The following is a 115,343-nucleotide window of genomic DNA, read 5'->3' as shown; positions in this document are numbered from 1 at the left end:
AGCGGCCTTCGTTGACTTTGGTGCAGAGCGCCATGGTTTTCTACCGCTCAAGGAGATCTCCCGCGAATACTTTCTTAAAGACGTATCTGGCCGCCCCAGTATTAAAGAGGTACTGAAAGAGGGCCAGGAAGTTATCGTGCAGGTGGACAAGGAAGAGCGCGGCAACAAAGGCGCAGCCTTAACGACCTTTATTAGCCTGGCAGGTCGCTTTTTGGTGCTTATGCCCAACAACCCTCGTGCAGGCGGTATTTCTCGCCGCATTGAGGGCGAAGAGCGCAGCCAGCTAAAAGACGCCATGGGTCAGCTCACCGTACCTGACAAGATGGGTCTCATCGTGCGCACGGCGGGCATTGGCCGTAATCCCGAAGAGCTTCAGTGGGACCTGGATTATCTGGCCCAGGTGTGGGAATCAATCACCACAGAGGCCGCCAAGCGCCCTGCTCCGTTCCTGATTTACCGCGAATCCAACGTTATTATCCGGGCCATGCGGGATTACCTGCGCCAGGATATCGGCGAAGTGCTCATTGACAGCCCTGAGATTCATGCTGAAGCACTAGGCTTTATCCGTCAGGTAATGCCGTCATATCAGCAAAAAATCAAACTCTATGCGGATGAAGTGCCGCTCTTCTCGCGCTTTCAAATTGAGTCACAGATCGAAACAGCCTATCAGCGCGAGGTAAAACTCCCGTCTGGCGGCTCGATCGTTATCGACCATACCGAAGCACTGGTTTCAATCGACATCAACTCCGCCCGAGCGACCCGCGGCAGCGATATTGAAGAAACCGCCCTTCAGACCAATTCTGAAGCGGCCGATGAAATCGCCCGCCAGCTGCGCCTTCGGGACATTGGCGGCCTGGTGGTGATTGACTTTATCGACATGGGCCCGGCACGCAATCAGCGCGAAGTCGAAAACCGCATGCGCGACGCTTTGAAGCTTGACCGCGCACGGGTACAGATTGGGCGCATTTCACGCTTTGGCTTGATGGAGATGTCTCGCCAGCGCCTGCGCCCTTCACTGGGCGAAACCAGCGGTGTGGTCTGCCCGCGCTGTAATGGTCAGGGCACCATCCGCGATGTCCGTTCGCTCTCACTCTCGATCATGCGCCTTATCGAAGAAGAGGCCATGAAAGAGCGTAGCGCACAAATTCGTGCGATTCTGCCCGTACCTGTTGCTACCTACCTGCTCAATGAAAAACGTAGCGTACTGGCCGATATTGAGTCACGCCAAGAGGTACGCGTTGTACTGCTACCCAATCCGGAAATGCATACGCCTCATTATGACGTGCAGCGTTTACGCGATGACCATTTAGATGAAGATGACACTCAAACACTGTCAAGCTTCGAGCTATCTACCGATACCGAAGTAGGCAAAGAGCCCAACCCCAACTTCGCGCCGCCCACACAGCGCGCTGAAGCGGCAGTTAAGAGCATTGCTCATAATGCCCCCGCCCCCGCCTCACTACAGACGGACGAGCCAGCAGCAGCCAAGGCCACCGTACCTGCTACCAACGATGAGCAACCCAGCGTTATTGGGCGCTTTATCCGCGGGTTTGCAAAGCTACTGGGCAGCGATGACAACAGCCCAGCCGAAGCCCCTGTTAGCAAGCCAGAAGCGCCTACGCCACGTAAACAAGCCGAGCGCAGCCAACAGAAACCGGCCCCATTAGGCAGTGAGACGAAACAGCGTCCTGCCCGTAGCGAGCGCACCGAAAACAGCAAGGCAGATCAGCGGCAGACCCCGTCGCGAAATGCCAATGTCGATGCCAGCGAAGAAGCCAACGATAAGCGCAGCGGCCCTTCTCGCACTCGCAATCGTCGCCGGAACCAGCAGCAGGACGATACTAAAACGCAGGAGAGTGGCAGCAAAAACAGCCGCCAGAATCAGAAAGAGACCTCTCCCGCAAAAGACGAAAGTCTGGATACATCGAAGAAAGCGCCTCAAAAAGAGTCGCGTCGAGAGGCTCAACGCGACAATAAACCGGCAAAAGAAGCTGCGCAAAACAACGCAGAACAGCCGACTCCCCAGGATGATGGCAAACCGAAGCGTACACGCAACAACCCGCGCAACCGTTCACGCAAGCAGGCAGTCAGCCCTCAGGCGGAAGCCGAGCAGTTAAAGCTGCAGGCCCAGGCAGCCGAAGAGGCAACGCACGCAGACGCTACAGCCCCAGCGACGGAAACGCCCGAAGCTGCAGCGCCGAAACAGGAAGTCGCTCACGAAAGCCTTTCTGAAGCCTCTGCGCAGTTGCCTGAAACACAAGCCGAAGCTTCGCCTGCCAGCAGCATTGCAGATAGCAATCACGCTGACAGCCAATCGCATCAAGCGACCGCTGAGGAAAACACTCAGGAAACCGTTCAGGAACTTTCTCAAGCACCATCTCAAGCAGCAGCTCAGGAAAGTGCCAAGCCTCAAGACGCGGAAAATACCGGCGTTAGCGCTGCTGACGAAACGACTCCGGTAGCGGCAGTTGAACCCGCCGAAACACTTAAAGCGGAACAACCCTCTCCGAAAGTCGCCGAGCATAACGATGCGTCAGCTGAAGCAACAGCACCGGCCCAGCAAGAGACGCCCGCAGCTGCCGAGCCTGAAAGCGCACCGGTCTCGGAAGATGAGCCGAAAACGGCAGATGAAGCGAAGAGTGACGATGTCATATCTCTTCCGCAGCAGACCGATGAAAAGCTCGAAAGCGACGCAAGTAGCGACGTCGATACTACGCTCGCGCCATCGCCCACTGAATTGGCCGAAAGCGGCGTAGCCGATGACCCCCAACAGTTGGCACCGGTCAATGCGTTGGCAGACGCTACACCTGTTCAGGAACCTGTAGAAAGCAGCACACCTGCGGATAACGTACCTGCCGACAAATCGCTTGCCCAGGAAGATGTGCAGCCTGACGCCACTAACGTTGACGTTGCGCCACACGCCGCTAAACCGGTAGACGCACCTGTCGCCGAAGAAGTGGCTGAAGAAGCACCCAAGCCGCGTCGTCGCCGCACCCGTGCGCATAACGACCCTCGTGAGCTGCGCAAGCAGGCACAAGAAGCCAGCAAAGAGTAATTTGCTGACTGCGTAAAAAAAACCCCGCCTGGCGGGGTTTTTTTATGCGTTAGTGCTCATGTATTTATCAACCTTGAACCAAGCGTGGCTCTGGCTCCAGCCGTACGTTAAAACGAGCATGCACACGGTCGATAATCTTGCCTGCAAAGCGCAGCAATCCCTTACGGTCACCGCCGCCAAAATGAACCAACACTAACGCCTGGCGGTCATGCACGCCAAATTCGCCCTCACATACACCTTTAAGACAGCACTGATCAATCAACCAACCGGCCGCCAATTTGGTCTTTCCTTCGCCTAAAGGGAAATGTGGCATGTCAGGATAGCGGGCCAATAGCGTCTGCCCTTGCTGATCTGAAACAATGGGATTCTTGAAAAAACTGCCTGCATTGGCAAGCTGCCCCGGGTCTGGCAATTTTTCCTGACGAATAGCTGCCACTGCCTCTGCAACATCCAACGGGGTGGGCGCATTCGGCAAGCGCGAGGCAAGATCGCCATAGTGAACCTTCGGTGCGGGCTGCCTGGAAAGCCGCAATACCAGCCGAGTAATCACGACACGATCACACAGCGCACCCTTGAAAAGGCTATCGCGGTAGCCAAACGCACACTCGGCATTCTCAAGCCAACGCGTGCTTCCTGTCGCAATCTCCATGACCTGCACGGCCTGAAGGCTATCGGTAAGCTCAACGCCATAGGCGCCGATGTTTTGCACGGGGGCTGCGCCACAATCACCCGGAATCAGCGCCAGGTTTTCAATTCCCCAGAGCCCTCGGGCCGCCATATTAAGCACCAGCGTATGCCAGTTAACACCAGCCCCCGCATGCGCCAGCACATTATTACCCGCCGAGGTCAGCCACCACTGCCGTAGTGCCGGGCGTATCGCAATCCCTGTTAAGTGCGGCGGCAAAAGCACGTTGCTCCCTCCGCCCAAAAGCGTTACCGGCCAGCGCTGATGATGGGCGATAGCAAGCGTCGCGCGTAAGGCACCTAGCGTGGTGGGTTCAGCGTAATAATCAGCCACGCAGGGCAAACGTAACGTATTGGACGATGACAGATCCACGCGTTCGTTAATGAGACAAGCCGAGTTTTTAAGGGCTGAAGCTGTCACACGCGGTCACTTTTCAGGTGCTGGATTAACCCCTGTGACGCCGTTTCGATCATATCAAGCACGTCTTCAAATCCCTGCTCACCGCCATAGTAAGGGTCTGGAACCTCTGCTCCCGGCGTTCCAGAGAACTCCAGAAAAAGCCCGACATAAGCGTTGCTTTCGGCAGGTTTCAAGGCATGCATTGCCCGCAGATTGCCGTTATCCATGCCCAGTACATAATCGAATGCCAGAAAATCTTCTGCGGTCAACTGCCGGGCACATAGCTGGCTCAGGTCAATACCTCGCCGCTTGGCTGCTGATTGAGCGCGCGAATCGGGTGCTTTCCCGATGTGCCAAGCACCTACTCCGCAAGAGTCAATACTGACACATTCACTCATACCTGCGTTTTCCAGCGCACGTCGAAAAATGCCCTCGGCAGTGGGCGAGCGACAAATATTTCCTAAACAGACAAAAAGTACCCGCGTCACAACGCGCTCCCTGTACGTTGAAAAGTATTAACCAGATGGCGCTAACAGCGCGCGAACACGAGCTAAATCTTCCGCCGTGTCGACACCTGCCGGGTTAACCTCGCACGCCAATGCCACCTGAATTAAATGGCCATGCTGCAAAGCACGCAGCTGTTCAAGCTGCTCTAACTGCTCCAGCATCGAGGCTGGCCAGTCCCGATAGGCGGCTAGAAAGCTCGCGCGGTAGGCATAAATCCCGATATGGCGCAGCCATGCATCCGTTTCAAGCAGTGCAGGCTGCTGCTTGAACTGCTCACGATCCCAGGGGATGGGCGCACGTGAGAAATACAGCGCCCGCCCCTGCAATGAGCGCACTACTTTGACCACGTTGGGATTAAAGAGTGATGCTACATCGTTAATCGGCTCAGCCAACGTCGCAATGGAGGCTTCTGCGTCATCGGCCAAGCGCAGTGCCACCTGGTCGATTAACGCGGGCGGAATGAGCGGCTCGTCACCCTGCACATTCACCACTAGCTCGTCTTCACCCAAAGAAAGGATCTGGGCGACTTCGGCAAGCCGATCCGTCCCCGAGGCGTGATCATCGCGCGTCATGACGACCTCAGCCCCATACGGCAGCATCGCATCACGGATACGTTCATCATCGGTCGCAACAACCACACGAGCGGCCTGGCTTTGACAGGCACGCCGCCATACATGGGCGACCATAGGCTCACCAGCAATATCCAGCAGAGGCTTGCCTGGCAACCGGGTTGAACCATAGCGGGCAGGCACAACGGCTATAAATGCAGGAAACGTCATTACAGGTCTCCCGTGCGACCTGGTGAGGTTGGGAGCTTTTCGTCAGCGTCCATTACCCGGGCTTCCTCAGGCAGCATAACCGGGATACCTTCTTGTATCGGATACGCTAGACCGTCATAAAGACAAACCAGTTCCTGCGCTTCGCGGTCGTATTTAAGCTTGCCGTTACATAACGGGCAAACCAGCATTGCCAGCAGTTCCTTATCCATTTATGCATCCCCTTCAGGACAGGGCTGACAGCCTGGCTGCCAGCCAATGTTCAAATTCTAATGGAAGCGTTGCCTCCACTTCTAATATCCAGCTATTGGGTGGCGCAATTCCCATGCATTTCACCGCATCTTTGGCGGTCATGACCACGGGCCGCTGTTTCGCCGGAGCAAATATATCCGCACTAAAACGCTGATGGTCTGCCAACGCCAGCATCTCACCGTTTACGCCTAAATCACGCAATGTAGTAAAAAAGCGCGCGGGGTGTCCGATACCGGCCACGCCAAACACCGGCTCGCTAAAAGGTAGCGGTGTCAGCGGAAAGCGCTTGCCATCATTTAGGCGCCGCCAACTTATCGGCATTAGCTGCATGGAAGTGGCGCTCACCGAAAGTGATTGGCGCATGTCTCCCTTCGCTATTTCACCATTCACTATTTCACCATTAACAACCACCGCATCTACACGCGCTAAACGTTCGGGCGACTCACGCAGTGGCCCTGCAGGCAGGCAGCGACGATTACCCAACCCTCGCGCCCCATCAATCACCACGATCTCAATGTCTCGCTCAAGCGCCAGATGCTGCAGCCCGTCGTCACTCAAAATAATATCGCAACCGAGATCGACCAACGCTTGAGCGCCACGCGCACGCTTGGGGTCTGCTACCACGGGTAACAAGGTTTGCTGAGCCAACATAACCGGCTCGTCACCGCTTTGCGCGGGATCCGTCGATGGCGTTACCTGGAGCGGGTAGTGCTCGGCTTTACCGCCATAACCACGCGTGACAATACCCGGCGTCCAACCTTGTGCGACCAACCAGCGGCTTAACCAGGCCACTAATGGCGATTTCCCGGTTCCACCCAGGGTGATATTACCCACCACGATGACCGGCACTGGCGCACGCCATGTGGCCTTTTGGCCACTCACGTACGCGGCTTCACGACGCGCCATGGCATAGTTATAAAGCGCGCCCAATGGCCTTAGCGGCAATAGCCATGGGCTATTGTGATAGCCCGCTTCAAGCCAGCGCTGCGCCAGCGTCATTATGCTTCCTGAAACTGAAGTTGATACAGCGCAGAGTAGGCACCACCTTTGTCCAGAAGCTCCTGGTGCGCTCCTTGCTCAATAATACGCCCCTGGTCCATCACCAGGATTCGATCTGCACGCTCAATCGTGGACAGACGATGGGCAATGACGAGTGTCGTGCGTCCCTGGCAGACGTGCTCCAGCGCTTTTTGGATGTAACGTTCAGACTCGGTATCCAGAGCGGAGGTTGCCTCGTCCAAAATCAATATCGGGCTATCTTTGAAAATCGCCCGGGCGATCGCCAGACGCTGGCGTTGCCCACCCGATAGCATGACCCCGTTTTCACCCACCACCGTTTCATAACCTTGTGGCAGCTTATCGATAAATTCGCTGGCATACGCCGCCTTGGCAGCAGCTTCAACTGCCTGACGATCAGGGTTCGCCGTGCCATAAGCAATATTATCGGCCACCGTGGCGTTAAAGAGCGTCACTTGCTGTGTGACCAAGCCAATCTGCTGACGCAATGGACCTAACGCATACTCATTGATATCCACACCATCGATTAAGATGCGCCCTTCATTAAGACGATAAAAGCGTGGCAATAGGCTAACGAGGGTTGATTTTCCGCTGCCTGAACGACCCACAATCGCCACCATCTCACCAGGCGAGACGTGCAAATTGATGTCATGCAGCACGCTTGGCTGGTCGTCGGCATAGCGAAAACCAACATTTTCGAGCATCATCTCGCCCGTTAGACGCTTGGGCACACGCTGGCCGGTGTCTTGTTCCGGTGCTGTATCCATCAACCCAAAGAGCTCTGAAGCGGCGGCAAGTCCTTTTTGAATTTCACTATTAATTTCGGTGAGCTGGCGTACCGGCTTGATCATCAAGGCCGCTGCGGTAATAAACGCAACAAACTCACCTGGCGTCATATTGGCCATTATCGCCGGCGCCATGGCCAGCCACACCAGCAGCGCCATGGATATCGCTACCAGCATAAGAATAACCGGGGAGCTTATCGCCCGCGTCATTGCCTCTTTCATACTCTGTTTACGGTTCTCTTCGCTTACCCGTGCAAACCGTTGCTTTTCATAATCCTCAGCGCCGTAGGTGCGCACAACGCGGTAGCCTGACAAGCCTTCGGAAGCGACATGAGTGACATCACCCATCGAGCTTTGTATGCGTTTTGAAATACGCCGAAAGCGCTTACTGACATAGCTCACCACCACGCCAATAATGGGGGTAACCCCTAAAAACAGTAGGGTTAGCATCCAGTTCGTCCAGAACAAATAACCCACCAATCCCACAACAAACAGGCCTTCACGCAAAATAACGGTGACAGCGTTCGTTGCAGCGCCCGCCACTTGCTCTACATGGTAGGTCACGCGCGAAACAAGGTGACCGCTTGAGTGCTGGTCAAAAAACCGTCCAGGCAGATGCAGCATGTGGGCAAAAACGTCGCAGCGCAGCGTGTGGATCACATAGCGTCCTACATACGCCATATAGTAGGTACTTAGAAAAGTGCCTACACCACGCGAAGCAAACATCAAAATAACAAACAGCGGAAGAAACAGCCGAAAAGCAGCATCGGGATTTTGGATACCGTCGATTAACCGCTTCATCATCTCAGCAAGTGCCGTACTTGATGCGGCATATACCACAAACCCAACAGCGGCCAAGCCAAATGCTTGCCAGTGTGGTTTTACGTAGCTAAGTAGCCGTTTATAAATAACCCAACTTGAATCGGTCACACGCGCTCCTGGCAATAGTGTGCAATGCGCTGGATTCTACCTTATGGCGAGGCGCATCAACACCGCTTAACGCCACCATGTTGAACACTACCGGATGGCCAACGCATTGGTGTAATAGACACAGGATGATCTTTTTGAAGCCAAAACCGCAGTGCCCCATCGTGCCCGGTACTCCACAGGCAGCTCTTATACGCTCGGAAGCGGCGTACCACATCATCGACCGGATGCTGGAAAGCATTATTGCGACCTGCACTAAAGATCACATGCAAAGGCGTCGTATGCTGGACAAACTGAACACCTGAGCTCGTGCGGCTACCGTGATGTCCGGCGACCAATACGCTGAGCGGCACATCAATATCTTTTAGAAAACGCCGCTCTATATCACGGCTGACATCTCCGGTAATTAATAACTGATGCTCTCCCGCGCTGACTTCCAGCACACAGGAGCGGTCATTGGCCGAGTAATCATTGGGCCCGGCAGGCGGCCATAAAAACCGATACGTGATTCCATCGCGCTGCCACTGCTGGCCACGTTCGCATGGGGTGGCTGTTACCGGTAGAGCTTCACCTAGAGGTGCACGCCAGTGCGTGACTGCATGGCTCTCCAGTAGCGCGCCTATACCGCCTGCATGGTCACTGTCGGCATGGCTAACAATCACCTCATCAAAACGCTGGCCTGGCGACCACAATGTTTGCAGAGGCATAAAGCCTGCCTGAAAACGTGGCCCAGTATCGTATAAAAGCCGGTACTGCTGGCTGCGGAGCTCGATAAGCTGACCTTGGCCCACATCATGCACCGTTACACGCAACGTGCCTTTAGGTATTTGCTCCAGCGGAAGCCACCAGGCAAGCGATACCACCAGGCACGTAGCCCCCACTTTCAACCAGGACACCACGCCTGGCAGCCCCCAGCATAAGGCCAACAAAAGAAGAGCGCCGCTTAATGGGTACACTAGCGCATGATCAGGTTCCCACAGCGGCCATCGTTCTGACGTAACGGTCAGAAAAACGTAAAAAACCGACAGCGCTTGCTCAAACAACCACCACATGCCCGTGCCCAGCCACGGCAGAGGCGAAAATATCCAGCCCAGCAGCGCCAACGGCACCATGATTGAACTTACCCAGGGCACGGCGATTATATTAATAATGGGCGCGCCCGGCGCCATACGTCCAAATGCGATCAGCACGGCGGCGGCCATTAGCGGGGCCAGTAACAGCTGGGAACGCAGCAACGCCCAGCACCAGCCTTTAACCCCTTTTGGACGCGTGCGCCCTTGCCAAATAATGATCAACCAGGCAACAGCCACAAACGATAGCCAGAGCCCGGGGCGCCATAAAGAGAGCGGATCAAGCAGCAGAATAATGGCAAGTGCCAGCCACCAGGCCTGCCAAGTGGCTGGGGAGTGTCGACCACTGAGCACCCACAGCCCTACCAGCGTCATGACCATGGCGCGCATGGCGGGCGGTTCCATACCGGCCAGATAGGCATATCCGATGGTGACCAGCGCGGCCACCCACCAGGGCCACACGCGCATTCGCCAGTTCAAAGGCGTTGTTAGCCGTGCGATGAGCTTTGCCAGCAATAGCGCAAACCCGGCCACCAGTCCCACATGCAAGCCTGAAATAACCACCAGATGCGTCGTTCCCGTGGCATTGAGTAGCGACCAGTCCTCTTGGGTTAGCTGGCTGCCCTCCCCCAGCGTTAAGGCTGCGAGCCAGCGGCGCGTTCGTTCACCAAGTGGCTGTCTCTCCAACACATCAAGCGCCAGCTTTCGTACAGAAAACCCAGCCGTGGCCAATTGCGTCGGCGCTGGCTCCTGGCGTACATACCCCGTTGCATGAATGCCTTCTCGCCAGAGCCACTGTTCAAAATCAAACGTGCCAGGGTTGGCAAATCCGCGAGGCGGGCGCAGACGTAGCGTCATTCGCCACTGCTCTCCCGCATAGTAAGTCGGCGCGTTATACGCCGTTACACGGACCTTGTGAAGCGTATCGCAAGCGGGGTGATGGGTAGGTCCTTCACAGGTTTTTACCGCTAACAGTAACCGCTGTGCATCACCCAACGGGGTTACGCTCAGCACCCTTGCTTCCACAACGACATCTTCGCCGTTGAGACCCTCGGGCAAGCGACTGCCCCACTCCTGATGAATGCCAACCACTACCCAGCCACCCAGCAATAGCCAGAAAGCCGCCTTGGCGCACCAGGCCATCAGTAGCAGCACGCCCAATAAGCTAACGCCAACAAAGGGGTTCATTGCCCCCGTTATACCGCTTAATCCCGCGATTACTGCCCCTAACAGTGCCGCTAGCGCTGCCGGTATCGCCATGCCAAACGGCATACGACTCTCCTTGGCTTAAGAACTTCATCTACTTGGCATAGCCGAAGCGCTACGCGACATGGATAATAGGGTGCACTAATAGGCAAGAGTACCTGACATGCCGCGCCGGTTCCTGCAGCGCTACATGCCCAGACCCGACACGCTACGGCGACAGCGGTCGCTACGCTTTATAGCACCGCTAATTGCCGACCCCGGGCTGTGGCTTTTAACTCGGCGAAGCGTTGCCAACGCCTTTAGCGTTGGCTTGTTTTGCGCCATGCTACCGATTCCATTTCAAATGGTAGTCGCTGCCGTGGGTGCTCGCCTAAGCCGTTGTAATTTAGCACTTTCGGTAGGCCTTGTCTGGATTACCAACCCACTCACCATGCCGCTGATTTTTTATTTTAACTATCGAATTGGCACATATATGCTTGGAGCCCCGGCACGTGAAGCACCTACGCGTATTTCAACGCGCTGGATTGCCGAACAAATGCACGATATTGTACCGCCACTGATTGTTGGCTCATTTATTACGGCTATTGTGCTAGCAGTGGCCGCCAATATCGGCATTCGCCTTATTTGGCGCTGGCATGTCTCCCATAATTGGAAACGCCGCCGCCTAAACAGGCAGCGGCGTCGGGCATGTATCGAATCCGAGTTCGATGATTAAGGCACGCGAGGCTGCTCAACCAACTTGCCCGCGTCCAGTTTAAGCACCCTGTCCTGATGTGCAGCCAGCCCCACGTCATGCGTCACGATAACAAACGCACACGCGCTCTCTTTGGCCAACTCATCCATCAGGGCTAGAATCGTGGCTGCCGTCGTTTGATCCAGGTTACCGGTAGGCTCATCCATTAGCACCAGGCTTGGGTCTGTTACCAAGGCACGCGCAATGGCGACCCGCTGGCGCTCACCACCGGAAAGCTCGCCAGGCTTATGATCAGCCCGCGCCTTCATCCCTACACGCTCAAGAATCTGCATAGCGCGCTTTTCAGCGGTTTTTTTCGACTGACCGCGGATAATTAACGGTAACGCTGCATTCTCAACGGCGGTAAATTCTGCCAGCAAATGGTGAAACTGGTAAACAAACCCAATGTAGCGATTACGAAACGTCCCCAAGGCCGCTTCGTTTAAGTTGGAAAGTGGCTCACCAGCGATCACCACCCGACCATCGCTTGGGCGATCCAGACCGCCCAGCAAGTTTAAAAGCGTGGTTTTACCCGACCCAGAGCTACCCACTATCGCCACCCGCTCGCCCGCACGAACGGAAAGTTCAAGCTTATCAAGCACGGTCAGGTCTTGTGGTCCTTCGCTATATACCCGCGTTAACTCCTGGCAATCCAACATAACAGGCGGCTCGTTCGCTCCCCCTGCTGCGGCTGGCGTAGCGTTGGACGGCGTGGAAGTTGACTGCATAGACGTTAACGGCCCAGTAGTAGACATGGAAGCATCCTTATTCATAGCGCAGAACATCCGCCGGTTGAACGCGAGCAGCGCGCCAGGCTGGGTACAGCGTGGACAAAAACGTTAGACCGAAGGCCGCCAACACAATATTGCGCACGTCATTCCACCTAAGCTGGGACGGCAAATCGCTGATAAAGTAAACGCCTGCATCCAGAAATTTAATCCCAAAGGCCGCTTCAAACCAACCGATCAGATCAGATACTGTCAGCGCCAGCAGTATGCCCACAGCAACGCCAATCGCAATACCAATCAAGCCAATGGCCATGCCTTGTACGATAAAGATGCCCATGATCGAGCGTGGCGTAGCACCAATGGTACGCAAAATAGCGATATCGGCACGCTTGTCGGTGACCACCATGACCAGAGTAGAAACAATATTGAACGCCGCAACGGCAATGATCACCGTTAGCAGCAGTGCAATCATGCGCTTTTCCATTTGAATGGCCTGGAAAAGGTTGCCATGCGAGTACGTCCAATCGTTGCCGCGGTAGCCTGGTCCCAGGTCGTTCACAATGGCCTGGGTCTCGCTGCCCGCAATAAACAGATCATCAAGCTCAAGGCGCAAACCACCTACCGCGTCGCCAAGGCGCGCAAGGGTTTTCATATCTTCGATATTGGCGTAAGCGAGATTGGCGTCCAAATCGGCGCCCACGCTGAAAATACCGCTAACGGTAAAGCGCTTTAACCGTGGGAATACACCCGCTGGGGTAATAGAAGCTTCCGGCACCAGTAGCGTCACTCGATCGCCTACACCCACCCCCAGCTGGCGAGCAAGCATAGAGCCAAGCACCACATTCCACTCATCTGGCACTAATTCAGCCAGCGTGCCTTGGCGCATATGCTGACCAATAATCGAGACCTGGTCTTCCCAATCGGGATCAATACCGTTGACCATGGCTCCCTGGTTGCGGCCACCCGCGGAAAACATGCCCTGCTGCTCAACATACGGTGCAGCCCCCATCACGTGCTCACGCTGCGTCAATCGGTCTGCCAGCGCCTCCCACTCCACCAGGCCATCGGTTGCTTCAATTTTAGTGTGCGGCACCATTCCTAAAATACGAGTACGCAGCTCATGGTCAAAACCATTCATAACCGATAACACCAGGATGAGTACCGCCACACCCAGCATTAGGCCCAGCATCGATGTTAGTGAAATAAAAGAAATAAAGTGGTTCCGGCGTTTGGCGCGCACGTAGCGCAGCCCCACCAGAAAAGGCAAACGATCAAGCATGGCGTCATTCCTTATTAATAAGCGCTCATGGTACGGTTTTTTTAGCCATACTGCATGTGCAAACGGGCATTAGAGTAACAGACTCCAGGCCCGTTCCCTGAAACCACGTAACGCTTGCAAGTTCTTCGACGACGCCCTACATTGCGCCCATTTGCGCTGGCTAAATCGGTGAGCGCTTTACTTCAAATAACGTTACCAAGAGACTTCCTAACCTTGGCCAATATGACATATCGCTTGCTGCCGGAATGGCACCCCCAGGATGGTCTACAGCTGACCTGGCCACGCCCTGATGGCGATTGGGCATCGCTTCTATCGCGTATAGAAGCAACGCTTGAACGCATTGTGCTGGCAACCGTTCGTTACCAGCAGTTAGTGATCAGCATGCCAGATCAAGCCACCTGTGACCGCGTACGCAAAACGTTCGATGCCTATGGTGTGCCTGCTCATAAGCTATTGCTGATCGTAGCGCCTACCGATGATACTTGGGCGCGTGACCACGGCCCGATTAGCGTTATTGATGATGAAGGCCAGCCGCTACTGCTGGATTACACCTTCACCGGCTGGGGCGGAAAATTCCCTGCCAGCAACGATAATCGGCTGACGCAGGCGTTAGCCGATGCAGGCGTCTGGGCGTGCCCAGTGGCTTCACGCGATATGGTATTGGAAGGCGGGGCTATCGAAACCGATGGCGCGGGTACGCTGCTGACGACCGAAGCCTGCTTGCTCAATCCTAATCGCAACCCGCATTTAACACGCCAGGACGTTGAAGCCTTGCTAGGCGATGATTTCGGCGTCGACCGGGTGCTTTGGTTAACCCACGGGCATCTAGAAGGTGATGATACCGACAGCCACGTTGATACTTTGGCGCGATTCTGTAATTCATCGACCATTGCTTATGTGCGCTGTGATGACCCACAAGACCCGCACTACGCAGCCCTACACACCATGGAGCAAGAGTTAAAGGCATTTCGACAACGCAACGGCGAGCCCTACCAGCTTGTCCCCCTGCCTTGGCCACAGGCATGCTTTGACCCTGAAGACGGCCATCGGCTGCCAGCCACTTATGCCAACTTTTTGATTATTAATGAAGCGGTGCTGGTGCCAACCTACGGCGATCCGGCTGATACGTTAGCACTCAGTGCGCTGGCCGAAGCGTTCCCCAACTATGCGCTCATTCCCATTGAGTGTTCGAGCGTTATTCGTCAACATGGCAGCTTACACTGCCTGACCATGCAGTTGCCCAAGGGCACCCTCACCACCTCTTTTCATCAGTAAGGAGCCAGGATGTCTATCAAGGTGACCTCTGACCTAACGGTTGGCGTAGTGCAACAGTTTGCCTGGCCCGATAAAGCACAGAGCCTGGCAGCCAGTGAAGCGGGCATTCGTGATGCCGTAAAACGTGGCGCTCAGCTTGTCGTGCTGCAAGAGCTGCATGCTACCCACTATTTCTGCCAGTATGAAGATCCGGCCCTGTTCGACCTGGCCGAACCGCTGGATGGTCCGACCGGACAGCACCTGGCCGCACTTGCTCGCGAATTGGATATCGTGCTGGTCGGCTCGCTGTTTGAGCGGCGCGCACCAGGGCTTTATCACAACACGGCGGTGGTATACGACCGAGATAAAGGCCGGGTGGGTCAGTATCGAAAAATGCACATCCCTGATGACCCAGGCTTTTATGAGAAGTTTTACTTCACCCCTGGTGACCACGATGCGAGCCGCGCAGAAGGTTTTACACCAATTGATACTTCGCTTGGCCGTTTGGGCGTGCTGGTGTGCTGGGATCAGTGGTACCCGGAAGCGGCTCGCCTGATGGCCTTGGCCGGAGCAGACTTGCTGCTCTACCCCACGGCGATTGGGTGGGATCCTAACGATGATATTGCGGAACAAACCCGCCAAAAAGATGCCTGGACGTTAATCCAGCGCTCGCATGGCGTCGCCAATGGCTTACCGGTGATTGTTGCCAACCGCGTGGGGTTTGAAACCGACCATTCAGGCGTGGGCGATGGCATTCAGTTTTGGGGAGGCAGTTTTATTTGTGGGCCTCAGGGCGAGCTACTTGCCCATGCCGGTGAAGAAGATGAACAACTGGTTGTGACCATTGATATGGCGCGCTGCGAAAATACTCGCCGTATCTGGCCTTACCTGCGTGATCGCCGTATCGATGCCTATAGCGATCTAACCCGCCGCTTTCGCGACTAAGCGTTATCGCTCTATAGGCCAGTTTAACGTCGCGGTCTTTTACGGAAAAACGCCTGCCAAAATCATCTGGCAGGCGTTTTTTTCTAGCACCCTATTTCTGCACGTGCTTCAGCGCTGACTTACGCCATTACGTCAGTAGTAACAAACCTCTTACTTCCAGAAATCACGAATCGAGGCGATGCCTTGGGCGCCTACGGCGCGGGCGTGATTGGCATCAAAGCGTGTCATTCCACCCAGCGCAAAGACCGGCATTCCGGCACGCTCAACCAGTTGTTGAAAATCATGCCAGCCCATCGGCGCTACTTCCGGATGTGAAGGCGTAGTGCGAAGTGGTGACAGCGTCACAAAATCACACCCCAGCAGCGCCGCTTTGGAGAGCTGAGTTTGGTCATGTGTCGAGGCAGAGAGCCACTTTTGCTCGGTAATCGGACGTCGATCCAACTGCATCAAGCGCTCGCTGGTTAAATGAATACCATCGGCATCCACGTGTTCAAGCAGTGCAGGCTCGCCGTTGAGTAGAAGCTTGGCGCCATACTCATGACACATGCGCAAGGCGCGTTCAGCGCGCTTAAGATAAGCGGCTTCATCAAGCTGCTTGGCACGCAGCTGCACCAAGCGAACGTTGTCTTCTTTCAAGGCCCGCTCCAGGAGCGTATCAAAACGCGCCTCGTCAGCCTCTTCTTTTGTAATCAGGTATTCAGTGGGCAGCATCACAGCACGCAGGATCGGCAGGTTGGCCGCCGGGAACGGATAATTAGCCAACTCCTCCATCGGCACCCAACGCACGGCTTGGCCTTCGCGACCAAAGGGCTCGCCAGCAAACTCGTGAACCTGCCAAACATCTAACAAAATATGCTTGTCAGGATATTCGTGATGCACACGGATCAAGGGCTGCGCACGTACAATCTCAACACCAAGCTCTTCGTGCAGCTCGCGCTTAAGACCCTCAAGCCCTGTTTCATAAGGCGCGAGCTTCCCACCCGGAAACTCCCACAAGCCACCCTGATCGACATTCGAGGGCCGACGTGCAATCAGTACTTGCTTCTGATCGGCACTAATGATGGCTGCTGCCGCAACATGAACTCGTCGTTTTACCATTACATTCATTACGTCTTTATCCACTGTGTGCGCACCGGCGGATCAGTGCCGGCGCTTACTCGCTGCGTGAGCCCTTTATGACTGCCAAACCCAGTCGGTGACTGGCTAACTAGCTACGATAGTCTGCGTTGATCGACACATAGTCATGGGAAAGATCAGAGGTCCATACGGTGGCACTCTCCTGACCGCGCCCTAAACTGATGCGAATCGTAATTTCGTCTTGCGCCATGACGGCACTGCCTGCGGCTTCCGTATACCCAGCCGCACGACCACCTTCTTCAACCAAGCGAACATCTGCCAGGTCAATGACAATGCGGTCCACGTCAAAGTCAGCCACAGGCGCTCGACCTACTGCGGCCAGGATACGCCCCCAGTTAGCATCAGAGGCGTAAAGCGCTGTTTTCACTAAAGGTGAGTGGGCGACGGTAAATGCGACATCCAGCGCTTCCTGACGACTTTCTGCGCCATCAACCTGGAGCGTCACAAACTTTGTCGCGCCCTCACCATCACGGATGATCGCCTGAGCCAAGCTCGTCATTACCTGCTGCAATGCATCACGGAAGACAGCGATATCCTCGTCGTCTTCAATCGCCGTTCCCGTGCCTGTCGCTGCCAGCATGCACGCATCATTGGTTGAAGTATCGCTATCCACGGTAATGCAGTTAAACGAGGCATCCACCGTCTCGCGTAACAAGCGATCCAGCAATGGCTGTTCAATAGCAGCATCCGTGACGACAAAGCCCAACATGGTCGCCATGTTGGGTTTAATCATACCTGAGCCTTTAGTGATGCCATTGATAGTAACTGACCCGTCACTAACCTTCGCGGTAACGCTGGCGCCTTTGGCTCGGGTGTCGGTGGTTAAAATCCCTTCACCGGCATTTTGCCACGCCTGACTATTGTCAGCACCTGACGCAAGCGCTGGCGTGATACCGGCTAAAAGGTGCTCCATGGGAAGTGGTTCACCGATAACCCCCGTTGAGAAAGGCAGCACCTGATGCTCGGCAACGCCAGCTTGCTCTGCTACCGCTTTACAGCTGGCGTAGGCATCATGAAGCCCTTGTTTGCCGGTGCCCGCATTCGCATTACCGGTATTAATTAGCCAGTAACGCGGTGCCTGGCCCTGCTCGCGGCAGTGCTCAATATGCGCCTTGGCAACCGACACCGGGGCAGCGCAGAAGGCATTTCGCGTGAACACACCAGACACGGTTGCCGAGGCGGGTAGCTCAATAACTACCATGTCACGACGACCCGGCTTTTTAATACCCGCCATTGCACTTCCCAAGCGCACCCCAGCCAAGGGGGGCATCACCGGAAAGGGACTATTTCCCACCGCCATGATCGTCTCCTCTACCTAAATCCAGACCGCTTCTGATTAGCTTAATTTGCCGCAGCACTGCTTGTACTTCTTACCTGAACCACATACACACGGGTCGTTGCGGCCGACTTTCGGCCCTTCGCGACGGACAGGGCGTGCGTCCTGCTCAGTGCTTGCCACATCACTGTTTTCACCGCTTAATCCGCTTTCACTGGAAGAAGCATCATCGTGACGATTCGCGGCCGCGGCTTTTTCGCGGGCCAACTCTTCACGCCGCTTTTGCTCCAGCGCATCAACTTCTTCAGGCTGACGTACCTGAACATGGCTCAGAATACGGGTGACATCCGCTTTAATATTGGTCAGCAGGTGCTGGAACAATTCAAACGATTCACGCTTGTACTCTTGCTTGGGGTTCTTTTGTGCGTAGCCGCGTAAATGGATGCCCCGACGCAGGTGGTCCATGGACTGCAAGTGCTCTTTCCAACGCGTATCCAGAACCTGAAGCATGACCTGCTTCTCAAAACGACGAATCAGGGTCGCGCCTGCGGCATCCACCTTGGCCGCATAAGCGTCACGGTGCATGTCTTGCAGACGCTCACGCAGCTTCTCTTCACTAAAGCGCTCATCATCAGCGGCCCACTGGACTACCGGGGCATCCAGGTTGAATTCTGTCTTAAGGTGCATTTCAAGCCCAGCCAGATCCCACTGCTCGGCTAAACTCTGCGGCGGAACGAAGTCGTTAATGGTGTCTTCCATGACTTCTTCACGAATACCCACGATAGCTTCTGCAATGTCATCAGAGGCCAGAACCTCATTGCGCTGCTCGTAAATAACCCGGCGCTGGTCGTTTGCCACGTCATCATATTCAAGCAACTGCTTACGAATATCGAAGTTACGCCCTTCCACTTTTTTCTGGGCACGCTCAACGGCGTTAGATACCATTTTGTGCTCAATGGCTTCGCCGCGCTCCAGGCCCAATGCCTGCATGAGACGCTTAACGCGGTCAGAACCAAATAGCCGCATCAGGCTATCTTCCAACGACAGGAAGAACCGCGTTGAACCTGGATCGCCTTGACGGCCAGAACGTCCACGCAACTGATTATCAATGCGCCGAGACTCATGGCGTTCCGAACCAATAACGTGCAGGCCACCGGCTTCCAGCACACCATCGTGACGCTGCTTCCACTCGGCTTTTAATGCATCAATCTGCGCCTGGCTTGGGTTTTGCAGCTTGGCAACGTCAGCTTCCCAGTTGCCCCCCAACATAATATCGGTACCTCGACCGGCCATGTTGGTGGCAATAGTGATCGCGCCAGGACGCCCTGCCTGAGCAATAATCTCGGCTTCACTCTGGTGCTGCTTGGCATTCAGGACATTGAACTTCAGCCCCGCTTCGCGCATTAAGTGCGCCAGGTACTCAGACGTCTCGATGGACGCCGTACCTACCAACACCGGGCGGCCTGCCTCTGTCTCGACCTGAACGTCTTTAATAATCGCCTCGTACTTCTCTTCGGCGCTAAGGTAGACCAGGTCGTTAAGGTCTTTACGGGCTAACGGGCGATTGGTGGGGATGACGATAACATCAAGCCCATAAATCTGACGGAACTCAAAGGCTTCCGTATCAGCAGTACCGGTCATGCCTGCCAGTTTTCCATACAAGCGGAAATAGTTCTGGAAGGTGGTGGATGCCAGCGTCTGGCTCTCGCGCTGAACGGTGACCCCTTCCTTGGCTTCAACAGCCTGGTGAAGCCCTTCCGACCAACGGCGGCCAGGCATCGTCCGTCCAGTATGCTCATCAACGATGACCACCTGGTCTTCCACTACGATGTAATCAACATCCTTATTGTAAAGATGGCGTGCCCGGAGCGCAGAATGCATGTGCTGAAGTAAATTCAGGTTTTGAGCGGCGTAAAGTGATTCACCCTCTTTAAGAAGGCCTTCCGCCTGCATCAACTCTTCAACCCTGTTATGCCCCTGCTCGGTCAGCTCAACCTGCTTTTGCTTCTCCTCCAGCACAAAATCGCCGGTTGCAGGCTGGTCGTCATCTTCCGAGACCTCACCCTCTTCCAACTGCTGGGCAAGCTGATTAACGACGTTATAAAGATTGGTATTTTCATCCACCGCACCTGATATGATCAGCGGCGTACGCGCCTCATCAATCAGGATAGAATCCACCTCATCGACAATGGCATAGTGCAGGCCACGCTGCACCTTATCCTCCAAAGAGAACGCCATGTTGTCGCGCAAGTAGTCAAAGCCAAATTCGTTATTGGTACCGTAGGTAATATCACACCGATATGCATGGCGTTTCTCCTCCCCGGTTTGACCGGAAAAGATAACCCCAACAGAAAGCCCTAAAAACTCATACAGCGGGCGCATCCACTCGGCATCACGGCGGGCAAGGTAGTCATTGACGGTGACAACGTGTACGCCCTTTGCAGGCAGTGCATTGAGATAAACGGCCAGTGTCGCTACCAGCGTTTTACCTTCGCCGGTTTTCATTTCAGCAATACGACCACGGTGCAGGGTCATGCCCCCCACCATCTGTACATCAAAATGCCGCATACCCATGACGCGCTTGCTGGCCTCTCGCACAATCGCAAACGCAGAAGGCAACAAACTATCCAGCGTCTCGCCATTTTCCAGGCGCAAACGCAGCTCCGCTGTCTTACCTTGTAATTCAGCGTCGCTTAATCCTTCATGCTCAGCTTCGAGCACGTTCACACTGCGAACGTTTTTGTGCATGCGCTTTACTTCACGGTCGTTCTTGGAGCCAACAACCTTGCGTAACAAATTATTAATCATGAAATTTCCAAATCATCTTGAGCGAACCAATGGGCTTCGCCCTGTTCCGTATAAGGCAAGTAAAGTACGTTTTAGAAAACCGTGAGTTAAGCGGGCGGACCGCGCTGGGTAAGCACATCGTGTGCGGCTACCCGGCGCTTTATAAAAACATAAACAGGTAAAAAGTGGCGCTGCACCGCGATACGTTTAAATCGCTGCTGCCAACCGCGCAACGCGCGTCGCCTTTTGGCGATCCAGTGCGATTGAGCACGTAAAATAGCCGGCACCCACAAACACACGCAGACGTTACGCTCAGCCCCCCGCATGGCATCAAAAGGCACTAAACTATTGGGCAACAAGCAGCTTACCAGGAGCCCCGCCAGCCACCAACGCGCCAAGCCATAGCGACGGTTACGTCGCGGCAAAGCAGAAAAGGTGTTAAGCGTGGAGGACATGCTGTGGATTGGCTCCTGAGCGTGTTAGGCTCTGCAAATAAGTAATGCATCCGTGTAGATGCCGCTACTTGGCTATATATTGAGGGGTTACCCCAGGATTCAAGCGTATGAGTATAAAGGTTAAGCGTTCTCGCGCACAGCCCATCGCCCGTCTGCTAAACAAGTCAGGGGATATTGGCCAATTAATGCGCCAGTCTCGCTTGATAGATCAGGCCCAGTGTCATTTAAGAGCCCACCTGCCAGAAGAGATGCGCCCACATATCTTTGTCGGCGGCTTTCGCGATGGGCGCTTAACCCTGATCAGTGGGCAGGCAAGCTGGCTGACATGGCTACGCTTTGAACAGCGGCGGCTGTTGACGCTGCTACATCAACTGCCAGGCTTTGAGGCTGTGAACGGCTTTACCTTTAAAGTACGCCCCGTCCGCCCAGTTGAAGCACCTTTGCGTAATACCCGACACTTATCCGCCAGTGCGGGAAAAACGCTCAGCGAGTGCGCAAGCGACACGCACAATCCTGCGCTGCGTAAAGCATTAGAGCGCCTTGCGTCTCACGCACCAAAATAAGCGTGCCGCGCGCCTTGCGCACTTTTCAAATGCCAGAAACGCAAAAGCACCGCCTGAACGGTGCTTTTATCATCAAGGCCAGTTATCGAGCTTGAGCACTATCAAAGGAGAAACCTGGATAGCGCGTCATAGCGAATATCTGACACTCCTGCTTGGCAGTTAGGCCATTGCAGGCGCTGCGTACGAAATAGGCGCAACGGCTTTTTCATCTTCAAACGTTACGATTTCATAAGCATCAGGCTGTGCCATCAATTCGCGGCAAAGCTGGTTATTCAGCGCATGGCCAGATTTTGTACCGTGAAACTCACCAATCAGGCTGTAGCCTAACTGATACAAATCGCCGATCGCATCCAGCACCTTATGCTTGACGAACTCATCTTCGTAACGCAAACCACCTTCATTGACGATGCGATAATCATCAACCACGATCGCATTATCCAGACTCCCCCCCAGGGCCAGGTTATTAGAGCGCAAAAACTCCAAATCCTTCATAAACCCAAAGGTGCGCGCCCGAGAAACTTCTTTCACAAAAGAGGTCGTCGAAAAATCGATAAGCGCGGTTTGTTTCTGCTGTTCGAAAACCGGGTGGTCGAAGTCGATGGCGAACGAGACCTTGAACCCTTGGTGCGGAAGGAAAACGGCTTCTTTATCGCCATCTTTAACCGCGACGCGACGCTTGATACGTATAAATTTCTTTGCTGCATCCTGCTCAAGAATACCCGCCGATTGGATTAAAAACACAAACGGGCTGGCACTACCGTCCATAATCGGTACTTCGGGAGCACTTAGGTCAACGTAAGCATTATCGATGCCTAGTCCTGCAAACGCTGACATCAAATGCTCAACCGTTGCCACTTTCACACCTTCGAGTGAAAGTGCAGTGCAAAGTGTTGTGTCTTCCACTAACTCTGCGCGTGCGGGTATATGTACCACAGGCTCCAGATCGGTTCTAACAAACACAATCCCGGTGTTTGTCGGCGCCGGACGCAAAGCCATGTGGACTTTTTTGCCGGAGTGCAGACCCACTCCAGTGGCGCGGATGACGTTTTGTAGGGTGCGTTGTCTGATCATGGGCAGTGGTCGAACTCTAATGACGGTAGTACCGTAGGGGAAGGAAAGTTATCAAACAGTGTTCACTATAACAGCAAACGAGCGTTTTAACCAATAAAACACTCGTTTGCTGGCCCGGTAAACCTATAGAAACAATCAATCGGCCTGACGGCGCAAGAAAGCAGGTATGTCCAGATAGTCGTCAGCATCGGCTGAGCGACTCTTTTCCGGACGCGGTTTGGGCGCGTGTTCAGGCGCCTCTGCACGGGCAGTTGCTTGCTGACGCATTACGGTAGGCTGCTGTAGCTTACGGTAATCAGAAGAGTCAGCAGAAGAGCGACGTGCAGGTTCACGTGTCGTCGCTTTGGCAGCTTTCGCGCCATCTAATCCAGCAGCAACAACAGTAACACGCAGCTCATCAGACATTTCCATATCGATGGAAGTTCCCACGACAATGGTCGCTTCTTGTGAAGCAAACTCTTGAACGGTGGCACCTACATCGTTGAACTCGCCAATCGACAGATCCGGGCCTGCCGTAATATTGACCAGAATGCCTCGCGCGCCATGCAGATCGATATCTTCCAGAAGCGGGCTACGGATAGCTTTTTCGGCTGCTTCACGGGCGCGGTTCTCGCCGGTAGCTCCGCCCGTACCCATCATTGCCATGCCCATTTCAGACATAACAGTACGCACATCAGCAAAGTCGACGTTGATAATACCAGGGCTTGTGATCAGCTCGGCAATACCTTGAACAGCGCCAAGCAATACATCATTAGCAGCGCTAAACGCAGTTAACAGCGTCGCGCTTTTACCCAGTACGGATAAAAGCTTTTCGTTGGGTATGGTGATCAGCGAATCAACATGCTGAGAGAGCTCTTTCATTCCCTCTTCGGCAGCGCGCATACGCTTGGGGCCTTCAAACGGGAAAGGCCGCGTAACGACAGCGACCGTTAAAATACCCAGTTCTTTGGCAACTTGCGCAACCACTGGCGCGCCGCCGGTGCCTGTACCACCGCCCATACCAGCGGTAATAAAGACCATATCGGCGCCTTCAAGCAGCTCAGCGATTCGGTCACGATCTTCCATCGCGGCCTGACGACCTACCTCAGGGTTGGCGCCAGCACCGAGCCCCTTGGTGATTTCACCACCTAGCTGTAATACTGTTTTTGCGGATACGCGTTTAAGCGCTTGGGCATCGGTGTTGGCGCAAATAAATTCAACGCCTTCAATGTTACTTTCAACCATGTGATTGACGGCATTGCCGCCACCACCACCAACACCGACTACTTTTATGACCGCACTACTTGAGGGTGCGTTATCTACCAATTCAAACATAAGCCCCGTCTCCTGAACCGCGCTTGCGGCCCTGTCAGAAATTTCCTTTGAACCAGCCCTTGATTCTGGCCAGCGCCGAATGGTCTTCCTTGATATCACGTCGAGAGAGCTCGTTGCGACCTTTGTGAGGTGCAATGACTCCCCCGTGGCTTTCTAGACCCTGCCCATGCCGCGCTTCTTGCAGTGCATAGTGCAATAAGCCGACACCTGTCGCATAAATGGGGTTTCGCACGACATCCGCTAAACCTTTAACGTTTTGCGGACAAGCAATACGAACCGGCATGTGGAATATCTCTTCCGCCAATTCGCCGACCCCTTCCATACGTGAGGTGCCACCAGTGAGCACAACACCAGCGGCAACCATGTCTTCATAGCCACTGCGACGTAATTCGTCTCTAACCAGTGTAAATAGCTCTTCATAGCGTGGTTCGACCACTTCTGCGAGCGCCTGACGCGACAAGTCGCGTGACGGACGATCACCCACACTAGGAACCTTAATCATTTCATCGCTTGCGGCCAATTGCGTTAAGGCACAAGCGTATTTAACCTTGATCTCTTCTGCGTGCTGCGTCGGGGTACGTAGCGCCATGGCAATATCGTTGGTGACCTGATCACCAGCAATCGGTATAACGGCCGTATGTCGAATGGCACCTTCAGTAAAGATGGCCATATCAGTGGTTCCACCGCCGATATCCACCATGCAAACGCCTAATTCACGCTCGTCTTCGGTCAACACTGCCATGCTGGATGCCAGCTGTTCCAGGATAATTGAGTCGACGTCCAAACCACAGCGTCGAACACATTTCTCAATATTCTGTACCGCGTTGAGTGCTGCCGTTACCAGATGAACTTGCGCTTCTAAACGTACACCGGACATGCCCAAGGGCTCGCGAATACCGCCTTGTGCATCAATTGCAAATTCCTGGGGCAGTACATGTAAAACGCGCTGACCTTCTGAAACCGCCCTTGCCCTCGCTGAATCAATAACGCGATCAATATCAGAAGGAGTAACTTCACGCTCTTTAATAGCGACCACGCCATCTGAATTCATCGAGCTAATATGACTACCCGCAATGCCCACATATACCGAGTGAATATCGCAACCAGCCATAAGCTCGGCTTCTTCCACAGCGCGCTGAATAGACTGAACGGTTGATTCAATATTAATGACAACGCCTCGCTTCATACCCCGTGACGGGTGCGAGCCGATACCAGCAATTTCAATGCCGCCATCATCGGTAGGTTGACCGACAATTGCGACGACCTTGGACGTTCCAATGTCCAACCCGACCACCATATTCGATGCATTGGGTGAGCCTGCCATGAGTCGGGAATTCTCCTTGTAAACTTTTTAAAATTAAAATAAATAGGGATACTTAAACCAACTTATTCTTTGCCTATTATAACTTGGCAACCGATAAGCACGGATAGCTCAATAGCGCTGATGTGAAGTTTAAATCTACAAAATCACCGATAGCCCATAGTATAGAAACAATTGGCATAATACGACCAGCCCGAGCCCACAATAATGGGCTTGAAGTGTAATTTAAACCCCATTAAAGCGTTTTTACGCGCTGACGGCGACTTATCATGGCTAAAGCACGTTAACTCAAATTTGAGTTAGTCTTCAGATGCCCCAAAATCACTCTGACCATGCCAGGCAACAGCGACACCGTTAGGATAGCGCAGATCAATATAACGAATATGCTCACTATACCTTGATAACTCGCGCTGCCAGGAGGCCGCTAAGCGTGCCAAACGCACTTCATGCTCGCGCCGGCCCAGCATAATCCAGGCACCGTTACTTAGCTGTACACGCCATGCACCGCGCGGTTCTAATCGAAATTGAGTAAGTGCCAACGACAAGTTTGCGAAATAAGGTGTTAGGCGATGATAGTAACTTAGCACCTCTTCACTGCTTCCGTTGGGGCCCGCAAGATCAGGCAGACCTGAAGGCACCGCCAGAGGTGCAAAAGCAAAGGGCTCGCCTTTCGGGTTAAGCAAAAAGTCATCATTCCAGCGCGCAACGGGCACTTGTTCCGCCAGTTCAAACACCAGCGCATTCGGCCACTCACGAGAAATACGTACTTCTTTAAGCCAGCCAATCTCCAGGGCCCGGTTACGCAGCACGCCTAAATCAGCCGATAACCAAGTGGCACCTTGAACCAAAGGGGCAAGCTGAGTGCGTAGGTAGTCTGCGCTTACGTAATCCCACTCCCCACGGATGGAAACACGCTCGATGGGCCGGTCCAGCCATAGCCATAGCGCGCGCCCTCCTGCCACTAACAGTAACGCCAGAAGCAGGATACCAAACCAGGCATTACGCCTTTTCATAAGGCCTCATCATGATGCGTTCTGCTTTCCGGCAGAGTGGAGTATCTGCACCACCAGGTCATCAAATTCGATGCCCGCATAGGCAGCGGCTTGAGGCACCAAACTGTGATCGGTCATGCCAGGCACGGTATTAACTTCCAATAGCCAGAACTGGCCATTGGCATCCCGCATCACGTCCACACGCCCCCAGCCTTCACACCCAATGGCCGCAAACGCGTGCTGGCACAGCGTTGCCAGCTGCGCTTCCTCTTCTGCGGTAAGCCCACAAGGAAGATGGTACTGGGTCGTATTGGAAACGTATTTGGCTTCATAGTCGTAGAATCCGCCAGGTACTTCGACCCGAATAGCGGGTAACACACGCTCATCCAGCAGCGCCACCGTGTACTCTTCACCGACCACAAAGCGCTCGGCCATCACCCGGGCATCAAATTGTGCCGCTTCGCGATAGGCGGCCTCAAGCGCTTCCTGGCTTTTAACTATACTGATCCCAAGCGTGGAGCCTTCATGTACTGGCTTAACCATCATCGGCAACCCAAGCTTGGCGACCACTCCGGCCCAGTCTGCATCAGCCGTCAACATAATACTTTCCGGCGTGGGCAGCCCAATGGCTTGCCAAACCTGCTTGGTGCGTTGCTTATCCATTCCCAGCGCTGACGCCATGACGCCACTACCGGTATAGGGAATGTCCAAGAGTTCAAGCGCACCCTGTAGCGTACCGTCTTCACCACCACGACCATGCAGGGCGACAAATATCGCCGATGGCGCCATAGCCTCAAGTCCGGCTAACCCCTCATCGCGTAAGTCATAGCCTTCTGCGTTAATCTTTTGGCGTTTTAGCGCCTCGAGTACAGCGGCACCACTTTTAAGGGAAACCTCACGCTCAGCAGAAGAGCCGCCGTAAACCACCACCACACGTGAGCAATCAATATTGACGTCTTTCAGGCTCACAGCTCCACCTCACTCATTTGCAGCTTCGCCTTGGCCAAGCTGAGCGAGATACCACCTACGTCGCCCGCCCCCTGAGTAATTAGGATGTCGTCGGGTCTCAGTACATTGGCCAATAGCGCTGGCAGCTCCTGCTTATGTTCAACAAAAAGCGGGTCTACCTCACCGCGCTGACGAATCGAACCTGCAAGCGTGCGCCCTTCAGCGCCAGGGATAACCGCCTCGCCCGCGCTGTATACGTCTAAAAGCACCAGCGTATCTACCTGGGACAGTACTCGAACGAAATCTTCATAGAGATCCCGGGTCCGGCTGTAGCGGTGGGGCTGATAAAGCATCACTAAACGACGCTCAGGCCAGCCAGCGCGGACAGCTCTGATGACCATATCCACTTCGCGCGGATGATGGCCATAATCATCCACTAACATAATCTTGCCGGGCACTTTAGGCGCAGGGAAATGGCCATGCACTTGAAAGCGCCGCCCTACCCCAGCAAACCCTGCCAGACCGCGCAGAATCGCCTCGTCACTCACGCCTGCATCCGTAGCAACAACAATCGCTGCCATCGCATTAAGCGCATTGTGCTGACCAGGCATGGCAAGGCGCACGCTTAAGGGCGCGGCCTGACCAGGCCGCAAAGCCGTAAAGGAAACTTCACCACTTTGCTGCACAAAATCGGTAATTCGATAATCGGCATCGTCTTCAAAACCGTAGGTAACGAACTGGCGCTTGATCTGAGTTCGCAGTGCCCGCACATGCGGGTCATCGATACACAATATAGCCAACCCGTAGAACGGCAGGTTGTGCAGAAATTCGATAAAGGTATCTTTTAATCGTTCGAAGTCACCACCATAGGTGCTCATATGGTCAGCATCAATATTAGTAACTATCGACACCATTGGCTGCAAATGCAGGAATGAAGCGTCAGACTCATCAGCCTCTGCAACCAGATAATCCCCTTCACCCAAGCGCGCATTGGTACCGGCACTGGTCAACTTCCCGCCGATGACAAAGGTCGGGTCCAGGCCGCCTTCGGCTAACAGCGTCGCCGTTAAGCTGGTCGTGGTTGTTTTTCCATGGGTACCGGCAACCGCAATGCCGTGACGAAATCGCATTAACTCTGCCAGCATCTCGGCACGACGCACCACGGGGACACGGTGCTCATGTGCCCAGCGAATTTCAGGGTTGGTCGTATCAACGGCGCTTGAAACAACCACAACGTCGGCCCCTTCGACATTCTCCTCGGCATGGCCAATCTCAACCCGAACACCACACATGCGAAGCCGCTCAATAACCGAAGAGGCTTTCATATCGCTGCCACTGACGCTGTAACCTTGATTGGCCAATACTTCGGCAATACCACACATGCCCGCGCCACCGATACCGACGAAATGAATATGCTGAATACGGCGCATACCCGGGCCGCTTGAACTTATGCGTTGCAGCGACGATGGGGTTACTGAGTCGGTCACACGTTTTCTCCTTTGTGTAGTATCGCCAGGCATCCTTCGGCTAATCGCTCTGTGGCATCCAGGTGCGCAGCCTGGCGTGCACGGGAAGCCATCAGCGCCAGCGTAGCGGGCTCTAACAAGTCATTTAAATAGTGCGTTAAACGCTCAGGCGTCAGCGCGGATTGCACAACGCATAACGCAGCACCCGCATTAACCAGTACATTGGCATTGACTCGCTGGTGATCATCGACCGCAAAAGGAAACGGAACAAGAAGCGAGGGCTTTGCCGCAGCCGCCAGCTCTGCAACCGTTAGCGCCCCCGCTCGACAAACCACCAAATCAGCCCAATCATACGCTGCGGCCATATCATCAATAAACGGGGAAACGTCGGCCTGTATGCCATGTTCGGCGTACCCTTGTGCCGTTTGAGCGTCCCGCGACTTCCCGGCCTGGTGGCGTATTTCCGGGCGCTTACCGGGTGATAGCGCAGCAATTGCTTGAGGCAAGCGTTCATTTAATGCCACAGCACCTAATGACCCCCCCACCACTAACAAGCGCAGCGGACGCCCCTGTAATGCCTCGATCGTACGCGGCACTTGGCCAAGTGTCGCTATATCTTCACGCACGGGGTTGCCAATGACGTCTGCCCGCGTACCGAACGCTTCAGAAAAGGCAGCATAGCTGCGCGTCGCCAGGCGAGAAAGCACGCGGTTGGTTAAGCCGGCAACTGCATTTTGCTCATGAACGACCAGCGGAATACCCGATAGCCACGCAGCAAGCCCGCCCGGACCACTGGCAAAACCACCGAGGCCAACCACCAGCTGCGGCTTAAAGCTTTTTATGACGTCACGTGCCTGCCAAATAGCTCGGCTAAGGTTCACCGGCGCTTTAAACCAGCCGGCCACACCATTACCGCGCAACCCGCTAACGGCAATGGTATGCAGCTTAATACCGGCCTCGGGCACCAGTCGATTTTCAATACCTCTGGGGCTACCCAACCACTCAACGTCAATGTTTTGCGCCATAAGCGCACGCGCAAGGGAAAGCGCGGGGATCACATGCCCGCCCGTTCCTCCTGCCATGATTAAAACACGCCGATGTGCGTTCACCGTCACAAACGACTCCTTGAAAGTTATTTCGATAACCGCGGTTCATGGCGCGGTTTATAGGGGGTTGGCGCACGGCTCGGCCGCTGTCGTGTTTCTGCATCAACCCGCAAAAGCAGACCAATCATCATGCCAATAACCAGTAAGCTCGAACCACCATAACTTATCAAAGGCAAGGTCAGTCCCTTGGTGGGTAGTAGCCCCGAGCTTACCGCCATATTGATAAATGCCTGAGAGGCAATAACAAAACAGATACCGTAACTTACGTAAGCACCAAAAAGATGGCCCGCAAGTTCAGCCTTCCGGCCAATCCACATGGCGCGACTAATCAACAGGGTAAACAGCAGGATAATCGCAATAGCGCCAATCATGCCTAGCTCTTCGGCAATAACGGCAAAGATAAAATCGGTATGCGCCTCGGGTAAATAGTGCAGTTTCTGGACACTATTTCCTAACCCGGTGCCTGTAACATGCCCACGACCAAAGGCAATCAGCGCTTGGGTCAACTGATAGCCGGTTGCGAACTGGTCTGCCCACGGGTCCAAAAAACTGGTCCAACGCGCCAGACGATAAGGCTCCAGCGCCACCATCATGACCGCACCAAATCCCAAAACAGCACCGCTGCCAATAAGTAACACGAGCGATGCACCACTCATCATTAACATGCCAATGACACACGCGGTGTAGACCACCATGCCGCCAAAGTCGGGCGCTAAAAACAGCAGTCCTGCTGGTAGCGCCAACACCGCAATGGGGCGCCACATGGTAAAAACACGGCGGCGTAAATCATAGGTAAAACGCGACATAAACATCGCCATGTAAAAGATAAGGCCTATTTTACCAAGCTCAGATACTTGAAGACTAGGCAGCGGGCCCGGCAGCGATATCCAGCGCTTACTGCCGTTAATTTCCTGACCAAACAGCAACACGCCTACCAACAATGCTACGCTGATTAAAAAAATCAGTGCCGCATTCTGGCGCCATACTTCAAGGGGTACGCTAAGCATAAACAGGCAGCCTAGCGTTGAAATGAGCAAGAAAACCCCATGCTGCCGAAAGTAGTAGAAGCTATTCTCCAGAAGCCCTATTGAGGCCGAGCTGACCATCACCCAGCCAATGCCTGCAAGCGCCACAGCGGCTGCAATGAGCCAGATATCACAGGGGGAGTTTCGCGTCGTTAATACAGTGTGCAAGCGCTTTAATCGGCTCATAAGGATACTCCCGTCACACTGCTTTCCACCCAGTGACGAAAAGCATCACCTCGAACCTGGTAGTTGGGAAACTGGTCCAGGCTTGCACAGGCAGGTGACAGCAACACACAGTCGCCAGGCTCTGCCTGGCTAAATGCGGCCTCCATTGCCTGCGTTAAGTCGTTTACCTGCTGGACCGGCACATGCGCCGCTACCGCGTCTGAAATTCGCTCACTATCAGCACCAAATAGCAGTGCCAGCCGCGCGCAGCGCGCCAACGGCACCGCTAACGGCGAAAAGTCAGCGCCTTTACCTACACCACCCGCCAACCAAATCAAGCGGCCCGTTAACGTGGCGCCCAACCCTTCAATAGCGGCTAATGTTGCCCCAACATTGGTGCCCTTCGAGTCGTTTATCCACGTCACCCCATTAATACAGGCTACTGTTTCGCTCCGGTGAGGCAACCCCGTAAAGGCTTTTAAGGCTTCTACCATGGCAAATGCATCAAGCGCCAACGCCTGCCCCATTGCCAGTGCCGCTAATGCATTCGTATAGTTGTGCTGGCCAGCTATCTTCAATTCACTTGCCGAAACCCATGGCGTCTGCCCCTGCATGAGCATAAGCTCGGCCCCTTGCCATACCAGCCCCCAATTGTTGTCTGTGGGCGGGTTCGCTGAAAAGCTGACAATGCCTGGTCTTGCTTGAAAAGGCCAGGTCAGGGGGTCGTCCTGATTGACAACCGCATACTCCGCGCCGTTAAAAATACGTTGTTTTGCCAAACGATAGGCCGACATATCACCATGCCTATCCAAATGATCTTCGCTAAGATTCAAGAAAGCCGCGACTTTCGCACCCAAGACAGGCGTGGTTTCAAGCTGAAAACTGGAAAGTTCAAGAACATACAGCTCTGCATCCGGCTGCTCGGCCAATAAATCCAGCGCGGGCGTTCCCAGGTTGCCGCCAACCGCCACTCGCAAACCAGCCGCCCTGGCCATCTCACCCAGTAGAGTGGTCACCGTGGATTTCGCGTTTGATCCCGTGATAGCCGCAATGGGGACCTGGGTCGCGCGAACAAATAGCGCCGTTTCACCAATCAGCACAGGCTCGCCAGTATACGGGTTAACGCGCCCAGCCAGGCTTTCAAGACCCGGCGAATCAGGGCCAACGCCTGGGCTAAGCACTACTTCATAAGCATCCGTAAAATCGAGCGACGTCAGAGGGCCGCAGATGACGTCAACGTTTGGATGAGCTGCATAAAAAGCGTCAAGCCCCGGCGGCTCGCTGCGCGTATCGACGACCATAAACGGCGTATGCGTGCGTGCCAGGTGGCGGCATATTGCTCGACCTGAAAGGCCCAAGCCAACGACCACCGTGACACCCTTGGGTACTCGCACCATCTCTGGCTCCTTTGCGGTTTACGCTTAAGGCGATAACGCTACCGATTAACGAACCTTGAGCGTCGCGAGGCCCAGCAGCACCAGCACAACGGTAATGATCCAGAAGCGCACAATAACGCGTGGCTCAGGCCAACCTTTTAACTCGAAGTGGTGATGCAGCGGCGCCATACGGAAAATACGCCGACCCGTCAGTTTGTAAGACCCAACTTGCAGGATCACCGACAACGTCTCCACTACGAAGATACCGCCCATAATAAACAGGACGATCTCCTGGCGAACGATGACCGCCACAACCCCAAGCGCCGCCCCCAGGGCAAGCGCACCTACATCTCCCATAAACACCTGGGCGGGGTACGTGTTAAACCATAAAAAGCCGAGACCCGCACCTGCAATCGTGGCGCAGAAAATAGCCAGCTCACCGGTGCCGTTTATAAACGGGATATGCAAGTAGTTGGCGAACACTGCATTACCGCTAGCGTAGGCAAACACCGACAATCCCATCGCTACCAGCACGGTTGGCATAATGGCCAAGCCATCCAGCCCGTCGGTTAAATTCACGGCGTTAGAACTACCCACAATCACCAGGTAGGTTAATACGATATAGAACACACCAAGCGGCAGTGCGACGTCTTTAAACAGCGGCACCAACAAGCTGGTTTCAACGGGCGTGGTTGCGGTGAAAAACAGCACTAACGCAGCGCCAAGGCCTACCACCGACTGCCAAAAGTATTTCCAGCGTGCCGGCAGGCCTCGCGGGTTCTTTTCTACCACTTTCCGGTAATCATCGACCCAGCCTATCGCGCCGAAGCCCAGCGTAACGGCCAATACCACCCACACGTAGCGGTTGGTTAAATCACCCCATATGATGGTGCTGATGCCGATGGCCAGCAGGATCATCACCCCTCCCATAGTAGGGGTGCCCGCTTTTGATAGATGTGACTGCGGGCCATCATCACGCACGGCCTGGCCTATCTGGCCTTCCACAAGCCGGCGAATAACCCACGGCCCCAGCCAAAGGCAAAGCATTAATGACGTTAACGCGGCAAGAATGACGCGCAAGGTGAGATAGTTAAAAACCTGAAAGCCCGTATGGTACTGAGCTAAAAAATTCGCCAAGTAAAGTAACATGAACGGCGTTTACCTTATTTCATCCGAGCACAGCGCAGTAATGATCTTTTCCATACCCGCGCTACGCGACCCTTTAACCAACAACGTGGCATTGGGCGGCAAAGTATTAATGACATGACGTACTAGCGTCTCGTGGTCGTCAAAATGCTGCCCGCGACCGAAGGCGTCACAAGCTGGACGCGCGTTATCACCCAACGTCAACAGCCCGTCGATGCCAAGCTCAGCCGCGTAGCGGCCCATCTCAGCATGCAGTTTTTCCGTTTCGTCTCCCAGCTCACCCATGGCGCCCAGCGCGCACCAACGCGGCGCGGGGAAACGCATTAACGTCTCCATAGCGGCTTTGACCGCCCCTGGGTTGGCATTATACGTATCGTCTAACAGCGTGGCACCATTAAGTCCCGAAACGATACTTAGCCTTCCCTTCAACGCGCGTAGGGTCTGCAGACCTTCAATCACATCCATGGGCGTGACGCCTATCGCTAATGCGGCCGCAGCCGCGGCCAGCGCATTGCTCACGTTGTGCTTACCTGGCATGGCAAGCTGCACATCACCCAGCGGCTTGCCATGTTGAACAAGCGTGAAAGCATACCGCCCCTGAGAGTCACAGGAAAGCGCCGAGGCATGAACATCCGCGGTACTATCAAACCCAAAACTGATCACACGGCGCGGCGACGCACAGGCAGCCCAAAAGGGGTAGTAACGATCATCGCGATTGAGCACCGCGATGCCCTGCTCACTTAGACCGTTCAGCAGCTCGCTTTTGGCTTGGGCAATATGACCCATGCCTCCAAACTCGCCAACATGCGCGCCCGTTACGTTGGTAATCACCGCCACATCCGGTACGGTTAATCGACTGGACCAAGCGATTTCACCCAAGTGATTTGCGCCTAACTCAATCACGCCTGCTTGATGCTCGGGCGCTAAGCGTAAAAGCGTGAGGGGTACGCCAATATCGTTATTAAGATTGGCTTTGGTGGCCAACACGTTACCCAACGGCGATAACAGCGCAGCCGTCATCTCCTTCACCGTCGTTTTGCCACTATTTCCCGTGATACCGACTAACGGAATCCCGCACTGACGGCGCCACGCGCCCGCTAAAAGCCCAAGCCCCAGGCGTGTATCAGGGCATACCAACTGAGTCAGTGGACTTTCAACAGCGGACTCAACCAGTGCCACCGCCGCGCCTTTGTCGCGGGCCTGTTCGATAAAATCATGACCATCAAACCGCGGCCCTTTAAGCGCGATGAATAAGCAGCCAGGCACAATCTGCCGAGTGTCCGTCACAATGGAGGTAAATGCGCGCGATGCATCGCTGGCGGGCACCATAATTCCCAGCACTCTGGCGGCATCGGCCAGTGTCCAGTTCATTGTGCACTACCCCGCAATGCAAACGCCTTCATGACTTCATCTTCATCGTTATAAGCGTGGCGGACGCCGTTGATCTCCTGATAGGCCTCGTGGCCTTTCCCTGCGACCAGAATCACATCGTTTTGAGCTGCCTGCTGAATTACTTGACTGATCGCGTGACGACGGTCCGCTATTTCGAGCAGTGTTGCCGTTGAGGCGAGCCCGGCAATAATGTGCTGACGAATCTGCGCTGCTGACTCGCCCCGTGGATTATCGTCAGTCACCACGACCACATCCGCCAGAGCCTCCGCCGCTTTTGCCATTTCTGCGCGCTTGCCTGTGTCGCGCTCACCGCCACAGCCAAACACACACCACAGCTTGCCCGCCTTGCTTAAATGGGCGCGCAGCGCTGTGAGCGCATTGTGTAACGCATCAGGAGTATGGGCATAGTCAATCACCACGCCCGGAACGCCTTTTGCGTGATAAAGCGCCATACGGCCAGGCACCGGGGTAAGCGCAGCGGCAGCCTCGAAAAGTGAGTTAATCGAATGGCCCCATCCATAAAGCGTCGCCATGGCCAACAACACATTATCCAAGTTGAAGCACCCGACCAGACCCAGCACTAACATGCGCTCGCCTTCGGGCGTGGCAATAAGTGCTTGCTGGCCTGTTTCGCTTGTCTGAACGTCCATCACCCGTAGCGTTACGGCCTCATCCTGACCGACCGCCAATACGCGAACGCTTTGATCACAACCAGCCAGCATCAATCGCGCCAGAGGATCATCGGCATTAACCACTGCAAGCTCAAGCTCGCTACGTCTGAACAGCTTCGCCTTGGCCGCGGCATAAGCCGCCATGCTGCCATGATAATCAAGATGATCTCGCGTTAGATTGGTAAACACGCCCACCTTTATATTGGCAGCATCTAAACGATGTTGGTCAAGGGCATGAGAGGAAGCCTCAAGCGCTACTCGCTTAATGCCCTGAAGCGCCAGCTCTCCAAACGCCGCCTGCAGGGCTAAAGGCCCCGGCGTGGTGAGCCCAGTATCCACTAGCTGGCCTGGGCGGCCTACACCCAGCGTTCCTACCACACCCGCCGGAACACCTAGCGCTTCGCTAAGTTCTGCAATGTAATGAGTAACGGAGCTTTTACCATTGGTACCGGTGACGCCAATAACCTCAAGGTCATCCGGAACATTAAAAAGTTGTTTACCCAACTCTCCCAAGCGGGCAGCCAGATGTGGCAAGTAGAGTACACGCCCATCCCAGGTCGCATGGCGCTCCGTGGTATGCGCCAGCACCAGCGAAGCGCCTTGCTCAAGCACTGCGCGAATAAAATCGCGCCCGTCACGCTGACTACCTGGAACAGCTACAAATATATCGCCGACTTCCAGCGCGCGTGAATCGGTGGTCAGACGTAAAGACGCGGGTAGTTCGGGAAGCGGCTGCTCAAACGAAGCACCCGGCCATACTTTGCTCAGCGCACTCCATACATCGGTGGGAGCCAACGTCATGCCATCTCCTTAGCCATTCTTACTCGTCAACTTCATGGTCTGGCGGTACGTCCAACAAGCGCAATGCGTTGCCTGTCACGCTTGAAAAGACCGGAGCGGCCACTGCACCGCCATAAAATTCACCCGCTTTAGGGTGATCAATCATCACCACGGTCACAATACGCGGGTCGGAAATAGGCGCAATGCCTGCAAATACACTGCGATAAGCATCCGTGGTATAACCGCCCTGCCCCGACTTACGCACAGTCCCGGTTTTGCCTCCCACACGATAACCTTCAACGCGTGCGCGCCGACCACCGGTATAGGCGGCAACGGATGTCTCCAGAATACTCAGCAAATCATTGGCGACGGCGGGCTCAATGGCAGGCAGTCCTTGGGGCGGTTCAGAAAGGCGTAGCAATGAAGGCGGTAAGCGCATGCCACCATTAGCCAGCGCGGTATAAGCACTGGCTAATTGAACAGCCGAGGTAGACAAACCATAGCCGTAAGAGAGCGCTGCCCGCTCACTACGCGACCAGCGCACCGGGGCCGGAAGACTGCCCGTTGACTCCCCAGGAAAACCCGTTCCAGGGGATTGCCCCAGCCCTAGTTGGTTATATTTTTCCCACATAGCCGTATCGCTTAACTGCAACGTTAAACGGGACATACCCACGTTGGATGAGTGCTCCAAAATACCAGCAAGCGTCAACTCACCATAATCGCGAAAGTCACGAATGGTAAATTGATCAAGACGCATCCAGCCAGGCGACGTATCCACAACGGCATCGCGATCCACAATGCCGCTTTCAAGAATGGCTGCCATGGCCAGCGGTTTCATAACAGAGCCTGGCTCAAACACATCAACCAGCGCCTGGTTACGCAACCCACGGGGATCAAGCCCGGTACGATTATTAGGGTTATAAGAAGGCAGGTTAGCCATCGCCAACACCTCGCCGGTGCGGGCATCCATCATGACAAGCACGCCACCATCGGCTTCATGCTCAGCCACCGCCGCTCGAAGCTCCCGGTACGCCATATATTGAATGCGCTGATCAATTGAGAGCACCAAGTCTCCGCCTGGCTGCGCTTCACGTATGACGCCTAGCTCGCGCACCAAACGCCCACGGCGGTCTTTAATGACGCGGCGCTGGCCAGGGTGACCGGCCAGGAAAGGCTGATAAGAGAGCTCCAACCCCTCCTGCCCCCTATCATCTACATTGGTCACGCCAAGTATCTGTGCGGCGACCTCGCCAGCAGGGTAGTAACGTTTGTACTCGCGCTGGGGATACACGCCGGGCGTGCGTAAATCCAGAATCTGCTGGGCCGCTTGAGGCGTCATCTGGCGGCGAAGGTACATAAACTCACGGCTGCTATAAAGTTCAACCCGCGCCTCAAAGTCATCCGGCGACATGCCTAGCGCCTGCGCCAGCATTACGCGCTGAATACCATCTTCGGGTAGCTCTTGAGGATTGGCCCACAGCGTAACAACCGGTGTTGAGATCGCGAGCGGCTCGCCGTTTCGATCCGTGATCATGCCGCGGTGCGCAGGGATCGCTTCATGGCGAAGTGTTCGCGCATCTCCCTGGCTCTGTAGAAAGGGTCGGTCAATCACCTGTAGCAGTGTGATGCGCCCAATAAGGATGCATGCCACTACGCAAAATACGATCAATATAAAGTAAAAACGACCGTTACCTAACGGGGGGGCAACAGGTAGATGACGGGGCATCCCTCCCCGACGTTCGCCTCTCATGGTCGTATCACCTCAACATCATGCACATCAGGAATACGCATATCCAAGCGCTCCGTCGAAATTTGCTCAATACGAGCGGGTGTCGACCAAGCGCCCTCTTCCAAAAGCAACTGCCCCCATTCGGTCTGCAGCTGATTTTTCTCCTGCCCAAGCTGTTGCAGCTGAGCATACTGAACGCGTGTTAAATGAGTAACAACAACGGTGGCTAAGCCACTAACAATGCAGGCAAAAAAAAGCAGGCAAATAACCAGCGGCCACGTGCGAAAACGTAGTTTAAAGGGCCATTCAGTGCGTAGCGTTGAGCTCCAACGCTCAATCCGATCCATGCTCATGGTTATACTCGTTTTCGGGCAGCCCGCATAACGGCGCTGCGCGCACGTGGATTACCGACCACCTCGTCATCACTAGGGCGTACGCCTTTGCCCAACGCCTCAAGACGGCGATTTAACTGATCATCACGGATAGGCATACCACGCGGTAGATGCGAATCGCCACGCACATAATGACGTATAAAGCGTTTTACACGGCGATCTTCCAGCGAGTGGAAACTGATAACCACAAGATGACCACCGGGCGCTAGCGCTTCAAGGGCTGCGTCTAAGGCAGCATCAAGTTGATCTAGTTCACCATTTAGATAAATTCGTAACCCTTGAAATGCTTTGGTCGCAGGGTGCCGCCCCTTTTCCCAAGCAGGGTGGGCTTTTTTCAGCACCTCGGCCAGGTCGACCGTATGCGTAAACGGCGTTTCAACACGCCGCTCGACCACCGCACGTGCCAAGCGCTTTGCATAGCGCTCTTCACCGTAGGCTTTAAACACGTGAGCGATATCCGCCTCTTTAGCACGTGCTAAAAATGTGGCTGCACTTTCGCCTTGCGTCGGGTCCATACGCATATCCAGCGGACCATTGCGCATAAAGCTAAACCCACGCTCAGGGTCATCCAACTGCGGAGAAGAAACACCTATATCCAACAACACGCCAGACAGCTTGCCAAACACACCCTGCTCACGCGCATAGTCAGCCAGGCGGGCGAATTCACGCTGGGTAATTTGAAAACGCGCATCATCGATTTCAGCGGCGGCAGCAATAGCTTGGGGATCGCGGTCCATGGCCATCAGGCGCCCCTGGTCGCCAAGGCGAGACAGGATTAACCGCGAATGACCGCCACGACCAAAGGTGCCATCTAAATAAATACCGTCAGGAGTATGTACAAGGGTATCAACCGCCCCTTCCAGTAATACGCTGGTATGGCGAAACGGTGAAACGACCTGGTCAGCGTCAGGAGAAGGCATGTTACTCTCACACAAATCTCATAGAAAAATAAAAGGGGCTCGCTACTGCGGGCCCCTTATGGAAATGGGGAGTCGGCCGATAAGCCGGGTTCTGTCGTGGACAGTCATTCCTCTAGGCGCTGCGTCACCACAGCGCTCAAGCAACCTACCCGGACCCAGCGCGGGCCACGCCTTTGGGTCCCTATTTGGTCTTGCTCCGAGTGGGGTTTACCATGCCACGCACTGTTGCCAGGCGCGCGGTGCGCTCTTACCGCACCCTTTCACCCTTACCGGCCCTTTGAGGTTTATTTCAAGAGGCTTAGGCGGTCTACTCTCTGCTGCACTTTCCGTCGGCTTACGCCGCCCAGGCGTTACCTGGCACTCTGCCCTATGGAGCCCGGACTTTCCTCCCCCAGCCCATCAAAAAGATGGGTTAGCGGCGACTGTCTGGCCAACTCCGGCGGCAAGCATACCAGCGCCCTCGCTTCGCCTCAATGCTCGGTTTTAATTGCCTGCAATCTTGCATACCACTCTTGTTTGCGACCGCCCAGCATTCGAGCCACTATCGCTGCTCCTTGCTTGACACCTACGCCCTCATCCAGCAGTACTTTCATCAACGCATCTGCACCAATATTTTGATGTTCGCTTTGAGTGACGGGCGGGGCACCTGCCACCATTACCACAAACTCGCCTCTTGCCTGGTTAGGATCTTCTGTTAGCTGCGCCAGCAGGGCTTCCGGAGTGCCCTGAAGAAAGGTCTCAAACGTTTTAGTCAACTCCCTGGCCAATACCACGCTACGTTCGGGCATTTGGTCACGCAGCGCCTCCAGGGTATGCACAATACGGTGTGGGGATTCGTAAAACACCAGCGTTTCTTCCCGAGCTTGCCACTGCTCCAGCGCCTGGCGGCGCGGGCCTGGCTTGGCGGGTAAAAAACCGCAAAACGTGAAGCGATCAGTCGGCAGACCCGCCCCAGAAAGCGCCGTCACAAAGGCACAAGGCCCGGGCAGCGCCACCACATGACGGCCACGCACGCGCAGCTCTCTCACCAGCACAAACCCAGGGTCACAAATAAGCGGCGTTCCAGCATCGCTAATCAATGCAATACTTTCGCCTGCCTCCAGATAAGCATCCAGGGTATCCACTCGGCGCGCCTCATTATGTTCATGAAGCGACAGCATGGGTGTATTAATCCCCAAATGCGCCAATAAGCGGGCGCTATGACGCGTATCCTCTGCCGCGATGCGCGATACTTCCGCTAATACCCGAGCTGCACGCGGCGATAAATCGTCCAAATTCCCAATTGGGGTGGCAACCACGTACAATGTGCCCGGATTGTGGTGTGTCATCGTGACTCCCGATTTGTTAATGGCTTGCTCTGACGGTGCGCTATGCTTGTGCTATGCCAACTTACCCACTGACATGCGGCGACAGCGCAAATGAAAACTAAGGAAGGATACATGAAACAGTCTCTGCGTGGCGTACTCGCCACAGGCCTCTTGGCACTTCTTATGACTGGCTGTGCGATGCAATCGCCCAGCGTGGTCGACCGCGCGGACGATCAGGAAGCGGGCCGTTTGCTCAATCAGGCAGAACAGCAGGCCCCGAATCAAGCGGCTAAAACTCGTCTCGAAGCAGCCACCATTTTTGCCCAACAAGGGCAGCGGCAACGTGCTTTTGAGACAGCCGATGCGCTTGATGAAGTCAGGCTTTCAGACACGGATCGCGTTCGCTGGGCACTGCTTTTCTCTGAATTAGCGCGTGGCATGGATAATCCACGCGCCGTGCTGCGTGCCACGCAAGTGCTCAACGACGACCTGCCCATTCAGGATGATCAACGCGAAACGCTGACAGAGCGCCAGCGCTGGGCGCGTACCGCGCTTGATGAACCCGACATGGAACAACTGACACTACCAAGTCTTGAGGGTCAGGACATAAGCCGCATCATTGTGGCCCTGCCCGAATCAGGCCCGCTTAGCGGCGTCGCCAATACGCTATCGACCGCCATGCGTCGCCATCACGAGATTCGCGGTGACAATGTACAGCTCAGCTTCATCGACGCGTCACAATATTCGATGGATGAGATTTATAGCCGTGCAGGACAGATGAACGCGCAACTGATTATCGGCCCCCTCGCCAAAGACGAGGTTAGCCAACTCGAACAACGCAATAGCGTACCGCTTCCCACCCTCGCGCTGAATTATGGAAGCGGCGAACAGAACCGTGCTGCGGGTCTTTTCCAGTACGGTCTTTCCGCTGAAGATGAGGCTCGCCAGGCAGCACGCCGCGCATACCAGGACGGACATCGCCAGATGTCGGTAATGGTGCCGGATAATGACTGGGGACGCCGAGTCGGCGAAGCATTCTGGAATGAGTTTCACGGCCAGGGTGGCGAAGTGACAACGGCGGTACGCTATAACCCGGACAGCGCGGTCACCAATGCCGTTCAGACAGCCTTAAACGTGAGTGGCGAACGTGCTCAACTGGGCAATATTGATGCCTTGTTCCTACTGGCCTTGCCTGACTACGCTCGCCAAGTCCCGCCCACCATGGATTACTACTACGCACCCAACCTGCCTATTTACGCCACCTCCCACCTGCATGAAGGGCACCTACAAGCGCGTCGTGACCAGGATCTTGACGACGTCATGTTTATGGATATTCCATGGCAAATTCCTGACGCCGCTGTCGGTGGTGAAGAAGTACTCCCGTTCTACCCTACTTACCAGCGTTTGAGCGAAGAGTCTGACGCTTCCATGTTCCGCCTAATGGCCATGGGCGTAGATGCCTATGAAATTGCGACTGAGCTTTCAGATATTTCAGCGCTAAATGGCCTACGCGGCAGCACGGGAACGCTCTACCTGACGGGTGACGGCCGCATATATCGCGAACTACCCTGGGCGAAGTTTCAAAACGGTGTCCCGGCACCCATTTTAATCCCTGGGCAATAATGGCAAATAACGCCCAAACCGCCCGTAAACGCGGCGCAGCCATTGAGCAGTTAGCTGCTCAATGGCTGCAGCAAAGAGGCCTTACCCTCGTTACCCAAAATCATCACGTAAAGGGTGGCGAGCTTGACCTGGTGATGCGCGACGGTGACACACTGGTGTTTGTTGAAGTAAAGCATCGGGTAACTACGCGATACGGACACCCTCTGGAAACCATCACGCCGACAAAAAGAAAGCGCCTAATTCGGGCCGCTCAGCTATATCTTGGCAATTTCGGCCTTACATCGCCTTGCCGCTTTGATATTCTTGCCATTACGGGCGCTCCGCCCACTCTCGAGTTCCACTGGGAGAAAGCGGCTTTTGATGCCTACTAATTCCATTTTAACCAGGAAGCCCTAATGGACTTTCAATCGCGCATTCTTGACCACTTTAACGCCAGCATAGACACCAAAACCTATGCGAGCGAAGTACTCCCCCCTTTTATCGAAGTCGCCAGTCAAATGATGGTTCAGTGCCTGGTTAATGAGGGAAAAATTCTGGCATGCGGCAATGGAGGCAGTGCGGGCGACAGCCAACACTTCTCTTCTGAACTGCTCAATCGGTTTGAGCGGGAACGGCCAAGCTTGCCTGCCCTTGCGTTAACCACCGATACATCAACGTTGACATCCATTGCCAACGACTACAGCTATAACGAAGTATTTTCCAAACAGATACGCGCCCTGGGGCAGCCAGGCGACGTATTGCTGGCGATCTCTACCAGCGGTAATTCGGCTAATGTCGTGCAGGCGATCCAGGCAGCTCACGACCGTGAAATGACGGTTGTAGCATTAACCGGGCGAGACGGTGGCAACATGGCTTCCTTGCTGGGTCAGGATGATTGCGAGATTCGCGTCCCTGCCACATCAACAGCAAGAATCCAGGAGATTCACCTACTGGTCATTCACTGTTTATGTGACCTTATTGATGAACAGTTATTCGGCAGCGCTGACTAACGGGGCAGCACCCTACCACTCATCATTTTCATTAAGATAAGGAGTCATCCAACATGGCCCTGCGCTTTTTCTCTCGTCCGTTACTAGTTGCGACACTAGTAGCTGCTGCTCTGATCAGCGGCTGCGCCACGCACAGTGCTTCCAACCCCTCTAACTATGGGCAGCTCAGCAAGGACGTTAAAGCGGTCGATGCGACCATTGAGCGCGAATCCAAGCGTGCGCTGGACCAGGCCGATGCTCGACTGGCCGATGCCCGCATTCGTACGCACAGCTATAACGGTACATTATTATTGGTAGGCCAGGTCCCCAGCGAAGAACTACGCACGAAAGCGGGTAATGTTGTGCAAAACCTGCGTGGCGTTAATCAGGTGCATAACGAACTCACCATTGCGGGCAATCTGCCCGCCACCCAGCGCCTAACCGACACATGGATAACGACCAACGTTGTAAGCACACTCGCCACCAACGACCGCATCGACTCCTCCAAGATCAAAGTGACCACTGAAAATGCCAATGTTTACTTGATGGGTTCGGTCTCCCACGAAGAGTCTGATCGAATCGTTGCTGCGACCTCTTCAGTTGGCGGTATTCAGCGCATTGTCAAAGTATTCGAATACATTGACTAACCGGCTCTTTGGCCTATAAAAAAACCTCGCATAGTCACTATGCGAGGTTTTTTATGACCTGACCTTTTATAGCCTGGCCAGATAGCACTGGCGCTATTTTACGACGCGCAGCGTTGGCTTCTTCTTGGACGTCGAAGACGTTGAGGACGCTTCAGAAGCATCTTCAAGGTTGCCGCCAGAAACAGGCTCAGTCACCGTCAATTCAGGCTTGGAAGGTGAGTCAGGCGCCTCATCAAACTGCTCCTCTTCATCCCCTTCTTCAGCAAGCTCAGGCTCGTGACCAAATACCATGCCCACACCATTTTCACGGGCATAAATAGCAATCAGCGCAGGAATGGGCACCATCACCTGCATGGGCTGGCCGCCAAAACGTGCGTTAAAGCCAATTGCCTGATTCTCCATAAACAAATCACGCACGGCTGTTGGCGCCACGTTCAACACAATCTGACCATTCTGTACAAACTGGCGCGGCACTTCGACCCCGGCCTGCGTCGCATCAACGACCAGGTAAGGGGTTAGTTCATTATCCAGCAACCACTCATAGAGCGCTCGGGCGAGATAGGGGCGACTCGATTTCATAAGACTCCCTCCTCCTGACAAGTAAGACCCCAGCCCTTACCGGACGATGGGGCCATGTAAATTCAAGTACGCATCTCTTTTTCGCGCTCACTCAAAGATGCTTTGAACGCTTCCCGCTCAAACACTCGCGACATGTAGCTTAAAAGTGGCTTAACCTGCTTTTCAGGCAGCTCAATATTAAGATCTGGCAAACGCCACAAGATCGGCGCGAGACAGCAGTCCACCAGAGTGAACTCTTCGCTCATAAAGAAAGGCATATCTTCAAAGATCGGTGAAATACCAATCAGGCTTTCACGCAGCTCTTTACGCGCCTTGTCCGCCTCTTTCTTCCCACCGCTACGGATCTGGTCGACCTTGGGGCACCACTCTCGCTCAATGCGGTGCATCCAAAGACGGCTCTGCGCACGGGCCACAGGGTAAACTGGGAGTAACGGTGGATGCGGGAAACGCTCATCCAAATACTCCATCATGACTTTTGACTCATAGAGCACTAAATCACGATCCAACAACGTGGGCACACTGTTGTACGGGTTGAGGTCTGCTAAATCTTCGGGCGGCTGCTCTTCGTTAACATCAACAACATCAACGGCCACCCCCTTCTCAGCCAGAACAATGCGCACACGATGACTAAAATGATCATCACTACCTGAGTAAAAAATCATCGACGACCGCTTGGCCACAACACCCATGAAAGCATCCTCGCATTAAAACAATTATGGATAATAACACGCCAGAGGCACCTTATGGTAAGGCAGCCTGTTTTGGGTTACCGCTTAACATCAACGCAACCGCCATGTGATTTACACGATGGCCCAACTCTGTTTTTAGCATTCGACGCTAACGGATATCTTTCCAATATTCACGCTTCAGCAAGCAAGCAAACACGCCAAAAATAAATATGAAAAACAAAATCTTAGGACCAATACTCTGCGCCTTCAGCCTAGAAGGCTCGCCAACATAGGCTAAAAAATTGGTAATATCGTATACGGCTTTTTCAAACGCTTCGGGCGATAGCTCTCCAGGCGCTGCCACGCTTAATTGCTGACACCGCCCGCCACCAAGTGCCAAAGGTCGAGCCTGACGACAGTCGAGCTCTTGCACACCTTGAAGAGGCTCAAGCACATTCGGCATTGCCACCGACTCATAGACCGTATTATTGACGCCTGTAGGGCGCGCGGGATCTCTGTAGAACCCCAACAGAAAGCTGTACACCCAATCGACCCCGCGCAAACGTGTCGTTAGGGATAAATCTGGCGGTACAGCGCCCCACCATTGCGCGGCATCGTCATCGCTTAGCGCATTATGCATAGCGTCGTTAAACGAAAGGTCTGATGAGAACATAACACTATCTTTCATCAACGCCTCAGGAATACCCAGGTCGTCTGCAGTGCGCGAAAATCGCTGATAACTCAGCGTATGACACCCAAGACAGTAGTTAACATAAAGCTTGAGACCATTTTGCAGAGACGCTCTATCCTGCAAGTCGGGCAACATTGACGTCACGTTACGTGTTTCTTCTTGCGCCGTAGCCGTCATCGGCAATAGCCATAAAAACAGAGCCATTACGTATTTTTTCATTAGCCAGTCACCCTTTTCGGCACGGGCCTGGTTTTTTCCAACCGGGTGTAGAACGGCATCAATAAAAAATACGCAAAGTACAACACGGTAAATAGTTGCGCCAATCGTGTCCGAACAGGGGTAGACGGCAATACACCCAACACGCCTAACGCGACAAAGCTTGCAACAAACACGACCAGCATCAGCTTCGACATCCAGCCTTTATAGCGCATGGATCGCACCGGGCTACGGTCCAGCCACGGCAAAACAAACAGCACTGCAATAGCGCCACCCATAAAAACAACGCCCAAAAAGCGAGCATCCAGACCCAGCAGCGAGAAATTCACTCCCCGTAAAATGGCATAGAAAGGTGTGAAGTACCAAACAGGCGCAATATGGTCGGGCGTATTAAGCGGATCAGCCGGCGCAAAGTTCGGCTGCTCAATAAAAAAACCGCCGCCTTCCGGGAAGTAAAACACAACGCCACAAAAAACGAAGAGAAAGATGGCCACGCCAACCAGATCTTTAACGGTATAGTAGGGATGAAAGGGAATACCATCTACCGGCTTGCCCGCAGCGTCTTTCAATCCGTTAATTTCAATACCATCAGGGTTATTCGACCCCACCTCATGCAGCGCTACAATATGCAGCACCACCAGCCCAAGAATCACCAGCGGCAGTGCAATGACATGCAGCGCGAAAAAACGATTCAAGGTAGCCCCTGACACCACATAATCGCCGCGCACCCACTCGGCAAGCCCGGGGCCGATACCTGGAATAGCTGAAAAAAATGAGGTAATTACCTGCGCTCCCCAATAGGACATTTGCCCCCACGGCAGCAAATATCCCATAAACGCCTCGGCCATCAGAATCAAATACAGCGCCATACCGAACACCCACACAAGCTCACGCGGCGCTTTATAAGAACCGTACAAAAGCCCCCTAAACATGTGTAGATAAACAACAATAAACAGAGCGGACGCACCCGTTGTATGGAGATAACGAATCAACCAGCCCCACTCAACGTCGCGCATTATATATTCGATGGACGCAAACGCCTCTTCAGGAGAAGGACGATAGCTCATGGTTAACCAGATGCCGGTCAACAGCTGATTGACCAACACCAGTAGCGCAAGCGATCCAAAGATGTACCAGATATTAAGATTTTTAGGTACGTAGTAGTTGGCCAGGTGGTCGCGCCATAGCCTGCTTACTGGAAACCGAGCATCCAGCCAGCCCAGCAAACCACCTGACTTCTCGCGCGCCGCCATCAAACAGCCTCCTCATCTTCGCCCACCACGATAATAGTATCGTTAAGATAATGATAAGGGGGCACTTCTAGATTCGTCGGTGCAGGCATACCGGTATATACGCGTCCCGCCAAATCAAAACGCGAACCGTGGCACGGGCAAAAAAAACCACCTGACCAGTCATCATCACTATCGGCCTGTGCGTCTGGCTCAGGCCGATACAGCGGCGAACAGCCAAAATGCGTGCAGAGGCCAATCAACACCCCCACTTCTGGCTTAATCGAGCGAAGCGCTCCTTGTACATAGGCAGGTTGCTGAGGGTGATTTGAATCAGGGTCTGCCAAGCGCTCTGTCGCCACGGTTTCAGTGCGCGCTATCATTTCAGGCGTTCGGCGAATGATCCATACGGGCCTGCCTCGCCACTCAACGGTCATACGCTGGCCAGGGTGCAGCTTGGATATATCCGCTTGAACCGGCGCACCCGCCGCTCGCGCTTTTGCACTGGGTTGCCACGATGCCACAAAGGGAACGGCCACGCCGACCATGCCTACCGCTCCTATAACGGAGGTAGCGCCAACAAGGAAACGTCGTCGACCTTTATTGATGCCGTGCTCTGCCATGCAAGGCTTCTCCCATTAACGTGATGCGTGGCCACCCGATGCATAAAAGAACGAATCTGCGAAATACTATACGATAAATAGATGGATATCCTTGATAGCCGTCATACTGCTCCAGGACCACCAAAATAACTTGATGCTAATATAATTTGATACTAATGCATTATACTTTTTGATTTTACAATAAAAAACGCCCAGGCCGATGGCCTGGGCGTTTTGCCGCATAAGCGTTGAAAAATTAACGCTTGGAGAACTGCGGACGACGACGTGCTTTACGCAGGCCGACTTTCTTACGCTCAACTTGACGCGCATCACGCGTTACGTAGCCAGCGGCACGCAGCGTGGGACGCAGATCTTCGTTGTAGCTCATCAGGGCACGAGTAATGCCGTGACGGATAGCGCCAGCCTGAGAAGAACCACCGCCACCAGCGACAGTTACAAAAATGTCGAACTGGCTCAGGGTTTCAGTCAATTCCAGCGGCTGACGAACCACCATACGACCAGTAACGCGACCGAAATACAGGTCGAGATCCTGGTTGTTAACGGTGATTTTGCCAGAGCCCGGCTTCATAAACACGCGAGCGGTGGAAGTCTTGCGGCGCCCGGTACCGTAATACTGCTGTGTCATGGCGAAGATTTCCTCAGATGTTCAGTTCAAGCGGCTGTTGGGCAGCATGCGGATGCTCGGCACCGGCGTACACTTTTAACTTGGTATACATGGCACGACCCAACGGACCTTTCGGCAACATGCCCTTAACGGCAAACTCAATGATGCGCTCGGGCGCATGATCAAGCATTTTGTCGAATGTCATGGTGCGCAGGCCGCCCGGGTAACCGGTGTGGCGATAATAGGTCTTAGCCTTCGCCTTGTTGCCAGTCACTTGGACTTTCTCAGCGTTGATGACAACGATGTAGTCGCCAGTATCAACGTGAGGAGTAAATTCGGGCTTATGCTTGCCACGCAGGCGGCGAGCAATCTCGGTTGCCAGACGACCGAGCGTTTTGTCCGTAGCGTCGACAACATACCAGTCGCGCTGGACGGACTGCGGCTTAGCACTGAACGTCTTCATGGATGAAATCACCAGATTAAGTGTGTTGGGTGGCTAACACCGTCAAGCGGCGAAGCACCTTCCCTATTTTTTTTGGTTGCCAAGCTTAGCCTGACAACATGTAGCGAGGCGGCATTCTACAGTATGGCGCGGGACAAGTTAAGCCCTAATCGTGGCTTTTCTTAACGACCGGACCATAAACCTCATCACGGCTTATGGGGCAGCGCTAAATATTCACGCGACTGCATTTCCTGAAGGCGCGACAGCGTACGCTGAAACTCAAAGGTTAGCTTACCGTCACTATAAAGCTCTTCTACCGGCACCTCTGCTGACATTAATAGCTTTACCCCGCGATCATAAAACTCATCGACCATATTGATAAAGCGGCGCGCCTGATCGTCATGCTTGGCTTCCATCCGCTTCACATTCGACACAAGCACCGTATTGAAGCTACGCGCTATTTCAATATAGTCATTCTGGCTACGCGGCCCATCGCAGAGCTCCAGGAATTCAAACCACGCCACATTTTCATGCAGCCTGCGCGCTTTCAGCACCCGATGATTGATTTCCAACGGCGCATCCGCCTCACCCTCGTGACCAGCAATCTCGCGAAAGCTACGCGTAAGCTCCTGCTCGGCCGCCTCATCCAGCGACGAGTGAAATATCTCCGCGCGTTCCAAGGCGCGCAGCCGGTAGTCGACTCCGGAATCAACATTGACTATCTCACAGTGACGCTTGACCAGATCGATGGCAGGGAGAAAGCGCGCCCGCTGCAGGCCATCCTTGTACAGGTCATCCGGCACGATGTTGGAAGTAGCGACTAGCACAACGCCCCGCTCGAACAGCGCCTCAAGCAGGTTGGCCAGAATCATGGCATCCGTAATATCCTTGACGAAGAACTCATCAAAGCAGATAACCCGAGCCTCTGAGGCAAATTTACCAGCAATCAGCGTGAGAGGATTCTTCTCACCCTTATAGTGGGTTAACTCGTTATGCACCCGCTGCATGAAACGATGAAAATGGGTGCGCATCTTTTCAGGAAAGGGCAGCGACTCAAAAAAATTATCAACCAGATAGGTTTTACCACGCCCTACACCGCCCCAAAAATAGAGGCCTTGCACTTGGGGCAACGTCGGTTCGTTTGACGATGAGGCTTTACCGAACAGGCCCTTCATTTTGGCCTTCAAGCCGCCATGTGCCAGCACGGCCTTGGAAACCGCGGTGGGCGTCGCCATTAGGTCGTCATAAAGGCGCTGCAAATGCTCAACCGCTAACTCCTGCGCCGCATCATGCTGAAAGTCCTCGCGCCGTAGATCTGCACGATAGCGCTCCATGGGCGTTGGCCGAGATGACGGACCTGCCTTTTGGTTTGCAGAAGTAGCTGACATTTACTCGCTCCAATGCGTATTACGACGACCCTCTAAATCCGACCAGCCGCCTTCAAAAAGCTGGGATTATACGCTGCACATCGTCTAAGCGCATGGTTGGATTGACCTAACCTGCCAATCGACGCCTATAATGAGGCTTGATTCGTTCGCAAACCGTCCACTCAAGCGTGACGGGGCGCTCCAAGTATCAGGGAGAAAACTGTGGAAGCAAGCTCGCCTTATACCTTTGCCATCATTGGCATTATTATTGGCTTCATCCTCGGCTTGGGATGCTATCGGCTGTTTAGTAAAGGAGAGCGTCATAACGCGTCTTTACGCCAAACAGTGCTGGAACGAGAACATCAAATCGCCGAGCTTAAAAAAGGCATGGGAGGACATTTAGAGGGTGTCTTTGAGCATTTGAAGTGCATTCGCGCCGAGGCCGACCAGCTTGAGCAGAAAATCACCGAGGATGCACAGCAGTGGCATTTGGGCAGCAACACGCCTGCGGCCATCAAAGAACGACAGCAACCAGCGCAGCATCAAGCCGCCACCCCCACAGGGCCTGATTCGGAGGGTAGCCTGGCCACCCCCCGTGACTATGCGGATGGTAAAAATGGCACGCTGGCAGAAAACTTTGGCTTAAAAGGCGATAACGCCGATACGCCCCAACCGCCCCGCTATTAAGCCAGCACCTCACGCCATCGCCCATTACCGGTGATTTTCAACCCCGTCGCCAAAAGGTCAGGCGGGGTTATCGATATCGACAAAGCGGTGCTCAATATCGTATTCATCGGCCAGCCACTCCCCCAGCGCCTGCACCCCATAGCGTTCGGTTGCATGATGACCCGCGGCAATGTAGTGAATGCCTAGCTCGCGCGCCAAATGGGTAGTACGCTCCGAAATCTCACCTGACACAAACACCTGTGCACCTGCTTCAAAAGCAGCTGTAATCATGTCTTGCGCGCCGCCTGTGCACCAAGCGATCCGCTCAATATCCCCCATGTTCGGTGCCTCGATCACCAAAGGCGCACGTTGCAAGACATTCGCCATTTGTTCTGCCAACGCGGTCACGCTTTGCGCTTGAGCCAAGCGCCCCGACCACAAAAAACCCTCGCCCAACTCACCATCCAGACAACCCTCTACCCGCCAGCCCAATCGCCTGGCAAGCTCTGCGTTATTCCCCATCTCGCTATGGGCATCAAGCGGAAGATGATAGGCAAGCAAATTGATATCGTGGTTAATCAGCGTTTTTATACGCTGATGCTTCATGCCCGTAATGGCCACTGGCTCATTTTTCCAGAAGTAGCCGTGGTGAACCAACAGCATGTCGGCCTGCCAAGCGACAGCTTCCTCCAGCAACGCCTGGCACGCAGTGACCCCACTCATTACACGCTTAATATCCGGCCGCCCAGCGATTTGCAGGCCATTAATCGTAAAGTCCTTAAACGTTGAAGCACGCAGCTGATGGTCGCAAGCAGCTACGATTTGATCGCGATGAGTCACAAGGGCTCCTTTAATGATTCGTCGACTATCATGAGGATGAGCATCAGAAAGTGTTACCATAATGCCATAGTAAAACCCGCTTCGTGTGATCGCGAACCTCACGTTTGACAAGACCACTACCCGCTGAGGATTTTTTGCATGCACCGCTTTGTGCTGCCTTATTTATGGCCTATTTTGACCGGGGTATTATTAGCTGCCCTGCTACTGTTTGCGTTCCCGGACACGCTGCCCAATCCCTTTACCAACGCGCCCTCTACGACATCACAAGCACCCACTTCCCCTCTGGTGAATGTCAGCGACGAGGTTAGCAGCCGCCCGGCCCCCGAAACTCGCCAGGCCGCTCCGCTTTCGCGTGACCAAGGGCCTGCCAGCTATTCAAGCGCGGTCGGCCAGGCAGCGCCTGCCGTCGTTAATATCTACTCATCGCGTATTGTCGAGCGCGATCAACACCCGCTGATGTCTGACCCTTTTTTCCAGCAGTTTTTCAGCGGTGACGATGCGACAACCCACCAGCGCATGCTATCCAGCCTCGGCTCAGGGGTTATTATCAGTCACGATGGCTACGTACTAACCAACCATCACGTGATAAATGGCGCTGATGAGATTCAGGTGGCACTGCGTGATGGGCGCGAGACACTCGCCGAGGTCATTGGCACCGATCCCGAAAGCGACCTCGCCGTATTGCATATCGACCTTGAGGATCTTCCGGTCATTGAAATAGCCGACTCAGCGGATGTGGCCGTTGGGGATGTTGCGCTGGCCATCGGCAATCCATTTGGTGTAGGGCAAACCGTTACCATGGGCATCATCAGCGCGACCGGCCGTAATCATTTAGGCTTAAATGCCTATGAAGATTTTATTCAAACGGACGCAGCAATTAATCCGGGTAACTCAGGCGGCGCACTGATCAACCCCGACGGCGCCCTGGTGGGCATCAACACAGCGATTTTCTCACGCTCCGGCGGCTCGCAAGGCATCGGCTTTGCGATCCCGGCCAACCTGGCGCACAGCGTTCTGGATGAGCTAGTGACTCAGGGGCGGGTCATACGTGGCTGGCTGGGAATTGAAGCGCAAGCGCTGTCACGCGAACTCGCTGCCTCGTTTGGGCTACGTACACCTCAGGGGGTTATTGTTGCAGGCGTGGCGAGTGGAGGCCCAGCAGACGAAGCGGGGCTAGAGCCTGGCGACATCCTGCTCTCGGTTAACGGCCAAACCGTGCTGGACGCTCGCGCTACGATGAGCAATATTGCCTCCATCCCCCCCGGCACAACGCTGCCTATCACCATTGTTCGTGGCGGCGAGCGCATCGATATCTCGCTTGAAGTGGGCGAGCGCCCGCTGGTTCCCAACGCACCATTGGGCGAGCGACCTAAAGAGTCCTAGTGCTCGCCCGCAGGCTAATTACGGCTTAACCCGATACTCCGCTGACCGCGCATGCGCGGTCAGCGACTCTCCGCGAGCCAATACTGACGCGACCTCGCCCAGTGCTGATGCACCCTCACGCGAGCAGTGGATAATGGAGGAGCGCTTCTGGAAGTCGTAAACCCCCAGGGGGGATGAGAAGCGTGCCGTACCGGATGTGGGCAGAACATGGTTCGGGCCTGCGCAGTAATCCCCTAGCGCTTCTGCCGTGTAACGCCCCATAAAGATCGCACCGGCATGACGCACATCAGCAAGCCAAGTGTCCGGTGCATCGACAGAAAGCTCAAGATGCTCGGGCGCGATACGGTTAATGATATCAACCGCCTCAGCCTTGCTCTGACAAAGCACCAACGCCCCCCGCCGACTCAGCGATTCACGCACGATTGATTCGCGATCAAGCGTGGGCAACAAACGCTCAATAGAGGCGGACACCGCATCCAGGTGTTCACTATCCCAACTGACCAGAATCGCCTGAGCATCTTCGTCATGCTCCGCCTGTGAAAACAGGTCCATGGCCAGCCAATCCGGGTCGGTCTGCCCGTCGGAGACCACTAAAATCTCGGAAGGCCCCGCAATCATGTCGATACCGACCTGACCGAATACTGCCCGCTTAGCCGTCGCGACATAAATATTGCCGGGCCCAACAATCTTGTCCACCCTTGGCACGGTTTCTGTGCCGTATGCCATCGCAGCGATAGCCTGAGCGCCACCAATAGTGAAGACGTCATCGACCCCCGCCAAATGCGCCGCCGCCAATACCAACTCATTGACCACGCCGTCAGGAGTAGGAACGACCATCACAATTTCGCGCACGCCCGCCACATGGGCAGGAATCGCGTTCATCAACACTGAAGAAGGATAAGCCGCCTTACCCCCCGGGACATAAATACCCGCGCGATCAAGCGCCGTAACCTGCTGCCCCAGCACCGTGCCATCAGCCTCTTCATACTGCCAAGAGGTTGGCTTTTGCCGCTCATGATAGAGCCGGATACGCTCGGCGGCGCTGGCTAACGCATCGCGCTGCGCTGCGGGCAAGTTTTCGAATGCATGTTTTAGCTGCTCGGGCTTTAAACGCAGTTCGTCCATGCGCTCAACCGAAAGCCGATCAAAACGATTGGTCGCTTCAATAACCGCTGCATCGCCGCGCTTTTTAACATCCGCCAGAATCTCATCAACCCGTGCTTTTACCGCCGTATCCGAGACCCCTTCCCAATCCAACAGCGTATCAAGGCGGTCATCGAACGAGGCATCAAGCGTTGAAAGCCGGGCGATCATGGGCGTGGAGCCAACCGCTGAAGACATAGTGCTCATAAAGACCCCGCGTTATGTGGAAGGCTGTGCTTGGCGTTTTTTCACGGCGCACTCCAAGCGCGCCAAAAGCGGCTTGATACGTTCATGCTTCATGGTCATGGCGGCCTTATTCACGACTAGGCGTGTGCTGATATGAGCAATTAACTCACGTGGCTCCATGCCATTGGCACGCAGCGTATTGCCCGTATCGACAATATCAACAATTTCATCGGCCAGATTCATTAAAGGCGCTAATTCCATTGCCCCATAAAGCTTAATGACTTCGGCTTGAATACCCTGTTCGGCATAGTAGCGCCTTGCAATATTCACAAACTTGGTAGCTACACGCCGACGCGCATGAGCAGGCTGCTCCCCTGTCACCCCGGCGGTCATCAGCTTACAGCGAGCAATATCCAGGTCCAGCGGCTCATAAAGACCTTCAGCACCATGCTCCAATAAAACATCTTTCCCCGCGATACCTAGGTCAGCTGCGCCCAGCTGTACATAGGTCGGCACATCGGTGGCACGAATAACCACCAGTTTTACATCAGGCAGGTTGGTATCAAACAACAGCTTACGGCTCTTGCCCAGGTCTTCTGCCGGTGTAACACCGGCATCAGCGAGTAACGGCAGCGTCTCATCCAAAATACGCCCTTTGGAAAGGGCTAAAATTAGTTGCTTACTCATTATAATGGCCAATGGTTAATAGCATGGCTTAGCCAGGAATACGGCGAATACGTGCACCCAGCAGCTGCAATTTCTCTTCGATACACTCGTAGCCACGATCAATATGGTAGATACGGTCAACCAGCGTTTCGCCTTCCGCCATCATGGCGGCAATCACCAGCGACGCGGAAGCACGCAGATCGGTGGCCATCACAGGCGCGCCTGAAAGCTTTTCAACACCGTTAATTAATGCGGTGTTACCTTCAAGGGCTATGTCCGCCCCCATGCGGTTAAGCTCTTGCACGTGCATGAAGCGGTTTTCGAAGATGGTTTCCACTACGCGCGAATGGCCAATGGCGACGGCGTTCATGGCCACAAACTGGGCCTGCATATCGGTAGGGAACGCCGGGTACGGCGCGGTGCGGATATTAACGGCCTTGGGCCTGTTACCGTGCATATCCAGCGCGATCCAGTCATCACCACTGGTAATCTCGGCGCCCGCTTCTTCAAGCTTGGCAAGCACGGCTTCCAAAATGTCCGCACGGGTGCGCTTTACTTTCACCCGCCCACCGGTCATGGCGGCAGCCACCAGGAAGGTGCCGGTCTCAATACGGTCGGGCATAACATCGTGGTGACAACCATGTAGCTTCTCGACACCTTCAATCACAATGGTGTCAGTGCCGTGGCCACGAATATTGGCGCCCATTTTGATCAAGCATTCGGCCAGATCAACAATTTCTGGTTCACGCGCCGCATTCTCAAGGACAGTCTTACCCTCGGCAAGGGTGGCGGCCATCAACAGATTCTCAGTGCCAGTTACCGTGACCGTATCGAAGAAAATAGTCGCGCCTTTCAAGCGACCATCAACGCGAGCACGGATATACCCGGCTTCAACCCGAATGTCCGCCCCCATGGCCTCCAGGCCACGGATGTGCAGATCAACAGGCCGAGAACCGATGGCACACCCGCCAGGCAGCGACACATCTGCTTCCCCGAAGTGGGCAAGCAAGGGGCCTAGCACCAGAATGGAGGCACGCATTTTCTTCACTAACTCATAAGGAGCGTGACAGTGCGTGACTTGAGAGCCATCCAACTGAATAGTGAGCCGTTCACCCATGACAGGCTCAACGCCCATACGGCCCAACAACTCAAGCGTCGTGGTAATATCCTGAAGATGTGGCAGGTTGCCGACAACCACCGGGCCATCGGCCAAAAGGGTGGCACATAAGATAGGCAGAGCCGCGTTTTTGGCGCCGCTTACCCAGACCTCACCATCCACCGACCCATTGCCGGTAATAATTAACTTATCCATGCAGGCGCCGTTATTGAGCGTTTTCCGACGTAGTGGACCACTGCGCCGGAGTGAACGTTTTAATACTGATGGCGTGTAAAGCGCCCGAGGCAATTTCATCACTTAACGCGGCGTAAACCAGCTGTTGGCGCTTAACCGGAGAGAGGCCTTCAAAGGCGTCACCCACCGCAATCACCTGAAAATTACAGCCTTCGCCCTGGATATGAAAGTCACATCCGTCGATACGGGATTCAAGCAGTGCTTTTACCTCATTGGGTTGCATGAGACAGGAAACTCCTTCAGGTCGATGTGAATAGTACTAATAAGGCAACATAATAAAGAAAAGCGACACGCTTGGCGATGCCAAGGGTGCCTCCCCCTAACGGGCGAGGGTTGGCGGATGAATAAGGGATTCAATTTCTGAAAGAAGCGCTAAGCGTTCAAGGGGCGCTGAAAGGGTCACCGCATTGACGGTAATGCTGCGCGACTGGCAGGTACGCATCCATTCAAACAGCACGCTTATAACCGCACTACTGGCTTTATGGACGCCATTAAAATCAAACGTAACATCACGTTGCTCTGTCGCCTGGAGCCATTTTTTACCCGCGGCGGCAAGCTCTGCCGCCGCGTCCATGCCAACATCGCCCGTAACGCACAATGTATTTTGCGAGGCCTCGAGGCTTAGCTGGGGCAGTGACAGTAAACGTGTCACGCATCGCCCCCCTGCTCCAGCTCGTCGACACCAATTTCAGGTGCCCAGCCACGAATAACCGCATCATAGTCACGATTGTTTTCACGCATTGCTTGGTCAAACTGATTGCGGAACGTCAGGCCCAGGTTAATACCGTTAACAATCACGTTCACTACGCGCCATTCGTTATCGGATAGGCGCAAGCTGTAGCTCACTGGATACACTTGACCGTTATTGGCTACCACTTCCATATCGACACTGGCCTGGTCTTCGTAACGCTGACCACGCTGATTGCTCAACACCCGCAGCTCACGATAATCGAACGTTACCAAGCCACGTGCATACGTATCAATCAAGGTCTGGCGAAACACGTTTGCAAAGCGACTGCGCTGCTCCGGGGTCGCGTTACGAAAGTAGCTTCCCATGACGCTGGCACCGATATAGCGAAAGTCCGCCACGCCTTCAAGGCTGGTGTCGACCAACGCTTCAAGCTCACCCATATGATTGGCGTAATACTCCCTCTTGCCCTCGATCTCTCCCATCAGAGCATTGACGTTTTCCCGAACCATCGCTTCAGGCGACTGGGTTTGCGCATGCGCCTGAAGCGGTAAGACCAGTACCAACATCATGAACGCAAAAAGCCAGCGCACCGGCGTCAGTGTCGTGTTTCGCATTACATTCACCTCTACTAATAGAATGTTTAATTACTCGCCATATTGGATACAAATTGCTGGATTAGTTCTTCAAGCACCAGCGCAGACTGGGTGTCACGAATGGTATCGCCATCTTCAAGCACTTCAGGGGCGCCACCCACGCTTAAGCCAATATACTGCTCGCCCAACAGGCCAGAGGTTAAAATGGCGGCTGTTGTGTCTTCGGAGAGCTGCCCTTCCAAGTCATTATCCAGGCGTAGCGTGACCCGAGCGTCAAACCAATCGGTATCTAAGTTAATCGACTCCACGCGCCCAACGGTCACGCCCGCCATGGTGACTCTAGAGCGCGGCTTTAATCCGCCAATATTGGAGAAATTGGCGTCAAGGTGAAACGTTTCAGAAGAGCTAGCAAGGCTTAAACCACTGACGCGCAGGCCCAGAAAAATCAGCCCAACAATCCCCGCCAGCATAAATAGACCCACGCCAAATTCCATTGTTTTACTGCGTTTCATGAAACCACTCCACCTATTAAAGGCCGCCGAACATTACGGCGGTTAATACAAAATCAAGCCCCAATACTGCAAGCGATGAATAAACGACGGTGCGCGTTGTGGCCCGCGAAATCCCTTCAGACGTCGGCATTAAGTCATAACCTTGAAACACCGCGATCCAGGTAACAACGACGGCAAAGACAAGACTCTTGATGATGCCGTTACCTACATCGCCGATAAACGATACGCTGGCCTGCATGTTGCTCCAGTAAGAGCCTTCAAAAACGCCAAGCCACTCCACACCGACCAGGTAGCCACCCCAAATACCCACGACGCTAAAGCCAACCGTTAGAATGGGCAGCGAAACGAACCCAGCCCAGAGCCTGGGCGCAATAATTCTACGCAGTGGGTCTACGCCAATCATTTCCATACTGGTTAGCTGCTCGGTGGCTTTCATTAAGCCAATCTCAGCGGTAAGTGCTGACCCTGCCCGCCCGGCGAATAGCAGCGCAGCGACAACCGGTGCCAATTCCCGCAGCAAGGAAAGCGCAACCATTTGCCCTAACGCCTGCTCCGCGCCAAAATCGACCAAAATAGTGTAGCCCTGCAGCGCCAGCACCATGCCAATAAAAACTCCCGATACGATCACAATCGCCAGCGAGAGCACGCCCACAAAATGCATTTGACGCAGCCAGAGGCTCCACCCTTCACGAGACGGCACGCCGACCGCTGACTGGCCAAGAAATAGCCCGGCACGGCCCAGCGCTTCCATTACATCGCACCCTTTACGCCCCAAACGGGCGATATAGCCGATGCCTTGTTCAAATTTCGACTGCATTACCCTGCCCTTGTCGCGGTAACGGGGCCAAGAATATCGCTATACAGCGTCTCGGCGGGATAGTGAAATGGCACAGGGCCATCTGGCTCGCCATGAACGAACTGGCTAACGCGTGGGTCCTGGTTGGCATTTAGTGTTTGTGGCGTTCCCTCAGCGACGACCTGACCATCAGCGAGAAGATAGAGATAATCGGCGATGCTTAGTGTCTCTTTAATATCGTGAGAAACCACCACCGAGGTAAGCGCTAGTGCCTGGTTAAGCCGTTTAATCAACTGCACCAGCACGCCCATGGAAATAGGATCCTGCCCGACAAAAGGCTCATCATACAAAATGAGCTCCGGGTCTAACGCTATTGCCCGAGCCAGCGCCACGCGCCTGGCCATACCGCCCGAAAGCTCTGCAGGCGTTAGATGGCGAGCCCCGCGCAGCCCCACCGCTTGAAGCTTTAGCAATACCAGATCTCGAATCATGGCATCGGGCAGGTCGGTATGGACGCGCAAGGGAAACGCGACGTTCTCGAACACATCCAGGTCAGAAAACAGAGCGCCGCTTTGAAACAGCATGCCCATACGTTTACGCAATGCAAACAGCGCTTTTCGCGACAGCCGATGAACGTCCTGGCCATCGACGATAATACGTCCACGATCCGGCGTTAGCTGACCACCAATGAGTTTTAGCAAGGTTGTCTTGCCGGTACCGCTAGGCCCCATAATGGCGGTGACGTTACCCTGAGGAATAATCATGCTAATTCCACGAAAGATCTCATGGCTCCCACGTGAAAAATGCACGTCTTCAATTTCGATGAAGGGAACGTCTGTCATGGGTTGGTTGACTCCCATTGTTACTTAATAGTAGCGGGTGCGTTTATCGGTTGGATATTCTACCGTTTAAAAACAGCGTTTTCTAAATATTCTCGAACATCAAGCTTGGCTTCAATGGCACTTATGGCAAGACGTGCGTTCCAACCCACCCTAAAAACCCGTTAAAGCGCTATGCTTATAGATGCCCACAAAATGGTATTCTTGTCAGTTAATCGCACTACGTTTGCACTGTATTTCTATTAAAACGAGATGTTCATGCCCCAGCCCTCACCCACTGTTAGCCCGTTGCGTGAAAGCGCCCTACGCACGCTGCAAATAGAACAAGCCGCCATTGGCGGTCTTCAAGGCAAGCTTGATGAAAGCTTCGACCGTGCATGTGAATTGATGCTGGCGTGTCAGGGCCGGGTCGTCGTGACGGGAATGGGCAAGTCTGGCCATATAGCAGGAAAGCTGGCCGCCACGCTTGCCAGCACCGGCACACCTGCTTTTTTTGTTCACCCAGGTGAAGCTAGCCACGGCGATCTGGGGATGATTACGCGCAACGACGTGGTCCTGGCACTATCAAACTCCGGAGAAACCGCCGAAGTGACGGCGCTACTGCCTCTGTTAAAACGGCTAGGCACACCGTTAATTAGCATGACAGGCCGCCCTGGCTCAACACTTGCCAAACATGCGGATGCTCACCTGAACAGCGGTGTTGAACGCGAAGCGTGCCCTCTGGACTTGGCCCCCACAAGCTCCACGACGGCCGCCCTTGCCCTGGGCGACGCGCTTGCCGTTGCGCTACTTGAAACACGCGGATTTACCGCTGATGATTTTGCCTTATCGCATCCCGGTGGCAGCCTGGGAAAACGACTGCTATTGCGCGTTAAAGACCTTATGCATAGCGGCACACGCTTGCCGCAGATAGCACTAGGCAGCCCGTTGCGTGATGCGCTCTTGGAGATTACCCGCCAAGGGTTGGGATTTACCTGTGTTGTCGACAGCGAAGGGCGACTTGCAGGTGTTTATACCGATGGCGACTTACGCCGCACCCTCGACCAGTTTCATGATCTGCGTAAAGTAACCGTGGACGATGTAATGACCCGACCCGGCAAACGTATTGGCCCCGACCTACTGGCCGCCGAAGCGGTGCGCATCATGGAAGATAGCCGTATTACTGCGCTAGCGGTCGTCGATGACGAACAGCGCCCCATCGGGGCGCTCCATATGCACGACTTGCTTGCCAGCGGCGTTATCTAACCACTTTACCCAACAGTTTACTGACAAGGAGTCCCTATGGCCCTCCCCACTGCGCTACTTGACCAGCTTCGCCATGTGCGACTACTTGCCCTCGATGTTGACGGTGTGCTCACCGATGGACGGCTATACTTTCAAGCCGATGGTATCGAGATCAAAGCCTTCCATACACAAGACGGCCATGGCTTAAAGTTGCTTAAACGTGTGGGCATTCATGTGGCGTTAATTACAGGACGCGACTCCCCCATGGTGAGCCAGCGTGCTGCGGCGCTGGGAATTAACCTTGTCCACCAGGGCTGCGAAGATAAGCTCACTACTTTGAAAGCGCTGTGCGAGCGCCTCAACCTGAACCTAAGCCAGGTGGCTTACTGCGGCGATGACCTGCCTGATCTTGCGCCTATCAAACGCGCAGGCGTTGGCATTACGGTCCCCAACGCACCCGATTACATGCATACCCACGCTGACTGGATTACCGACCGCTTGGGTGGTCACGGCGCCGTACGTGAAATTTGCGATACATTACTTGAAGCGCAGGGCCACTGGAGTACTGTTCTTGAGTCGTATTTGAATGGTCGCGTGTAATGTTTCAAAGAACCAAGAAACGCGTCGGGTTAACGGCCCTGGTGGTCGCTTTAGGGGGGCTGCTAGTATGGCTGGACCCACGCGGCCCGGAAGACCGGCCCGTTGACGAAGAAGCGCAGGCTGAAGAGCCTGGCCACGTGCTGGAAAATGCCGAGATCACGCTGTTTGGTGAAACAGGGCATATCCAGCAGTCGCTGTCCGCGCCTTTATTGGTTTACATACCACAAAGCACCCAGGCCGAAGTCACTCAACCCGAAGCGACACTGTTTGATAGTGATAACCGAGAGTGGCTCGCTCACGCCAACGAAGGCGTTCTGAACACGGCCACCCAAGCACTAACACTGTCTGGTGATGCACAGCTCCTGGCGCCTACAGAAGGCTGGCAGCTTGATACTGAGTTATTACATTATGATGGGGTAGCGCGTCATGTCTGGAGCGAGGCGCCCGCCGTGTTTCAGCAGCCACCTCAACGAATGAGCGCATCACGTATGGATGTTTGGCTTGATGATAGCCAGGTCCGACTAACCGATAACGTCCGCGGCCATCACCCCCCCGCAACACAAAATCCTTAGGAGTCGCTATGAACGCTTTTATTCGCACCGCGCTTTTCGCCCTTGCGGTGCCGCTATCGGCAGCGGCCCAGACAAGCCAAGCCCCCATTGAAGTAGAAGCCGACCAGCTAGACCTTGATCAGCGTGCAGGCACTGCCGTTTATTCAGGCGATGTCAATATTCGCCAAGGCAGTATGCAACTACGTGGTGATCGCGTTGAAATTATCCGTAACGACGCGGGTGAGCTTTCTCGCGCTATTGCCACCGGAGAGCGCGCCTACCTACGCAATCAACTCGATGATCAGGACGCACCGATGGAAGGATGGGCACGCCGCGTGGTTTATCACGTAGCAGAGCGGCGTGTAGAGCTTATTGACCAGGCCGAACTGACCCAAGCGGGTGATCAGTTTACCGGTGGCCGCCTGGAATACTTCATTGACCGCGAAGTGGTGCAGGCACGCTCCGATGTAAACGGTAGCGAGCCGCAGCGTATTCGTATGACGCTTCAGCCAGCGCAATAGGAGTCAACCATGTCTATTGCGGAAGCACCACCCATAAAAACCCTTTACGCCAATCACTTGGCAAAAAGCTATAAGCGCCGCCGCGTGGTTAAAGACATTAGCCTGGAGATTGCTCAAGGCAGCGTGGTAGGCCTGCTTGGCCCTAACGGCGCGGGTAAAACCACATCGTTTTATATGATTGTGGGCCTGGTGAAGTCTGATGCGGGTACGGTGCGTATCGACGAGCAAGACTTAACCCGCGTTCCCATGCACGAACGCGCGATGGCCGGCATTGGCTATCTACCCCAGGAAGCGTCTATTTTTCGCAAGCTATCGGTTGCGGATAATATTATGGCGATTCTGGAAACCCGCAAAGATCTGGACAGGGCAGGACGAGAGCAGCGGCTTGAGGCCCTGCTTGACGACTTTCATATTACCCACATCCGTGACAACCTGGGCATGAGCCTTTCCGGCGGCGAGCGGCGGCGCGTCGAAATTGCCCGCTCCTTGGCCACAGAGCCCGCGTTTATCTTGCTGGACGAGCCATTTGCAGGTGTCGATCCCATCTCGGTTGGTGAAATCAAGAGCATTATTCGCGCCTTAAAACAGCGCCACATTGGCGTGCTAATTACTGATCATAACGTCCGAGAAACACTGGATATTTGCGATATCGCCTATATTGTCGGTGACGGCCACATTATTGCTGGCGGCAGCCCTCAGACTATCCTTGATAACCAAAAAGTGAGGGAAGTTTACCTGGGTGCTGATTTTCGCTTATGAATTTAATTTCACCGCTAAACAGTGATCTGCAGTAAAAATTTTATCAGTGGCATGCTTATTGCACTTGCACAACAACATGACTCGCACTAGGGTGAAGCTTTCCGATTAACGAGTGGTTCTCAGATGGTCATGAAAGCTTCTCTCCAATTGCGTATCGGTACGCAGCTGACCATGACACCTCAGCTGCAGCAAGCGATTGCACTGCTACAGCTATCGACATTGGATCTACGTCAGGAAATTCAGCAGGCACTGGATGCCAACCCAATGCTGGAGCAGGAAGACGAGTTCGGCGAGCAGGCGACCGTCGAAACACCTGACGAGGAGTGGTCAGAAAGCATTCCCGAGGAACTCTCTGTCGATAGCGACTGGTCTGACACTTACCAGGACATGGGTAGCTCTGGCAGCAGCGAAGGCCCCGATTTTGAACGCCAGGCCGCGGGACAAAGCCTGCATGGACATCTCCTTTGGCAGCTGGCGATGACCGACTTTACGGCTCGTGAGCAGCTAATCGCCGAAAGTCTGATTGATGCACTGGACGCCAATGGCTACCTGACGCAGCCGCTCAACGATATCCGCGATGGGTTACGTGCTCAGAGCATCGAAGGTCTCAGCCAGCGAGAGTTAGAGACCACTCTGATGCGCTTACAGCAGTTCGAGCCAACGGGCGTCTTCGCCCGTGACTTGCGCGAATGTTTGATGCTTCAGTTAGCAACGCTCCCCGACGACACGCCCCTACTGGTTCCCGCGCGCCGATTGGTTCGCCAGTTTCTTGAAGCGCTGGGCAAAAATGACATTCGCCTATTAAAGCGCCGCCTAAGCCTGGACGATGAGCAGCTAGACGATGTGATCGGTCTGATCCGAAGCCTGGACCCACGCCCAGGCAGCGCTTATGGCGTCACCGACGATAGCTATATCACGCCCGACCTGGTCGTACGTCATGATCATGAAGGCTGGCACCTGGAGCTTAACCCTGAAGCCCTGCCCCGGCTGCGTATCCAGCCCGACTACGCCAGCTTAATCAAGCGTGCAGACAAGAGTCAGGATAACCAGTTTTTAAAAGAGCACTTGCAAGAAGCGCGCTGGCTAATCAAAAGCCTGTCCAGCCGCAACGACACGCTTCTACGCGTAGGGCGCGAGATTATCACTCGCCAAATCGGTTTTTTAGAGCACGGTGAAGAAGCGATGAAGCCGTTGATTCTTGCCGATATTGCCGAGGCGGTTGAGATGCACGAATCAACCATTTCTCGGGTCACCACACAAAAATATATCCATACCCCACGGGGCGTATTCGAACTCAAGTACTTTTTCTCAAGCCAAATTAGCGGGCAGGATGGCGCAGACAGCCACTCAAGCACCGCGATTCGCGCCCGGCTTAAAAAGTTGATTCAAGATGAGCCTCCCGGCAAACCTCTTTCGGACAGTCGTTTGGTGACATTACTGGGAGATGGCGGCATCACAGTGGCACGCCGTACGGTGGCGAAATATCGTGAGTCGCTGGGCATTCCCTCATCAAGTGAACGTCGTCGTTTGCGTTAGTCGTTACAAGAGAAATGGCAAAACTCGCGACAGGGGCTTTGCAACACCGTAAAAAGGGTTACAATCGAAATTCAGTCCGATGGATAAGGAGCACGTCAATGCAAGTAAATATCACGGGTCATCATGTAGAACTGACTGACGCCTTGCGTGACTACGTTAATGAAAAACTTGAACGCATCGAACGTCATTACGACCACATCACCACGGTACAAGTCACCTTATCTATTGAGAAGGAGCGCCAACATGCCGCGTGCACCCTTCATGCGGCAGGCGCCGACTTACATGCCGACGCCGAAGATGTCGATATGTATGCCGCTATTGACGCCTTAGCAGACAAAATTGATCGTCAACTCGTTAAGCACAAGGAAAAAGCACAAGCTCGCGCCCAAGGCGCTGGCGTGCGTTAATTCAATGACGTTGGAAACCATCCTCCCCCCGGAGCGCGTACTTTACGACGTGCCCGGGGGCAGCAAAAAGCGGGTGCTGGAGTTTTTCAGCACCTTTATCGCTCAAAATACACCCAGTCTGGATAGCCAGGAAGTTTTCAGCCGACTGATCGGCCGGGAACGTCTTGGCAGCACGGGGATCGGTAACGGCGTCGCCATCCCCCATGCGCGCAGCCCACATTGCGTTACGCCTATTGCGGGTTTTTTAAAATTATCAGAACCTATTGATTTTGATGCTATTGATGGCGACCCGGTCGACCTCGTCTTTGTGCTGCTGGTTCCCGAAGAGGCTGACGACACGCATTTGTCGCTTTTGGGACAAGTGGCCACCATTATGAATGATGCGAGCACACGCCAGGCATTACGCAAAACCAGCAGCCAGCACGATTTGCTTGACCTGCTAATGGGCAAGATTCGCGAACAGGCCGCTCCATAATCGCCCATAACGACTAACACATTTTCATGCGTTATCCCTTTTATACGTTCAATCAGAGAGAGCCACTATGCAACTGGTGATTATTAGCGGCCGCTCTGGCTCTGGCAAATCAATCGCATTACAAGCGCTGGAAGATATTGGCTATTACGCCATTGATAATCTCCCCGCCATGTTGCTTGGTTCTTTGATTGACGAACTCCGTGACGAGGGTGAACGTACACATCTAGCGGTCAGTATCGATGCCCGCAACCTGCCAGCGGCGCTTGAGCGCCTTCCCGCACTGCTTGAAGAGCTGCGCGCGCGGCCTATAGATTGTCAGGTTATCTATCTAACCACCGATTCACGTATTTTACTGGAACGCTATTCTGCGACACGGCGACGCCATCCGTTAACGCGCAACAGTGATATGACGCTTGAAGAGGCGATAGAGAAAGAGGAAGAGACGCTCAACGAAATACGTGACTTGGCCGACCTGCGGATTGATACATCACGCTTATCGGTCCACGACCTGCGTCGGCGCATTTCAGACCAGGTAGCCCACCAGCGCAAGGACCAGCTAACACTCACCTTTGAGTCGTTCGGCTACAAGCATGGCGTACCCATGGATGCAGATTTAGTCTTTGATGTACGCTGCCTGCCCAACCCTTATTGGGACCCAACGCTACGCCAGTACACAGGACGTGATGCCACGATTATTGCGTTTCTGCGCGGCTACCCGATTGTCGAAGAGATGAGCCATGATATTCAGGCTATGCTTGAGCGCTGGCTGCCTGCTTACCAAAATAGTCAGCGCAGCTATATGACGGTGGCTATTGGCTGTACCGGCGGGCAGCACCGTTCTGTGTATATTGCCGAACAGCTGGCGCAAAAGCTGGCACCGCTCATCGGCGAAGTCCAGTTGCGTCACCGAGAATTGGAGCTGCAATACACGCTACGAGGAACCCGGGCAGAGCCACCGACGGCTTCTCCATTTTCCGAGTAGACGCCCAGCCCTACGTAAACGCTTATGCCACAGGGTTTGTACGAAAAGTCGCTGAGCGAAGGCCAGACAAGGCAAAAATCAGCGAAAAAACGGACCGAGCTCGCGCACGAGTTTACATGTGTAAATGAGTATCTTGATCGGACTCGCGCACGAGCTGATTTTAACGCCGTATGGTCAAGCGCAAGCAGTTTTCGTACAAAGCCTAATGACACCACTCGGAAAAAAGGAACCAGGGTGCCAGAAAGAACCTTAACACTGACCAATCAGCGCGGCCTACATGCCCGCGCCGCCACAAAGCTGGTGAAGTGCAGCCAGCACTACTCCGCCAGCATACAGGTGTATAAGCAGCAGCAGATGGCTGATGCAGCCAACATCATGTCGCTATTGATGCTGGCCGCACCCTGCGGCACCCAGCTGCGGATTTGTGCGGAAGGCGAGGATGCCGAACAAGCGCTTGATGCAATCCAAGCGCTGTTCGACGCCCGCTTTGACGAAGATCAGTAGTGCGGCTTTTTTAGCTACCGGCGACGGTCATCGCATCCACTAACCAGCTGCCCGTATGAATGCTGCCGCGTGTGTCGATATCACTTCCGATACCGACAAGACCTGAGAACATACGCTCAAGATTTCCAGCGATGGTAAATTCTTCAACCGGATACTGGATTTCTCCATTCTCGACCCAGAAGCCCGCCGCACCACGCGAGTAATCCCCGGTTACGCCGTTCACGCCTTGGCCCATTAGTTCGGTAACCCAAATGCCTCGACCCATCGTTTTAAGCAGCGCATCACGCGTCTGCAAGGGTGCGTCTAAACGCACGTTGCGGGCACCGCCAGCATTCCCCGTGGTTTGCATGCCCAAGCGACGGGCACTGTAGGACGAAAGCATATAGCTTGCGATACGCCCCTGTTCGATAAAGCGGTTATTACGTGTCTGCACACCTTCTCCATCAAACGGCGTACTGGCGGTCGCTCCTATTTCCATAGGGCGCTCTTCCAGACTAAACCACTCAGGAAATAACGGCGTGCCCAAACGGTCACACAAGAAAGAGGATTGGCGATACAGCGCACCACCCGCCAACGCGCCCAATAAATGCCCAACCAGACCACTAGACAGCGAAGGATCAAACAGAATGGGAAAGGTGCCGGTTGGCGGCCGCTTGGCACCTAACCGGCGCAGCGTACGGGCCGCAGCCTCGCGCCCTACTTCACTCGGGTCGCGCAAATGCTGAGGATTACGCGCAGAGGTATAGTCGTAGTCCCGCTGCATACCGTCTTCATCCTGAGCAATGAGCATGCATGAAAGGGAGTGACTACTGCCTTTTTGGGTACCTAAAAAACCATGACTGTTAGCATAAACCCGTACGCCCTCACCGCTTGAAAGCGACGCGCCTTCTGACTGACTAATACCCTCAACGTCGCGACCCGCCTGCTCGCAGGCAAGCGCAAGGTCGATTGCTTGCTCAGTTGTCAGCGCCCACGGGTAATGAACCTTAAGGTCCGGCAATTCGGTCGCCATCTGATCGGCATCCGCCAAGCCAGCCACCGGGTCTTCACCGGTATAACGCGCAATGGCTAATGCTTTCTCAACCGTTGCTTGAATCGAGGCACTGCTGGCGTCACTCGACGATGCACTTCCTTTGCGCTTGCCGACGTAAAGCGTGACGGCAATGCCCTGGTCTCGTGAAAGCTCAACCGTCTCCACATCGCCCAAGCGCACGCTAACGCCCACGCCCTGATCAACGCTTGCGCCCACTTCCGCCGCATCGGCTCCCAGGCGCTTGGCCAAGGTCAACGCCTCTTCTGCACGCGCGGTTAACAGTGCCTGCTGCGAGGATGCATCAAATGCCTGTGCCATATAGCCTCCTTTTTCGTACGAATCTCATCGCCGAATCAATGTTCTTGTCGCAGCCTGATATAATGCTGCCAACGAATCTTGTCTGTGAGCCTTACTATGCCGAAGAAACGCCCCGAGCCCCTTGATACTCAAGAACCCGAAGAGCGCCCCAGCAAGTCGCAGCTCAAACGCGAAATGCATGCACTCCAAGCGCTCGGCGAAACCTTAATCGCCATGAAACCTGCTGAGCGTGCCCGCTTTCCTCTCTCCGACGACATGCTGCGCGCTATCGAAGAGACCTCTCGTATTCGCTCCCACGAAGGGCGCCGCCGTCATATGCAGTATGTCGGCAAGCTGGTTCGCAAAGAGGACCTGACCGCGATTCAAGGTGTCTTTGACTCAATTGAGCAGGAAAAAGAGCAGCGCGACCATGCCTTTCATCGTCTTGAAAAGTGGCGGGACCGGCTTATTGGAGAAGGCGATCCTGCCGTTGACCAGTTTATGGCAGACTATCCCAACGCGGATCGCCAAGCGCTACGTCAGTTAGTGCGCAACGCTCAGCGTGAGCGCGATCAGGACAAACCACCCGCCAGCTCGCGTAAGCTGTTCAAACTTCTCCGCGACACGCTGGCGCTTTAACACTTACGAGGACTGCGTACCGCCAACGGTTAGCTCATCCAGTTTTAGTGTGGGCTGACCCACCCCAACCGGTACGCCTTGACCCTCTTTGCCACACACGCCAATTCCTGTATCCAGCGCCATATCGTGGCCAATCATGGAGACACACCCCATCGCCTCCGGCCCATTACCAATCAGCGTGGCGCCCTTAACGGGAACCGTAATGCGCCCATCCTCAATCAGGTAGGCTTCGCTGGCGGAGAATACAAATTTGCCCGAGGTGATATCCACTTGGCCGCCACCGAAGCTAACGGCATAAATACCTTTTGTGACGCTTTTGATAATATCCTCGGGTGCATCCTGGCCTGCCAGCATGACCGTATTGGTCATGCGCGGCATGGGTAAATGCGCAAACGACTCGCGGCGAGCATTACCGGTTGGCGCCATGTTCATTAATCGGGCATTCAGCTTGTCCTGCATATAGCCAGTAAGAATGCCGTCTTCGATCAACGGCGTGTTTTGCCCGGGCGTGCCCTCGTCATCGACACTTAACGAGCCGCGACCATCAGCAATCGTGGCATCATCGACCACCGTCACACCCTTGGCAGCGACGCGTTGCCCCATACGACCCGAGAATGCCGAACTGCCTTTACGGTTGAAATCACCTTCCAGCCCATGGCCGACGGCTTCGTGCAGCAAAATACCCGGCCAGCCAGAAGCCAGTACCACCGGCATTTGTCCGGCTGGCGCATCGACCGCCTCAAGATTGACGAGCGCTTGGCGTACGGCCTCTTTTGCGTATCGCTCGGCAACACCTTCATTACGCAGGCGAGCCATGGAGTAGCGTCCGCCACCGCCTGCACTGCCGCGCTCTCTGCGGCCATTTTTCACGGCAATTACGCTAACGTTAAAGCGCACCAGCGGGCGAATATCCGCGGCCAAAGTGCCATCACTGGCACGCACCAGAACTACTTCGTAAGTGCCTGAAAGCGAGGCGCTTACCTGAGAAACGCTAGGGTCTGCCGCGCGCGCGATGCGATCGGCTTCTTTTAGCATGGCGACCTTCTCTTCAGCAGTCAGCCCCGCTAAAGGATCAACACCAGCGTAAAAAGGGGCCACTGAAACCGGCTTAACGGCCTGCCCAGGCAAGCGCTTGCCACTACGCACAATGCCTGAGGCCGTGCGCCCGGTATCGATCAGCGCATCCGCACTAATCTGATTGGAGTAGGCAAAGCCGGTTTTTTCTCCGGCCAGGGAGCGGACGCCCACACCGCCATCAATGTTGTAGCTTGCCTCTTTTACCTCACCATCTTCCAACACCCAGCCCTCTGTCCAGGTGCGCTGAAAGTAGAGATCGGCGTAATCCACACCCGCGCCCATGGCGTACTCAAGGCCTTTATCAAGCCCATCAAGGTCCAAGCCACCCGGCGTAAGAAGAATGGAAACGGCGGAGTCTATATCGCTCTTAAATGCGGTCATTCGGAGCCTTCTAAAGTAACCTGCGGCGAAGTCCAGGGGCCTCGCGCGCGATAATGAATGGTCGTCGCTCGATCCAGAGCGCTGCCAAAAAGCTGATCAGCAATAAATAGTGCGCCACCTACAACAGGAGCGCCCACCGCAAGGGCGGCAATGGGCAGTGTTTGCGTCACCGGCATCACAACGCCAAGGCGCAAATCAAGCTCTCGATGAAGCAAGTTAACATTACCGGTTAGGGTTAAGTTGGCGGCAGGTGCTTTAATTTGCAATGGCTCGCTCAACGAAAGCTGGCCATTTTCGACATCTGCCGTGCCGTCAACGCGATCAAAAGCGGTGCCCGTGCCGGTGACGTCAGAAAAATCCAACCGCAATCGACGCAATATATTATCGAAATTCAGCAGGCCAACGAGACGCACCGGTGCAGAGTCCAGATGCATAAAGCGCCCATCCTGCACGTCGATGCCTATGTCGCCCTGCGCCTGATTTAACGAGAACTGCCATGGTGCGCCCGCCCAGCCAAGATTGGCGGTTGCGGTAGTACGTCGGCTGCGTAAGGCAACGGGTTGATCCATGCGCTCAAGAGCGGTACCTACATCGCCGCCTTCGATGGAAATATTGGCCTGGGTTCGACTGGTCGAGGCATCGCCCTCCCAATAGAGTTCACCACGAGCAGAAAGTTGCCCAAGCGTTAACCCAACCGGCATTAGCGAAAACCGGCCTGGTTCAGTGTACCAATAGGCGGATAAAGGCCCGAAACGGCTTTCTCCCATGCTCATTTCCGCCAACCGAAGTCGCCCATCGGGTAGCTCAGCCAGCCACTCAGGAATAGCCGCAGGCACTGTGCGCTGCGTCTCCACTTCACCGAGCCAAGAATCCGGCGAGGTCGTTTCTGACTCACTGCTCGTATCTGCCAAATTAGTCAGCCTATCCAGTGCTAACTGGCTAATGGTGATATCCAGAGGGTGCTGAGCTGCTTGCTGATAGCGAAGATGCCCCGTCACCAAGTCGCTCTCAAGCGCTGCGGTAACTGTGCCATTCTGTACACTGCCGATTAATGCCGCACCACCAACGCATGCTTGCTGATAGACAAGGCAAGCGGTATCCAGGGAAAACTCCAACGGCGGATGCTGACCGGATAGTTGAGCGGTTAGATCACCGCTCACACCCTGGTCGCCTCGAAACAGTGGAGCGACGGCTTGTTGCCACGCCATTGGGTCAATGCGAGGAAGGTTTGCCTGTAAGCGAAAGCCTGACTGCATCGGCCACTCGGGTGCGCTTACCTCAGCATCCGCCACATGCAGGTTGCCTGACACGTCACCTAACCGATCCTTTAAGCGTAAATGCGCGATATCGGCCAAGCGACCCTCCACCCGACCACTGTCGAAATCAGCATTAAGCGTCCAGGGCCAAGGCTCGCCTGCAGCCTTGGCAAAAGGTTCAGGCAGATCAAGACGCACCCCTTCAAGCTGGCTTTCTAGAGATAGCGCAGGGCCTGGCTCAAGCGTTACGCGCCCTTGCCACTGCATCGTTCCATCAAGCAGCTGCTTGCCTTGCTCGGCAGGTATATCCACCAATGAGAAAAGTGACGCCACCGGCGTTTGCCCCCGCAAGCGGATACCGTCTCGCTGGGTATGCATGTCAGCACTAATATCGCCGCCCAATAGCTGTCCATCGACACTGCCTATTAGCGCCATGCTGTCACCGTACTGCTGCCAGGTTAACTGGCCCTTTACCGCCTGAAGCGCCTCGCCCACGGGGGCGTAAGCGACACGGGTGAGCGCAGGGACTGCATTGACTTCCAGCTGGAAATTATCTGGCGCTTCCAGAGGTAGTGATATGGCTAAATCAGCCTCTACCTCGCCTTCAGCCTGAAGGTCGTTGAGAATATTCATATCGACATCAGGTATCGATGTTAAAAATGCGATCAGGGCGGAGCCATCGCCATGCAGGTTACCCGACACATTGAGTATCTCATCTTGCATGGTCAGCTCGCCTTGTGAAGCGGTTAGACCGCGACTCTGGGCATGCTCAACCCGCGCTTCAAGCACCTGATTTTGCCACGTTAAACGCCCTTCAACATCCTCCAGGCGAGGCCAGCCGGGGGCAATAGGCAAATGCCCTTCGGTTATCTTAAGTGCCAGCGTTGCGGATATATCATCAGCGCTAATGTCGCTCTCGATAGGCAGGCTCAGTTTGAGCGAACCATTGGGCACCTTGCCGCCAATATCATCTAACAGCCAGTCACGCAGTTCCTCATCGAATACATGTAAGGGCAGCCATTGACCCAGAGGGCGCTCAAGCGCATCGACATTGGCAAAATCGATATCCAGTCCGAACCGACCTGTCTCCTCTGCAACCACTAACCCAAACCCACCGCTTATCTGGGCATCGTCCCAATCCACGTTAATTTGACGGCCGCTGACCATCGTATTAGGTCCATCGTAGACCCACTCTACGATGCCCTCAGCCTGCTGAAGCTGCATGGGTTCGGTGAACAAGTCGGGGAAATAGAGCGAACTGTCACCGGCACTATTAAACGTCACCCGGCCACGGGAGTCCCGAGCTTGAACCCAGGCATCCATGGGGCCGCCACCTGGCGCGCCTTCCCAAGGCGATACTTCGACATTGGTTAACGCCGCATCGACCTCCCAGCTACCCTCCTTCTGGCCCAAGCTCAGCCCTTGCACCCGCCCCCTCGGAGCCAGCGTTTCCAGTACACGCGTCACGGATTCGGGTAACAATACGTAGTCTCGCCAAGCAGTGAGCGAAGCCAGCTCAAAAGCACTGGTACGCAGCGCCCACTGGCCTGGCCGATGAGACAGGTACCAGTGATGCGGAAGTGCCGGGCCCTCTATCGCCTCGCCAGGTTCAGCCCAATCAACACTCTCTGCGTTACCGCTTAACCATGCTTCACCGCCCTCTCCTTCGCGCTGCCACTCACCCTGTGCTTGTATGTTTCTTAACACGGCGAACTGAATATCCTGGCGTAGCACTAGCTGAGGGATATCGATGGCAAGGCGCACCTCCTGAAGCCTGCCTTCATACCAGCGGCCCCACACGCGTGCATCGCCTCCGGCCTGCTCCAGGTTCGGCATATGTTCTGGCCGAAACAGCTCAACCAGCGTCAGCAGCTGATCAAACTGGGCCTCCAGCTTCAACGTGGCAGAGAAATCGTTCAGACCATCTCGGCCCGGCTGCATTTCCGCTAGTAGTTGTACGGCGGGTATCGGTGGCGTTTCGCTGCGCTCCGAATAAAGAACGTCGACCGTGCCCTGAAGTTTTGCCCCTTGCTGATTGCCGGCTAACAACAGCGCAGGAGCTTCGAGAATGACTTGCTCTTGCTTGCCGTGTAGCACAACACGTGTGTCATCAATCCAGATTTGCTGGCGCAATACCCATTCCGTCCAGGCATCAATGGTTGGTAGGTCAACATCCGGCTCTGGCGCTATATGCAACGGCAGCTTGGCAGGGTCGGGCCATTGCCAAACGTCGTTCACTCCTTGATAAAGGTGAAATTCGGTTTGATGTAATCTGATATCGCTAAAGATAGGCAAGAGATTACGTAGCGATGCGCCAATATCCAGGCGCAGCTCGGCTTGGCGCAGTGAAAAAAGCGGCTGACCGCTCGGCGTTTCGACCCCAAAGCCTTCAAGCTCCACAATCAGCTCACTACGCGCCATTGAAAATGAGAGATTCTCAATCGTTACCGGCACACCAATCTGAGCTTCCAAAAAAGCTTCAACATGCGGCGTCAAAGTATCTGCCTGACTGACCATGAGCCGGAAAAGCAGCGCTATTACCGCAATGCCGCCCAGTCCCCAGGCAAGTAGAAGTAAACTCCAACGCGTCAGCGAGCGGATCGTCATGGCATCACATCAACACAATGTCGTACTGCTCTTGTGAGTAGTGTTGCTCCACCTGAAAGCGAATCGTTTTATTAATAAACGTTTCCAGGTCTGCCACTGCCGCCGACTCCTCATCCAGCAGCCTATCAACGACGGACTGGGAAGCGAGCACGGTATACGTTTCAGGGCTATAGGCGCGTTCTTCACGCAGAATCTCGCGGAAGATCTCGTAACACACCGTTTCGGGGGTTCTGAGCGTGCCGCGTCCGCTACAGGTAGGACATGCATCGCACAACGTTTGCTCAAGGCTCTCACGAGTACGCTTGCGCGTCAGTTGCACAAGCCCTAACTCGGTAACACCGGTGCATTTGGTCTTGGCATGATCACGCTCCAGCGCTTTTTCAAGCACACGAATAACCTGGCGCTGATGCTCTACCTCCGCCATATCGATAAAATCGATGATGATGATACCGCCCAGATTGCGTAACCGAAGCTGGCGGGCAATGGCCGTTGCTGCCTCAAGGTTGGTCTTGAAAATGGTCTCTTCGAGGTTGCGGTGCCCAACGTACCCCCCCGTATTGACATCAATGGTTGTCATCGCCTCGGTCGGGTCAATGACCAGATATCCGCCTGACTTCAGTTGCACCTTGCGGCCCAGCGCCTTCTGAATCTCATCTTCTACACTATAGAGATCAAAAATGGGCCGCTCGCCTGGATAGTACTCAATTCTATCCACGGCATAAGGCATAAACTCTTCGGCAAATTCGACCAGCTTGACAAAATTTTCCCGAGAATCGATACGCACTTTCTCGATGTCATCACGCATCACATCGCGCAAGGTACGCATAAACAGCGGCAAGTCGTCATAAATGACGTTGGACGGCGCCGCACTAATTTTGCGCTCGGTAACTTTACGCCAGATACGCAGCAAAAAGTGCATATCGCCCGCCAGCTCCTCATCGCCGACGCCTTCAGCGGCCGTGCGTACGATAAAGCCGCCAGTCACTTCCAATGTTTGCTCAGTAATGCTGCTATCCAGCAGGGCCTTCAGGCGCTCGCGTTCACGCTCATCTTCAATGCGCTGCGAAACTCCATGATGAGGAGAGTCGGGCATATACACCAGATAGCGAGAGGGAATAGAGAGGTGCGTGGTAAGACGCGCCCCTTTCGTACCAATGGGGTCCTTGGTTACCTGTACAACCAGCGCTTGCCCCTCGTGCAATAACTGCCCAATGGTTTGCTGCTCATCAACGGGCGTGCCGGAGGGCATAACTTCATGGGCATGGATAAACGCCGCGCGCTCAAGGCCAATATCGACAAAGGCAGCCTGCATGCCAGGCAATACGCGAACCACTTTGCCTTTGTAGATATTACCTACAATGCCACGTCGTCGTGAGCGCTCTATAAGCGCCTCTTGCAAAACGCCATTTTCAACGAGCGCAACCCGTGTTTCCATGGGCGTTAAATTGATGAGGACTTCACCGCTCATGCAAAATTCCTTCTCGGTTCACGTATATCACACCCGTTACAGGGGGCATGAGACGACGAATAAGTGTGCGAGTATTAATGCCCCATCCAAATAGGCACTCCCTGCTGGCCAAGCAACTGCGCCGTTTCATAAAGCGGCAAACCCACAACGGCAGAGTGGCTACCCTTGATTTCTTCGACAAAAATGGCGGCCAAGCCTTGTATGGCATATCCGCCCGCCTTGTCCGCTGGCTCACCCGTTAACCAGTAATCGCTAATTTCCTGAGCGGTGACCTGTCGCATCTTGACGTCCGTCGTTACGCAGCAACACAGCACCCCCTTGGGCCCTGTAACAGCCACCGCCGTCAGCACCTGATGTGTCCGATTCGACAACTGCCTCAGCATAGCGGCGGCATCGTCTGCATTAACCGGCTTGCCCAGAATAGTACCGTCTACCACTACGGCGGTATCCGACCCAAGCACCGGTAACAGCGTCTTCGGCGCAGTTGCCAAGGCCTTGGCAACCGCAAGACGCTTTACATAAGCCGCTGCTGACTCTCCCGGCTTTGGCGTTTCATCTACATCGCTGGGTATAACACTCACCGTCACCCCAATAGACGCCAGCAGGTCTCGCCGCCTGGGTGAAGCAGACGCCAAACAAAGCATGGGCGATGATGTAGTAGCCAGCGTTGACTGCATGCCTAAGCCCCCAGTAAGCGTCTTTCCAGTGCCTTAAACATGGTAGCTAACCATGGCCATAAAAAGGCACTGATTAACGCCGACATCAGGAAAGAGAGGTGTATTGAGAACTCCCCGGTTAAGGTACGTAACCACTGTTCGACTAACTGCACCAGACCAAGCAGCACCAGCACCAGCAGCGACTGTTGAACCAGTGAATACGCTCGAAAGCGCGGATACACTAGGGCGCATAGAAACGCTAATAACGACAATATCAGCGCATGTTGGCCAAGCGCCGTTCCCTCTATCAGGTCAAGCAGCAGCCCAAGTACAAAGCCATGGAAAACACCGACTCGGTCAGGTGATCGCATACACCAGTAAATCAGCATCAGCCCGATCCATTCAGGCCGATAAACTTGCCACCCCTCGGCCAGTGGCATGACTTGCAAACACAGCGCCAGAATCAAGCTAAACCACACCACTACCAAAGGTACAACAGGTGCGCGCGCCATTAGCGAACCTCCTGAGGATCAGCAGGTACCGTTGGCGCAAGGCGCTGGGCTGCATGTATCGCGCTGGCTGAGATATCCATGGAGTCATCCCAAATTGAATCTTCGATGTCTTCGCGCGGCGGTGGGAAAAGCAGCAAGAAATGACGAGCACGCTGCAACTGGGCAGTAGGTTCAGCCGTTACATGCGCAAATGGCTGGCCGGGGTCATGATAAACGTTGGTAACGCGCGCAACGGGGTATCCCGGCGGAAAACGACCGGCAATCCCTGAGGTGGTGAGCAAATCGCCTTCCCGAATATCCGCCGTGTCTGGCACGTGTAATACATTGACGCTGCCATAGCGACCAGCCCCCTGGACAATAAAGCGCAATCCGTTACGGTTAATCTGAACAGGCAGTGCATGGCTTGCATCTGCCAGCAACAGCACACGACTAGAGTACGCTGAAACGGCTGTCACTTGGCCTACCAGCCCCGACGCATCAATCACAGGTTGCCCAACATACGCCCCGTTACGATGCCCACGATCAACCACCATTTGATGGCTAAACGGGTCATTATCCAGGGAAAGCAGCTCTGCACTGATATAAGGAATTTGACGCCGTTCTGCAGCGTTTAATAGATGACGAAGCTCGGTATTTTCAGCCGTCAGGTTGGCCATGCGCTGCCCACGATGAGACAGCGTCAGAATTTGTTCGCGCAGTCGGCGGTTTTCATCCACCAATGCCTGCTGATCAGACAGCGCGAGCGCGCCCCAATTCAATAGATCGCTAGGCACGCTAACAATCCATTGAACAGGCGCAACAACCATCGTCATTTGGGCGCGCACGCCTTCCATGCGTGTAAATCGGTGGTCGGCAAACATCAAGGCGCTTGCCGCCAGCACGCAGAAAAACAGCCGGTAGCCCGGCAGCGACCCGTGTGAAAATAGCGGTTTAATAGGCAATCCCCCGCGATAAACCGCTAAAAATTAGTCGCTTGAGAGCAGCTCAAACGTGTGCTGATCGATCATTTCAAGCGCTTTACCGCCGCCTCTTGCCACACAGGTAAGTGGGTCTTCGGCAACGATGACCGGCAATCCCGTCTCTTCAGCAATCAGCTGATCGAGGTCGCGCAGCAACGCGCCACCGCCTGTTAACACCAAACCGCGCTCCGCAATATCAGAAGCAAGCTCTGGAGGCGACTGCTCAAGTGCGCTTTTAACAGCGGCGACAATCGAGCCAAGCGTTTCCTGCAGCGCTTCCAGAATCTCGTGCGAGTTCAACGTGAAACTGCGCGGTATCCCTTCCGCTAAATTACGCCCACGGACGTCGATTTCACGCAGCTCACCACCGGGGTAGGCGCAACCAATCTCTTCCTTGATTCGCTCAGCCGTGGCTTCACCAATCAAGCTGCCATAGTGGCGGCGCACGTACGCGGTGATCGCCTCATCAAAACGGTCACCGCCTACGCGGATCGATTCTGAATACACCACGCCATTAAGCGAAATAATGGCAATTTCGGTGGTACCACCACCAATATCTACCACCATCGAACCTTGTGCTTCCTCAACCGGCAGCCCTGCGCCAATCGCAGCAGCCATTGGCTCTTCGATCAGGAACACTTCACGGGCGCCAGCCCCTTCAGCCGATTCACGGATCGCTCGCCGTTCAACCTGCGTTGACATGCACGGTACGCATACCAGTACGCGCGGGCTAGGCGTCAGGAAGGTGCTCTGGTGCACTTTACGAATAAAGTGCTGAAGCATCTGCTCGGTGACCGTAAAGTCGGCGATAACGCCGTCTTTCATGGGTCGGATGGCGGTAATATTGCCAGGCGTACGTCCCAGCATGCGCTTTGCGTCGGCACCTACCGATGCCACACTACGCATACTGCCAGACTGGCGAATGGCGACAACGGACGGTTCATCGAGCACGATGCCACGACCGCGAACATAAATCAGTGTGTTGGCCGTACCCAGATCGATCGACAGATCGCTGGAAAACAGCCCCCTCAAACGTTTGAACATGGATGTTGTTACCTAGTGCAGACCGGGAACCCTGTGCGGATGCAAACGGTATCACCGCAACCCCTTGGCAGCAAGCACGAGTCGCGCTGAACACTGCCCGCGGAGGTCAAAATGTGCTACCTTTTGCGGCTATTTTCCACGTCTGCTACACAAGACGTTTTTTTCGATGACTGATTGTATACCGTATAACGCGGAATATGTTCCATCTCACGTTTTAGCGAGGAATTTTCGATCATGGCGCTTGAAGAATCTCATGTGCGCCGGGCTGCGCACCTGGCCCGACTCGCCGTCAGCGATGACCAGGCTATTGGCTTTGTAGACGATCTAAGCCGCATTTTGGACATGGTCGACCAATTACAAAGCATTGATACAGAGGGAGTTTCTCCGCTTTCACACCCATTGGATGCCACCCAGCGCCTGCGTGCGGACGAAGTAACCGAAACCAACCAGCGCGACACCTTTCAGCGTTGTGCTCCGGCAGTGGAAAACGGCCTATATCTGGTCCCCCGTGTCGTTGAGTAAGAAAGCCGTGTTTTTAAGGCTGTTTTAACGACAGTTTTAATGACGGCTTTAAAGACAGTTTTAACGACGGTTTCCACACTTTTCATACGTTCTCGAACGGAGCTTTCGGGTCATGCTTGATAAAACGTTAACGCAACTCGCTGCCGCCTTAAAAAGTGGTGAGTTTTCCAGCCGCGAGTTAACCTCGCACTATTTACAAAAAATTGAAAAAGCTGACAGCAAGATCAACAGCTTTATTACCGTGACCGCTGAACAGGCGCTTAATCAGGCCGAAGCGGCCGATAAAGCACGCGCAGCGGGTAATGCTGGGCTGCTTACCGGCATTCCTTTGGCGTTAAAAGATATTTTTTGTACACGCGATGTAAAAACCAGCTGTGGCTCCAAAATGCTGGATAACTTCATCGCGCCGTATGATGCCACCGTCGTAGAGAAGCTTAATTCGGCCGGCACCATCAGCCTGGGTAAAACCAATATGGATGAGTTCGCCATGGGCTCCTCCAATGAGAATAGCTACTACGGTGCGGTTAAAAACCCCTGGGATTCAACCGCTGTTCCCGGCGGCAGTTCCGGCGGAAGCGCTGCTGCCGTCGCCGCCGGCCTTGTGCCTGCGGCCATGGGTACCGATACCGGCGGCTCTATTCGCCAGCCGGCGGCTTTTTGCGGCATTACGGGGTTGAAGCCCACTTACGGGCGCGTTTCGCGCTACGGCATCATTGCCTACGCATCCAGCCTGGACCAGGCAGGCCCAATGGCCCGTTCGGCTTCCGACTGCGCGCATTTGATGAACGTGATTGCGGGTCACGACGTACGCGACTCCACTAGCGTCGCTCGCGGCGTGCCGGACTACACCGAAACCCTCAATGCGCCGCTTTCAGGTCTAAAAATCGGCCTACCAAAAGAGTATTTTGGTGATGGGCTAGACCCCGAGGTCGAAAAAGCCGTGCGTGACGCGGTAAGCGTGTATGAGTCACTGGGTGCGACGGTACGCGAAGTGAGCCTTCCGCATACTCACTATGCGATTCCGGCCTACTACGTCATCGCCCCTGCGGAAGCTTCCTCCAACCTGTCACGCTATGACGGCGTGCGCTTTGGTCACCGCTGCAATGAGCCGGTCGATTTAGTTGATCTTTACATGCGCAGCCGTGCCGAAGGTTTCGGTGAAGAGGTCAAACGACGCATTCTGATTGGCACGCATACTCTTTCTGAAGGCTTTTTTGACGCCTACTACACCAAAGCGCAGAAAGTTCGCCGCTTGATTCGCCAGGACTTTTTAGACGCGTTTGAAGATGTTGACGTCTTGATGGGGCCGGCCTCGCCGACTCCGGCCTTTGACCTGGGTGCCAAAAAAGATCCGGTCTCGATGTATCTGCAGGACATTTATACCATTGCCGTGAACCTGGCGGGCATCCCCGGCATCAGCGTACCCGCAGGCTTTGCCGGCGGCCGCCCAGTAGGCTTACAGATTCTGGGTACGCACTTTGCTGAAGCGCAGCTTTTAAATGTGGCGCACCAGTACCAGCAAGCGACCGACTGGCACCTTCAACTTCCTGCTATTGCCGAGGAGCACGCCTAATGCAATGGGAAACCGTAATTGGGCTGGAAGTCCACGTTCAGCTCGCGACTCGCTCCAAAATTTTCTCTGGTGCTTCTACCGCGTTTGGCGCCGAGCCAAACACTCAGGCATGCGCGGTTGATTTGGGCCTTCCAGGAACGCTGCCTGTGCTCAACGAGCAGGCCGTGGCCATGGCCGTTCAGTTTGGTCTAGCGGTCCATGCGGATATTGCTGAAGTATCGGTATTTGATCGCAAAAACTACTTCTACGCGGACCTACCCAAAGGCTATCAAACCAGCCAGATGTATCAGCCCATAGTGGGTCCTGGGGACGTGGAAATTACCCTGGATGACGATACTACCAAGCGTATTCGCATTCACCATGCGCACCTGGAAGAAGACGCTGGCAAGTCGCTGCACGAAGACTTTTTAGGCATGACCGGCATCGATTTAAACCGTGCAGGCACCCCGCTGCTAGAGATCGTTTCCGAGCCGGATATGCGCAGCGCCAAAGAAGCCGCCGCGTATCTTAAGGCGATTCACTCCATCGTTACGTATCTGGGCATTTCCGACGGCAATATGGCCGAAGGCTCAATGCGCTGCGATGTGAACGTGTCTGTGCGCCCGAAAGGCCAGGAAGCCTTTGGCACCCGGGCAGAGATCAAAAACGTTAACTCGTTCCGCTTTGTCGAGCGGGCGATTGCGTTTGAAGTAGAGCGCCAGATTGAGCTCATCGAAGACGGTGGCACCGTTGTCCAGGAAACACGCCTGTTTGATCCTGAGCGCGATGAAACCCGCAGCATGCGGACCAAAGAGGAAGCCAACGACTACCGCTACTTCCCCTGCCCCGACCTACTGCCTGTCGTACTTGATAACGCTTACCTGGATCACTTACGCAGCCAGCTGCCTGAACTGCCCGCCGACAAGCGTGAACGCTTCAAGAGTGAGCTAGGCCTTTCTGCTTATGACGCCGCGGTACTATCTGCCAGCCGTGAAATGGCCGAGTTCTTTGAGGAAGTTCACCAGGGTTGCGGTGATGCCAAGCAGGCCGCAAACTGGGTACAGGGCGAGCTTTCCGGGGCGCTTAACCGTGAGAACCTCGCCATCAACAGCAGCCCCATATCGGCGCGCCAGCTGGGCGAGCTACTTAGCCGAGTGATTGACGATACGATCAACGGCAAAGCCGCCAAGCAGGTCTTCCAGGCGCTCTGGAATGGCCAGGGCGAAAGTGCCGACGCCATCATCGAAGCCAAAGGGCTTAAACAGGTCACTGATACCGGCGCGATTGAAGCCATGATCGACCAGGTGATTTCTGAAAGCCCGGCTCAGGTCGCGCAGTATCGCGACGCAGAACCTGAAAAACGCGGCAAGATGATTGGCTACTTTGTGGGTCAGGTAATGAAAGCCTCGCGCGGCACGGCTAACCCCCAGCAGGTTAACGGCGTGTTAAAAGAGAAGCTCGACGCGCTGCTGTAAGCATCAACGTTTGGCTCGTACAGCAACGCGAACGGCGGCCCAGGGGCCGCCGTTTTTATTACCTTTTTATTACCTTAAAACGGTCCTTTCAAACCAACTGACCTGGCGACATATAACGCGCTAACTGAGCGCAGTCTGCTGCCCATACGTCTGCCTCTAACTCCGCAATGCCCGCGGTGTCGAACCCCAGCCCCTGGCCCGGCCTGCCCTCCACCAGCAGTTCCGTCAGGTTGCCCACCAACGGCATATGGCTGACCAGCATTATCGGCGCGCTGTCTGGCTGTGTTAACAACCAATCGCTTACCTTGGCCGGGTCATCCTCTGGGGTTATAAAGTCCAGCGTGCTTAGCGAACAGCCTAATGCCTCAGCGACCATACGTGCCGTTTGTTGCGCACGGGCGTAGGGGCTTGCATAGAGAACCGGTGCGAAAAACTCCCCTTTTGCCAAGCGTGCAGCCAGCCATTGCGCCATCATGGCGGCTTCGCGCTCCCCCTGCGGGGTGAGCAGCCGTTTGCTATCCGGAAAGCCGGGCGCTGCTTCTCCGTGGCGCATAATTAATAAGCTACTCATGCCAGCCTCGATTATCCAAATGGGCCTGCTGAACCGCCTCACGAGGCAGAATAAACTCTACATCACTGCTCTGCTCGCCCATCATCAGCGTACGCGCCATCTCCTGGGCAGGCACACCGCCGAAGAGAACATGGGAGAGGCCTTCGGCAAGCGGCATATATACGCCCATTTCCTGCGCCTTGGCACACACCAGCTTAACCGTATTGACGCCTTCAGCCACTTGGCCAAGCGCGGAAACAGCCTCTTCAAGGCTGCGCCCCTCGCCCATGGCATACCCCACGCGATAATTACGCGACAGGTTCGACGAGCAGGTCACAATCAAGTCGCCCACCCCGGCAAGGCCAAGGAATGTCATGGGGTTGGCCCCCTGGGCCACGGCAAAGCGGCTCATTTCAGCCAGCGCCCGAGTCATTAGCATACTGCGGGTATTTTCCCCCATACCCAACGCAGCGGCCATGCCCGCCGCAATGGCATAAATATTCTTAAGTGCACCGCCCAATTCCACCCCGTGGCGATCATTGCTGGCATAAACACGAAAGTAGCGACAGCCCAATGCTTGCTGCACACGGGTGCGCGTTAGCGCATCGGCACTGGCAATCACCGTCGCCGTTAGCTGCTTATCGGCTATTTCTGAGGCCAGGTTGGGGCCTGCGATGACGCCAATATGGGAAAAACCGGTTTCATCCGCTAACACCTGACTCATCAGCAGAAAGCTATCCGGTTCAATACCTTTGGTGGTACTGACCAGAATTTGGCTGGCCTTTAGCCAAGGTTTCGCGGCCTGAACCACGCTTCGAAACGCCTTTGAGGGAATGGCGATAAGCACAAGCTCGGCATCGTCCAGCACCGTGTGCAGGTCCGTTGAGGCTTGAACGGCAGGGTTCATCGCATAGTGCGGCAAGTAGCGACCGTTACGGTGCTCTTGATTAATTTGTGCGACCAGCGCTTCGTCTCGCATCCATTGACGCACATGGGCACCGTTATCCGCCGCGATGCTGGCAAGCGCCGTACCGAAACTGCCACCTCCCAGCACCGCGACCTTGATTTGCTGCTCAGCCATAAGGATGTCCTGAAAAAATCACGCGAAAAGTAACAGCTACTTTATCAAAACAAACGGCCCGCTTGGGAATCCAAACGGGCCGTGAAAGGTAGCAACGACGATTAAGCGGTCAGTACGCTATTTAGACGCTTCACATAAGCGGCTGGGTCGTCCAGATGACCACCTTCGGCGATAATCGCCTGGTCAAGCAGGATGTGCGCTAGCTGTGTGAAGATCTCGCCTTCTGCTCCTTCCAGGCGTGTTACCAGCGGGTGCTCTGGGTTGAGCTCTAAAATGGGCTTAACGTCCGGCATTTTTTGCCCGGCGGCTTCCATAATGCGGCGCATTTGAAAGCCCATCTCATGCTCAGGCAGCACGACGCAAGCCGGAGAGTCAGTCAAACGATGGGTAACCTTGACGTCCTGAACGCCATCGCTAAGCGCTTCTTTAACGCGCTTCAGCAAGTCTTCTTTCGCCTTGGCGGTCTCTTCCTGAGCTTTTTTCTCGGCTTCGTCTTCGACATCACCAAGGTCCAGCTCGCCTTTGGCAACATCCGCAAAGGATTTACCGTCAAACTCGGTCAGATGGCTCATCAGCCACTCATCAATACGGTCAGACAGCAGCAGAACTTCGATACCTTTCTTGCGGAATATCTCCAGGTGCGGGCTGTTTTTCGCCGCATTGAAGCTATCTGCTACCACGTAGTAGATCTTCTGCTGGCCTTCTTTCATGCGCTCGACGTAGTCGGCAAGCGATTGATCCTGGGTAGCGGTGTCGCTGTGCGTTGACGCAAAGCGTAAAAGACCGGCGACTTTTTCGCGGTTGGCAAAATCTTCGCCTGGGCCTTCCTTCAGCACGCTGCCGAAGGTGTTCCAGAAGGTTTGGTACTCTTCGCTGTCCTTGGAAAGCTTTTTAAGCATATCCAGCGCACGCTTGGTCAGCGCCCCTTTGATCTTGTCGACCTGCGGGTCCTGCTGCAAAAGCTCGCGGGAAACGTTGAGCGACAGATCGCGCGTATCCAACACGCCTTTGATAAAGCGCAGGTAGAGCGGCAGGAACTGTTCAGCGTCATCCATGATAAATACGCGCTGCACATAAAGCTTAACGCCGCGAGCGCCGTCGCGCTCATACATATCAAAAGGCGCCCGGCCCGGCACGTAGAGCAAACTAGTGTACTCAAGCTTGCCTTCTACCTTGTTGTGGCTCCAGGCAAGCGGGTCGCTAAAGTCATGGGCAACGTGCTTATAAAACGCCTTGTACTCGTCATCAGAAACATCGCTCTTGGGGCGCGCCCAGAGTGCAGTGGCTTCGTTAACGGTTTCCCACGTGGTGACTTCGCTACCTTCGATGTCGTTGCCTTCATCATCCTTGACCGTTTCGGTCTTGGGCATGCGCACGGGCACTTCAATATGATCAGAGTACTTGCGCACCAGGTTTTGAAGGCGGTAATCGTCAGCAAACTCTTTCGCGTCTTCTTTCAGATAAAGCGTAATTTCGGTGCCGTGAAGCTCGCGCTCAATATCAGCGACGGTAAACTCACCTTCGCCTTTAGAGCGCCACTCAACGCCTTCAGAGGCGGCCGTCCCGGCTTTGCGGGTACGCACTGCCACTTCATCAGCCACAATAAAGCCTGAGTAGAAACCTACACCGAACTGGCCGATCAACTTGGCATCTTTTTGCTGCTCGCCTGACATCTGCTTTAAAAACTCAGCGGTGCCTGAGCGGGCGATGGTGCCCAGATTAGCGATAACGTCTTCGCGGTTCATACCAATACCGTTGTCGCGCAACGTAATGGTATTGGCTTCTTTATCGTGCTCAATTTCTACCCGAAGCTCGCTGTCGCCTTCGTACAGCGCATCGTTATCTAGCGCCGCGTAGCGCAGTTTGTCACAGGCATCCGCGGCGTTAGAGATAAGCTCACGCAGGAAAATCTCCCGGTTGGAATACAGGGAGTGAATCATCAGGTTGAGAAGCTGCTTAACTTCTGTTTGAAAGCCTAACGTTTCTTCGTGGGTCGCTGTTGACATTCGCCTAGCCCTCATCAATCACGTTTGTTTAGAGTTCCTGCCTCCCAATGAGACAGGAACGAAAAAATGTGTGAGTTGGATATGGGGATAAGCAGAGCGATTTCAAGAAGGTGAGTGTTGAGAAGTAGCGATATCAATATCGCCGTACTTCCAGGCGCAGTAATCTGCCAAGCGCTGGTCGATACGATTGAGAAGCCAGCCAACGATAATGACATCGTCAATCAGACCTATGAAAACGAGAAAGTCCGGAATTAAATCGAACGGCATTGCAAGGTAGGCAAGCGCCAGCGCCATCATGCCAAAGGCAGCCCAAGGCACAGGTCGAAAGCGACCGCTCAGGACATCAGACGTCATGGGCACAAACAGTTTCAGTGCGCGTCCGATACGTTTTACAGCCCAGAGGCGGGATTTAAGTCGACGAAATAGCCACAACGTGGATAATCGAACCATCGTAATTGAATCCTCCAAGTGTCACGATTGTCTGAACACTATTTGCCCATTTCGTTCACTATTAGCGGTTGCCAATCCGTTAGCGAGAAAGAGAGAAAATTATGCAGGCATCGCCATTCAGATCCCCTTTTCGCACTTTATGCGCGGCAATCCTGGTGGGCTTACCCACTGCCTCATGGGCCGCTTCTGATACCGCGATGCGCGATGCGTTAGAAGCCGCTCGTCAACAACAGTGGAACCACATCGACGAGCGCGCTATTGAAGGTCATGTGCTGAGCGGCTATGTCGACTACCACCGATTACGCAATCAACTACCCAACGTCTCGACGGCCCAAGTACAACGCTTTATTGACCAGCATAACGACTCTCCGCTTTCTGAGTGGCTACGCGGTCAGGCCATTGCCCAGTATGGCCACGCGGGGCGTTATAGCGATTTGCTGGCCGTTGCCGATGGCGAACCTGCAGGCACCGCTCGCCAGTGTTATTACTATACGGCCATACTGGATTCACAGCCCCAGCAGGCCGCAGAGGCAGGCCTTGCACTTTGGCTTGAAGGCAGCTCCCAGCCCGATGCGTGTGACCCTCTGTTTGACCGCCTGCGGGCTAACGGCACGATTGATGCAACGGCTATCTGGGAGCGAAGAATGCTCGCTTGGCAAGCCGGTGAAGATCGTCTCTCAGCCTATTTAGACGGGCTGCTCAGCGGCCAGTGGCACACCGCGATTGAAACCGCCGACCAAGTGAATACTAACACCCGCGCGGTCACCTCAGCGCCCGCCTGTCTTGGCCCTGAATGCGCGGCAACCGCCAGTTTCTACAAAGCTGCGATGCAGCGGTTCACCCGTGAAGATACCCCGGCCGCATTGAGTAGCTGGCAAACCATCGCGCCCAACTTGAACCTCCTGCCCAGTGATCAGCAAGCTATTGAAGAAGAGTTGGCTTTCTATGCACTGGTACGCAATGTACCCGGCGCCTTAGGCTGGGTAGATGACGTTCTTCCCTCGTTGGATAGCGAGCGCGTGCTTGAGCTACGCGTACGCCGTGCATTGGCAGACCGGCAGTGGCAGGAGGTGATTCACTGGATTGCGGAAATGCCCACCAGCCAACAAGAAAACAGCCGCTGGCAGTACTGGCTGGGGCGTGCCAACGAACAGCTGGGCAGCCAGGAGGCAGCCACCGCTCGCTACCGTCAGGCGGCGACCGACCGCAGCTTTTATGGGTTTGCGGCCGCTGAACAACTTGGCCAGCCTTACCAACTCAATCTTGAGCGCAATCATTTTGATGAGGCTTCACGCGAACGCACTGCACGCCTCCCCGTGGTCCAGCGTACCGAAGCGCTGCTACGCATTGGCGAAGACGGCCTTGCCAATAGCGAATGGCTGTATGCGGTGAAAAACGGCACGCCCCAGCAGGCGCGCGCCCTGGCCGATTATGCAGCCCATCAACAGTGGCATGCACGCCTGGTACAGACCACGATTGCTGGCAGCATGTGGGATGCGCTTGATTGGCGTTTCCCCGAGGCTTACCGGGAGAGCTTTATGCACTGGGGCCACCAAACCGGTGTAGACCCGTATATGCTAATGGCGATTACCCGTCGTGAAAGTGCTTATAACCCGGTAGCGCTCTCTCCAGCAGGCGCCCGCGGTTTGATGCAGCTAATGCCCGGCACGGCAAGCCTGGTAAGCCGCCAACTGGGTATTAGTGACCCAGGGCCTTACGGCATTCTTGACCCTGAACTTAATATTCGCCTAGGCAGCACTTATCTGCGCGACAAGCTGAACCGCTATCAGGGTAACCGACTTGCCGCCGCTGCGGCCTATAATGCTGGCCCTGGGCGTGTTGATCAGTGGCTGGGAAGCGATATGGAGTCATTTGATCTGTTTGTGGAAAGCATTCCCTTTAAAGAAACACGCGATTATGTACAGGCGGTGCTTAGCTATCGGGTAATTTTTGAAAGTTTGGCCAACGGTGGTAACAGCGAAGGTGTTTCACTGTTGAGTGATAGTGAACAACAGGTACGTTACGACCGCGCTTTGCTGGCTCGTCAATAAGCGTACAAAGGTAATCGCGCTTACTGCCTGGTCAGTTTACTCACCAAGCGCCCAGTTATACTGGGCGCTGTTCCATCGCCAAACGAAGCCCAAACGCGACCAGCACCGCGCCGGTCGCGGCATTTAACACCTGCGCAAAGCGCACGCTGGCGAGCCACTTGCTAGCACCTCCCACCATGAACACCACGCTAATTTGCCAGATATTGGCAATGATAAAGTGGACACCTGCTAGCCACAGGGACTTGACCAACGCCGGATCACCCGGCGCAATAAACTGAGGCAAAAAAGCCATATAAAAAATAATCGTTTTTGGATTCAATACATTGGACAGCAAACCTTCCTTAATGGGCTGCCAAAGCGGAACAGGAGAAGCAGCACCGATCACCCCTTTGACCGGTAATGGCTGGCCACGCCTTGCGGCTAACAAACTAGTGACCCCTAGCCATACCAGATACCCCGCCCCGACCAACTTTAATAGATGAAATGCCCAGGCCGACTGGAGCAGAATCAGTGAAATGCCTAATGCCGAGATGGTCGCGTGTACAAACAGACCGCAGCAGATCGCTAAGCTGGTGGCAATGCCGTCCCGTGCCCCGCCTCGGGCAGTGTTACGGATAACCAGCAAGGTATCCACGCCAGGCGTAATCGACAACAGTGTAATAGCGACCAAAAAGGCTACAAACTGAGAATCCACAAGCTGTATTGACGACATATACGTGGCTCAACAAAAGTTAAGAAACATTAGATTGTTACTGGACGACTCATTTTTTTGCATCTACATTGATTTTGGCGGGCGAATCCTATGCAGGTTCGCTTGATCATTATAAGCACGTTAAGGAAACGACTAATGGCAACTGGCACCGTCAAATGGTTCAACGATACGAAAGGTTACGGCTTCATCTCACCCGATGATGGCAGTGACGACCTGTTTGCGCACTTCTCCGAAATTCAAGCGGAAGGCTTCAAGACCCTGCAAGATGGTCAAAAAGTCAGCTTTGAGGTAACGCAGGGTAAAAAGGGCCTTCAGGCTTCTACCATTCGCCTTGCTTAATCATGGCCGAGTGTAGCGAGGCCCGCCAAGGCGGGCCTTTTTATTGCCTGCTCAACGCGCCTTATTGATCAGTTGCGTCAATATTCTCGCCGTCTGCGTCTACGCCTTCATTCAAGATAACCCCACGGCTACTACTGCCATTATGTTCACGCTCGATTTCCTGAAACTGCTCTTCAAGGCGCTTTTGGGCTTCCTCAAAGCGGCGTTCGGTATCCTCAATCAATGCATCAACATCAGTAGCTTCCCGGTTATCTTCCAAGCGAGGGCTTTCGGGTAGGCTGCTCTGTGTTTCCCACTCATTGGACAATGCTTCTTGCTCAATAGCATCGTACTCTTCGGCTTGTTGTTCAGCTTCTTCAAACTGCTCATTTAAGCGCCGCTGGGCTTCCTGAAAGCGCTGTTCAGTCTCTTCGATCATTTGATCGACGTCTGAGCGCGTTGCCTCTCCTGGCAGTGCGCCGCCCTCTTGCAGTATCTCATCAGGGTCCGCCGCCAGAGTATCTTCGCCTGCCGTTACCTCTTGGGCCTCGGGCTCGTCAGCGTTGACCGCATCATCTTGCATATCATCACGCAGCGCCTCGGCCTGCTCTAGCTCTTCAGCGGCCTGGCGCGCCTCAACGTCATCCTCTACCTCAGCAGGACTTGGCATATCCGCGGCATTTTCAGCGGCGGCCGGCGCTTCTTCCTCTTGTACAACGTCTTCATCAGAAACCGATGAAGGCTCATCCGGTGTCGCATTAGTCTCTTCTTGAGAGTCACCACATGCGCTTAGCAATAGTGCCAAGGTGGCAACAACCGGTATCCATAAACGGTTTACCATTAGATTCCCCTTCTTAAATAACGCTTTTAAAGACAGCCTACGATCAGTGTCGGTCATTTGCTGACAGTAACGAGCAACCCTCAGGCAATAAAACGTGCAGCGCCAACGGCACCACTTCAACGCAAAAACGATCATACTGACACATTTCGCCGTCCAGCGTTAAGGGCCAAGCGGGATCATCTTTCTGAGTTGTGACCGTCAGCTCAGTCGCTGTGAAATAGCGTACATACTGCCCATCAGAGGGAAAGCTCTGAAGCTCGCTAATCAGCGTCGGCAGTTCCGTTACGGAGCTAAAATCCTTCACCAGAAGAACATCCAAGCGGCCATCATCAAGCTTGGCACGTGGGGCGAGCACCTGTCCGCCGCCTGACTGTCGGCCATTACCTAACGCCAATAACAGCAGCGAGACATCCTGCTCTTTATCGCCCCAGTGAAGCGTGCCACGATAGCTGCGATGCCGCCAGGCTTTAAGCGCTCCCATTAAGGAGTATGCACCTCCGCCTAACAAGCGTTTCAGCGTCTTCGGTGTTGAAGAGGTAATTTCCGCCCCAAATCCGCCCGTGGTCATGTTGACGTAGTACTGAACGACGGTTTTATTATTAGCCTCAGCCGTTACTCGTACGACATCAACGGGGTACGCGCTTAGTATCATTGCCTCTGCCAGCGCAGGGCTTGGCTCCAACGGTAACCCCGTGGAGGTGGCAAAGTCGTTGGCACTGCCCAGCGGCACAACGCCCAAAGCGGGACGCTTATCATGAGCGACACGCATTAGCCCGTTAACCACTTCGTTAACAGTGCCATCGCCGCCGCAGGCGATGACATGGGTGATGCCCATATCACAGGCCTGCTCGGCAAAGAGAGCGGCGTCACCGCCCTCCCATGTTGAGCGCACGGTAATCGGCATCCCTGCCTCACGCTGCTCTTCAACGGCTTCACGCAGTGCCGGGTTCCCGGCTGATTTACCATTTATAATCAGTAAAAAATGCGGTTGTGAGTCGTTCACCAATGGCTTCCCTTTCATGGTTGGAACGCTGGGAGTGCTTACGCCAGCGCTTTTTCAACTACTTCATATACGTTCGAAGATAGTGGCTCTTTTTTGATACGTTCCAACTGCGCATGCATTAAGGCCTGGCGCGCTTCGTCAAAACGCTGCCAGCGTGTTAGCGGGGTAACCAATCGCGCGGCAATTTCCGGGTTTAGCCGATTAAGCTCAATCACCACATCGGCAAGCAGCGCGTAGCCCTTACCATCCAGGCGATGGAAATTAACCCGATTTTGCGTAAAAGCACCCACTAGCGCACGTACTTTGTTTGGGTTCTTGATTGAAAATGCCGGATGCTGCATCAAGAACTCGACACGCTCCAGCACATCAGACTGCGGCCGCGTCACTTGAATCGTAAACCACTGGTCCATAACCAGCGAATCATGCGCCCATTTTTCACCAAACGCTTTTAAAGCAGGTGACGACACGTCATCACGTTCGCTATGCACAAGCAGCGTTAGCGCATGGCGAACATCGGTCATATTGTGGTCAGCGGCAAACTGGGCCTGGCAAAATGCAATCGCCTGCTCATCCTCAATCGACATCAAATAGCTAAGCGCTATGTTTTTGAGGCTACGCTGGGCGATTTGCTCAGGCGTTGGCGCGTAAGCCTCCTCCGAGCGATTGGCTTCAAACGTGGCCACAAATTCATCGCGAAGTGCTAACGCCAATGATTGGCGCACAAACTCACGCGCCGCGTGAATCGCATCGACATCGACGATCGGCTGCTGCTCGGCAATGTAGGCTTCAGAAGGCAGGGTTAGCATCTCGGCCAGCACCGCCTTGTCAGACGTCGAGCTTGTCAGCAGCGCTCTAAAGGCTTCCGTAACGCGGCCATCCATGACTTTTTCAACGCCATTACGATGCGCCGCGATCAAATCGTCCAACGCCAGCATGGCCAAGCGCTGACCGGAATCCCAGCGGTTAAAACCATCACTATCATGGGTGAGCAAAAATGCCAGTTCTTCACGTGAATAGGGGAAATGTAGCTTCACTGGCGCCGAGAAGTCACGCAGCAGTGACGGTACTGGCGCCTCGGCCACATCGGTAAAGACAAAGGTCTGCTCATTCTCGCGTAAATGGATCACCGCATCCTTGCCCAGCACTTCCCCGGCCATGGTCAGCGTTAAGTCCTGACCAGATTTGGTTCCCACCAGCCCCATCCGCACAGGGATATGCAGTGGCTGCTTCTCGGTTTGGCCGGGCGTGGCAGGCGTGCGTTGCCGAAGCGTTAGCCTGTATTCACTATGTACATAGTCGTATTCGCCGTGGACATCAATCTCTGGCGTACCTGCCTGCGCGTACCAGCGCATAAATTGATCAAGTGTTTGGCCCGACGCCTCTTCCATACAGCCAACAAAGTCTTCAATGGTGACCGCCTGACCATCAAAGCGCTCAAAGTAGGCATCGGCCCCTTGGCGGAAATTTTCCCACCCCACCAGGTTACACAGCATACGCACTACTTCTGCACCCTTTTCATAAATAGTCAGGGTGTAGAAATTGGTGATTTCAATGTAGTGGTCGGGGCGCACAGGATGCGCAGTGGGGCCTGCATCTTCTGCAAACTGCGCCGTACGGAAAAAAGACACATCTTGAATACGCTTAACCGGCGCCGAGTTGGTATCAGCGGAAAAACACTGGTCCCTAAAAACGGTAAAGCCTTCTTTCAGCGATAGCTGGAACCAGTCACGACAGGTCACTCGATTGCCGGACCAGTTATGAAAATATTCGTGGGCCACAATGCCTTCCACGTTTTGAAACGTGGCATCGGTGGCGGTATTGGGATGCGTCAGTACAGCGGCAGAGTTGAAAATATTCAGCCCCTTGTTCTCCATCGCTCCCATATTGAAATCGTTAACGGCCACGATCATAAACAGATCAAGATCATATTCGCGGCCATAGGTCTGTTCATCCCACGCCATGGAACGCTTGAGAGAAGCCATAGCGTGTTTGGTCTTATCCAGATTTTCCTCTTCTACCCAAATTTGCAGCGTGACATCACGGCCGCTCATGGTAGAAAAGTGGTCTTCAACCTTGTGTAAATCACCCGCTACCAACGCAAACAGGTAGCACGGTTTAGGATGCGGATCTTCCCATTTCACGAAATGGCGACCGTTTTCCAATATACCGCTGTCCACGGGGTTGCCGTTAGCCAGCAAAACGGGTTCGTTGTTTTGATCACCAATGACCGTGACGGTAAAGGTGGCCATCACATCCGGGCGGTCTGGGTAGAACGTAATGCGCCGAAAACCTTCCGCTTCACACTGGGTACAGTACATACCACTCGACTGGTAAAGTCCCTCCAGAGCAGTGTTAGTACCAGGCGCAATTTCTACCTCACTTTCAAGGCTGAACGTTCCCGGCAACTGCATAATACGCAGGCTGCCCTCATCCAATTGGTAATCCGCCTCCGCTAGCGGTGTGCCATCAATGGCCAACGAGATCAGCGACAGCTGCTCGCCATTCAGCACCAGAGGCGTTTGGGCGTCTACGTTTTCGTTACGTTCAATCAACAATCGTGCTTTTACACGGGTGGCAGCAGGGTCAAGATCAAACGTCAGCTCGGTGTGGGTGACCTGGTAGGCGGGCGGCTGATAGTCGCTTAAATAAACCGGCTGCGGATCAGACATAGTGCGTTAGCTCCTGTAATAAACGATGGTTGCGAGTAGGCAAAAAGAGTGGCAAAAACGGGGCAGCGCATAGACACCGCCCTACACGTGATAAGGCTTAATCGCGGAAATTATCAAACTGCAGAGGTAGTTCAGGTCCCTCTTCACCCCGTAAAAGCGCCATGACGCCTTGTAAGTCGTCACGTTTTTTCCCGGTCACGCGAACTTTTTCACCCTGAATTTGCGCTTGGACTTTAAGCTTACTCGCCTTGATACGCTTTACCACATCCTTGGCTTCTACCGCATCAAGCCCCTGCTTCAAAACGACTTCCTGACGCGCCTTCACCCCGGAAAGCTCGGGGTCTTGAACATCCATGCAGCGCGCATCAATGCCTCTGGCAATTAACCGACCGCGCAGTACATCCAGCATCTGCTTAAGTTGAAAATCGACCTGGGCCTCTAACTGCACTTTTTCGCCTTCAAGGGCGAAGCTTGCGTCAACGCCTTTAAAATCAAAACGCGACTGCACTTCACGATTCGCCTGGTCAACGGCGTTAGACGCTTCGTGCTGATCAAATTCCGACACAATATCAAAAGAGGGCATGGCATTTTTCCTGGCAAGTTATGAAGGGTTATTTTAGAGCAGTAAGCTCCCTATCGGCCAATTCTGTTATTGATTAGCCGCAAAAACCTCGATTCCTACGGAAAAGCTTAACAACTGTATAAATTTTATTCACATTTAAGCCATCATCACGGCATTGCAAGCTCTATATGGCGTAGGCTAGAGACCTTCAGGCAGCCTTTTAAGAGGAAAGTGACGGTGAAAGACCGCGATACACGCCATAAAGCGTCGATGGGAAAACTCAAAGCCCGCGTGGATGAAAAAATAGCCAGCGCTACAGAACAGCGCGGACTGCTGCTGGTGAATACCGGGAATGGTAAAGGCAAGACCACGGCCGCCTGGGGCACCGTCACCCGTGCGTTGGGCTATGGCTATAACGTGGGTGTTATTCAGTTTATTAAAGGCTTATGGGAGTGTGGCGAACGCAACCGTTTGGAAGATGACCCTAATCTTGACGTCGCAATTATGGCAACGGGCTTTACCTGGGATACCCAAAACCGTGAAGCCGACACTCAAGCCTGTCTGGCCGTTTGGAAAGAGGCTGAGCGCATGCTGGCTGACCCAAACACTTACCTGGTCGTGCTGGATGAAATTACCTACATGCTCAAGTTTGGCTACCTGGATATCGCCACCGTTAAAGCGGCGCTTGAAAATCGCCCCAGCGAGCAGACAGTAATTATTACGGGGCGTAATGCGCACCGAGAACTGATAGCCATGGCGGATACCGTCACCGAAATGCAGGAAGTTCGCCACGCCTTTAATAATGGCCTACAGGCACGTCATGGCATTGATTTTTAATCAAGGTTTACCAAAAAGGGGCGCCAAGGCACCCCTTCTAATACACCCGACGATATTCTCAGCGAGTGTTATTCGACGACAGCGGATTATTCGCCGTCAAACGGATTGCGCAGTACGATGGTTTCAACACGGTCTGGACCCGTTGAAATAATATCGATACTGGTGCCCACCTGCTCTTCCAGGAAACTGATGTAAGCGCGGGCATTGGCCGGTAAGTCGTCGACGTTTTTAGCACCCAGCGTCGACTCTTTCCAGCCTGGTAAATCCTGATAAAGCGGCTCTATGGCTTCGTAGCCTTCAGAATCAACCGGGTTGTCCAGCACGTCACCATCTTTACTGCGATAGCCCACGCACACCCGAATATTTTCCAGACCATCGAGCACGTCAAGCTTGGTCAGGCAGATGCCGGATATTGAGTTAATTTGTACCGCATGACGCAGGGCCACAGCATCAAACCAACCGCAACGGCGTGGACGACCCGTGGTGGCGCCAAATTCGTGGCCACGCTCAGCCAGGTGACGGCCATGGTCGTCGAACAGCTCAGTGGGGAACGGTCCTGAACCCACGCGCGTGGTATACGCTTTGGTAATACCCAGCACATAATCCAGGTAAAGCGGGCCGACACCAGAACCCGTGGCCGTGCCGCCAGCCGTGGTGTTGGAGCTGGTAACAAACGGGTACGTACCGTGGTCGATATCCAGTAGCGAGCCTTGGGCGCCCTCAAACAGAATATTTTCACCCGCCTTGCGCAGGTCGTGAACCATGCTCACGGTATCGCATACCATCGGACGAAGCTCATCGGCCATTTGCATGGCGCTGTCCAGCACTTCCTGGAAGTCGACGGCGGGTTCACCGTGGTAGTTAACCAATACGAAGTTGTGGTAATCCAGCACTTCGCCCAGTTTGGAGGCAAACCGCTCCCGATGAAGCATATCGCCCAAGCGCAAGCCACGGCGTGCCACTTTATCTTCGTAAGCCGGACCAATGCCTCGACCCGTTGTGCCAATCTTGGCAACGCCACGGGCTTTTTCGCGGGCCTGATCAAGGCGCACGTGGTAAGGCAAAATCAGCGGGCAGGCAGGTGAAAGGCGCAGGCGCTCACGCACCGGTACACCTTTATCTTCAAGCTCGCGGATCTCTTTAATCAGCGCTTCAGGCGAAAGCACCACCCCGTTGCCGATTACGCAGGTTTTACCCGGACGCAGGACACCCGACGGAATGAGATGAAGCACCGTTTTTTCACCGTCGATTACCAGCGTGTGGCCCGCATTATGGCCACCCTGGAAACGCACTACCGCCGCCGCTGACTCGGTGAGCAGGTCAACAATCTTGCCTTTGCCTTCATCACCCCATTGGGTGCCCAGGACTACGACATTCTTACCCATTATGCACTCGTCTCTTGTGTCAGGGCCGTTGTCTGCCAACAGCCATCGATAAACTCAAGACGGCGGTCACACTTGTGCTCCGCCGGCCCAGTACGCTGCCCAGGCAGCGCTTGAATAACGCGTTCTCCCTGCTCTCGCAGTGCAACTATGGCAGCGTTGAGAGACTCTTCCTCTTGGGCAGGCGCCCAAATGGCGCCGTTGCCTGGCGATGCCAAGGCCAATGATGCCAACTGCTTTAAATCCATCGAAAAGCCAGTAGCCGGACGTGCACGCCCAAAGGCGCGCCCCGTATCATCATAGCGGCCACCCTTTGCAAGCGCATGGCCGTAACCTGGCACATAAGCGGCAAACATCATGCCTGTGTGGTATTGATACCCACGCAACTCGGCAAGATCAAAATAGAGCGACACGTCAAAGCGAGCCAACACACCCTGATACAGCACACTTAACTGATCAAGCGCGGCGGTTACAGAGGCCGGAGCACCTGCAAAGCGCTCGCGTGCTTGCTCAAGTATACTGGCGTCGCCGTGCAACTCACCTAGCGCCATAAACATATCGGCCAGTACCGGGTCGCTGACGCTTGCGTTAACTTGCTCCGCCAATTGTCCCGGCGACTTGAGTGCCAGTGCCTCAAACAGCGTGCTCTCCTGCTCATTATTAAGCGCGGCAGCGTCTACCAAACTACGGTAAATGCCGATGTGCCCAAGAGCCAGATGTATTTCACCTGCGCCTGCGGCTTTTAAACTGGCGAGCGCCAAATGAATGATTTCACTATCGGCCTCTAACCCAGCATGGCCAAACAGTTCGACGCCGACCTGAACAGGGCTGCGTCCGCCCTGATGCTGATCAGCTTTAGCGCGCAGTACGTTCGTGCAGTAGCACAGCCGAACGGGCCCTTGGCGTTTGAGCGAGTGGGCATCCATACGCGCCACCTGCGGCGTAACATCTGCCGAGGCGCCCATCATACGGCCGGTTAATTGGTCTGTTAGCTTAAAGGTTTGCAGATCAAGGTCGGTACCGGTACCGGTCAACAAGGAGTCTAGAAACTCCACCGGTGGTGGCATGACCTGGTCATAGCCCCAGCAATGATAAAGATCAAGCAGCGCGCGGCGCAGCTCTTCCATGCGGCTTGCCTGAGGCGGTAGCACCTCATCCATGCCGTCGGGCAACAGCCAGCGGTCAGCGATGGTCATGTAAACAATCCTGCAAGACGATGAAGGCCCTGGAGTCGATGAATACGCGCTTGACGCATTAACGTTAAATGAGGGCCACAAAAAAACCGGGCGACGCCCGGTTCAATTAAGTCTACCACGTTTGCTCAAGGGATGAACCCCGCCATGCGTTCTGCTTCATGGCAAAGTTCACCTCTATGCCAACTTACTCTTCTTCGCCTGCTTGCCCGTTAGGATTAGCACTGCGCAGGTAACGGAAAAAGTCGCTGCTGGGGTCTAATACCAGCATATCACCGTCGCCCGAGAAGCTGTCGCGGTAAGCATTCAAGCTACGCCAAAAGGAGAAAAACTCCTGATCCTGGCCATACGCTTCAGAAAAGATACTGGCCGCCTGTGCATCACCTTCACCGCGCAGCGTCTCTGCACGCTCATTTGCCTGAGCGATAAGTACGTGGCGACGACGGTCAGCATTAGCGCGAATCCGCTCAGCTTCCTCCTGCCCCTGGGCACGCCATTCGCGGGCTTCGCGCTCACGCTCAGAACGCATCCGTTCAAAGACTGCCGCTGACACGTCTTCAGGTAAATCAATACGCTTGATGCGAATATCGCGGATAGCGACACCCAGCTCATCACGCATCAGGCTGTCCAGCTCTTCGGTAGGACCAATCATCAGGTCATCACGGCGCTCGGCAATGATTTCCTGCAGATTAAGACGGCCAAACTCGTTACGTAAGCTCTCGTCAACACGTGGCTGAATAAGGCGGATCGCCATCATTTCATCGCCTGCCGTTGCCTCGTAGTAGCGGGTAGGATTAACCACCTGCCATTTAACGTAGGAGTCGACGATAACTGCTTTTTGCTCAAGCGTCAGATAACGACTGGTATCGGTATCCAGCGTCAGCAGGCGCGTATCAAACTTACGGATCGTTTGAGCAACCGGTATTTTGACATGCAGGCCAGGCTGAATATTCTCTTCAATAACCTCACCAAAGCGCAGTTTTACGGCACGCTGTGTCTCATCAACAACATACAGCGAATTACTTGCCAACCACGCGACAACAGCCAAGCCACCAACGATCAGCAGGGATCGATTATTAATCATTTACCGGCCCTCCCTGCGAATAGAGCTACTACTTGAAGATGAAGAATTCGTCGTTTGGCTTCCACGTAAACTTTCTACAACACGCGGATCCAACTCCTCACTGCCTGAGCCACTGTCATTAGCGCTTGATGCGCTATTGCTGCGCCCACTATTGCCACGCATTTGATCAAGCGGCAGATACATTAGCGGTGCATTTTCGCTTACATCCATGAGTACCTTGGGCGTACCGCCGTAGACGCTTTCAAGCGTATCCAGGTACATCCGCTCACGCATTACCTCTGGCGCATTTTGGTACTCTGTTAACAAGGCATTGAAGCGATTCGCTTGACCCTGAGCTTCGGCCACGACCGACTCACGATACCCTTGGCCTTGCTCAACCACGCGTTGGGCTTGACCCTGAGCGGCCGGGATAATGGCGTTAGCGTAAGCCATGCCTTCGTTAATGGTACGCTGGCGGTCTTCGCGAGCACGAATTACGTCATCGAATGCGTCGATAACCGGCGCAGGCGCGGAAGTCGACTCAATGTTAATGGTTTGTAAACGGATACCCGCTCCATACGCATCAAGATAGGACTGCAAGCGGCTAGCGACCGAGCTGCCCAGGATTTCACGCCCTGAGGTCAGGATATCGATCATGTCTGTGCCACCTACAACGTGACGCAAAGCAGAATCAAGCGCATTTTCCATGGACAGTGCAGGATCACGCACATTGAGAACAAAATCTTGCGGATTTGCGACCTGGTACTGCGCCGATATTTCCACTTCCACGATGTTTTCATCGCGCGTCAGCATCGCCTGGGTTTGTGACACAGAGCGAACACGCGTGACATTCACCATGCGGACATCGTCAATCAACGGCGGATTCCAGTGAAGGCCCGGCCCAACAACGCTCTGGTACTCACCAAAACGTAAAACAACGCCACGCTCAGACTGATCCACCAGATAGAAGCCGGAGGCTGCCCAAATCGCTAGCGCAACCACAACTAAAAGGCCCGGCAATGCAAGCGTATTACGTGGTTTACCACCACCGCTTCCACTGTTCCGCTTGTTTCCGTTGCCTTTTTTACTGCCGCCGCCCAGCATGCCGTTCAGCTTGTCTTGAAACTTCTTGAGCGCTTCATCAAGGTCAGGAGGGCCTTGGTTATTACCCCCATTGTTCCCGCCCCGATTACCGCCGTCGTTGCCACCACGGTTATCACCGTCGTTGCCACCCCGTCGACCACCACCACTCCATGGGTCGTGCTGGTTGCCACCACCAGGCTCATTCCAGGCCATACTTCGTCTCCACTAAGATGCTCATCTGCGCATGGCATGCCTTCGGCAAGCTCCATGCGCTTTATTGAAATTATTGCTATATCAAACTGTTATTACCATCCCTTACACGAGTAGAAAAGCAAGGACCTACCACTCGTCAACTTCACGTAATGCTACAGGCAAATAGGTGTTAGCGCGCTCACCCAGCTGCGCCATTAATTGGTTAAAGTCGCGACGCGGTAGTCGAACATCCAATACAGAGCGCCCCTGCTCATCAAATGCTTCCTGACGCACGGCGTTTAGCTCATGAAGCCCTGCCCGCAGCTTGCCCTGTTCTGGCGTCAGTGTCAGCGAAAATCCGATGACATCGCCAGCCAAGCGCTCAGTAAGCGCTTCATGAAGTAGCTCAAGACCTTGGCCTTGTTGAGCAGACAACCACACCACTTCAGGCACGCCATGCCCATCACGCTCAATACGCGGCGCGCTATCAAGCTTGTCGATTTTATTCATTACCTTGAGAACCGGCACACTATCGGCGCCAATCTCTTTCAATACGTGCTCTACCTGGTCAACGTTTAGCTCGCGATCAGGGTCGGCTGCATCAATCACATGCACCAGCAAGGTGGCTTCCGCTGCCTCCTGAAGCGTCGCCTGGAACGCCTCAACAAGCTTATGGGGCAAATGCCGGATAAACCCTACCGTATCCGCCATCACCACCGGGCCCACGTCTTCGATCTCAAGGCGCCTCAGTGTCGGGTCCAGTGTTGCAAACAATTGGTCAGCGGCATACACATCGGCATTGGTTAACGTATTAAACAGCGTCGATTTGCCTGCGTTGGTATACCCGACCAGCGACACACTGTGGATTTCCGCACGTGCACGGGCGCGGCGGTTCTGCTCACGCTGGCTACGCACTTTATCCAATCGCTTATTGATTGACTTAATACGCCCTCTTAATAAACGGCGGTCGGTTTCCAGCTGCGTTTCGCCGGGCCCACGCAAGCCAATCCCGCCTTTTTGGCGCTCAAGGTGCGTCCACCCACGCACAAGGCGAGTAGACATATACTCTAGCTGAGCAAGCTCGACCTGCAGCTTACCCTCATGGGTTCGTGCCCGTTGCGCAAAAATATCGAGAATCAGACCCGTACGGTCAAGGACTCGGCACTTGAGTTCTTTCTCAAGGTTGCGCTGCTGGGAAGGACTTAAACTATGATTGAAGATCACCAGCTCCGCCTCATGAGCCGCGAGCATGGCTCGCAACTCTTCCAGCTTTCCCGAACCCACAAAGGTTCGTGAATCAGGGCGCTGACGACTAGCGGTGAGCAGCGTCGCGGGCTCTGCACCTGCAGAGCGCACGAGCTCTAAGAACTCACCCGGGTCTTCACGTGCTTGTTCGTCATGAAAATCAACGTGGACAAGAACTGCCGTTTCACCGGCTTCTGGGCGTTCAAAAAACAATCAATACCTCGAGGACTCTATTGCTCATCCAGCGGTGTTAAACATCCGCATCAGGCGCGGCCGGGTCTTGTGCCGGCAAACGCACATTACGCGAAGGCACCACCGTGGAAATAGCATGTTTATAAACCATCTGACTAACGGTGTTACGCAGCAGAATAACAAACTGGTCAAACGATTCGATCTGGCCTTGAAGCTTAATGCCATTTACCAAAAAGATGGAGACCGGAATGCGCTCTTTGCGCAAAATATTCAAGTAAGGATCTTGAAGGGACTGCCCTTTGGACATGTTGCTCTCCCTAAACTGTCGTTGGGGTTGGTTGTTAAATGGCGTGCCCTACTGGTGCTACGCCGCAATCTATTTGCCCGAAAGGCCCGTGTGGTTGAAAGCGCCCTTCGGCTACTCAAAAACACACGCTCACGAAACCACTATCTTACGCTAAGCACCGCTTTCACGCACGAATTTCAGCGTCTTATCCACCACGTCCAACTGCTGCGAATCAATCCAGGTAAGATTAGACCAGCTTCTTAACCAGGTTAGCTGACGCTTGGCGAGCTGGCGAGTAGCAATTACGCCGCGCTCCTTTAAGACAGCATAGTCGTACTCACCGTTCAGATACTCCCACACCTGACGATAACCAACGCTTTTCATGGCGGGCAGTTCCAGATGCAGGTCACTACGCTTTTTGAGGGCGGCCACCTCATCTATCAAGCCCTCCTCAAGCATAGCGGCAAAACGTTTTTCAATACGTGCGTGTAAAACACGTCTGTCGCTTGGCGCCAACGCAATGGATAGCACGCGCCAAGGGAAAGGCTCTGGCTGCTGCTCACCCCACAGTTCACTCATTGAGCGCCCACTGGCGTAATAAACTTCGAGTGCGCGCATTAAGCGTTGAGGATCATTGGGATGGATGCGCTGCGCCGACACAGGATCCACATCCATCAGTTTTTTATGCAGCGATTCCAGGCCTTCACTTTCACGCTGTTTGGCTAGCTGCTCGCGAATAGCGGGGTCCGCCGCAGGCATATTTGCGACCCCTTCAACCAGGCGCTTGTAGTACAGCATGGTGCCGCCCACGAGCAGTGGCACCTTGCCCGCTGCGCTGATTTGCCGCATCTCACTAAGCGCATCTTCTCGAAAATCAGCGGCTGAATAGGGCTCTGCAGGATCACGCAGATCTATTAACCGATGGGGTGCACGGGCAAGCTCAGCAGCACTGGGCTTAGCACTACCAATATTCATACCGCGGTAGACCATTGCGGAATCAACGCTGATTAGCTCATGCCCTAGCTGCTCGTGCAGCGCGATTGCCGTATCGGTTTTCCCGGCCGCCGTGGGGCCCATTAAAAAAATCGCCCAAGGGCGTGTATCAGCCATACCGTGGCAAACTCCGCCAAAAAATAACAGGGATTAATTCAGCCAGCCGCCACTTGGCAACATCTGGCAGCACCGCTACTGTCCGCGCAAAAACAACCGATCAAGCGCTTTTAGGTTCATTTGTGTCCAGGTAGGCCGACCATGATTACACTGATCGCTACGCTCGGTGCGTTCCATATCGCGCAGCAATCCATTCATCTCTTCAATGGTTAGCCGTCGATTCGCACGCACGCTACCGTGGCATGCCATAGTGGAAAGCAGCTCACGAATGCGTGTTTCTACCTGATGGGTGCGCCCAAAACGGGCAAGCTCTTCAAGCATTTCACGCACCAATGCTTCCGGGTCAGCCTGGGCCAAAAGCGCGGGTAACTGGCGCACCAGCAGCGTTTCCGGCCCTGCAACATCCAGCTCAATCCCCAATTGAGAAATGGCTTTCTGCTCGCTTTCTGCCGTTGCCACTTCCGTGCGGCTGGCAGCAAGCGACACGGGCACCAACAGCGGCTGTGTATCAATGCCACTGGCAGCTGCCAGCTGATTTTTCATCCGCTCGTAGACAATGCGTTCATGGGCGGCGTGCATATCCACCAGCACGAGCCCTTGGGCATTTTGCGCCAGAATATAAATCCCATGCAGCTGCCCCAATGCAAAGCCTAGCGGCGGCGCACTGGTCGGGTCACTTTCAGGCATTACCGCAGGTGCTTCGCGCACCTCGCTGACAGACTGGTGACTACCAGCCCATGCACCCGGCGGCTGCGGCGTAAGCAGCGTATCCTCATGATTAGGGTGCAAGGCCTGATAGCCCTGCATAAAGCGGCGTACTTTTTCAGCCCCCGGGTGACGGTCAGGCGCCTGGGAAAGCGCCATGCCTTGCTGCTGCCACCGGGTAGAATCGGTCTGCTCAGGTTCGGCAGTGGCACCATTCACGCCTTCTGCTGAATGCTCCGAGGCATCACTGGCATCGCCATCACTTTCTTGCGCTGGCTTAGACGTTGCTAGGCAGTGGTGCAGACTTGAGTAGAGAAAATCATGCACCATACGCCCATCACGAAAGCGCACTTCATGCTTGGTGGGATGAACATTCACGTCGACCACATCAGGGTCCAGTGTCAGGTAGAGTACAAACACAGGATGGCGGCCGTTATAGAGCACGTCCCGATAGGCCTGGCGCACGGCATGGGCCACCAGGCGGTCACGCACCACACGCCCGTTAACGAAAAAGTACTGCTGATCGGCCTGAGAGCGTGAATGCGTGGGCAAGCCCACCCAACCGCTTAGGCGCAGACCACCAGCTTCGCGCTCAATATAACGTGCATGCTCAATAAAGTTCTTACCCAGCAGCGAGGCGATACGCCGCTCCTGAGCCACCGCCGTATGCCCAGCAGGTAGCTGGTGGACTACCTTCTGGTTATGACGGAGCACCCAGGTGATGTCGTAACGCGACAGTGCCTGACGCCGAAAGGCCTCTTCCACGTGGGCAAACTCGGTCTTTTCAGTACGTAAGAACTTGCGCCGCGCAGGCGTATTGAAGAACAAATCACGCACCGCAACGCTGGTGCCTCGTGGGTGTGGTGCAGGCGTTACTCGCGCCTCCATCCCTCGCCCTTCGGCCACCACTCGCCAGCCGGTTCGCGGGTCTTCTTCCGCATTGGAAACAAGCTCTAACCGAGAGACAGAGCTTATTGAGGCCAGCGCCTCGCCACGAAACCCCAGAGAACCGACGCCCTCCAGGTCCTCAAGGCTTCCGATTTTACTGGTGGCATGGCGTGCAAGCGCCAGCGGCAAGTCCTGCTCACGAATACCGATGCCGTCATCGCGTACTTTAATTAATCGCGCACCGCCCTGCTCGATCTCAACCTCAATGCGCTGACTTCCCGCATCAATGGCATTTTCCACCAGCTCCTTGGTTACCGACGATGGACGTTCGACAACCTCCCCCGCGGCGATTTGGTTGGCCAAGCGGGGGTCGAGTACATGAATACGTGACGGCAAAGAACTCGACTCGGACACCAGACACCTCAAGAGTTGGGAATACGTAATACTTGGCCCACACGAATAACGTCGCCATTCAAATCATTAGCTTGGCGCAGCTGGCCCACTGGCACACCGTGGCGCAGCGCAATCGAAGAGAGCGTATCGCCTGACTGAATGCGGTACTCATTCCCCGTAGGCTGGCGATGATTATCGCGCTGCCAAGCAAGCAGGCTCGCCGGTGGCGGGTTACGTTCAAAATGCGCGTTTAAACCGGAAAAAATCGCATCCGCAAGCCCCTGCTGGTGAACGGGATCACGCAGTCGACGCTCTTCACTGGGGTTGGAAATAAAGCCAACCTCAATCAATAGCGAAGGAATATCAGGCGATTTAAGTACCATAAAACCGGCCTGCTCGACGCGAGATTTATGCAGCCGATTAATCCGCCCCAACTGCTCAAGCACCTGCCCGCCAATAGACAGAGAATCGTTCAGCGTGGCGGTCATGGTTAAATCAAGCAAAACACCGCGGAGTACTTGATCCTTATCACGCAGCGAAAGGTTGCCGTCCACCCCGCCAATCAGATCAGCGCGGTTTTCGCTGTCGGCAAGCCACTGGGCTGTTTCTGACGTAGCGCCACGCTGCGAAAGCGCGTATACCGAGCTGCCCTCGGGGCGCGGACTGTTAAATGCATCGGCGTGAACCGACACAAAGAAATCGGCCTTTTGCTCACGGGCAAGCTGGGTACGTTGCCGCAGACCTATATAATAATCGCCATCGCGAATAAGCACCGCTTTATAGCCCGGCTTGGCGTTGATTTGCGCAGCCAGTCGGCGGCTTATATCCAGCACAACGTCTTTTTCTCGCGTACCGCCAGGGCCAATAGCGCCTGGATCTTCACCGCCGTGGCCAGCATCAACGGCAATAATAACATCGCGTTGGGGGTGCGGCTGGGCGGGCTGAACTTCGGCCGACTCAGGGCTTTGCGTTCCAGGCGACGCCTGGCTATCCGGCAATTGAGCCTGAACATCGTTTCGCTGCGCCAGCATTTCCTGATCACGAATCATCGCTTCTATCGGATCAATCGGGTTTTCAACGGCACTCTCGCCGGGATACTCAAGGTCTACCACCAAGCGGTGACCATATTGGTCATTAGGCGGCAACACAAAGTGGCGCGGTTCCACTAAGCGATTGAGTTCCAGCACCACGCGCAAACCGCCCCCATCCCGCGGCCCGGTCCGCACAACCTCAATCGCGCTGCCATCTAGCGGCAATGTGGAGGCATCCGTTTTTAGCTGGCTCTCCTCCAAATCAATCACCAGGCGCTCGGGGTCCGACAGGGAAAAAACATTCGCCTGAGTGACGCCGGAAAGATCAAATACCAGCCGCGCGTGGTCGGGGGCGGCCCATAACCGCATGCTTTCAACATCAGCGGCCTGTACAGAAGAAACGCTCGCCATCAGCGCCATCAGCCCTGGCATGACATACCGGGCCAGGCCGGTGAGTTTGTTGCTAGTTACCATGAAGTGGTACCGTCTTCTGACTGCTTAAACGATTGTCTTGACTGCAGCCCATTAAGGACGCACTCACCGTACTCACTGAGTGCGTTTAACGTCGCCTCGCGCCCTGTAGTAGCTACCGTAAGTGATAAGCAAACATCGGGAGCTGGCAGCCACCCCTCACCTCGACTTGGCCACTCAATAATACATAGAGCGTCGTCTGCCAGCACATCACGACCGCCGATAAACTCAAGCTCCTCAGGATCAGATAAACGGTAAAGATCTAAATGATAAATACGCTGTGTACCCAGCTCATAAGGCTCCACGAGGGTATAGGTAGGGCTTTTCACTGCCCCAAAATGCCCATAGGCCCTTAAAATCCCACGTGTTAACGTCGTTTTACCGGCGCCGAGGTCACCTTCCAGGTAAACACGCCCACGCCCCTGCAATACGCGTCCCAGCGCTTCACCAAAAGCGACCTGCGCTTCTTCACTTTCCAATTGCACCTGCATGTGGGCTGCCTTTACGGGTTGATCAATACTCGCGCATAGGATGCCAGATCACTTGCCAGCAAGCCACGTTCTCCTTGTGCCTGTGCGGCACGATCGGCGGCTAGCGCATGCACCATAACGCCTAGCCAGGCACTGCTCTCTACCTCTGCTCGCTGGGCGACCAAGGCGCCGAGCATACCGCTAAGCACATCACCCATTCCACCACTGGCCATACCGGGATTTCCGTAAGGACATACGACCAAGCCACCGGGCCCAGCAATTAAGCTCCCCGAGCCTTTTAGAACAACAACGCCTCCTCGTCTACGCTGTAGCTCACGCGCAGCGGCAGGCCGGTCAGCCTGCACATCGGTGACGCTACACTCAAGCAGCCGGGCAGCTTCGCCAGGGTGCGGCGTTAATATCCAGTTATCACGGCGCTCGCTCGGCCAGTGGCTGGCGAGTAAATTAAGCCCATCGGCATCGACGACCAGCGGAGAGCCCGATGCCAGCGCGTGCTGCAACACAGCCTGCCCCCAAGCGGCCTGTCCCATCCCCGGCCCCACCACCATTACATCGGCTTTTTGCGGCAGTTCGTTTAAATCGGCGCCGCCGCGTACACCGTGCGCCATTACTTCCGGGCAACGCATCAAACTAGCGCTGATGTGCTCTGGCGCGGTAGCCAGGCTTACTTTGCCAGCGCCTAAGCGTACCGCCGCTTGGGAAGCCAGCAGCGCTGCACCACCAAACCCCGGAGCACCGCCCAAGACCAGCACATGCCCCATATCGCCTTTATGGCTGGTACGGGAGCGCGGCGCAAAGGCGTCTGTTAACCAGCCTTCGTCCAGCCGCCACGCACAAGGAGGAATATCAAAAAAGGCCTGCGCTTTAACGCCCAGGGGGCGAAAATCAATCTCCCCCGTATAGGCAGGCGCTTCGCCGGTATGTAGCCCTATCTTGTCGCCAATGAACGTGACGGTAGTATTGGCGTGAACAGCATCACCAAGGACCGCGCCCGTATCCGCGGCTAACCCAGAGGGTATATCGATCGCCAGCACGGGACATTTAGCGGCGTTGATAGCCTTAATCGCCTGTTGCGTTGCCCCTGTCACCTTGCCGGTAAGGCCAATACCGACCAGAGCATCAACAATCACTTCGCCCGAGAACACACAATCGGCGTGCCACGCTTCGCAGGCAACACCGGCAGAGGTTGCAAGCTCGGCAGCCCTGGCGACATCACCTTTCAGAGCATCCAACGGCTTTAGCGTAATACGCTGCACTTTAAGCCCTGACTGAATGGCAAGCGCTGCCAGCACATGACCATCGCCAGCGTTATTTCCCCCACCACACAACACCGTTACGCTACGCGCATGGGGCCAGCGCGCGCGAAAGCTATGCCAAGCACTGGACGCTGCTCGCTGCATTAGGGCAAACCCTTCGATACCACCGGCAATGGTACGGCGGTCCAGTTCACGTACCTGCTCCGCTTTGAATAGCGGGCGCAGCGAGGAAGTACTTAAGGTGGACACGATATCTCCTTTCGCATGTTGTGATGGCGACCAATTGCGTTAGCATAGCGCGACTAATGCTCGACCGTAGACTGATAATGCCCTGTTCCACAGCTTCTTCACTTTCAAGCCATGCCATGACCACTGAACAACTGGCCCATCTTGCTGACCTCATCAAAACCTGGGGCCGCGAGCTGGGCTTTCAGCAGGTAGGTATTACCGATACGCAGCTCGATACGCATGAGCAGCATCTCAACGCATGGCTTGAGAAAGGTTATCACGGTGAGATGAGCTTTATGGACAAGCACGGCACCAAACGTACACGCCCGGCCGAGCTTGAACCGGGCACGCTGCGGATCATCAGCGTGCGTATGGATTATTTACCGCCCGAAGTTGAAACGACTCGGCTGCTGGGGCAGCCGCAAAAAGCCTATGTCTCGCGTTATGCATTGGGCCGCGACTATCACAAGCTAATACGTAAGCGCCTGGCTCAGCTGGGTAAAAAAATCGAACAGGAAGTAGGCCCTTTTGGCTACCGTGCCTTCGTCGATTCTGCCCCGGTAATGGAGCGCGCCCTGGCGCAAAAGGCAGGCCTTGGCTGGTTCGGTAAAAACGCCATGCTGCTCAACCCAAAAGCAGGCTCACTGTTCTTTTTGGGCGAGCTTTATACCGACCTGCCCCTCCCCGTTGACCCGCCCTACGAGCGTGAGCATTGCGGCAGCTGCGATGCTTGTCAGACCGCCTGTCCAACAGGGGCGATTGTTGACGACAAAGTGGTGGATTCGCGCAAGTGCATCTCCTATTTAACGATTGAGCTACACGGAGCGATCCCGGTTGAGTTTCGCCGCGCCATGGGCAACCGCGTATATGGCTGCGACGACTGCCAACTGGTATGCCCGTTCACACGCTTCACCCGCGTGAGTAACGAGCAAGATTTTGCCCCCCGCCACGACCTGGACCGCGCCTCCCTGCTCAGCCTGTTTGGCTGGAGCGAAGAGGCATTTTTGGACAAAACCGCCGGCAGCCCCATTCGACGTATCGGCTACGAACGCTGGCTACGCAATATTGCCATTGGCCTGGGCAACGCACCGTGGAGCGAAGCCGTTGAAGCCGCGCTGTGGGCGCGCCGCGCTTACCCCAGCGCTCTGGTACGTGAACACGTTGCCTGGGCGCTTGATGAACAGCGCCTCAAGCGCGATGCACGCATTGCGACAAGCTAACGTTCAACCGAGGCTTACTCTTCTTCGTCCTGCCCGCCTGCCACGCGCAAAAAGGTATTGCGGTAGTGGGCAAGCTCAGCAATCGACTCTTTGATATCGTCCATTGCCAAGTGCACGTTGCGCTTGCTAAAGCCTGCCAGCGCGCCCGGGTTCCAGCGCTTGGCAAGCTCCTTCACGCTTGAGACATCCAGGTTACGGTAGTGGAAGAAACGCCACAGCGCTGGCATCTCACGCTCCAAAAAGCGTCGGTCCTGATGGATGCTATTACCGCACATGGGCGACGAGCCTGCCACCACGTACTGACGCAAAAATTCCAGTGTCTGCTGCTCAGCACTGGCCGTATCGTTCTGGCTGGCTTTTACGCGCGCGACCAAGCCGGACTCGCCGTGGGTCTTCTGGTTCCAGTCATCCATTTGTGCCAACAGACTATCAGGCTGCTTAACAGCAATTACCGGGCCTTCCGCCACGACGTTTAAATCCGCATCGGTAACGAGCGTTGCCACTTCGATAATGCGCTCTTTATCAGGATCAAGGCCGGTCATTTCCAGGTCGATCCAGACCAGCAGATCACTGCGCGGTTCATTACTATTGCTCATGCTTTTCTCCAGGATAGCCAACGGGTCGAGTTACCCGGCGTCAGTTAACAGGTACACTATCCTCTATTGTACCGAGCATCGAGTGGTCATGAGCAAACGTAAATTAAGCCGCCAGCAGCAGTGGCGAGTCGACAAAGTCCAGGCAGAGCGTGCTAGCCGCGCTGAAAAGCGTGATGTACGCGACGCAGAAAAGTTGGCGGCAGGCGAATACGGCGCCGAACAGCCCGGCCGGGTAATGGCGCATTTCGGGCGAACGCTGGAAGTACGTAATGCCGAGGGCACACCGGTACGCTGCCATCTACGTGCTAATCTGGACGGTATGGTAACCGGTGACCGAGTAATCTGGCGGGCAGGCCAGGAGGGCTCCGGCGTTGTTGTGGCCCGCGAAGAGCGTGACACCGTGCTCAAGCGCCCTGACGCGCGTGGCCAACTCAAGCCGGTCGCCGCCAATATCGACCAGATTTTAATCGTTTTTGCCGTTGAGCCTGCGCCGCACCCTAATTTGATTGACCGTTATCTGGTCGCCGCTGAAGCCACCGCTATCGCGCCTGTCTTGGTACTCAACAAAATCGACCTGCTGCCGGACGATGGCGGCGAGCTTGGCAAGTTACTGGAGCGCTACCGTGCGCTAGGCTACCCGGTGGTGCGCACCACTACAGCCAATGAAGAAGGGCTTGCCCCTTTACGCCAGCAACTTGAGGGTCGCACCTCGGTGTTTGTAGGCCAAAGCGGCGTGGGTAAATCATCGCTAATTGACCTGCTGCTGCCCGATGAGTCACTGCGTATCGGCGCGCTTTCCGAAGATTCACGCAAGGGCACGCACACCACGACTACCGCACGGCTCTATACCATGAACCGCGATGAAGTCACCGATGGCGAGCTGATCGACTCTCCCGGCATTCGGGAATTTGGCTTGATTCATTTGACCGAACAGGACGTGACCGACGGCTTTATCGAGTTCCGCCCTTTCCTGGGCTACTGCCGTTTTCGTGATTGCCGTCATCGGGAGGAGCCAGGCTGCGCTTTACTTGAAGCGGTTGAGGAAGGCAAGATTCACCCGGAACGTTTTGCCAGCTATCGCCGGATTCTCGATAGCTTAGACGCTTGATTTTAAAGGAGCTAACCATGAGCACCGAGCACCCATCGTCAGAGTCAAATCTTCTACCGCTGATCGTTGAGCCAGAACAGTTACAGAGTCACCTGGATCAACCAGCGCTTTTGATCATTGATGTGCCGGTGAATCCGGATAACTACCGCCAGGGGCATGTGCCGGGCGCGGTATATCTGGATTTTCGCTATCTGATGCGCGGCGAAGGCCCGGTGCCCAATGACGTTCCCGATGTAGGCTTCTTATCGCAACTATTCAGCGCATTGGGGCTTACTCGCGACACCCACGTTGTAGCCTATGATGACGAAGGCGGCGGCTGGGCAGCACGCCTTTTATGGACGCTGGAGCTGATTGGCCACACCCGCTACTCCTATTTAAATGGCGGCATTCATGCCTGGCGTGATGCCGGTATGCCCGAAAGTACGGAGCAAACCCGCCCCTCGCCTAGCGAATACCATGCACAAATTTTAAACCCGCAGGCGCTCATCACCTGTGATGAGATTAAAGCCAAGCTGGGTGACAAACAGTTTGCAGTTTGGGATGCGCGCTCCAAGGGTGAATATGACGGCGAGCAAGGCAATAATAAGCATCTTGGCCACATTCCAGGTGCGGTCAATATGGATTGGCTAAACGCCATGGACCGGACCCGCGCCCTGCGTATTCGCGACTACGCCGAGCTTATAACCGAACTTGGGGCCATGGGCCTAACGCCCGATATGGAAGTAGCCACCCACTGCCAGAGCCACCACCGCAGCAGCTTTACCTGGCTGGTGGGTAAAGCACTCGGGTTTAATATACGCGGCTATGCGGGCTCCTGGGGCGAATGGGGCAACCGCGACGATACGCCGATCGAAAAGTAACGTAACCGGCTTGGCTGGCACGACGTTTAACCACTGCTAAAAGTAATTAATGTGACGCTACCTCAAAAAGCTTTCTCGTTACTCCAATACCCGCTTCCCCATCATGCCATCTCGCGCCTGACCGGCACGTTTGCGCAGAGTGAGGTGCCTTGGCTGAAAAACATGCTGATCAAGGCCTTTATCAAGCGGTTTAACGTCGACATGAGCCAGGCACTTGAGCCAGACCCAACGGCGTACGCCAATTTTAACGCGTTCTTTACCCGCGCTTTAAAAGCGGATGCTCGCCCGCTGGGGCAAGGCATTTTAAGCCCGGCCGATGGCTCGCTTTCGCGCCATGGCCGCCTGCAGGTGGGTCAGCTGGTTCAAGCCAAGGGCCATACCTATTCGGCACAGTCGTTACTGGGCGGGGATGCGGCGCTTGCAGAAGAGTTTATGGGCGGCAGTTTCGCGACCGTTTATCTCTCGCCACGCGACTATCACCGTGTACATATGCCCATGACCGGCACGCTACGGGAAATGATTTATGTGCCTGGGCGTATTTTCTCGGTGAATAAAGCCACCGCGAGCTACGTGCCGAACCTGTTTGCACGCAACGAACGTCTGGTATGCATTTTTGATTCAGAGCACGGCCCATTTGCCATGGTATTGGTCGGCGCGATGGTGGTTGCCGCCATTGAAACCGTGTGGTCTGGGCAAGTTACACCGCTGGCGGGCGTGCCTCAACGCACACGTTTTGACAACACCATCACCCTTGAGCGCGGCGAGGAAATGGGGCTATTCAAACTCGGCTCTACCGTTGTGATGTGTTTTGCCAAGCCGGTTGCGTTTAGCAATCCAGCAACGCGTGAGGATTATCGGCCAGAAACCATGGTGCAAATGGGCCAAGCCCTCGGTGATTTTCCGCCAGCCCCGCCTATCGCTTAGCGTTAGCAATTAGGCGTCGAGAAGGTGAGCACGTCTTCAAGGCGTGCTTTACCCAATGCCAATTGAATTAAACGGTCAATTCCCAGCGCTACGCCCGCACACTCGGGCATGCCATGCTCAAGCGCTGCCAGTAAACGCTCATCAACATCGACCTCGGGTAACCCCAGGCGTCGCCGTTCAGCGTTATCGTCGCTAAAGCGAGTGCGCTGCTCCGTGGCATCGGTTAGCTCGTGATACCCATTGGCCAGCTCAATACCGTTCAGGTAAAGCTCAAAACGTGATGCGACCCACTCTCCATCCACATCCTGGTGTCGGCGGGCAAGCGCCGCCTGGCTGGCGGGATAGTCCGTTACCACGCTTAATTCGTTCTGGCCCAACGTGGGCTCAATCACCATGCTCATCAAAAGGTCGAGGCAGGTATCGCGGCCTTCGTTCACCAACGCCCCGGTAGGCATCCGGCCTCGCTCAGCGGCCAGCGCGCGTAGCTTATCAAGTGACGTTGTGAAGGGGTCGACAGCCAAGCAAGTATGAAACAGCTCGCGATAACGATAGTGCACTACCGGCCCGGCAAAAGCAGGTAACAGCGTGGCCACCAGCGTGGTGGTCTCGTCGATCAGTTCGCCAAGCGACAACCCTGGCCGGTACCACTCAAGCATCGTAAATTCAATGTTATGGCGCGAGCCCACTTCACCATCACGAAAACTACGCGCCAGCTGAAAAATGGGCCCACTGCCCGCGGCCACTAAACGCTTCATATGAAATTCAGGTGAGGTTTGCAGCCATAACCGCCGCTGACCTTTATCAGTGCGCGCTTGAGTCGCAAGTGACACCAGGTGCACATCGGTACTTCCGCCCTGCCCAAGCACCGGCGTTTCAACTTCCAGCACGTCACGTTGGGAAAAAAATGCTCGCACTTTTGAAAGAAGACGTGCTCGCTCGCGTAGCGTTTCAATTTGCGCATTTGGTCGCCACTCAATGGCCATCACTGCTCCTTGAATAAAATAAAGCCACGCAAATGCGTGGCCCTAA

The 115,343-nt window shown here is 54.7% G+C and carries 109 protein-coding genes and 1 other RNA gene (1 of these 110 running past the window's edge); 32 read left to right on the top strand and 78 right to left on the bottom strand.

The window, feature by feature from the left end; all coding sequences use genetic code 11:
* Nucleotides 1-3,055, top strand: partial view of a ribonuclease E gene (rne, locus tag ACT3TY_RS02780; protein WP_441677063.1) — the 3' portion only. Its footprint begins 161 nt before the window's first position; 3,055 of the gene's 3,216 nt are visible here — the last part of the coding sequence; the start codon falls outside the window, past its left edge; the stop codon is at nt 3,053-3,055.
* 67 nt (nt 3,056-3,122) lie between these two features.
* Here rne and murB read toward each other — a convergent pair whose 3' ends face one another.
* From murB to ACT3TY_RS02745, 7 genes are read right to left on the bottom strand one after another with little or no spacing between them, the layout of a single operon-like run.
* Nucleotides 3,123-4,160 (bottom strand): UDP-N-acetylmuramate dehydrogenase, encoded by a 1,038-nt coding sequence (gene murB, locus ACT3TY_RS02775; protein ID WP_444627280.1) that lies wholly within the window; start codon nt 4,158-4,160, stop codon nt 3,123-3,125.
* Nucleotides 4,157-4,627, bottom strand: a complete 471-nt coding sequence (locus ACT3TY_RS02770) for a low molecular weight protein-tyrosine-phosphatase (RefSeq protein ID WP_441677061.1) — start codon at nt 4,625-4,627, stop codon at nt 4,157-4,159. The genes murB and ACT3TY_RS02770 overlap by 4 nt, the downstream gene beginning before the upstream one ends.
* Before the next feature lie 27 nt (nt 4,628-4,654).
* The gene (gene kdsB / locus ACT3TY_RS02765) at nt 4,655-5,425 is read right to left on the bottom strand and encodes a 3-deoxy-manno-octulosonate cytidylyltransferase (protein ID WP_441677060.1); all 771 of its coding nucleotides are present in this window, start codon (nt 5,423-5,425) and stop codon (nt 4,655-4,657) included.
* Nucleotides 5,425-5,634 carry a Trm112 family protein gene (locus ACT3TY_RS02760; RefSeq protein ID WP_172116363.1) on the bottom strand — a complete coding sequence of 70 codons (210 nt, stop codon included), beginning with the start codon at nt 5,632-5,634 and terminating at the stop codon, nt 5,425-5,427. The genes kdsB and ACT3TY_RS02760 overlap by 1 nt, the downstream gene beginning before the upstream one ends.
* Before the next feature lie 13 nt (nt 5,635-5,647).
* Entirely contained in the window at nt 5,648-6,673 is a 1,026-nt protein-coding gene (gene lpxK, locus ACT3TY_RS02755; protein WP_444627279.1) for a tetraacyldisaccharide 4'-kinase, read from the bottom strand.
* Entirely contained in the window at nt 6,673-8,406 is a 1,734-nt protein-coding gene (msbA, locus tag ACT3TY_RS02750; protein WP_444627278.1) for a lipid A export permease/ATP-binding protein MsbA, read from the bottom strand. The genes lpxK and msbA overlap by 1 nt, the downstream gene beginning before the upstream one ends.
* 56 nt (nt 8,407-8,462) lie before the next feature.
* Complete coding sequence (locus ACT3TY_RS02745; protein WP_444627277.1) at nt 8,463-10,745, bottom strand: DNA internalization-related competence protein ComEC/Rec2; 2,283 nt, start codon at nt 10,743-10,745, stop codon at nt 8,463-8,465.
* 97 nt (nt 10,746-10,842) lie between these two features.
* Here ACT3TY_RS02745 and ACT3TY_RS02740 point away from each other — a divergent pair, with 97 nt between their 5' ends.
* A complete protein-coding gene (locus ACT3TY_RS02740) occupies nt 10,843-11,394 on the top strand; it encodes a DUF2062 domain-containing protein (RefSeq protein WP_441677056.1) in 552 nt (183 codons plus the stop codon).
* Here ACT3TY_RS02740 and ACT3TY_RS02735 read toward each other — a convergent pair.
* Together ACT3TY_RS02735 and ACT3TY_RS02730 are read right to left on the bottom strand one after the other, a co-directional pair.
* A complete protein-coding gene (locus ACT3TY_RS02735) occupies nt 11,391-12,071 on the bottom strand; it encodes an ABC transporter ATP-binding protein (protein ID WP_444627309.1) in 681 nt (226 codons plus the stop codon). The genes ACT3TY_RS02740 and ACT3TY_RS02735 overlap by 4 nt on opposite strands.
* Nucleotides 12,072-12,177: 106 nt before the next feature.
* Complete coding sequence (locus tag ACT3TY_RS02730; RefSeq protein ID WP_441677055.1) at nt 12,178-13,419, bottom strand: lipoprotein-releasing ABC transporter permease subunit; 1,242 nt, start codon at nt 13,417-13,419, stop codon at nt 12,178-12,180.
* 222 nt (nt 13,420-13,641) lie between these two features.
* Between ACT3TY_RS02730 and ACT3TY_RS02725 the strand changes: the two genes are divergently transcribed.
* Nucleotides 13,642-14,694, top strand: coding sequence for an agmatine deiminase family protein (locus ACT3TY_RS02725; RefSeq protein ID WP_444627308.1), 1,053 nt, complete (start codon nt 13,642-13,644; stop codon nt 14,692-14,694).
* A 9-nt stretch (nt 14,695-14,703) separates the two neighbouring features.
* Complete coding sequence (locus tag ACT3TY_RS02720; RefSeq protein ID WP_172116357.1) at nt 14,704-15,618, top strand: carbon-nitrogen hydrolase; 915 nt, start codon at nt 14,704-14,706, stop codon at nt 15,616-15,618.
* A 150-nt stretch (nt 15,619-15,768) separates the two neighbouring features.
* Here the strand turns inward: ACT3TY_RS02720 and ACT3TY_RS02715 are convergent, their stop codons facing one another.
* The 4 genes from ACT3TY_RS02715 to ACT3TY_RS02700 form a co-directional block, all read right to left on the bottom strand.
* Entirely contained in the window at nt 15,769-16,716 is a 948-nt protein-coding gene (locus ACT3TY_RS02715; protein WP_172116356.1) for a Nudix family hydrolase, read from the bottom strand.
* A gap of 109 nt (nt 16,717-16,825) precedes the next feature.
* A complete protein-coding gene (gene argJ, locus ACT3TY_RS02710; protein WP_444627276.1) occupies nt 16,826-18,055 on the bottom strand; it encodes a bifunctional glutamate N-acetyltransferase/amino-acid acetyltransferase ArgJ in 1,230 nt (409 codons plus the stop codon).
* Nucleotides 18,056-18,091: 36 nt separating this feature from the next.
* Entirely contained in the window at nt 18,092-20,839 is a 2,748-nt protein-coding gene (gene secA, locus ACT3TY_RS02705) for a preprotein translocase subunit SecA (RefSeq protein WP_444627275.1), read from the bottom strand.
* An 86-nt stretch (nt 20,840-20,925) separates the two neighbouring features.
* Nucleotides 20,926-21,273 carry a hypothetical protein gene (locus ACT3TY_RS02700; RefSeq protein WP_172116353.1) on the bottom strand — a complete coding sequence of 116 codons (348 nt, stop codon included), beginning with the start codon at nt 21,271-21,273 and terminating at the stop codon, nt 20,926-20,928.
* A 107-nt stretch (nt 21,274-21,380) separates the two neighbouring features.
* On the opposite strand from ACT3TY_RS02700, the gene ACT3TY_RS02695 reads away from it, so the two are divergent.
* Nucleotides 21,381-21,836: a DUF721 domain-containing protein gene (locus tag ACT3TY_RS02695; protein WP_172116352.1), complete on the top strand. Its 456-nt coding sequence runs from the start codon at nt 21,381-21,383 to the stop codon at nt 21,834-21,836.
* 159 nt (nt 21,837-21,995) lie between these two features.
* Here the strand turns inward: ACT3TY_RS02695 and lpxC are convergent, their stop codons facing one another.
* From lpxC to rsmI, 17 genes are all read right to left on the bottom strand, one after another.
* Entirely contained in the window at nt 21,996-22,907 is a 912-nt protein-coding gene (lpxC, locus tag ACT3TY_RS02690) for a UDP-3-O-acyl-N-acetylglucosamine deacetylase (protein ID WP_172116351.1), read from the bottom strand.
* A gap of 135 nt (nt 22,908-23,042) precedes the next feature.
* Nucleotides 23,043-24,221 (bottom strand): cell division protein FtsZ, encoded by a 1,179-nt coding sequence (ftsZ, locus tag ACT3TY_RS02685; RefSeq protein ID WP_172116350.1) that lies wholly within the window; start codon nt 24,219-24,221, stop codon nt 23,043-23,045.
* Nucleotides 24,222-24,255: 34 nt separating this feature from the next.
* Entirely contained in the window at nt 24,256-25,545 is a 1,290-nt protein-coding gene (ftsA, locus tag ACT3TY_RS02680) for a cell division protein FtsA (RefSeq protein ID WP_193053782.1), read from the bottom strand.
* Between the two features lie 296 nt (nt 25,546-25,841).
* Nucleotides 25,842-26,555: a cell division protein FtsQ/DivIB gene (locus ACT3TY_RS02675; RefSeq protein WP_172116348.1), complete on the bottom strand. Its 714-nt coding sequence runs from the start codon at nt 26,553-26,555 to the stop codon at nt 25,842-25,844.
* Nucleotides 26,556-26,564: 9 nt separating this feature from the next.
* Complete coding sequence (locus ACT3TY_RS02670) at nt 26,565-27,503, bottom strand: D-alanine--D-alanine ligase (RefSeq protein WP_319941217.1); 939 nt, start codon at nt 27,501-27,503, stop codon at nt 26,565-26,567.
* Nucleotides 27,500-28,912, bottom strand: coding sequence for a UDP-N-acetylmuramate--L-alanine ligase (gene murC, locus ACT3TY_RS02665; protein WP_253926954.1), 1,413 nt, complete (start codon nt 28,910-28,912; stop codon nt 27,500-27,502). The genes ACT3TY_RS02670 and murC overlap by 4 nt, the downstream gene beginning before the upstream one ends.
* A gap of 53 nt (nt 28,913-28,965) precedes the next feature.
* Nucleotides 28,966-30,063: an undecaprenyldiphospho-muramoylpentapeptide beta-N-acetylglucosaminyltransferase gene (gene murG / locus ACT3TY_RS02660; protein WP_172116346.1), complete on the bottom strand. Its 1,098-nt coding sequence runs from the start codon at nt 30,061-30,063 to the stop codon at nt 28,966-28,968.
* A gap of 17 nt (nt 30,064-30,080) precedes the next feature.
* Complete coding sequence (gene ftsW, locus ACT3TY_RS02655) at nt 30,081-31,265, bottom strand: putative lipid II flippase FtsW (RefSeq protein ID WP_444627274.1); 1,185 nt, start codon at nt 31,263-31,265, stop codon at nt 30,081-30,083.
* On the bottom strand, nt 31,262-32,641 hold the full coding sequence (gene murD / locus ACT3TY_RS02650; RefSeq protein WP_172116344.1) for a UDP-N-acetylmuramoyl-L-alanine--D-glutamate ligase: 1,380 nt from the start codon (nt 32,639-32,641) through the stop codon (nt 31,262-31,264). Before murD ends, ftsW begins: the two co-directional genes overlap by 4 nt.
* A gap of 45 nt (nt 32,642-32,686) precedes the next feature.
* The gene (gene mraY, locus ACT3TY_RS02645) at nt 32,687-33,769 is read right to left on the bottom strand and encodes a phospho-N-acetylmuramoyl-pentapeptide-transferase (RefSeq protein WP_172116343.1); all 1,083 of its coding nucleotides are present in this window, start codon (nt 33,767-33,769) and stop codon (nt 32,687-32,689) included.
* 9 nt (nt 33,770-33,778) lie between these two features.
* Nucleotides 33,779-35,137 (bottom strand): UDP-N-acetylmuramoyl-tripeptide--D-alanyl-D-alanine ligase, encoded by a 1,359-nt coding sequence (locus ACT3TY_RS02640; RefSeq protein WP_444627273.1) that lies wholly within the window; start codon nt 35,135-35,137, stop codon nt 33,779-33,781.
* Complete coding sequence (locus tag ACT3TY_RS02635) at nt 35,134-36,630, bottom strand: UDP-N-acetylmuramoyl-L-alanyl-D-glutamate--2,6-diaminopimelate ligase (protein ID WP_444627272.1); 1,497 nt, start codon at nt 36,628-36,630, stop codon at nt 35,134-35,136. Before ACT3TY_RS02635 ends, ACT3TY_RS02640 begins: the two co-directional genes overlap by 4 nt.
* A gap of 19 nt (nt 36,631-36,649) precedes the next feature.
* A complete protein-coding gene (locus ACT3TY_RS02630; RefSeq protein WP_441677045.1) occupies nt 36,650-38,359 on the bottom strand; it encodes a peptidoglycan D,D-transpeptidase FtsI family protein in 1,710 nt (569 codons plus the stop codon).
* A complete protein-coding gene (ftsL, locus tag ACT3TY_RS02625) occupies nt 38,356-38,691 on the bottom strand; it encodes a cell division protein FtsL (protein WP_172116339.1) in 336 nt (111 codons plus the stop codon). Before ftsL ends, ACT3TY_RS02630 begins: the two co-directional genes overlap by 4 nt.
* Nucleotides 38,692-38,693: 2 nt before the next feature.
* Nucleotides 38,694-39,650 carry a 16S rRNA (cytosine(1402)-N(4))-methyltransferase RsmH gene (gene rsmH / locus ACT3TY_RS02620; RefSeq protein ID WP_172116338.1) on the bottom strand — a complete coding sequence of 319 codons (957 nt, stop codon included), beginning with the start codon at nt 39,648-39,650 and terminating at the stop codon, nt 38,694-38,696.
* 64 nt (nt 39,651-39,714) lie between these two features.
* An RNA gene (gene rnpB / locus ACT3TY_RS02615) (RNase P RNA component class A) lies at nt 39,715-40,088 on the bottom strand.
* 32 nt (nt 40,089-40,120) lie between these two features.
* Nucleotides 40,121-40,978: a 16S rRNA (cytidine(1402)-2'-O)-methyltransferase gene (rsmI, locus tag ACT3TY_RS02610; protein ID WP_172116337.1), complete on the bottom strand. Its 858-nt coding sequence runs from the start codon at nt 40,976-40,978 to the stop codon at nt 40,121-40,123.
* A 111-nt stretch (nt 40,979-41,089) separates the two neighbouring features.
* Here rsmI and ACT3TY_RS02605 point away from each other — a divergent pair, with 111 nt between their 5' ends.
* Genes ACT3TY_RS02605 through ACT3TY_RS02590 form a run of 4 tightly spaced genes read left to right on the top strand, consistent with a single transcriptional unit; the run spans nt 41,090 to nt 44,195 of the window.
* The gene (locus ACT3TY_RS02605; protein WP_444627271.1) at nt 41,090-42,580 is read left to right on the top strand and encodes a penicillin-binding protein activator; all 1,491 of its coding nucleotides are present in this window, start codon (nt 41,090-41,092) and stop codon (nt 42,578-42,580) included.
* Complete coding sequence (locus ACT3TY_RS02600) at nt 42,580-42,951, top strand: YraN family protein (RefSeq protein WP_087109372.1); 372 nt, start codon at nt 42,580-42,582, stop codon at nt 42,949-42,951. Before ACT3TY_RS02605 ends, ACT3TY_RS02600 begins: the two co-directional genes overlap by 1 nt.
* Nucleotides 42,952-42,975: 24 nt before the next feature.
* The gene (locus tag ACT3TY_RS02595) at nt 42,976-43,569 is read left to right on the top strand and encodes a phosphoheptose isomerase (RefSeq protein WP_444627270.1); all 594 of its coding nucleotides are present in this window, start codon (nt 42,976-42,978) and stop codon (nt 43,567-43,569) included.
* 53 nt (nt 43,570-43,622) lie between these two features.
* Entirely contained in the window at nt 43,623-44,195 is a 573-nt protein-coding gene (locus ACT3TY_RS02590; RefSeq protein WP_172116334.1) for a BON domain-containing protein, read from the top strand.
* Between the two features lie 93 nt (nt 44,196-44,288).
* Here the strand turns inward: ACT3TY_RS02590 and ACT3TY_RS02585 are convergent, their stop codons facing one another.
* From ACT3TY_RS02585 to zapE, 8 genes are all read right to left on the bottom strand, one after another.
* On the bottom strand, nt 44,289-44,774 hold the full coding sequence (locus tag ACT3TY_RS02585; protein ID WP_193053794.1) for a ClpXP protease specificity-enhancing factor: 486 nt from the start codon (nt 44,772-44,774) through the stop codon (nt 44,289-44,291).
* A 62-nt stretch (nt 44,775-44,836) separates the two neighbouring features.
* Nucleotides 44,837-45,463, bottom strand: a complete 627-nt coding sequence (sspA, locus tag ACT3TY_RS02580; RefSeq protein ID WP_172116332.1) for a stringent starvation protein SspA — start codon at nt 45,461-45,463, stop codon at nt 44,837-44,839.
* Between the two features lie 148 nt (nt 45,464-45,611).
* Nucleotides 45,612-46,352, bottom strand: coding sequence for a cytochrome c1 (locus ACT3TY_RS02575; RefSeq protein ID WP_444627269.1), 741 nt, complete (start codon nt 46,350-46,352; stop codon nt 45,612-45,614).
* Entirely contained in the window at nt 46,352-47,602 is a 1,251-nt protein-coding gene (locus ACT3TY_RS02570; RefSeq protein WP_444627268.1) for a cytochrome b, read from the bottom strand. The genes ACT3TY_RS02575 and ACT3TY_RS02570 overlap by 1 nt, the downstream gene beginning before the upstream one ends.
* Entirely contained in the window at nt 47,602-48,201 is a 600-nt protein-coding gene (gene petA, locus ACT3TY_RS02565; protein WP_193053797.1) for a ubiquinol-cytochrome c reductase iron-sulfur subunit, read from the bottom strand. Before petA ends, ACT3TY_RS02570 begins: the two co-directional genes overlap by 1 nt.
* 235 nt (nt 48,202-48,436) lie before the next feature.
* A complete protein-coding gene (rpsI, locus tag ACT3TY_RS02560) occupies nt 48,437-48,826 on the bottom strand; it encodes a 30S ribosomal protein S9 (protein WP_172116328.1) in 390 nt (129 codons plus the stop codon).
* A 13-nt stretch (nt 48,827-48,839) separates the two neighbouring features.
* Nucleotides 48,840-49,268 (bottom strand): 50S ribosomal protein L13, encoded by a 429-nt coding sequence (rplM, locus tag ACT3TY_RS02555; RefSeq protein ID WP_172116327.1) that lies wholly within the window; start codon nt 49,266-49,268, stop codon nt 48,840-48,842.
* A gap of 185 nt (nt 49,269-49,453) precedes the next feature.
* A complete protein-coding gene (gene zapE / locus ACT3TY_RS02550) occupies nt 49,454-50,635 on the bottom strand; it encodes a cell division protein ZapE (RefSeq protein WP_441677044.1) in 1,182 nt (393 codons plus the stop codon).
* Between the two features lie 201 nt (nt 50,636-50,836).
* Here zapE and ACT3TY_RS02545 point away from each other — a divergent pair, with 201 nt between their 5' ends.
* Nucleotides 50,837-51,301: a ZapG family protein gene (locus tag ACT3TY_RS02545; protein WP_172116325.1), complete on the top strand. Its 465-nt coding sequence runs from the start codon at nt 50,837-50,839 to the stop codon at nt 51,299-51,301.
* Between the two features lie 57 nt (nt 51,302-51,358).
* On the opposite strand, the gene ACT3TY_RS02540 is transcribed toward ACT3TY_RS02545, so the two are convergent.
* Nucleotides 51,359-52,120, bottom strand: coding sequence for a Nif3-like dinuclear metal center hexameric protein (locus ACT3TY_RS02540; RefSeq protein WP_172116324.1), 762 nt, complete (start codon nt 52,118-52,120; stop codon nt 51,359-51,361).
* Nucleotides 52,121-52,258: 138 nt separating this feature from the next.
* Between ACT3TY_RS02540 and ACT3TY_RS02535 the strand changes: the two genes are divergently transcribed.
* Nucleotides 52,259-53,503 (top strand): Do family serine endopeptidase, encoded by a 1,245-nt coding sequence (locus ACT3TY_RS02535; protein WP_441677043.1) that lies wholly within the window; start codon nt 52,259-52,261, stop codon nt 53,501-53,503.
* A gap of 18 nt (nt 53,504-53,521) precedes the next feature.
* Here the strand turns inward: ACT3TY_RS02535 and hisD are convergent, their stop codons facing one another.
* The 9 genes from hisD to ACT3TY_RS02490 all read right to left on the bottom strand — a co-directional run bounded on the left by hisD (nt 53,522) and on the right by ACT3TY_RS02490 (nt 60,283).
* Nucleotides 53,522-54,853, bottom strand: coding sequence for a histidinol dehydrogenase (gene hisD / locus ACT3TY_RS02530; protein WP_444627267.1), 1,332 nt, complete (start codon nt 54,851-54,853; stop codon nt 53,522-53,524).
* Between the two features lie 12 nt (nt 54,854-54,865).
* On the bottom strand, nt 54,866-55,519 hold the full coding sequence (gene hisG / locus ACT3TY_RS02525; RefSeq protein WP_193053801.1) for an ATP phosphoribosyltransferase: 654 nt from the start codon (nt 55,517-55,519) through the stop codon (nt 54,866-54,868).
* A gap of 28 nt (nt 55,520-55,547) precedes the next feature.
* Nucleotides 55,548-56,810, bottom strand: a complete 1,263-nt coding sequence (gene murA / locus ACT3TY_RS02520; protein ID WP_193053802.1) for a UDP-N-acetylglucosamine 1-carboxyvinyltransferase — start codon at nt 56,808-56,810, stop codon at nt 55,548-55,550.
* 10 nt (nt 56,811-56,820) lie between these two features.
* On the bottom strand, nt 56,821-57,072 hold the full coding sequence (locus ACT3TY_RS02515) for a BolA family protein (protein WP_441677040.1): 252 nt from the start codon (nt 57,070-57,072) through the stop codon (nt 56,821-56,823).
* A 96-nt stretch (nt 57,073-57,168) separates the two neighbouring features.
* Entirely contained in the window at nt 57,169-57,501 is a 333-nt protein-coding gene (locus tag ACT3TY_RS02510) for an STAS domain-containing protein (RefSeq protein WP_441677039.1), read from the bottom strand.
* Nucleotides 57,498-58,154 carry an MlaC/ttg2D family ABC transporter substrate-binding protein gene (locus tag ACT3TY_RS02505; RefSeq protein ID WP_441677038.1) on the bottom strand — a complete coding sequence of 219 codons (657 nt, stop codon included), beginning with the start codon at nt 58,152-58,154 and terminating at the stop codon, nt 57,498-57,500. Before ACT3TY_RS02505 ends, ACT3TY_RS02510 begins: the two co-directional genes overlap by 4 nt.
* 26 nt (nt 58,155-58,180) lie before the next feature.
* Nucleotides 58,181-58,645: an outer membrane lipid asymmetry maintenance protein MlaD gene (mlaD, locus tag ACT3TY_RS02500; RefSeq protein WP_172116317.1), complete on the bottom strand. Its 465-nt coding sequence runs from the start codon at nt 58,643-58,645 to the stop codon at nt 58,181-58,183.
* A gap of 16 nt (nt 58,646-58,661) precedes the next feature.
* Nucleotides 58,662-59,462: a lipid asymmetry maintenance ABC transporter permease subunit MlaE gene (gene mlaE / locus ACT3TY_RS02495; RefSeq protein WP_441677037.1), complete on the bottom strand. Its 801-nt coding sequence runs from the start codon at nt 59,460-59,462 to the stop codon at nt 58,662-58,664.
* Entirely contained in the window at nt 59,462-60,283 is an 822-nt protein-coding gene (locus tag ACT3TY_RS02490) for an ABC transporter ATP-binding protein (RefSeq protein WP_172116315.1), read from the bottom strand. The genes mlaE and ACT3TY_RS02490 overlap by 1 nt, the downstream gene beginning before the upstream one ends.
* Nucleotides 60,284-60,538: 255 nt before the next feature.
* Here ACT3TY_RS02490 and ACT3TY_RS02485 point away from each other — a divergent pair, with 255 nt between their 5' ends.
* The 10 genes from ACT3TY_RS02485 (at nt 60,539) to ACT3TY_RS02440 (ending at nt 67,839) form a co-directional block, all read left to right on the top strand.
* Nucleotides 60,539-61,525 (top strand): KpsF/GutQ family sugar-phosphate isomerase, encoded by a 987-nt coding sequence (locus tag ACT3TY_RS02485; RefSeq protein WP_441677036.1) that lies wholly within the window; start codon nt 60,539-60,541, stop codon nt 61,523-61,525.
* Between the two features lie 36 nt (nt 61,526-61,561).
* A complete protein-coding gene (locus ACT3TY_RS02480; RefSeq protein ID WP_172116313.1) occupies nt 61,562-62,104 on the top strand; it encodes a KdsC family phosphatase in 543 nt (180 codons plus the stop codon).
* The gene (gene lptC, locus ACT3TY_RS02475; protein ID WP_444627266.1) at nt 62,104-62,676 is read left to right on the top strand and encodes an LPS export ABC transporter periplasmic protein LptC; all 573 of its coding nucleotides are present in this window, start codon (nt 62,104-62,106) and stop codon (nt 62,674-62,676) included. The genes ACT3TY_RS02480 and lptC overlap by 1 nt, the downstream gene beginning before the upstream one ends.
* Nucleotides 62,677-62,684: 8 nt before the next feature.
* Nucleotides 62,685-63,176 (top strand): lipopolysaccharide transport periplasmic protein LptA, encoded by a 492-nt coding sequence (lptA, locus tag ACT3TY_RS02470; RefSeq protein ID WP_193053807.1) that lies wholly within the window; start codon nt 62,685-62,687, stop codon nt 63,174-63,176.
* Nucleotides 63,177-63,185: 9 nt separating this feature from the next.
* Nucleotides 63,186-63,935 carry an LPS export ABC transporter ATP-binding protein gene (gene lptB, locus ACT3TY_RS02465; protein WP_193053808.1) on the top strand — a complete coding sequence of 250 codons (750 nt, stop codon included), beginning with the start codon at nt 63,186-63,188 and terminating at the stop codon, nt 63,933-63,935.
* Between the two features lie 123 nt (nt 63,936-64,058).
* Nucleotides 64,059-65,471, top strand: coding sequence for an RNA polymerase factor sigma-54 (locus ACT3TY_RS02460; RefSeq protein WP_444627265.1), 1,413 nt, complete (start codon nt 64,059-64,061; stop codon nt 65,469-65,471).
* Between the two features lie 98 nt (nt 65,472-65,569).
* The gene (hpf, locus tag ACT3TY_RS02455; protein ID WP_172116309.1) at nt 65,570-65,878 is read left to right on the top strand and encodes a ribosome hibernation-promoting factor, HPF/YfiA family; all 309 of its coding nucleotides are present in this window, start codon (nt 65,570-65,572) and stop codon (nt 65,876-65,878) included.
* A gap of 4 nt (nt 65,879-65,882) precedes the next feature.
* On the top strand, nt 65,883-66,353 hold the full coding sequence (locus ACT3TY_RS02450; RefSeq protein ID WP_193053810.1) for a PTS sugar transporter subunit IIA: 471 nt from the start codon (nt 65,883-65,885) through the stop codon (nt 66,351-66,353).
* A 67-nt stretch (nt 66,354-66,420) separates the two neighbouring features.
* On the top strand, nt 66,421-67,335 hold the full coding sequence (gene rapZ, locus ACT3TY_RS02445; RefSeq protein ID WP_444627264.1) for an RNase adapter RapZ: 915 nt from the start codon (nt 66,421-66,423) through the stop codon (nt 67,333-67,335).
* Nucleotides 67,336-67,569: 234 nt separating this feature from the next.
* Nucleotides 67,570-67,839 carry an HPr family phosphocarrier protein gene (locus ACT3TY_RS02440; RefSeq protein WP_172116307.1) on the top strand — a complete coding sequence of 90 codons (270 nt, stop codon included), beginning with the start codon at nt 67,570-67,572 and terminating at the stop codon, nt 67,837-67,839.
* Between the two features lie 10 nt (nt 67,840-67,849).
* Here ACT3TY_RS02440 and pmbA read toward each other — a convergent pair whose 3' ends face one another.
* Nucleotides 67,850-69,190, bottom strand: a complete 1,341-nt coding sequence (gene pmbA, locus ACT3TY_RS02435; protein WP_444627263.1) for a metalloprotease PmbA — start codon at nt 69,188-69,190, stop codon at nt 67,850-67,852.
* A 96-nt stretch (nt 69,191-69,286) separates the two neighbouring features.
* On the opposite strand from pmbA, the gene yjgA reads away from it, so the two are divergent.
* Entirely contained in the window at nt 69,287-69,808 is a 522-nt protein-coding gene (gene yjgA / locus ACT3TY_RS02430) for a ribosome biogenesis factor YjgA (protein ID WP_192526324.1), read from the top strand.
* Nucleotides 69,809-69,811: 3 nt separating this feature from the next.
* Here yjgA and tldD read toward each other — a convergent pair whose 3' ends face one another.
* The 7 genes from tldD to ACT3TY_RS02395 form a co-directional block, all read right to left on the bottom strand.
* Complete coding sequence (gene tldD / locus ACT3TY_RS02425; RefSeq protein ID WP_441677032.1) at nt 69,812-71,266, bottom strand: metalloprotease TldD; 1,455 nt, start codon at nt 71,264-71,266, stop codon at nt 69,812-69,814.
* Nucleotides 71,263-75,129 carry a YhdP family phospholipid transporter gene (locus tag ACT3TY_RS02420; protein WP_441677031.1) on the bottom strand — a complete coding sequence of 1,289 codons (3,867 nt, stop codon included), beginning with the start codon at nt 75,127-75,129 and terminating at the stop codon, nt 71,263-71,265. The genes tldD and ACT3TY_RS02420 overlap by 4 nt, the downstream gene beginning before the upstream one ends.
* Before the next feature lie 4 nt (nt 75,130-75,133).
* Nucleotides 75,134-76,597, bottom strand: coding sequence for a ribonuclease G (gene rng, locus ACT3TY_RS02415; protein WP_444627262.1), 1,464 nt, complete (start codon nt 76,595-76,597; stop codon nt 75,134-75,136).
* 74 nt (nt 76,598-76,671) lie between these two features.
* The gene (locus tag ACT3TY_RS02410; protein WP_444627261.1) at nt 76,672-77,274 is read right to left on the bottom strand and encodes a Maf family protein; all 603 of its coding nucleotides are present in this window, start codon (nt 77,272-77,274) and stop codon (nt 76,672-76,674) included.
* 2 nt (nt 77,275-77,276) lie between these two features.
* Nucleotides 77,277-77,765 carry a rod shape-determining protein MreD gene (mreD, locus tag ACT3TY_RS02405; protein WP_441677028.1) on the bottom strand — a complete coding sequence of 163 codons (489 nt, stop codon included), beginning with the start codon at nt 77,763-77,765 and terminating at the stop codon, nt 77,277-77,279.
* Entirely contained in the window at nt 77,765-78,706 is a 942-nt protein-coding gene (gene mreC / locus ACT3TY_RS02400; protein WP_441677027.1) for a rod shape-determining protein MreC, read from the bottom strand. Before mreC ends, mreD begins: the two co-directional genes overlap by 1 nt.
* A 24-nt stretch (nt 78,707-78,730) precedes the next feature.
* On the bottom strand, nt 78,731-79,768 hold the full coding sequence (locus ACT3TY_RS02395) for a rod shape-determining protein (RefSeq protein ID WP_441677026.1): 1,038 nt from the start codon (nt 79,766-79,768) through the stop codon (nt 78,731-78,733).
* A gap of 234 nt (nt 79,769-80,002) precedes the next feature.
* On the opposite strand from ACT3TY_RS02395, the gene gatC reads away from it, so the two are divergent.
* From gatC to gatB, 3 genes are all read left to right on the top strand, one after another.
* Entirely contained in the window at nt 80,003-80,290 is a 288-nt protein-coding gene (gene gatC, locus ACT3TY_RS02390; RefSeq protein ID WP_087109458.1) for an Asp-tRNA(Asn)/Glu-tRNA(Gln) amidotransferase subunit GatC, read from the top strand.
* A gap of 112 nt (nt 80,291-80,402) precedes the next feature.
* Nucleotides 80,403-81,863, top strand: a complete 1,461-nt coding sequence (gatA, locus tag ACT3TY_RS02385; RefSeq protein WP_444627260.1) for an Asp-tRNA(Asn)/Glu-tRNA(Gln) amidotransferase subunit GatA — start codon at nt 80,403-80,405, stop codon at nt 81,861-81,863.
* On the top strand, nt 81,863-83,317 hold the full coding sequence (gatB, locus tag ACT3TY_RS02380) for an Asp-tRNA(Asn)/Glu-tRNA(Gln) amidotransferase subunit GatB (RefSeq protein WP_172116296.1): 1,455 nt from the start codon (nt 81,863-81,865) through the stop codon (nt 83,315-83,317). The genes gatA and gatB overlap by 1 nt, the downstream gene beginning before the upstream one ends.
* Before the next feature lie 88 nt (nt 83,318-83,405).
* Here the strand turns inward: gatB and sixA are convergent, their stop codons facing one another.
* The 4 genes from sixA to ACT3TY_RS02360 form a co-directional block, all read right to left on the bottom strand.
* Nucleotides 83,406-83,888, bottom strand: a complete 483-nt coding sequence (gene sixA / locus ACT3TY_RS02375; protein ID WP_444627259.1) for a phosphohistidine phosphatase SixA — start codon at nt 83,886-83,888, stop codon at nt 83,406-83,408.
* Nucleotides 83,881-84,948 carry an NAD(P)H-dependent glycerol-3-phosphate dehydrogenase gene (locus ACT3TY_RS02370; protein ID WP_441677023.1) on the bottom strand — a complete coding sequence of 356 codons (1,068 nt, stop codon included), beginning with the start codon at nt 84,946-84,948 and terminating at the stop codon, nt 83,881-83,883. The genes sixA and ACT3TY_RS02370 overlap by 8 nt, the downstream gene beginning before the upstream one ends.
* 101 nt (nt 84,949-85,049) lie before the next feature.
* Complete coding sequence (htpG, locus tag ACT3TY_RS02365) at nt 85,050-86,954, bottom strand: molecular chaperone HtpG (RefSeq protein WP_193053821.1); 1,905 nt, start codon at nt 86,952-86,954, stop codon at nt 85,050-85,052.
* A 102-nt stretch (nt 86,955-87,056) separates the two neighbouring features.
* Nucleotides 87,057-87,404, bottom strand: coding sequence for a YkvA family protein (locus tag ACT3TY_RS02360; protein ID WP_444627258.1), 348 nt, complete (start codon nt 87,402-87,404; stop codon nt 87,057-87,059).
* 101 nt (nt 87,405-87,505) lie between these two features.
* Here ACT3TY_RS02360 and ACT3TY_RS02355 point away from each other — a divergent pair, with 101 nt between their 5' ends.
* Nucleotides 87,506-89,455: a transglycosylase SLT domain-containing protein gene (locus tag ACT3TY_RS02355; protein WP_444627257.1), complete on the top strand. Its 1,950-nt coding sequence runs from the start codon at nt 87,506-87,508 to the stop codon at nt 89,453-89,455.
* A gap of 55 nt (nt 89,456-89,510) precedes the next feature.
* On the opposite strand, the gene ACT3TY_RS02350 is transcribed toward ACT3TY_RS02355, so the two are convergent.
* Complete coding sequence (locus tag ACT3TY_RS02350; protein ID WP_444627256.1) at nt 89,511-90,167, bottom strand: LysE family translocator; 657 nt, start codon at nt 90,165-90,167, stop codon at nt 89,511-89,513.
* Between the two features lie 135 nt (nt 90,168-90,302).
* Here ACT3TY_RS02350 and ACT3TY_RS02345 point away from each other — a divergent pair, with 135 nt between their 5' ends.
* A complete protein-coding gene (locus ACT3TY_RS02345; RefSeq protein WP_441677018.1) occupies nt 90,303-90,506 on the top strand; it encodes a cold-shock protein in 204 nt (67 codons plus the stop codon).
* Nucleotides 90,507-90,567: 61 nt separating this feature from the next.
* Here ACT3TY_RS02345 and ACT3TY_RS02340 read toward each other — a convergent pair whose 3' ends face one another.
* The 4 genes from ACT3TY_RS02340 to ACT3TY_RS02325 form a co-directional block, all read right to left on the bottom strand.
* Nucleotides 90,568-91,326, bottom strand: a complete 759-nt coding sequence (locus ACT3TY_RS02340) for a hypothetical protein (protein WP_444627255.1) — start codon at nt 91,324-91,326, stop codon at nt 90,568-90,570.
* 43 nt (nt 91,327-91,369) lie between these two features.
* Entirely contained in the window at nt 91,370-92,329 is a 960-nt protein-coding gene (gene yegS, locus ACT3TY_RS02335; protein ID WP_444627254.1) for a lipid kinase YegS, read from the bottom strand.
* Nucleotides 92,330-92,367: 38 nt separating this feature from the next.
* Complete coding sequence (pepN, locus tag ACT3TY_RS02330) at nt 92,368-94,998, bottom strand: aminopeptidase N (protein WP_444627253.1); 2,631 nt, start codon at nt 94,996-94,998, stop codon at nt 92,368-92,370.
* 97 nt (nt 94,999-95,095) lie between these two features.
* The gene (locus tag ACT3TY_RS02325; RefSeq protein WP_444627252.1) at nt 95,096-95,581 is read right to left on the bottom strand and encodes a YajQ family cyclic di-GMP-binding protein; all 486 of its coding nucleotides are present in this window, start codon (nt 95,579-95,581) and stop codon (nt 95,096-95,098) included.
* Nucleotides 95,582-95,797: 216 nt separating this feature from the next.
* Here ACT3TY_RS02325 and cobO point away from each other — a divergent pair, with 216 nt between their 5' ends.
* Nucleotides 95,798-96,397, top strand: a complete 600-nt coding sequence (gene cobO, locus ACT3TY_RS02320) for a cob(I)yrinic acid a,c-diamide adenosyltransferase (protein ID WP_444627251.1) — start codon at nt 95,798-95,800, stop codon at nt 96,395-96,397.
* Nucleotides 96,398-96,483: 86 nt separating this feature from the next.
* Here cobO and ACT3TY_RS02315 read toward each other — a convergent pair whose 3' ends face one another.
* From ACT3TY_RS02315 to ACT3TY_RS02265, 11 genes are all read right to left on the bottom strand, one after another.
* The gene (locus tag ACT3TY_RS02315; RefSeq protein WP_193053829.1) at nt 96,484-97,782 is read right to left on the bottom strand and encodes an adenylosuccinate synthase; all 1,299 of its coding nucleotides are present in this window, start codon (nt 97,780-97,782) and stop codon (nt 96,484-96,486) included.
* Nucleotides 97,782-98,975, bottom strand: a complete 1,194-nt coding sequence (locus tag ACT3TY_RS02310) for an ATP phosphoribosyltransferase regulatory subunit (protein ID WP_444627250.1) — start codon at nt 98,973-98,975, stop codon at nt 97,782-97,784. Before ACT3TY_RS02310 ends, ACT3TY_RS02315 begins: the two co-directional genes overlap by 1 nt.
* A gap of 184 nt (nt 98,976-99,159) precedes the next feature.
* Nucleotides 99,160-100,056: a protease modulator HflC gene (gene hflC, locus ACT3TY_RS02305; protein ID WP_444627249.1), complete on the bottom strand. Its 897-nt coding sequence runs from the start codon at nt 100,054-100,056 to the stop codon at nt 99,160-99,162.
* On the bottom strand, nt 100,057-101,331 hold the full coding sequence (hflK, locus tag ACT3TY_RS02300) for an FtsH protease activity modulator HflK (RefSeq protein ID WP_192526309.1): 1,275 nt from the start codon (nt 101,329-101,331) through the stop codon (nt 100,057-100,059).
* 126 nt (nt 101,332-101,457) lie between these two features.
* A complete protein-coding gene (hflX, locus tag ACT3TY_RS02295) occupies nt 101,458-102,768 on the bottom strand; it encodes a ribosome rescue GTPase HflX (RefSeq protein WP_172116281.1) in 1,311 nt (436 codons plus the stop codon).
* Nucleotides 102,769-102,805: 37 nt separating this feature from the next.
* Nucleotides 102,806-103,054 (bottom strand): RNA chaperone Hfq, encoded by a 249-nt coding sequence (gene hfq / locus ACT3TY_RS02290; protein ID WP_444627248.1) that lies wholly within the window; start codon nt 103,052-103,054, stop codon nt 102,806-102,808.
* Nucleotides 103,055-103,204: 150 nt separating this feature from the next.
* Nucleotides 103,205-104,143, bottom strand: coding sequence for a tRNA (adenosine(37)-N6)-dimethylallyltransferase MiaA (gene miaA / locus ACT3TY_RS02285; RefSeq protein WP_444627247.1), 939 nt, complete (start codon nt 104,141-104,143; stop codon nt 103,205-103,207).
* A 75-nt stretch (nt 104,144-104,218) separates the two neighbouring features.
* Complete coding sequence (gene mutL / locus ACT3TY_RS02280; protein ID WP_444627246.1) at nt 104,219-106,150, bottom strand: DNA mismatch repair endonuclease MutL; 1,932 nt, start codon at nt 106,148-106,150, stop codon at nt 104,219-104,221.
* 8 nt (nt 106,151-106,158) lie between these two features.
* Complete coding sequence (locus tag ACT3TY_RS02275; protein ID WP_444627245.1) at nt 106,159-107,634, bottom strand: N-acetylmuramoyl-L-alanine amidase; 1,476 nt, start codon at nt 107,632-107,634, stop codon at nt 106,159-106,161.
* On the bottom strand, nt 107,628-108,122 hold the full coding sequence (tsaE, locus tag ACT3TY_RS02270) for a tRNA (adenosine(37)-N6)-threonylcarbamoyltransferase complex ATPase subunit type 1 TsaE (RefSeq protein WP_444627244.1): 495 nt from the start codon (nt 108,120-108,122) through the stop codon (nt 107,628-107,630). The genes ACT3TY_RS02275 and tsaE overlap by 7 nt, the downstream gene beginning before the upstream one ends.
* An 11-nt stretch (nt 108,123-108,133) precedes the next feature.
* Complete coding sequence (locus ACT3TY_RS02265; protein WP_444627243.1) at nt 108,134-109,627, bottom strand: NAD(P)H-hydrate dehydratase; 1,494 nt, start codon at nt 109,625-109,627, stop codon at nt 108,134-108,136.
* Nucleotides 109,628-109,743: 116 nt separating this feature from the next.
* Here ACT3TY_RS02265 and queG point away from each other — a divergent pair, with 116 nt between their 5' ends.
* Complete coding sequence (queG, locus tag ACT3TY_RS02260; protein WP_444627242.1) at nt 109,744-110,826, top strand: tRNA epoxyqueuosine(34) reductase QueG; 1,083 nt, start codon at nt 109,744-109,746, stop codon at nt 110,824-110,826.
* Nucleotides 110,827-110,840: 14 nt separating this feature from the next.
* Here queG and orn read toward each other — a convergent pair whose 3' ends face one another.
* Nucleotides 110,841-111,422 (bottom strand): oligoribonuclease, encoded by a 582-nt coding sequence (gene orn, locus ACT3TY_RS02255; protein ID WP_172116274.1) that lies wholly within the window; start codon nt 111,420-111,422, stop codon nt 110,841-110,843.
* An 88-nt stretch (nt 111,423-111,510) separates the two neighbouring features.
* On the opposite strand from orn, the gene rsgA reads away from it, so the two are divergent.
* From rsgA to asd, 3 genes are read left to right on the top strand one after another with little or no spacing between them, the layout of a single operon-like run.
* Nucleotides 111,511-112,530 carry a small ribosomal subunit biogenesis GTPase RsgA gene (gene rsgA / locus ACT3TY_RS02250; protein ID WP_444627241.1) on the top strand — a complete coding sequence of 340 codons (1,020 nt, stop codon included), beginning with the start codon at nt 111,511-111,513 and terminating at the stop codon, nt 112,528-112,530.
* A gap of 17 nt (nt 112,531-112,547) precedes the next feature.
* Nucleotides 112,548-113,390 (top strand): sulfurtransferase, encoded by an 843-nt coding sequence (locus ACT3TY_RS02245; RefSeq protein ID WP_192526303.1) that lies wholly within the window; start codon nt 112,548-112,550, stop codon nt 113,388-113,390.
* 51 nt (nt 113,391-113,441) lie between these two features.
* The gene (asd, locus tag ACT3TY_RS02240; RefSeq protein WP_444627240.1) at nt 113,442-114,314 is read left to right on the top strand and encodes an archaetidylserine decarboxylase; all 873 of its coding nucleotides are present in this window, start codon (nt 113,442-113,444) and stop codon (nt 114,312-114,314) included.
* A gap of 2 nt (nt 114,315-114,316) precedes the next feature.
* Here the strand turns inward: asd and epmA are convergent, their stop codons facing one another.
* Entirely contained in the window at nt 114,317-115,297 is a 981-nt protein-coding gene (epmA, locus tag ACT3TY_RS02235; protein WP_444627239.1) for an EF-P lysine aminoacylase EpmA, read from the bottom strand.
* Nucleotides 115,298-115,343: the final 46 nt, after the last annotated feature.

It is taken from the genome of Halomonas sp. AOP22-C1-8 (assembly GCF_052378905.1).
Taxonomy (GTDB): Bacteria; Pseudomonadota; Gammaproteobacteria; order Pseudomonadales; family Halomonadaceae; genus Vreelandella; species Vreelandella citrativorans.
The sequence above is the reverse complement of the archived record's forward strand: the minus strand, read 5'-3'. Positions and strand labels throughout refer to the sequence as shown.

Bases quoted from the DNA above. Each gene is read 5' to 3' on its own strand.
- kdsB (WP_441677060.1), bottom strand. From the start codon at position 5,425: ATGACGTTTCCTGCATTTATAGCCGTTGTGCCTGCCCGCTATGGTTCA.
- ACT3TY_RS02760 (WP_172116363.1), bottom strand. From the start codon at position 5,634: ATGGATAAGGAACTGCTGGCAATGCTGGTTTGCCCGTTATGTAACGGC.
- lpxK (WP_444627279.1), bottom strand. From the start codon at position 6,673: ATGACGCTGGCGCAGCGCTGGCTTGAAGCGGGCTATCACAATAGCCCA.
- ACT3TY_RS02745 (WP_444627277.1), bottom strand. From the start codon at position 10,745: ATGCCGTTTGGCATGGCGATACCGGCAGCGCTAGCGGCACTGTTAGGG.
- ACT3TY_RS02740 (WP_441677056.1), top strand. From the start codon at position 10,843: ATGCCGCGCCGGTTCCTGCAGCGCTACATGCCCAGACCCGACACGCTA.
- ACT3TY_RS02735 (WP_444627309.1), bottom strand. From the start codon at position 12,071: ATGTTGGATTGCCAGGAGTTAACGCGGGTATATAGCGAAGGACCACAA.
- ACT3TY_RS02730 (WP_441677055.1), bottom strand. From the start codon at position 13,419: ATGCTTGATCGTTTGCCTTTTCTGGTGGGGCTGCGCTACGTGCGCGCC.
- ACT3TY_RS02725 (WP_444627308.1), top strand. From the start codon at position 13,642: ATGACATATCGCTTGCTGCCGGAATGGCACCCCCAGGATGGTCTACAG.
- ACT3TY_RS02720 (WP_172116357.1), top strand. From the start codon at position 14,704: ATGTCTATCAAGGTGACCTCTGACCTAACGGTTGGCGTAGTGCAACAG.
- ACT3TY_RS02715 (WP_172116356.1), bottom strand. From the start codon at position 16,716: ATGGTAAAACGACGAGTTCATGTTGCGGCAGCAGCCATCATTAGTGCC.
- argJ (WP_444627276.1), bottom strand. From the start codon at position 18,055: ATGGCGGTGGGAAATAGTCCCTTTCCGGTGATGCCCCCCTTGGCTGGG.
- secA (WP_444627275.1), bottom strand. From the start codon at position 20,839: ATGATTAATAATTTGTTACGCAAGGTTGTTGGCTCCAAGAACGACCGT.
- ACT3TY_RS02700 (WP_172116353.1), bottom strand. From the start codon at position 21,273: ATGTCCTCCACGCTTAACACCTTTTCTGCTTTGCCGCGACGTAACCGT.
- ACT3TY_RS02695 (WP_172116352.1), top strand. From the start codon at position 21,381: ATGAGTATAAAGGTTAAGCGTTCTCGCGCACAGCCCATCGCCCGTCTG.
- lpxC (WP_172116351.1), bottom strand. From the start codon at position 22,907: ATGATCAGACAACGCACCCTACAAAACGTCATCCGCGCCACTGGAGTG.
- ftsZ (WP_172116350.1), bottom strand. From the start codon at position 24,221: ATGTTTGAATTGGTAGATAACGCACCCTCAAGTAGTGCGGTCATAAAA.
- ftsA (WP_193053782.1), bottom strand. From the start codon at position 25,545: ATGGCAGGCTCACCCAATGCATCGAATATGGTGGTCGGGTTGGACATT.
- ACT3TY_RS02675 (WP_172116348.1), bottom strand. From the start codon at position 26,555: ATGAAAAGGCGTAATGCCTGGTTTGGTATCCTGCTTCTGGCGTTACTG.
- murC (WP_253926954.1), bottom strand. From the start codon at position 28,912: ATGCGCCGTATTCAGCATATTCATTTCGTCGGTATCGGTGGCGCGGGC.
- ftsW (WP_444627274.1), bottom strand. From the start codon at position 31,265: ATGAGCCGATTAAAGCGCTTGCACACTGTATTAACGACGCGAAACTCC.
- murD (WP_172116344.1), bottom strand. From the start codon at position 32,641: ATGGTGCGAGTACCCAAGGGTGTCACGGTGGTCGTTGGCTTGGGCCTT.
- mraY (WP_172116343.1), bottom strand. From the start codon at position 33,769: ATGTTACTTTACTTGGCGAATTTTTTAGCTCAGTACCATACGGGCTTT.
- ACT3TY_RS02640 (WP_444627273.1), bottom strand. From the start codon at position 35,137: ATGAACTGGACACTGGCCGATGCCGCCAGAGTGCTGGGAATTATGGTG.
- ACT3TY_RS02635 (WP_444627272.1), bottom strand. From the start codon at position 36,630: ATGACGTTGGCTCCCACCGATGTATGGAGTGCGCTGAGCAAAGTATGG.
- ACT3TY_RS02630 (WP_441677045.1), bottom strand. From the start codon at position 38,359: ATGAGAGGCGAACGTCGGGGAGGGATGCCCCGTCATCTACCTGTTGCC.
- ftsL (WP_172116339.1), bottom strand. From the start codon at position 38,691: ATGAGCATGGATCGGATTGAGCGTTGGAGCTCAACGCTACGCACTGAA.
- rsmH (WP_172116338.1), bottom strand. From the start codon at position 39,650: ATGCCTTCTCCTGACGCTGACCAGGTCGTTTCACCGTTTCGCCATACC.
- rsmI (WP_172116337.1), bottom strand. From the start codon at position 40,978: ATGACACACCACAATCCGGGCACATTGTACGTGGTTGCCACCCCAATT.
- ACT3TY_RS02605 (WP_444627271.1), top strand. From the start codon at position 41,090: ATGAAACAGTCTCTGCGTGGCGTACTCGCCACAGGCCTCTTGGCACTT.
- ACT3TY_RS02600 (WP_087109372.1), top strand. From the start codon at position 42,580: ATGGCAAATAACGCCCAAACCGCCCGTAAACGCGGCGCAGCCATTGAG.
- ACT3TY_RS02595 (WP_444627270.1), top strand. From the start codon at position 42,976: ATGGACTTTCAATCGCGCATTCTTGACCACTTTAACGCCAGCATAGAC.
- ACT3TY_RS02590 (WP_172116334.1), top strand. From the start codon at position 43,623: ATGGCCCTGCGCTTTTTCTCTCGTCCGTTACTAGTTGCGACACTAGTA.
- ACT3TY_RS02585 (WP_193053794.1), bottom strand. From the start codon at position 44,774: ATGAAATCGAGTCGCCCCTATCTCGCCCGAGCGCTCTATGAGTGGTTG.
- sspA (WP_172116332.1), bottom strand. From the start codon at position 45,463: ATGGGTGTTGTGGCCAAGCGGTCGTCGATGATTTTTTACTCAGGTAGT.
- ACT3TY_RS02575 (WP_444627269.1), bottom strand. From the start codon at position 46,352: ATGAAAAAATACGTAATGGCTCTGTTTTTATGGCTATTGCCGATGACG.
- ACT3TY_RS02570 (WP_444627268.1), bottom strand. From the start codon at position 47,602: ATGGCGGCGCGCGAGAAGTCAGGTGGTTTGCTGGGCTGGCTGGATGCT.
- petA (WP_193053797.1), bottom strand. From the start codon at position 48,201: ATGGCAGAGCACGGCATCAATAAAGGTCGACGACGTTTCCTTGTTGGC.
- rpsI (WP_172116328.1), bottom strand. From the start codon at position 48,826: ATGACACAGCAGTATTACGGTACCGGGCGCCGCAAGACTTCCACCGCT.
- rplM (WP_172116327.1), bottom strand. From the start codon at position 49,268: ATGAAGACGTTCAGTGCTAAGCCGCAGTCCGTCCAGCGCGACTGGTAT.
- zapE (WP_441677044.1), bottom strand. From the start codon at position 50,635: ATGTCAGCTACTTCTGCAAACCAAAAGGCAGGTCCGTCATCTCGGCCA.
- ACT3TY_RS02535 (WP_441677043.1), top strand. From the start codon at position 52,259: ATGCACCGCTTTGTGCTGCCTTATTTATGGCCTATTTTGACCGGGGTA.
- hisD (WP_444627267.1), bottom strand. From the start codon at position 54,853: ATGAGCACTATGTCTTCAGCGGTTGGCTCCACGCCCATGATCGCCCGG.
- hisG (WP_193053801.1), bottom strand. From the start codon at position 55,519: ATGAGTAAGCAACTAATTTTAGCCCTTTCCAAAGGGCGTATTTTGGAT.
- murA (WP_193053802.1), bottom strand. From the start codon at position 56,810: ATGGATAAGTTAATTATTACCGGCAATGGGTCGGTGGATGGTGAGGTC.
- ACT3TY_RS02515 (WP_441677040.1), bottom strand. From the start codon at position 57,072: ATGCAACCCAATGAGGTAAAAGCACTGCTTGAATCCCGTATCGACGGA.
- ACT3TY_RS02505 (WP_441677038.1), bottom strand. From the start codon at position 58,154: ATGCGAAACACGACACTGACGCCGGTGCGCTGGCTTTTTGCGTTCATG.
- mlaD (WP_172116317.1), bottom strand. From the start codon at position 58,645: ATGAAACGCAGTAAAACAATGGAATTTGGCGTGGGTCTATTTATGCTG.
- mlaE (WP_441677037.1), bottom strand. From the start codon at position 59,462: ATGCAGTCGAAATTTGAACAAGGCATCGGCTATATCGCCCGTTTGGGG.
- ACT3TY_RS02490 (WP_172116315.1), bottom strand. From the start codon at position 60,283: ATGACAGACGTTCCCTTCATCGAAATTGAAGACGTGCATTTTTCACGT.
- ACT3TY_RS02485 (WP_441677036.1), top strand. From the start codon at position 60,539: ATGCCCCAGCCCTCACCCACTGTTAGCCCGTTGCGTGAAAGCGCCCTA.
- ACT3TY_RS02480 (WP_172116313.1), top strand. From the start codon at position 61,562: ATGGCCCTCCCCACTGCGCTACTTGACCAGCTTCGCCATGTGCGACTA.
- lptC (WP_444627266.1), top strand. From the start codon at position 62,104: ATGTTTCAAAGAACCAAGAAACGCGTCGGGTTAACGGCCCTGGTGGTC.
- lptA (WP_193053807.1), top strand. From the start codon at position 62,685: ATGAACGCTTTTATTCGCACCGCGCTTTTCGCCCTTGCGGTGCCGCTA.
- lptB (WP_193053808.1), top strand. From the start codon at position 63,186: ATGTCTATTGCGGAAGCACCACCCATAAAAACCCTTTACGCCAATCAC.
- ACT3TY_RS02460 (WP_444627265.1), top strand. From the start codon at position 64,059: ATGGTCATGAAAGCTTCTCTCCAATTGCGTATCGGTACGCAGCTGACC.
- hpf (WP_172116309.1), top strand. From the start codon at position 65,570: ATGCAAGTAAATATCACGGGTCATCATGTAGAACTGACTGACGCCTTG.
- ACT3TY_RS02450 (WP_193053810.1), top strand. From the start codon at position 65,883: ATGACGTTGGAAACCATCCTCCCCCCGGAGCGCGTACTTTACGACGTG.
- rapZ (WP_444627264.1), top strand. From the start codon at position 66,421: ATGCAACTGGTGATTATTAGCGGCCGCTCTGGCTCTGGCAAATCAATC.
- pmbA (WP_444627263.1), bottom strand. From the start codon at position 69,190: ATGGCACAGGCATTTGATGCATCCTCGCAGCAGGCACTGTTAACCGCG.
- yjgA (WP_192526324.1), top strand. From the start codon at position 69,287: ATGCCGAAGAAACGCCCCGAGCCCCTTGATACTCAAGAACCCGAAGAG.
- tldD (WP_441677032.1), bottom strand. From the start codon at position 71,266: ATGACCGCATTTAAGAGCGATATAGACTCCGCCGTTTCCATTCTTCTT.
- ACT3TY_RS02420 (WP_441677031.1), bottom strand. From the start codon at position 75,129: ATGACGATCCGCTCGCTGACGCGTTGGAGTTTACTTCTACTTGCCTGG.
- rng (WP_444627262.1), bottom strand. From the start codon at position 76,597: ATGAGCGGTGAAGTCCTCATCAATTTAACGCCCATGGAAACACGGGTT.
- ACT3TY_RS02410 (WP_444627261.1), bottom strand. From the start codon at position 77,274: ATGCAGTCAACGCTGGCTACTACATCATCGCCCATGCTTTGTTTGGCG.
- mreD (WP_441677028.1), bottom strand. From the start codon at position 77,765: ATGGCGCGCGCACCTGTTGTACCTTTGGTAGTGGTGTGGTTTAGCTTG.
- ACT3TY_RS02395 (WP_441677026.1), bottom strand. From the start codon at position 79,768: ATGTTCAAACGTTTGAGGGGGCTGTTTTCCAGCGATCTGTCGATCGAT.
- gatC (WP_087109458.1), top strand. From the start codon at position 80,003: ATGGCGCTTGAAGAATCTCATGTGCGCCGGGCTGCGCACCTGGCCCGA.
- gatA (WP_444627260.1), top strand. From the start codon at position 80,403: ATGCTTGATAAAACGTTAACGCAACTCGCTGCCGCCTTAAAAAGTGGT.
- gatB (WP_172116296.1), top strand. From the start codon at position 81,863: ATGCAATGGGAAACCGTAATTGGGCTGGAAGTCCACGTTCAGCTCGCG.
- sixA (WP_444627259.1), bottom strand. From the start codon at position 83,888: ATGAGTAGCTTATTAATTATGCGCCACGGAGAAGCAGCGCCCGGCTTT.
- ACT3TY_RS02370 (WP_441677023.1), bottom strand. From the start codon at position 84,948: ATGGCTGAGCAGCAAATCAAGGTCGCGGTGCTGGGAGGTGGCAGTTTC.
- htpG (WP_193053821.1), bottom strand. From the start codon at position 86,954: ATGTCAACAGCGACCCACGAAGAAACGTTAGGCTTTCAAACAGAAGTT.
- ACT3TY_RS02360 (WP_444627258.1), bottom strand. From the start codon at position 87,404: ATGGTTCGATTATCCACGTTGTGGCTATTTCGTCGACTTAAATCCCGC.
- ACT3TY_RS02355 (WP_444627257.1), top strand. From the start codon at position 87,506: ATGCAGGCATCGCCATTCAGATCCCCTTTTCGCACTTTATGCGCGGCA.
- ACT3TY_RS02350 (WP_444627256.1), bottom strand. From the start codon at position 90,167: ATGTCGTCAATACAGCTTGTGGATTCTCAGTTTGTAGCCTTTTTGGTC.
- ACT3TY_RS02345 (WP_441677018.1), top strand. From the start codon at position 90,303: ATGGCAACTGGCACCGTCAAATGGTTCAACGATACGAAAGGTTACGGC.
- ACT3TY_RS02340 (WP_444627255.1), bottom strand. From the start codon at position 91,326: ATGGTAAACCGTTTATGGATACCGGTTGTTGCCACCTTGGCACTATTG.
- pepN (WP_444627253.1), bottom strand. From the start codon at position 94,998: ATGTCTGATCCGCAGCCGGTTTATTTAAGCGACTATCAGCCGCCCGCC.
- ACT3TY_RS02325 (WP_444627252.1), bottom strand. From the start codon at position 95,581: ATGCCCTCTTTTGATATTGTGTCGGAATTTGATCAGCACGAAGCGTCT.
- ACT3TY_RS02315 (WP_193053829.1), bottom strand. From the start codon at position 97,782: ATGGGTAAGAATGTCGTAGTCCTGGGCACCCAATGGGGTGATGAAGGC.
- ACT3TY_RS02310 (WP_444627250.1), bottom strand. From the start codon at position 98,975: ATGACCATCGCTGACCGCTGGCTGTTGCCCGACGGCATGGATGAGGTG.
- hflC (WP_444627249.1), bottom strand. From the start codon at position 100,056: ATGATTAATAATCGATCCCTGCTGATCGTTGGTGGCTTGGCTGTTGTC.
- hflK (WP_192526309.1), bottom strand. From the start codon at position 101,331: ATGGCCTGGAATGAGCCTGGTGGTGGCAACCAGCACGACCCATGGAGT.
- hfq (WP_444627248.1), bottom strand. From the start codon at position 103,054: ATGTCCAAAGGGCAGTCCCTTCAAGATCCTTACTTGAATATTTTGCGC.
- miaA (WP_444627247.1), bottom strand. From the start codon at position 104,143: ATGGCTGATACACGCCCTTGGGCGATTTTTTTAATGGGCCCCACGGCG.
- ACT3TY_RS02275 (WP_444627245.1), bottom strand. From the start codon at position 107,634: ATGGTAACTAGCAACAAACTCACCGGCCTGGCCCGGTATGTCATGCCA.
- tsaE (WP_444627244.1), bottom strand. From the start codon at position 108,122: ATGCAGGTGCAATTGGAAAGTGAAGAAGCGCAGGTCGCTTTTGGTGAA.
- queG (WP_444627242.1), top strand. From the start codon at position 109,744: ATGACCACTGAACAACTGGCCCATCTTGCTGACCTCATCAAAACCTGG.
- orn (WP_172116274.1), bottom strand. From the start codon at position 111,422: ATGAGCAATAGTAATGAACCGCGCAGTGATCTGCTGGTCTGGATCGAC.
- rsgA (WP_444627241.1), top strand. From the start codon at position 111,511: ATGAGCAAACGTAAATTAAGCCGCCAGCAGCAGTGGCGAGTCGACAAA.
- ACT3TY_RS02245 (WP_192526303.1), top strand. From the start codon at position 112,548: ATGAGCACCGAGCACCCATCGTCAGAGTCAAATCTTCTACCGCTGATC.
- epmA (WP_444627239.1), bottom strand. From the start codon at position 115,297: ATGGCCATTGAGTGGCGACCAAATGCGCAAATTGAAACGCTACGCGAG.